Below are 88,164 nucleotides of genomic sequence, written 5' to 3' on the forward strand. Positions count from 1 at the left end.
TTGTTGGCACTTTCCAGTGTACAGGATTTAAAAGAGCATCGGTAGTGGCTTTATCTTTTCCGACTAGGTGTGGCTGCGAACTCCCGACACTTGAAGGTTAGTTTCGCCCGACCCGAATACCCAGGCGCCCCCGCCCTCCCTACGCTGCAAGAAACTATCCTAAACTTTAAAATGACTCTCTTGACTGGTATTCATTTGGTGTCACATCAAATGTCTTTTTGAACACGGTTGAAAAATAACTAACGCTGGGGTATCCTACTTCCTCTGCAATTTCATAGATTCTTTTATTGGACTGCTCTAATAATTCCACGGCATGTTTCATCCGCACATTATTGAGGTAGGTGACAAAATTCATTCCGGTCTCCTTGACAAAAATCCTGCTGGTATGTTCTGGGCTAAAGGAAACATATGCCGCAGCGGAAGCCAATGTAATCTTATCCCCATAATTTGTGTGAATATAGGATACAATTTTCTGCACTGTTTCAGAATAAGTTTTATTTTTGTTGATTCTTTGCTGGAAAGGTACATACACCTGTTGAATGACTCCGATCATTTCATCCACAGTTGCTGCGGATTCCACCTTCTCGCCAACCTCTTCCACTTTTTTCTCCAGATCATCCGTTGTATCCAGGGTGAAGTAGAGAAGTGTGGTTATGAGAAATCTGGCCAGCTTTTTTACTTCCGCCAAATTGGTGGGTTTTTTCTCTTTTATTTCCTGCAAAATCTGATCCTTCATAGAAATTACGATTTCGAAATGCTGAGCAAACAATTCTTTGCTGAAGGAAGCCCTCCAATGATCCATTAGAGGGAGCTTCTGGATTCCAGGCTGGTGGTTCCAGAAAATTTTGCGGTCAACTTCGTAGAAAGCCAGGCTGCATCTGGCGTGAGCTTCCCGAATTGCATCGGACAACTCCGAAACAGAGGATTTAATATCACTGAATCCGAGTGCCCCCCTGATATCCTTGAAAATTTTATCATATCGTTCCACCAGTTTATGAAATGAGTGGCCCTCGTGGAGATTGGCCAGCAGCATTGTGTACCCTTCTGCATAACCAATGTATTTCACATGGTACAAGCTCGTATCCTGCGCCAGAAGTGCTCTGATCTCTCTGGGCCCTAAATCATCTGAGGAGTATATATCAATTGCAATCAGCAGGTCATTCTCTAAATAGATCTCTCTGTCTCTTAGTGTCTTATATGTAAATCCTTCCAGCGCCTGTTCCTTCAGTACAGAACGGATTAGCTTTCTCGCGGATTCGTCGGATCTGTTTTCGTCGTCTGTGATACGCTGCATAATAACAGATTTGGCCTTTGCCAGCGCCTCCCGCAAACTGTCCTGATTCATCTCTGTTTTCAAAATATATTCTGCAGAACCATATTGAAAGGAATCTCGTACATATTGGAAATTTTCATGGCTGGTCAGGACGATAACATAGGGAGTCATTCCCTTTTGCTTTAATTCCTTCAGCATCTGCGTTCCAGACATACCGGGCATTTCGATGTCGGTGATAATAATATCCGGATGGTAATTCTGAGTCATTTCAATTCCCTGTAATCCGTTTTTTCCGGTACCAACTACGGTGAAGGAACCAATTTGCTCCACACAAAAGGCAAGCCATTTGCGAATAGGCGCTTCATCATCCACAATCAAAACTTTCAGCATAGGTACCTCCTATTTACGGTTTTTCCACAACCGGCACCTTTATCGTAACAGTTGTCCCTTTCCCCACAGCGCTTTGAATTTCCATTCCCCAGGGTTCTCCATAAAAAAGACGGATCCGCTCTTCAATGTTCTTCAGGCCAATATGGGGCCGGTCCAGAGAGTCCTGACTGCAGAAAATATCCTGGATTTGCTCCTGGGTCATACCTACTCCATTATCCTCCACGGTGATGATCAATATGTCCTTTGACCGGCGTACGATCACAGAGATCATGCCGCAGGTCCCTTCCATATCAATGCCATGGAGAATGGCATTTTCCACCACTGGCTGCACCAGTAATTTGGGAATATAGCAGTCGCCTGCGCTAGGTTCATATTCGATGATGTAATCAAAGCTGGATTCATACCGGTATTGCTGCAAAGCCATGTACTCTTTCAGCCACTCCATCTGGTGATCGATCTTCACCATTTCGTCCGCATTGGAAAGAATTCCCCGCAGCAGCTGAATGAAGATGGTCAGCATTTTACTGGCATCCTCTTTATTCCCCATTTCCACCATACATTTGATGGAAAACAGGGTGTTATACATAAAATGAGGGTTGATTTGCGCTTGCAGCCATTTAATTTCTAATTTTCGTTTTTCCTCCTCCTCTTTCCGGGCATTTTCGATCAGCAGTCGGATTTGCTGCAGCATGGTATCCATGCCGCAGCTCAAATCATTGAGCTCCCGGTAGGTGTGGGTGGAAAAAGTTTGCTCCAGATTTCCGTTTTCCACATTTTTTACATCTGAACAGAGTTTTTTAATGGGAAGGGCAATCTTTTTTGATATCAGATAGGCCAAAACGGCTGCAATTCCAAGGGCAATCGCGGATAGGATGATGGTACTGTTCCTGACCTCCTCCAGGGGCATGAGAAGGTACTCCAGCGGGATCTCTTCATACACCGTAAATTTGCTCTCCGCATCATAATACCGGGTAAACAGTGCCCTTTTGTTGGCAATATCTGCGATCATGTGGTTATTTCCCTGAAACAGCTGGGTAAGATTACTCATATTGAAGTAAGAAAAGCCAACGATCTTCTCATTGCTGCTGGAGACGATATCCCCTTTCTGGTTTGCCACGTAAATGGTACTTTTGATATCAGTAACCACATCGCTATACATTTTATAGATTTGCCGTTCATCCGCATTGACCATCAGATATCCCTGTATGGTTCCCGCATCATCTACCACCGCTCTGGCCGCTGAAAAAACTCGCATGCCCAGCGTGTTGTCTTTGTATCCAACTACATCGATAATGTTCCCTGCATTTGAAATTAGATCCTTATACCACAGTTTTATTTTGGGGTTCATATAATCATACGTGGGGGGAACATCTCTGGAGCAGTACCCCAATCCTTCCTCAGACAGATAAACGATATAAAATTCCAAGCCAGCTCGATCAAAGGAATTAGCCAGAATAACCGCATACTCGTCCATACTTTCCTGAAAGGATGCAAACGTTTCAGGTGATGGAGACAGGGCAAACTCGCGAAAATCGGAGTTGGTATAGATCAGATTGGACAAGGTGTACATGTTGGTTTTAAATTGTCTGGTCCGTTCTGAAATCTGCCGAGACACGTCCACGCGAGCGGTGGCAATCTCCTCAACGAAGATACTTTCATAGAGTGTAAACGCACCGATCGACAGCAGGAGGATGATGGTGATATTGGTCACCAACAAAATCAGCATCATGTGGGTACGAATGCTGACGGTCGCAGTCCAATCTTTGAATCGCGCAATAGCACTCATAGGATTCCCCTCCGGATCAATGTGTTTTTAGTTTGGTAGATTTTTTTCGAAAAGTCAATCCTTCTTCCCCATAGCAAACAGAGGGAATCCGCCCAATGGTGGCGAATTCCCCCTATTTATCCGGTCAATACTTGCCGATTCGCAGTGGCAATGTATCCTCGGTTTGGATAATGCGATCCAACAAGCAGCGCAAAAGCTCCTCTTTGACCGTTTGATAGTCCGGATGGTCCCACAGGTTCACAAACTCATGGGGATCCTTTACCCTGTCATACAGTTCGCCAAACTGTTCTCCGGCATAGTAAGTTAGCTTATATTGCCGCCCGGTAATGGTCTTTACATTCAGTCCCCAGTCATAGCAGGTAAACTCAGTCAGAGCAAATGCGCGACCAGCACCCTGATCCCCCCGAAGGATGGGGGCCATAGACATGCCCTGCACTCCATGAGGAGGAGTGGCTCCAGCATAGTCCAGAATCGTAGGCATGATATCCACATGCTCCGTGATTTGGGTATACCGGGAGCCTTTGGGAATGACGCCCGGCCAAGACAAAATCATTGGAGCCTTGATGAGGCAGTCATAGTGGAATGGACCTTTGAACAACAGACCATGGTCACCCAACATTTCTCCGTGGTCGTTGGTAAAGAGAATCAGCGTATCATCCAGCAGTCCCTTTTGTTCCAGAGCGTCGTAGATTCTTCCCACATGCTTGTCAATCAGGGAGATCATACCGTAGTAGGCCGCCTTTACCTCGCCCCACTGGTGATCGGTCAATTTGGTATAGTCATATTTTTCATTGCTGCAGCCATGTCCCAGGCGATGACGCAGGAAATGAGGGGGCTTATCAGATAGCTCACCGTCCTGACGAACGGGCAAAGACAGCTTGTCCGGGTCGTACATGGTGGAATACGGCGCCGGGGGATCGAAGGGATGATGGGGATCCACAAAGCTGCACCACACAAAGAACGGCTTATCTGGTGTAGCCTGTTCAATTACATCAATTGTGCGGTCAGCAATCCAAGCAGATTGGTGATATTCCGGATTGATGTCGCTGGGGTAGACCTGGGGCGCACCAGAGGTATCCTTTTCCGCAGCGCTGGCCCGATCCTCTCTCGCCTTCCGCTCCCCCTGCATCTTGACAATCTCATAATCCTTCTGACTTTTTTCTTTCAGCCAGTCCAGATATTCCCCAGTCTTGCAGTCACAGGTGGTATGTACTATGTCAAAGCCGTAACGATCCTCGGGCCAATCGTCCTCTTCATTTTCCTTGGGGACGAATTGGGTGGTAAAATGCATTTTCCCGATGGAGGCCGTCTGGTACCCATATTCCCGCAGCACCTCTGGGAAGCAAATCTCTTCGTCCCGCAGAGGAATGCCGTTGTCTCTAGTCCCGTGGTTTTTCGGGTAACGGCCCGTCAAAATGGAGCACCGGGAGGGGGAGCATACCGGATTTTGTACAAAGTGATTGTCCATCACAGTGCCGTTGAGCGCAATCTTATCAATGTTGGGCGTATGAATCTCGTTGTTTCCATAGCAGCCCAGAGCATCAAACCGCAGCTGGTCGGCCATGATTAAAATAATATTTGGACGTCTCTTCATCGTTACCACCACTTGATCAGGTCCGTCACTTCATCACGGAGCTTGTTGAAGGCTATATCGGTAACATCTCTCGGGCGGGGAAGATCATTGATGATCTCCTTTTTAATCCCGGTCGGCTTATTGGTCAGCACCAGGATCCGCTGGCTAAGGTACACAGCCTCTTCAATGTTGTGGGTGATGAAAATGACCGTTGTTCCAGTTTTTTGCCACAATTTAATCAGTTCGTCCTCTAATTTGTACCGCAGGGAGTTGTCCAACTGACCATAGGGCTCATCCATCAACAGCAGATCTGGCTGCACTGCAAAAGCTCTGGCAATGCTGACACGCTGCAGCATACTAGCCGACAGCTGATTGGGATAGTAATTGCGGTATTCCGTCAGGCCAACCATCTCCAGCATTTCATCCACTCTCTGCTTAATTTCCTTGGCCGGACGTTTTTTTGTTTTTAGGCCATAGGCCACATTTTCTTCCACCGTCTGCCAGGGAAAAGCGGAATACTCCTGGAAAATGTAGGCCACATTGTGCTTTTGCAGATCCACCGGTTCATTTTCAATGAGGATTTCCCCGGAGGTCAGCTGATAGACACCCAGCTTGGTCAGACAGTTTAAAAAGGTGGTTTTGCCGCAGCCGGTAGGGCCTACCACGCACAGAAACTCTCCCCGCTTCACATCGAAGGAGATATCATTTAGAACCAGCAAGTCCCCAAATTTTTTGGTCATATGGGAAACTTTAACCAAAACGTCATCCTTTTGATTCATAGCGTCCTCCTTACAGGGTATCGTCGCAGATCTCTTCGATCTGGCGCCGGATCTCCAAAAATGCGGGATCACTGTATTCTCTGGGACGGGGCAGGTCCACCTTGAGCTCGTGCTTGATCTGGGTGGGCGTATTGGTCAGAATAATAATGCGGTCTGCCAAATAGACGGCTTCCTCACTGTTGTTGGTTACAAAAACAACCGTCCGTTTTTCCTGCTGCCAGATTTTCTCCAGTTCCGCTTCCATCATATATCTCGTCTGGGCATCCAGGTGACCAAAGGGCTCATCCATCAACATAACCTTTGGGTCATTGGCATAGGCACGGGCAATACCCACACGCTGCCGCATGCCGCCGCTCAATCGGTTGGGAAAGCTCTTTTCATACCCCTTCAGACCAACCAGATCAATGAAATACTGGGCTCGTTCCCGACGGGTCGCCTTATCCATTTTCCGGCTTTTGGGACCGAACTCCACATTGCCCATTACTGTACAGAAGGGGAAGAGCGCCGTGGTCTGGTAAACTACGCCGCGGTCAGGGCCGGGCGCCTTTACCTCCTTACCGTCCACAATGACCTTGCCCTCTGTGGGAAGCTGCAGGCCGGCAATCAGATTGATCATCGTGGTCTTTCCGCATTGTCCAGGCCCGAAGAGAACCACAAACTCATTCTCCTGAACATCAAGGCTGACGTTTCGTACCACCTCGTTGCTCTTATGTACGCTGATATACGTCTTGCTCACATTCTGCAGAGAAATGATGGACTCTCCCGTTACTCTCCCATGATGTTCCATGAGCAAAGTCTCCTTTCAATGACACGCATAATTGTTGCTAAGAACATACCAACCAGGCCAATGACGATCATGCCCACCATGACCAATGTAATGTTCAGGGTATCGCTGCCACGCTGGATCATCCAGCCACAGCCCTCCTGGGCGCCTACCATCTCCGCCGCAAGCACGGCCATCCAGCTGGTGGAAAGGGCAACCTGCATACCGGCAAAAATCTGGGGCGTGCAGGAGGGAAGGATGACGCGGAAGAAAATATCCCGTTCACTGGTGCCCAGCATTCTGGCGCAGCCGATCAACTCAGGGTCTACATTTTGCGCTCCGGTGTAGGCATTCAGGGTAACATTGGTGAATGCTCCGATGCCACACAGGATGTACTTGGACGTCTCACCGATGCCGAAGAACAAAATGACAAGAGAGATCCACGCGATGGGGGGAATGGGGCGCAGCAGCTCAAAGATGGGCTTGAAGATGGCCTCCGCCCACTTGGAGGTGCCCATGGAGATACCAAGGATGATGCCCACAACAGTCGCTACAGAAAAGCCCACCAGCACACGTTTCAGACTGATGAGAAGGTGGCCTACGATGACCCTATTGCCGATGGGCTCCACAAAGGAGGCAAGCAGCAAACGGATTACCTCAATAGGACCGGGGGTTGTTTCCTTGACCGCTGTAAATGTTGTCAGGAACCACCACAGCACAAAGAAGCTGGCAATTGCGATAACAGCGTACACCGTCTTCTCGGTGTTGACTTTTGCTTTCATCAGCGGCGACCTCCCTTGACGTACTTCTTCTCCAGCGCATTCAGCCCCACAGTAAAGACGGTTCCGATAACGCCAATGGTCAGCATAGCCACCACAATCAGATCTGCCCGGGCCAGTGTACGATTGAGCTGGATCATGTAACCCAGGCCGCGGTTGGAGGCCAGCATCTCAGCGGCACACAGGGTCATCCATGCGGTGCCCAGAGAGATTCTCAGGCCGGTGAAAATCAGTGGGAGCGCAGTGGGAATTGCCACGTTAAAGAGCATCTCTCTTCTGGAGGAGCCAAAGGTTTGTGCCACCCAGAGATGGACCGGCTTTGTCTGCTTGATACCGGCATAGGCATTAATGACACAGGGGACAAAAGCGGAAACAAAAATAATGGCAGCCTTTGCACCAAGGCCAATGCCGAACCACAGGATCATCAAAGGGATCCAGGCGATGGTAGGAACCGGGCGAATTAGGTCAAAGAGCGGCGTGACAAACATATCCACCTTCTTAAACCACGCCATAGCAATGCCCAGAGGGATGCCGATAACCGCGCCTAAGATATATCCCGTTAATGCTACCTGTAAGCTGGCAATAATGTGGCCGAACAGGGTAGCACCGTCCGGAGCGGTCTGGGTCAGCTTATCCACAAATGCCTGTGCCACCTGAACAGGGCTGGGTAAGACATAGTCCGGTTTCAGATGCAACACCGCCGTGCAGATATACCAAACAGTAAAAAACACACACAACGAAATCACAGATACGATGGTAAACTTGATCCGCTCTTTCCTTCGCTGCTTTAAATATTCATTCATAGCGGGTACTCCTTCCAAAAATAGGGGGGCAGCAAACGACGAGTCGTTGCTACCCCCATGGGTGTCAGAGTGTGGGGGATCTTAGAATCCCAGCGCTTCCTTTACGATCGTATCATCCACGTGCTTGGCAATCTCGGGGAACTTATCCTCTACCAGCAGCTGCTGAGAAACCCAGAACTCGCCGGTGATCTGGACAGACTCGCCAATGCTGATGCCCTTGGCCTCTTCACTGGTGACGAAGGGACGAGTTTCGATCTCTGTGGCACAAGCCTCCAATGTGGTCTCGCTACCGTTCTCAGTGTACCAGTCATACAGCAGCTGAGCAGCCATATCGGGGTCCGCCTGGAGGGCGTCACAGGCCTGGAAGAAGGCCTTGGTGTACTTCACAAGTTCGTCTCTCTTCTCGTTGTAGGTCTTATTGGAGACAATGATGGAGTCAAACTGAGGAACATCCAGAGTGCTCAGGCTGGAGGTGACAACATATCCCTCACTCTCAGCGGTATAAGAGGTGGGAGGATTCAAAGCGGCAATGTCGCAGTTGCCAGTCTTCAGAGCCTGATACGCGGCAGGGAAATCCATGCTGACAATCTCTACATCCTCGGGAGTCAGGCCAAGGACTTCCAGCCACTTATTTACATTCAGATGAGAAATAGTTCCGGTGTTGGTAGCAATCACGGCGCCCTTAACGGTTTCGGCATCACCGTATATATCCGGATAAGAGGGGTTGCTGCCCTTTACCTGGGCGATGGGAGAATCCGCATTGGCCAGGGTGTAAAGTCCGCCCTCAGAGTGTCCGATATCGGCAATGCAGTACGCACCATAAATTGCCAGAGAGTTTACCGCTGCGGCGCTGAGGGTACCAACCTCCCACTGCTCTGCGGCCAGGGCCTCGTTCATAGCACCGCCGTTGGCAAAGTAAACCGTCTCAATTTTGAACCCGTTGGCTTCGTCCAACTTGTTGTCAACCATGTACTTGATGGGCAGGCTGTTCAAAAAGGGCATGACAGCAACCTTGAGAACAGGCAGTTCCGCAGAAGTACCACTGCTGGAATTCGCAGACCCACTGTTGTTGCCTGCTTTGTTTTCACCACCACAGGCGGCAAGAGACAGTACCATAATGGCGGCCATCAGAAAGGCGCTTAGCTTTTTCATTTTCATCGCTCTTTTCTCCTTTTTCTCCTTTTTGCAATTTTTATGACAATTTTAAGGGGCTTTTCCCTTCCTGTGCTAAAATACTATCATTTTAATACCCATCAGTAAATAAAAAAAAGCTGACACTTCTTTTAATATTTTGACTTTAAAAAATCAACTTATGGGAAAATGCAAGAGGCCTCCGCAGATTATTTGTTGTATTTTCACAAACGCCCCCAAAAAAGAAGCCTTTGTATACCAAGTAAAAACTTTGTTTACAACAGATATCTTTTTCTCAAACAGAGGCTGTCATCTATTGATTTCTAACAAGCGCCAGGTGAATTTAAGGCAATCATCGAGCGCTTATTCAAGGAATTATTTTTCTCATTAAACGCAAAAAGAGAGACACGACTCGGCGTGTCTCTCTTTTTGAAATTTTGTTCGGACGTACCTTATTGTGTTGTCAGCGCCACAAATTGTGCGATCTTCGTCGAAACCTGTGCCCGGGTGCTGGCCTCCTGGGGCATCAGCCTGCCCTGGGGATCACCCGCTAAAATTTTGTTGGCACAAGCCCATGCCATGGCTTCCCGGCTCCAAGAGGATACCAGATCTCCATCCTGGAAGTGGTTCAACTGCTCCAGTTCACCTGCCGAAAGTTTCGGACTGCCTGCGCAGCGATACAGCATCAGGGCCAGACTCTCCCGGCTGATAGAGGTGTTGGGGGAGAATTTTCCTTCCTCCGTGCCACCTGTAATGCCTTGCTCCGCTGCCCACTGGGCCGCCATCTGATACCGCGCCCCAGCAGGCACATCCTGGAACACCGTTCCCTGGCTGGTCTCCGGTCGTCCTTCCAGTTGGTAAAGAACTGTGACCAGCATGGCCCGGCTCATGGCCTCATTAGGGCCAAACGCACCTCCGCCGATTCCGGAAAACAGCTCCCGGCTGGCAGCAAACTGCACCGGCTGAGCAAACCAGTCCTTCTCCGATACATCGGTAAAGCTGGGCTTTCGCTGTACAATCGCAATGCGCCCCGAACGCTCCATCCGGACCGTTAGCACTCCGTTTCGGTACACAGACCGGGGCAAGACACGGGTACTGCCGTCCTTTTCCTCCAGTACCGCCACCGTATTGATGTCACCTGCACAGGGGATCGGCAATACCGCCTGGTCAACCCCTTGAGGAAGGGTCACCTGGGCGCTTACCGCCCCATCCGCTGTGGTGGTCACCACTGCACTGGCACCGGTCTTCTCATCCGTCACCGTCTGCTCTGTGTCCCCTTCCGGCTTTTCTTCCGGCTGCTCCGGCGCGCCTCCGCCGCCGCCAGATCCCCCGCCGCCAGCGGGAGGCTCCGAGGGCTCCTCCGGTTCTTCTCCCGCCACCGGTACTTGGCTAATCGCAGCCCAAGCATCCGTTCTGGCCTGCTGGGCCTGAGCCACCGAAGAGGCCTGCTCAATTGCCTCAATTCCCTCCTTCAGCGCCTGAGCCAGAGCTGCCTGTCCCTTCTCGGAATACTGAGTCAGGTCCAGTCCACCATATGCGCTTTCCAAAGTCTGCACCTCGTTGCGCTTCTGTCCGGCCAATTCATGGCGGTCCTCCAGGCCCTTATAAACACTTGTGCTGAGGTATTGCTTCTTTGCTGCATCCAGCTCCTGGTAGTGGAGCATTGCCTGCTGATAGGCAGCCGATAGAGTCTCCCAGTCTTGGGAGGTATAGTTCTTCCCACCGGAGGAGGCAGCATAGGATTGGAATAGCTGGTCCAACTCCATCAAATACGGCTTTTGCAGTTCACTAATGGGAGTACGCCATACCGCATACAGCGTGACCTCTCCCTCCGGCTCACCGGTGAGGTTCTGCACCTGTCCCTGATCTGGGTAACGGACCGTGCCGTTTGCCTGCAGCGCCCATCCGGCTAATTCCTTCCCATCTTTGTGGAAGGGGACTTCCGGTAGTGTAACCGGTTTTCCGTAGGTAGCAGACAAGCTCTGACGCTCGCCCTCGCCGCCATTGGGATCTAAGAAAATGGTATATTCATTGGGCTGCCAACAGGCATACAGGGTAACCCGGTCCCCATCTGTGTTGTGCCCCGCCAGATTTTGAACGGATTCCCCTGCTGCGTACACAGGGTCCCTTTCATCGGGCTTGGCCTGCTCACTCCAATGGGAAAAGGTATAGCCATACCGGCGGAAGCTGCTCTCAGGCAACTCCACCTCCTCGTCCCAAACGGCGGACAGTCCCGCCATAGAGCCGGAACCGCCGTTGGCGGAAAAATAAATGGTATATCGGTTGGGAATCCGCAGGCTGTAAAGGGTCTGGCCTTTCGCTTCCAGATACGCGGGCGCCTCGGTGGTAAACTCCGGGTCCAGGTACCAAACAACTCGATCATGGCCCAAAATGGGGTCCTGCTCCTCGTAGTCCTCCCGGTCAATCATCAGTCCCGGCTGATTCGGGAGGAAAATTTTTTCCGCCCGGTTATTGTGGACTACAAATCCGCCTCCCTCCAGCTTTTGGTTGTGGCTCATGTCCAGCTCAATCAACCGATTGTGGTCAATGTGCAGAAAGCGCAGGGCTTCCAGATGCCGGACATCAATCGTAGTCAGCCGGTTATCAAAGGTTTCGATAAACTCCAGCTTTCCATTGTCCGTCAGATCCAATTCCTCCAACTGATTGTTCCGACAGTACAGAGAAATCAGCTCGCTGCAGCCGGACAGATCCAGCTTTTCCATCTGATTCATCTCACAATTGAGCGCGATGAGTTTCTCATGCCCAGCAAGATTCAGTTCGGACAGCCGATTGAAGCTACAGGCCAAGTAGGCAATGTCTGGATTGTTGGACAAATCCAACTCTTTGAGCAAATTGTTCCCGCAGTACAGGCGCACCAGCTTGGGATTGCCCGAAACATCCAGCTCCGTCAGCCGGTTGTTGGCGCAATCCAGTATCTGGAGGTTGAAAAATACCTCCACACCGCTTAGATCGGTCAATCCCATCCCAGACAGGTTCAGGGTAACGATGCCCTCGATCTCCTGCTGAGTGAGAATACCGTCTGCGCCCACCCCTCCTAAATTTGTTCGATCCAACAGCCAGGTACGGAAAGTACGATCAGGAAAGGTTTCCTCAATTACCACATCTCCTCCCTGAACCGCCGGCTGCTCCACCCCCTGGACCGCTGCTGCGGGCAGAGTCAATTGCCCTGCCAGGGCCATGGCCAAAAGCAGGGACGAAGCTCTCCTTTTTAACCCAATAAGTTTCATAAATCGTTCCTATCTATATGTAATTCTGTTTTTTGTAACATTCCAGCAGGCCATCATTATATCCACTCCTCCCTGCACTGTCAATGGTAAAGTGCGGATGCTTCTCACTTTTTCCCAAGCTATTCCGGCAGATAGTCATCCGTTGTCCTCTGCTGCCAAACAATATAATAGAAACGCCCTTGGCGTACAGGCCAAGGGCGTTTTTCATATTTTTCTGTCTGCTGCTATGTGCTCCAAGCAGGGCTTTGGTTCATATCTCCGGGGCGAAGCAGCATTACTTAACCAAGTAGCCACCGTCCACGGGGATGATGGCTCCACCCAAATAATCGCTGGCGTGGGAGGCTAAGAACAGGCAGGCACCCTTCATGTCGTCTCCCGTTCCCCACCGGCCAGCAGGAATGCGGTCTGTAATCTGCTGATACCGCTCGGGGTTGGCCTCCTGCGTGAGAGCGGCATTCATATCCGTGGCCATATAGCCAGGAGCGATGGCGTTCACATTGATTCCCCGCTTGATCCAGTCATTGCTCATCTCCTTGGTCATCTGGGTGACGCCGCCCTTGGCCGCGCTGTAAGCAGGTACGGTCTGTCCCCCGAACCAGGACACCATGGAGGCGATGTTGATAATCTTGCCATATCCCTTGGGCAGCATTACCTTGGCCGCCTCCTGGTCCAGGATGAACACGGAGTTCAGGTTCACGTTAATGACGTCGTCCCAATCGGACAGGGGGAACTCTTCGGCGCTGTGGCGTCTTTGGATCCCGTGGGCCACCACTAAAATGTCCAGATCTCCGCCCAGCTTAGCCAGGGCCTCCCGAAACACCCGGTAGACCTCCTCCCGCACAGACAGATCTCCATACACACCGTGGCAGGCAAAGCCCCGGTCCTGGAACTTTGCCTGGGCCTTGGCGATGCTTTTCTCGCTGGAGCCCACAATACACACCTCGCATCCGGCCTCCAGCAGACCCTCTGCCATACCAAAGCCCAGTCCCCGGGTTCCTCCTGTTACAATTGCTTTCTTTCCTGTGATGTCAAACATGCTGTGGACCATTCTACTCTTCCTTTCTGCAATCTGTATTGTTATCCTCTCCCTTTATCAGGGAGTTTGCAGGCTGCCGTCCCGCAGCCGAGTTTGCGTCCATTGGGTCACGGTGGCTTCGCAGGGGTACTTGGCTGCCTCCGCCTCATCCAGTTCAATTCCCAAACCGGGCTGATCGTTGGCATACACATATCCATCTTTATACTCCGGCAGCCCGTGGAACACATCCAGCAGCGCTCCCTTGGGTCCCTTGAGCTCCTGAATCACAAAGTTGGGCGGCTCAATGCCCGACCACTCCTGGACTCCGAAGTTCTGAGCCGCCAGGTCAATGTGGATATTGGCCGCGTGGGCGATGGGTGACATGTCCCCGGGGCCGTGCCAGGCGGTGCGCACACCAAACTGCTCGGCAAAGATTTGCAGCTTACGGGCCGGGGTGATTCCACCAATCTGGCTGATATGGACCCGGATAAAGTCAATGAGCCGATTGGCGATCAGGCCCCTCCACTCCGCCGGGTTATTGAACAGCTCTCCCTGGGCGATGGGGATACTGGTCTGCTGCCGCAGAATCCGCAGCCACTCGGACTGCTCCAGGGGGACGGGGTCCTCCAGGAAAAACAGGTCAAAGGACTCCAGCTCTTTTGCCAGGCGCACCGCCTCCACCGGGGCAATGCGCTCGTGGACGTCGTGGACCAGGGCAATATCGTAGCCGATCTTATCCCGAATCCCCTCAAACAGCTTAACCGTATCCCGGATATAGGCCCGGGAATCCAGATACACCCCGTCCGGAGCTCCCATGGGAGCGGTGGCAGGGGCCTTGCCGTAGCCGCCCCCTCCATAGCCGCCGCACTGGCAGCGCAGGTGGGTAATGCCCATCTCCTGGAAGCGCTGGATGTTGTCGCAGATCTCGCTGAGATCTCTCCCATCCACATGGCGGTACACGGGAATCCCCTCCCGGCACTTGCCGCCAAACAACTGGTAGCAGGGCATATTGGCCAGCTTTCCCTTAATGTCCCACAGCGCCATATCCACCCCGGAAATGGCGTTATTTTCAATGGGGCCGTTTCTCCAGTAGGCGTTTTGGTGCATCAGCTGCCAGAGCTGCTCAATGTTTTCCGCGTTTTGTCCCACCAGCAGGGGTTTCAGATAGTCCTCCACCAGCGCCTGCACCATCTTGTGCCGATAGGCGAAGGTCCCGCAGCCCAGTCCGTAGAGCCCCGGCTGATTGGTCTCCACCTTAATGACCACCAGATTGATGCCCTCCGGAGCGGTACAGATCACTCGAATATCTTGTATGATTACTCCCATGGTTCTCCTCCTTTTGTTGTCTGACAAGTTTGGGCAGTATACTCCTCTTAATCCTCAATCTCCATACGGTCCAGCGCCTGTCTCAAGTGCTCCTGCATGTAATCCCGCGCCAGCTCTCCGTTTCCATCCTCCAGCGCTTTATAGATTAACGTGTGGTAATATACCCCGTCCTTATAGCCAAATTGCTCGTTAATCAGGTCAAAATCCTTCCGGTTTTCCTGATAGACCATCTGCATGCTCTTTAAAATCAGCGGATTTCCGGTCTGACGGCAGATTTCCAGATGAAATGCAATATCCGCCTGAACGAAGGCCTCCTGGTCCCCCACATGCTCCACCAGGCTGTTCAAATGCTGCCGCAGCCGGGCCAGCATCTGGGCATCCGCCCGTTGAGCCGCCATATAGCAGGCCTCCGGCTCAATGAGCCAGCGAAATTCCAGCACCTTTTGAATATCCCGAAAGTCCTCCGGTGTGAAGCGACTACTTCCCCCCTGCATGGGTTGGATCTGGTCGCTGATCACAAAGGTCCCTTTGCCGTGGATGCTGTCCAGCGCCCCTAGACCGACAAAATGGCGGATCGCCGCCCGCAAGCTGGCACGACTGACCCCAAGCTGTTCGGTCAGCTGGTTTTCTGATGGGATCTTTTCCCCCACCGGCCACGCCCCGCTTTGGATATGCTCCCCAATGTAGGAAACCACTTGATTGGTGACATTCACTTTTCCGCTGTGATCTCCCATCCGTCTCACCCTCATCTTGTCTAACAAGTTACTATCATTATAAGCTCTCTCCATCTATGATGTCAATAGCCCTTTGACCAAAATTTTCCTGCTTTCCACGCAGAAAAAACAAGTGCCAGCCGATTACTCGGCTGGCACTGTCGGTCCGATGACAGGACTATCATTAACGCTGGATGCGGCCGGAACCATCGCCGCCAGCCAGCTTCTCGACTTCAGCTACAGTGACCATGTTGTAGTCGCCCTCCACGGTGTGCTTCAAAGCAGAAGCGGCCACCGCGAACTCCACCGCCTCCTGGGTGGACTTGCCGGACAGCAGGGAGTAGATCAGGCCGGCGCCAAAGCTGTCGCCGCCGCCCACACGGTCAATGATGCGCAGCTCATACTTCTTGGAGAAGCAGTACTCGTTGCCGGCCACATCATAGAGCATGGCGCTCCAACCGTTATCGGAAGCGGAGTGGGACTCACGCAGGGTGATAGCAACCTTCTCAAAGCCGAACTTGTCCGCCAGCTGCTTAGCCACGGACTTGTAACCCTCGTGGTTGATCTCACCGGCGTAGATATCGGTGGACTCGGCCTCAATACCGAACACGTCCTTGGCATCCTCCTCGTTGGAGATGCAAACGTCCACGTACTTGCACAGCTCGGTCATGGCCTCCCGAGCCTGCTCGCGGGTCCACAGCTTGCCACGGTAATTCAGATCGCAGGAGATCTTGATGCCGCGGGCCTTAGCAGCCTCGCAGGCCTGCTTGCAGGTCTCCACCAGATTGGGACCCAGGGCCGGGGTAATACCGGTAAAGTGGAACCAATCCACGCCCTCAAAGATCTTGTCCCAATCAAAGTCGGAGGGCTGGGACTCCTGGATAGCGGAGTGGGCACGGTCATAGATGCACACAGAGCCGCGCTGAGAGGCACCCTTCTCGTTGAAGTAGATGCCCACACGGTTTCCGCCCCGGACGATCTTGGAGGTATCCACGCCGTAGCGGCGCAGAGAATTGACCGCACACTGCCCAATGGTGTGAGCGGGCAGCTTGGTCACATAGGAGGCATCCATACCGAAGTTCGCCAGGGAGACAGCCACGTTGGCCTCGCCTCCGCCAAAGGTGAACTCCAGGTGATCGGCCTGGACAAAGCGCTCGTAGTTGTAAGGCTGCAGGCGGATCATCAGCTCGCCGAAGGTAACAACTTTCATCATTCAACACTCCTTATTCATCAGTGGGAGCTCCCAGCCCCCAGGAACATTCTGCATGGAATCGATACAGCCTAGGCTGCTGCTCCAGACGCAAACGTTTCATAATGCGGGACAACGTTTTAGATTTTACTGTCCCCATTATAGGAAACTTTTTTACAAAATGCAAGATGGCGATTGTGCAAAAAAATACTTGCTCTTTCTGTATAGAACAGGTAAACTTGAGACAGTATTTCATAATATAAAACGTTTGGGGGGATTTTTCGTGGAAAAGGGTGGCGTGCAATCCTTGGACCGGGCCTTTCAGCTGCTGGAGCTGCTGTGCAAAAGCCCGGATGGCATGGCCATCCACCAGTTAAGTGAGCTGACCGGCCTGCATAAGAGCACGGTGCATCGGCTGCTGAATACCATGATGGAACGGGGCTATGTCCGACGGGAAGCGGAAACCGCCATCTACCATGCAGGGATGCGCATTTGTGAGTTAAGCGACTATATCCAACAGAGTCTGGACGTTGTTGCCCTTGCCCGGGAGCCCATGGAACGACTGAGCCGTAAAACCGGCGAGACAGTCCATCTGGTGGAACGGGACGAAAATGAAATTGTCTATATTTATAAAGTAGAAAGTCTCCACGGCGCCATCCGCATGGTTTCCCGCATCGGGATGCGCCGTCCCCTGTACTGCACCGGCATGGGAAAGGCCATTCTGGCCACCTGCTCGGACGAGGAGGTGCTACAGCATTGGAACGAGGTGGAGCATGTCTCCTATACCGCCAACACCATTGTGCGCACCGAGGCATTTCTCCGGGAGATCCGCCACATCCGCCAGTGCGGCTACGCCCTGGACAACGAAGAAAATGAGTTGGGGGTCCGCTGTGTGGCGGCAGCCATTCCCGACTGGCAAGGACGGGTATCCCACGCCCTGTCCATCTCCGCCCCCCTCTCCCGCATGACGGACGAACGCCTGCGCTCCCTGGTGCCCGAGCTGCTGGCCACCCGAAATGAAATTGCCGCCTGTTTGGGCGGCCGGACCACATAATCACCGACTCATTCCCCGTCTCCTCCGGAGCTGAGCGGCTGTGTCCTTTGCCGCCGGGGCGGAGGCCGGGGTAAAATCAGGAGGGATACCATGTCCTTTATCAGTGTATTTGATGTGCTGGGACCCAATATGATCGGGCCTTCCAGCTCCCATACCGCCGGGGCTGCCGTCATTGCCCATCTGGCCCACCGGCTCATCGCTCCCCCTTTAAAAAAGGTTGCCTTTACCCTCTACGGCTCCTTTGCAAAAACCTACCAGGGCCACGGCACCGACCGAGCCCTGCTGGGTGGCATCATGGGCTTTCCCACCGATGATCTCCGCATCCGGGATTCCTTTTCCATCGCCCAGAAGCAGGGATTGGAGTTTTCCTTTACCCCCAACGAAACGGAAACGGAGGTCCACCCTAACACGGTGGATATTCGCATGGAAAATGCGGCTGGACAGGTCATGACCGTCCGGGGGGAATCCCTGGGCGGGGGCAAAGTGCGCATTGTCCGCATCAACGGAGTGACGGTGGATTTCACCGGCGAATATTCCACCGTCATCGCCGTCCACCAGGACAAGCCCGGCGTGGTGGCCCACATCACCAAGGTCCTCAGCGACCGGGGGGTCAATCTGGCCTTTATGCGCCTGTTCCGGGAGAGCAAAGGCCACACCGCCTACAGCATCATTGAATCCGACGGTCGTTTGCCCGACGGCATCCCCCAGGCGCTTCAAACCAACCCCTATATCCACGATGTGATGATCGTGCAGTCATAAGGAGGGCCAGAATGGATTTTCGGAATGCAAAGGAGCTGCTGGAGCTGTACCGGCAGGAGGGCTGTCCCATCTCCCAGATCATGCGGAAGCGGGAGTGCGTCCTGGGAGAGACCACCATGGACGCCATCAACCAGCGGATGGAAAAGGCCCTGTCCATTATGCACCAGTCTGCCGCCCTCCCCTTGCACACCCCGGTGCCATCCATGGGGGGGCTCATCGGCGGAGAGGCCAAGAAATTGTCCGCCCACGCCGCCAGCGGCAAGGACCTCTGCGGCCCCATGCTGGAAAAGGCCATTACCTACGCCATGGCTGTGCTGGAGGTCAACGCCTCCATGGGCCTGATCGTAGCCGCTCCCACCGCCGGTTCCGCCGGGGTGCTACCCGGCATGCTCCTGGCCCTTCAGGATTGCTACCAAATTCCGGACGAGCGGCTGCTGGACGGTCTGTTTAACGCCGGAGCCATCGGCTATCTGGCCATGCGAAACGCCACCGTGGCCGGTGCCGTGGGAGGCTGCCAGGCAGAGGTAGGAGTGGCGGCGGCAATGGCGGCCTCCGCCGCTGTGGAGCTGATGGGCGGCGAACCGGAACAGTGTCTCAGTGCCGCCTCCACCGTTTTGATGAATATGCTGGGCCTGGTCTGTGACCCGGTGGGCGGGCTGGTGGAGTACCCCTGCCAAAATCGAAATGCCGCAGGCGTTGCCAACGCCCTGGTGGCCGCCGAACTGGCCCTGAGCGGAATCCAGCAGCTGATCCCCTTTGATGAGATGCTGGACACTATGTACCGCGTGGGCCGGAAGATCCCGGTGGAGCTGCGGGAAACCGCTCTGGGCGGCTGTGCCGTCGCTCCCTCCGCCTGCCAGCGGTGCGGCCGCTGCGGCTGACGGGGCCCAGCTGCCTGTTGTGGGTCCCCATCTCCAAGATAAACAAGAAACAGCACATCCCCCCGGCCTGTGAGTTACAGAGCCGGGGGGATGTTATTTCTTCTGGTTTTACGCTCCGGGCTCCTCACTTTTTGGGGGGATTGGCCAGAGGATGATCCAAAAACGCCCGGGCCAACCGGACACTTTGAATCAGCTGGCGGTCCCGGCGCTCCAAAACCTCCTGGTAGGGCTGGCCGCCGTAATCATAAAACCCGCTGCCGCTCTTCACACCCAGCTCCCCCGCCTGGTAGTGGCGGGCAATGATATTGTCTTGATCCGGCGCGGGAGCGGGGGTATAGGTCTGGTTCTCCAGGCCGTGGGCCACCACATCCAGGCCGTTAAAGTCCATACGCTGCACCACGCCCAGCAGCAGCCCTCGGGGCATCAGGCTGGCCTTTACCGCCAGGTCCAGGGTCTCCGGGGTGCAATACCTCTGTTCCAGCAGGTAGAGCACCTCCCGGGTCATGGCGCTTTGCAGGCGGTTAATGATGAAGCCAGGCACATACCGCTCCATCCGCACGGGCAGTTTTCCGCACTGGGTATGCAGCTGCATGACCCTGTTCATGGTTTCCTCACTGGTCCTGGGGCCGCAGACCACTTCCACCAGAGGCACAATGTGGGCCGGAGCAATCCAGTGGGCAATGACGGTCCGCTCCTGTCTCCCCTCAGGCACCAGCTCAAAGATGTTGAGATAGGAGGTGTTGCTGGCGAGGATCGCCTCACTGGGGAGGAGCCGGTCCAGGGTCTGATACAGGGCCCGTTTCTCCTCCTCCCGCTCCGCTATGGTCTCCGCCACATACCAGGCCCCCTGGGCGGCCTCCTCCACGCAGGTGGTATAGTGCAGCCGTCCAGCTGTCTGGCGGGCATTCTCCTCCTCAATAAGCTCCTCCTCTGCAAAGAGGGCCACCCCCGCCTCAATGACCTGTCTGGCCCGGTCCAGCGTCTTTTTAGTCCTGGAATAGAGAAATACCTCATAGCCATACATGGCATAGGTCTGGGCGATTCCGGCCCCCATAGTACCTGCGCCGAAGACGGCAATTTTCTTCATGGCACACCCCTCCCAAAAATGGTTCAAAACCTTTTGTTCATCCTAACACACAGGAGAAAAAAAGGCAATTGATTCCCTTTTGCCCTTTTCTCCATCGCAACGTGTTAAGCACCGGGGCAAGTGTCCCATTGCAAGAAAACTCCGCCTTGCAAATCCTTCCAAACTGCGCTATACTTCCGGTGTCCGCCCAACCATGGGGGATAAATATTGCGCTGCATCCACGAAATGTGGAGCGGCAGCAGGAGGAATTGAATATGAAACGCAAGACCAATGTACGCTACCTGTCCGAACTGGCCCTACTGACGGCCCTGGTCCTGTTGATGGCCTACACCCCGCTGGGCTACCTGAAAACCCCCTGGGGCGTGGAGATCACCTTTATCGTCATCCCGGTGGCGGTTGGGTCCGTCATTCTCGGTCCTCTGGCCGGAGGCTTTTTGGGTCTTGTGTTTGGCCTGACCAGCTTTTTCCAGTGCTTTGGCGCCAGCCCCTTGGGAGCTATGCTGCTCCAGGTCAACATCTTAGGCACCTTTTTCTGCTGCGTGGTCAACCGGGTATTGGTAGGCGTGATTCCCGGCCTGCTCTACCTGGTGCTCAAGCGGTTTGACCGCACCCGCGTGGCTGGAATTGCCCTTTGCTGCTTTTTGACTCCGGTGCTGAACACGGTTTTGTACATTGTGGGCAACTGGTTCATTTTCGCCGACACCTGGCTGAACATCTCCGTCACCACCTACGGCTATTCCGGGGAGGGCGGGCCCAGCCTGCTGGCCTTTATGATGGGCCTGGTGGCGGTAAATGGTTTGGCGGAGGCTGTCTCCTGCCTGGTTTTGGGCACCGCCATCTGTAAGGCCCTGCAAAAAATGGGTAACCGAAATGAGGTTCAACTGGTATGAAAGAAATTGGTATCATGGAGGTGGGCGGCTTCCGCGTGGGCCACGCCCAGGATCTGGCGGGAGCCACCGGCTGCACGGTCATCCTCTGCGATCAGATGAGTCCAGCCGGTCTGGACGTGCGGGGGGGCGGTCCCGCCTCCCGGGAATCCCAGCTGCTCAGTCCAGTTGCCGCCGCCGAGGGGATCAACGCGGTGCTTCTCTCCGGGGGAAGCGCCTTTGGCCTGGACGCCGCTGGAGGGGTTCAGCGCTACCTGGAGGAGCGGGGCATTGGCTTTGATGTGGGAATCACCAAGGTCCCCCTGGTCTGCCAGTCCTGCCTGTTTGATTTGACGGTGGGCAGCCCCGACGTCCGCCCCACCGCCGACATGGCCTACGCCGCCTGCCAGAACGCCACCACCCAGGCCCCCGCTTTGGGCAACGTGGGGGCGGGCACCGGCTGCTCCATCGGTAAGTACCGTGGGATGGACCGGGCCATGAAATCCGGCTTTGGCACCTGTGCCTACCAGGTGGGCCCCCTGAAGGTGGGCGCCCTGGTGGCGGTCAATGCACTGGGGGATGTGTATGGTCCGGACGGCTTGCCCACCGCCGGGCTGCTCAATCCGGAGAAAACCGGGCTGTCCAATACCCTGGAAGAGATGTTTGCCGACGGGGCTCTGGCTGAGAACCTATTTACCGGAAACACGACCCTGGGCGTAATGGTGACCAACGCCTGCTTTTCCAAATCCCAGCTGACCAAAATTGCCGGCATGACCCACAACGGGTATGCCCGGGCCATCCGTCCCGTACACACCACGGCGGACGGCGACAGCATCTACGCCCTCTCCCTGGGGGACGTGGCCGGCGACGTCAACCTGGTGGGAGCTCTGGCGGCCCGTGCCATGGAACAGGCCATTGTACGCGCGGTGCGCCATGCCGCCTCCGCTTACGGCTTGCTGGGCTGGGAGGCCCTCCACCCCGGGCAGGGGGTTTGATTGTCCATTCGCTGTCCTATCCGTTCCATATGACCTTCCAAGCCCCCTGGGCCGGCGGATTTCTCCTCCGGACTGCCCCAGGGGGCTCTCAGTTTGCCTGTTGAGAGCAGGTTTTCTTGCGGTTGCTTTTCCCTATGGAATATGGTAGAGTTACAAACGTAACCGCAACAAAGGCAGGTGTACCACCATGACCCAAAACCAGGAAAAGCTGCGCCGGCTGGCCCATGTGGCCCGCCGTTATTATTTGGAGGACTGGAAACAAAGTGAGATCGCCCGGGAACTGGGCGTCTCCCGTCCCCTCATCAGCCGGATGCTCAGCGAGGCCCGGGAGCTGGGGGTGGTCAAAATCACCGTCTGCCAGCCGGGAGAGGAATCCTCTCTTCTTTTGGACCAGCTGCGGCAGACCTACTCCATTCGCAGCGGCGTGCTGGTGGAGGACGGGCAGGACGACGAAGCCACCAACCAGCGCCTGTCCCAGGGCGCGGTGGAGCTTCTGCACCAGCTGGGCTCCCGGTGCCTGGGGGTGGGGTGGGGGCACCTCATCGGCCAGCTGGTGACCTGGCTGGAGAAAAATCCCCAGCCTAACAGTTCGGTCACCGACATCTGCCCCCTGGTGGGCAACGCCAGTATTCCCGCCCGCAACTACCAGTCCAACGAAAACGTCCGCCTTATCGCCCAGCAGCTGGGGGCCTCCCCCCACTTTCTCTACCTCCCCGCCCTGCCGGAGAGTCTGGAGGAAAAACAGCTGCTGTGCTCCACCGAGATCTACCGCCAGATCCTGCACCAGTGGACCAAGATGGACACCGCCCTGGTCAACATCGGCAACTACCCCTCCAGCCCCGACTTTGCCTCCCTGGTCCGCTACGGCAGCCTGCTGCAGCAGGAACACACCTGTGGGCGGCTGCTCGTCTACTACTTCAACGAGGCCGGAAAGGTCATTCAATCGGACCAGGATTTTGCCATCCAGATTCCTTTGGACATCCTGAGCCGGTGTCCCAATTTGATCGGCGTCTGCTCCGCCAATACCAGCGTGCGAGCTTTGCGTGGAGCACTGCGCTCCGGATTATTCAGCCACATTGTGGCCCGGGCGGAGCTGGCCAAAGCCCTGCTGGCTTAATTGTAACATATGTAACCCCTTCTCCTGGATTGTCGTCCACAGGAAGGGGTTCTTTTTGTGCATTTACCATAATTATTTTATCAATTTCTGTGTATAACAAGGAATCTTATCTCATATTATTGACTTCTGTAACGTTCTGCTATAGAATCTCTTTACAAACGTAACACCCGTATTCAAATTTAAACGTTCCTCACGGAGCAGCCCAGGGCTGCTATCCCTGCATCTAGAAAGGAAGGTTCACGCTGCCATGAACAAGAAAGCATTTGCCGCGCGCCTGCGCCACGCCTGCGCCCAGGTCACCGCCGCGGAAGACATTCTCACGGAAATCGACTCCAAATTCGGAGACGCCGACCACGGTCTGACCATGGCCAAGATCGCCGGAGCCATTGCCCAGGCAGTGGAGGAATCCCAAGACGGGATTCAGGCCATGCTGGACGACGCCGCCATGGCCGTCATGGTGCTCAACGGAGGCAGCGCCGTCCCCCTGTGGAACACCTGGCTGGACGGTCTGCAGGAGGCCGCGCCCCAGGGGGATGAGGTGGACGTGGCCGGGCTGAAGGCCATGTTTGCCCGGGCCTTTGAGGCTCTGGACGAGATGTCTGGCGCCAAGGTGGGCGACAAGACCATGATGGACGCCCTGATCCCCGCCAGCCAGGCCATCGCCGCCTATTCCGGCAGCGACGAGCAGGAGCTGTTTGATGCCGCCGCCCAGGCCGCCCTCCAGGGGGCCGAGGCCAGCAAGCAGTTTGTCGCCAAATTCGGCCGTGCTAAGAGCTACGGCGAGAAAACCATCGGTACCCCTGACGCCGGAGCCACTTCCATGGCCTACTTCTTCCAAGGGCTGGCCCAGGGTTAACAGGACAAATTACATAGAAGGAGGCCCCTTTATGAAAATGAAAAAGTTTATTAACGCCCCCGAGACCATCACTGACGAGGAACTGACCGGCCTGGGTCTGGCCTATCCCGACATTGTGGAGGTGGACGGGCATCTGGTCATCAGCAAGGACCTGGCCACCGCCGACCGGGTCACCATCGTCACCTACGGCGGCTCTGGCCACGAGCCCGCCCAGGCCGGTTTTGTGGGCAAGGGTATGCTGGACGTCCAGGCTGTGGGTGACATTTTCGCCGCCCCCAACGCCAAGCTGGTGTTTGACGCCATGAAGCTGGCGGACAAGGGCCACGGCGTGCTGCTGCTCACCCTGAACTACGCCGGCGACCAGCTGGCCGGCAAGCAGGCCATCAAGCTGGCTCAGAAAGCCGGGTTAAACTTCCGTCAGGTGGTAACGGGCGAGGAAATCCAGTTTGACCCCAACGGGGAGGACAACAAGCGCGGCCTGGCCGGAGCGGTGGCTCTGTACCACATCGCCGCGGCGGCGGCCCGTGAGGGCAAGAGCCTGGACGAGGTGGCTGAGATCGCCCAGCGCTACGCCGACAATATGGCCTCCATCACCGTAAAATCCACCGACGCCACCCACCCCCAGAACGGCATGTCCTTCGGCGATCTGGGCGAGACCGACCTGATGGAGATCGGCGCCGGCCAGCACGGCGAGGGCGGCGGAGTCCGGGTGCCCATGATGTCCTCCAAGGACACGGTGGCCACAGTGGCCCAGGCCCTGTGCAACAACCTGCAGCTGAAGGCGGGCGACCGGGCCTTTGTGATGATCAACGGCTGCGGAGCCACCACCATGATGGAGATGCTGGTGCTCTTCAAGGATACGGTGGAGTTCCTGAAGGCCAAGGGCGTGGAAGTGGTGGCCAGCATGGTGGGCGAGATCCTCACCGTCCAGGAGGCGGCCGGCTTTCAGATGAACATCGCCAAGTGGGACGATGAGTTCATCCGCCTGTGGAACACCCCCTGCCACACCCCCGCCTACAGCAAGGAGTAAGCTATGGCTGATAATATTGGAAATAAGGCTGCCCACAACTATTATCTGGACGTTCCCGTCGCCCAGGAGGGCTTCTTTGTCAAGGGAGCCGCCCACAGCGATTGGGGCCTGAAAAATCGTCTGGCCCGCCTGTTCAATCCCGCTTCCGGCAACACGGTCATGCTGGCCTTTGACCACGGCTATATCATGGGCCCCACCGCCGGACTGGAGCGCATCGATCTGGTCATCCCCCCTCTCATTCCCTACGTGGATGTCCTCATGGGCACTAAGGGGGTCATCCGCTCCTGCATCTCCCCCGCCGCCCGGGTGGCCAAGTGTGTCCGGGTAACCTACGACACCACCGTTCTCTTTGACGAGATGTCCAACGGGGGCGGCATTGCCTGCGATGTGGAAAATGCCATCCGCATGAACGCCGACTGCATGGCGGTACAGACCTTTATCGGCGCCCCCGGCGAGTCCCGCTCCCTGGAGCTGCTCTCCCGCACCGCCGACGCAGGCACCAAATACGGCATTCCCACCCTGGGCGTGGTTGCCGTGGGCAAGCAGATGGAGCGAACCGAAAAATTCTTCCAACTGGCCACCCGGGTGCTGGCCGAAAACGGGGCCAACCTGGTCAAGAGCTACTACTGCGAGGGGTTTGAGCATGTAGCGGCCGCCTGCCCGGTGCCCATCGTCATCGCCGGCGGCAAGAAGCTGCCGGAGGCCGAAGCCCTGGAGATGGCCTACCGCGCCATCCAGGAGGGCGCCCACGGTGTGGATATGGGCCGGAACATCTTCCAGTCCGACTCCCCCGCCGGTATGGCTCAGGCCATCGGGAAAATCGTCCACGAGGGCTTCACCCCCAAGCAGGCCCTGGAGGTCTATGAGACGGTCAAGCACCAGTCCTAATCTGTGTCCGGTTCAAACCGGCAACCAAACATAAAGGAGGAGCTTCCATGTCCGCTGAATACATGCACATCGGCATCCCCGTCACCAACCGCAAGCCCAACATGACCTACAATGAAGGGGCCAAGTTCTGGGTGAGCAACGTAGACGACTACGACTACAAGATCGAATATCTGAAATTTGAGGAGGGCACCCCCTTCCCCGAGGAGATCCACCGCAATCCTCACGTGGCCTACAAGGTGGATAATCTGGAAAAGTACATTGCCGACGCCGACCGCGTGATCTGCGGCCCCATGCCCGCCAACGACAAAGACCGCCTGGCCTTTGTCTGGAAGGACGGCGCCATTCTTGAGCTGTATGAAGCCAACTGATCTCTTGCCAACATAAAATGCCCAGGTCTCCGGTGGCACTCCATCGGAGACCTGGGCATTTTTCGTCGCCAATCAGCAAGTGCAGGGGACCAGTCCCAGTTCCTGGAACAGCGGTCCATAGAAATGACGCACCATGGCCTCTTTCCGTCCGTTGGTTCCATACTCCTCCCACATGGGCTCCCGGTCCGGGTCGGCTTCCAGGGGATAATTGCGGGCAAAAAACTCCAGGGTCAGGGGCTCATGCTGCTCCTGGGCCGCTTTTCTCAGCCGCTGAGCCCCGTCCTGGGCCATGCGCTCCAGCCCCTGACATACCGCCTGCATCCCCGGCTCCCCCAGCTGGTCCAGGGCAGCGGCGGCAATATGGGCATAGAGCTTGAGAAACAGGGTGGCAAACCCGCTCTTCCCGTAGGCTCCCGGCAGCTCCCGGGCAGGGCCGGAGTAGTCGGGATCATATTCCGCAAAGCAAACTGGCTTAAGTTCCTCCGGCAGGTTCTCCGGGCGGAGGAACACATTAAATGCGCACCACTGATCCTCGGGCTGGGTCAGGGTCTTGGCCAGATTCACCTTGGTATAGCCGTAGGCATAGTGGCCGTAGCAGGCGCTATGGAACTCCTCGCAGTAGATGCGGCCGATATCCTGCGCGCCGTACTCCTTCCAAAGGTCTGCCATTGGGCAATAATCGGTGCGGGACACCCGCTCCTGGGGATTGAGGGAGATCCGCTCCTTCTTGTACCGGGGGTCGGGGGGCAGGTCGGGTCCCACCGTGAACAGGCTGAGCATATTGACCTTTACATTCGCCCCCAGGTGCTTCTTCCGCAGCGTCTCTCCCCGGTCCCGGCCAAACCGCCTGGTACCCTCCCGCAGGGCCCGTTCCCCCTCCAGGCAAAATTGTTCCAGCAGGGCTTGGCCCAAAAAAGAATATAATAGTGTAAAGCTATCCGCTAAATTTATGATTTCTAACTCTTCCTGGCTGTACATAAAACTGCCCTCATTCCTGCTGCCCAAAAGCAGCTCTCATCTCTTCCACCACACCGTCCAAATCCACATCCGGGTCCATCCGTCCCTTCTGCTGGGGAAATTCCCGATGCAGGCCTTCTAAAAACGCATCCAGTCCCTGACGCAGCGCCTCTGACGCCTCCGCCCCCTGCCTCTCCACGGCCCGCAAAAGCCCGCGGTACAGCCCCAGCATGTTTTCCCACACATGGGGCTCGCAAACGGCCGTCCCTTCCTGTGCAAACTCCTCCTGCTGCCGGGGCGTCATGTTGGCCAGCCGGTAATAAAAGGACAGCACACAGCAGTGGTCCCGGGGATAGGTCAGAGCATTGGACACATTGGCCTGGCCCACCCCGTCGGTGTATCCCTTCATCAGACCATGGGCATACTCCTCACAGTACAAGGAACCGGCAAAGCTGCCGTCCCGTGCCGCCCACAGCTCTGCCAAGGGGCAGCTGTGGACCTCCATCAGCTGCGCCTGCTTTTCGTCCCGGCGGCTGAGTCGGTCAAACCGCTTGTCACTGCCGCAGCAAGGCTGGGCGGCGAAGAGGTTTTGCAGATGGATGCCCATCCCGCCCTCCACTTGGCGCAGCCGGAGCTGCGTTCCCTTCTCCCGGGCGTACTCCTCTACTCCCTGGCGGATGACACGTTCTCCCTTCGCCCTGTCCCACCGCAGCAGCGCGGCAGACAGCTCTGCGTACAGCATTCCAAAGCAGTCAAACTGAACTTGCCCGTTGAATTGCTCCAGCATATCTCTTTTCGACTCCTTTTTCTCAAAACCCCATATAGACCTGGCACCGTACCCACACAGCCTAACCGGTGTCTGTGCTTCTTTTCTTATTATAGGAAAGGACGACAAAAAGTGCAAGGGAACACCATAAAATTCCCCGCTACTATAGCAATAAGTTCAGTTGTTTCTGCTTTGATAAAATTTTTTAGAAATACAGAAAATTCTTGCGTAGGGGCTTTTCTGCGCATATACTGTTCATGTGACATCTTTCAATGATCGGAAACACCCATCGTTTGAGAACAGGTTTGGGGAAGACCTGAAACCATGGGAGAGCATGCCTGATACCGGCATGGCTTCACAAAGGAGGCAGTTTATGAAAATCGTTGTGATTGGCGGCGTGGCCGCAGGCACCAAAGCGGCGGCCAAACTAAAGCGGGAGCAGCCGGAAGCCGAGGTAATCCTTTATTCCAAGGGCCCGGACATTTCCTACGCCGGCTGCGGACTGCCCTACTACCTCAGCGACGAGATTGCAACCCGTGACGAGTTGATTGTCAATACCCCTCAAAAATATGCCGGGCTGACCGGCGTACAGGTATTTACCGGACAGCAGGCCGTGGCTATGGATGCCAGCGCCAAGACAGTGACGCTGCAGGATGTGGCCACCGGGGCTGAGCTGACCCAGACCTATGACAAGCTGATTCTGGCTGTGGGCGCTGAGCCCTTTGTCCCCAATGTGCCCGGCACCCAGCTGCCCGGCGTATTTAAAATGCGCACACCCGACGATGCCATCGCTGCCCGCCGCTGGGCGGAGGCCAACAACTGCACCCGGGCTGTGGTGGTAGGCGGCGGCTTCATTGGCCTGGAGGTTGCAGAAAATCTGATGGCCAGAGGCATGTCCGTCACTGTGGTGGACATGGCTCCCCAGCTGATGCCCAACATTTTCGACCCCGAGATGGCCGGCTATGCAAAGCGGCAGCTTCAGGCCAAGGGCATGCGGGTTCTCACCGGCACCGCCCTCAAGGGAATCAACGGCACAGACAAGGCCTCCGGCATCTCCACCGACGCCGGGGACATCTCCGCTGACCTGGTGGTGCTGGCCATCGGCATCCGCCCCGCCACCGGATTTTTGCAGGACTCCGGACTAGATATGTTCAAGGGCACCATTCGGGTGGACGACAAGCAGCAGACCAACTTGCCCGACGTCTATGCGGTGGGCGACTGCGCCATGGTATTCAACGCCCTGACTAAGGCTCCCCAGTGGTCGGCTATGGGCTCCACCGCCAACATCACCGGCCGCTGCCTGGCCCGCAACCTCAGCGGCCATGAGGCCCTGTACGGCGGCTGTCTGGGCACCGGTGTGGTCCGCCTCATGGAGGGGCTCAACGCCGGACGCACCGGTTTGACCGAGGAACAGGCCAAGCAGGCCGGCTATGACCCGGCCACCGTCCTGTGCGTCACCGACGACAAGGCCCACTACTACCCCGGCGCCGGCAGCTTTATCACCAAGCTGATTGCCGACCGTGGCAGCCACAAGCTGCTGGGCATCCAGGTCTTGGGCCCCGGCGCGGTGGACAAGATGGTGGACATCGCCGTCACCGGCATTGCCATGGGCGCCAAGGTGGAGGACTTCGACACCCTGGACTTTGCCTATGCGCCCCCCTTCTCCACCGCCATCCACCCCTTTGTCCAGGCCTGCTATATCCTGGAAAACAAGCTCTCCGGCGCCTTCGAGACCTTTACCCCCGCCCAGTACGCCGCCGGCGCTGCCGAGGGCTATCAGGTGCTGGATGTTCAGCCCCAGCCCGCCATTCCCGGCGCCCGCTGGATCGATCTGGCCCAGGTCAAGGGCCCCATTGACGGCCTGGCTCCCGACGCCAAGCTCCTGCTGGTGTGCGCCAAGGGAAAGCGGGGCTATTTCCTGCAAAACCGTCTGAAGTCCTACGGCTACACCAACACCCGGGTACTGGAGGGCGGTGCCACCTTCAACAAAGTGAAGGTGGCGGTTAATGCCGTTCTGACCCCCGAAGAGATCAAGCGGGTCAAGGGACTGGGCTGCCTGCAGGATAAGCGCTATCCCGACGTATTTAACGTGCGGGTCATCACCCGCAACGGTAAGATCACCGCCCAGGAGCAGCGGGCTATTGCCCAGGCCGCCGAGAAGTACGGCTCCGGCGAGGTCACTATGACCACCCGCCTGACCCTGGAAATCCAGGGCGTGCCCTATGCCAATTTGGAGCACCTGATGGCCGAGCTGGACCAGGCCGGGCTCAAGACCGGCGGTACCGGCTCCCTGGTGCGCCCCGTGGTGGCCTGCAAGGGCACCACCTGCCAGTATGGCCTGCTGGACTCCTTCGGTCTGAGCGAGAAGCTCCACCAGCGCTTCTATGTGGGCTACCACAACGTCACGCTGCCCCATAAGTTCAAGATCGCGGTGGGCGGCTGTCCCAACAACTGCGTCAAACCCGACCTGAACGACCTGGGTATTGTGGGTCAGCGGGTGCCCATGGCAGACCTGACCAAGTGCCGGGGCTGCGCCAAGTGCCAGGTGGAAATGGCCTGTCCCATCCACGTGGCCAAGGTACAGGACGGTCTGCTGCACATTGACCCCGAAATCTGCAATCACTGCGGCCGCTGCAAGGGCAAGTGCCCCTTCGGCGTCACTGAGGAGTTTACCGACGGCTACAAGATCTACTTGGGCGGCCGTTGGGGCAAGCGCATCGCCCACGGCCATCCCTTGGACAAGATCTTCACTTCCGAGGAAGAAGTGCTGGATATGGTGGAGCGCGCCATCCTCCTCTTCCGCAACGAGGGCAAGACCGGCGAGCGTTTTGCCGACACCATCGACCGTCTGGGCTTTGACTACGTCCAGAACAAGCTGCTCCATGAGGGTGTAGACAAGTCCGCCATCCTCAACAAACAGGTAACGGGCGGCGCCACCTGCTAAAACCCGCTGTCGCAGCTAAATCAGAACAAACCCAACCAAAGCACGACGGATCTGCCGGACCGCAAGACGGAAAAGGGCCTTAAAATGATCCCTGCTTTTACCAGCAGGGGTGAGGTATGCCTTTTTTGCCGGGCGGTCCGGCCTCTTTTGGGCAAGGCGGCCCCAACCCATGGGTTTGAGAAAGGAAGCGAACATGAAACACCTATACGCCTTGGCCCTGGTAACGGCTCTGCTGCTGTGCGCCTGCACCACCGGCGGAGAAAGCTCCCAGGTCCCCTCCTCCCATTCCTCCCAGGGGGTAAGCTCCTCCTCCCCCACCCAGGCCATTACCATTGTGGATGACCTGGGCCGGACGGTGACGGTGGAAGAGCGCCCCCAGCGGGTGGCGGCTCTGATCGGCAGCTTTGCCGACGTCTGGTGTCTGGCAGGGGGGGCGGACACCCTGGCCGCCACCGCCAATGACGCCTGGACCTCCTTCGAGGGGCTGCCTCTGGATGGGGTGGTCAATCTGGGGGCATCCAAGGACCTGAGCCTGGAGACCTTGATTGCATCGGAGCCGGATCTGATCGTGGCCAGCTGCAACACCGCTCTGGATCTGGAGCTGCTTCCCACCTTTGAGAAAATGGGGATTCCCGCCGCTTATTTTGAGGTCAGCACCTTTGAACAGTACCTGTCTATGCTGGAGCGCTGCACCCTCCTTACCGGCGATGCCCAGGCCTACGAAGAAAACGGCATGGCCGTCCGTCAGCAGGTGGAGGACGCTATTGCCCGGGTCGACGGGTCTGCGCCCACCGTGCTGTATATCCGGGTCTCCAGCTCGGGCTGTAAGGTGAAAAACAGTCAGGACAACGTGCTGGGAGAGATGCTCGCCGCCCTGGGTTGCGTAAACATCGCCGACCAGGAGGACTCCCTGCTGGAGGATTTGAGCATGGAGGTCATTATGGAGGAGGACCCGGACTACATTTTTCTGGTCTATCAAAGCGCCGACCCCTCGGTGGCCCAGGCGGTGGCCGACGAGATGCTGCGGTCCAACCCGGCCTGGGGGACCTTACGGGCCGTTCAGGAGGGACGGTGCTATGTGATGGAGCAGAGCCTGTATAACCTAAAGCCGAATGCGCGCTGGGGGCAAGCCTATGAACAGCTGGCGGATATCTTATACCCGGCTGCGTGAGCACCCGGGACGGGCCGCGGCAGTGCTGGCAGTCGTTACGGTCCTTTTAGCGGTGTGCAGCCTCTGTCTGGGCGCCGTGGAGCTTCACCCCGTTCAGGTTTTCACCGCCTTGTGGCGGCCAGGCACCGGTGATGTGGCCACCCATGTGGTCCTCTATTCCCGTTTGCCCCGCACCTGCGGCAGTCTGCTGGCCGGGTCTGCCCTGGCGGTGGCCGGGGTGCTGATCCAAACGGTCCTGGCTAATCCCCTGGCCGCCCCCCATATCATCGGCGTCAATTCCGGCGCCGCCCTGGGGGTGACCCTATGCTGCGCCCTCCTTCCCGCCACCTCCCTCCAGCCCCTGGCTGCCTTTGCCGGTGCGATGGCTGGAGTGCTGCTGGTGCTCCTCTTCGCGGAAGCCACCGGTGCTTCCCGGATCACCCTGGTACTGGCCGGAGTGGCCATCTCCAGCATTTTCAGTGCCTTGATCGATGCGGTTATTACCTTTTATCCCGATGCTCTCATGGGATATTCCGATTTCCGCATGGGCGGGCTGGATGGGGTCACCATGGACAAGCTGGCTCCGGCCGCCCTGCTCATTGCCCTCAGTTTGGCCGCCGTTCTGGGCCTGACCGGCCTTTTGGACATTCTGGCCCTTGGGCCAGAGACCGCCCAGAGCCTGGGCGTGTCGGTTCGTCCCGTCCGTTTCGTGTTCCTGACCCTGGCTTCCGCTCTGGCCGGGGCGGCCGTCAGCTTCTGTGGGCTGGTGGGCTTTGTTGGGCTGCTGGTTCCCCATGCCGTGCGCTCTGTTGTGGGGGAGGACAGCCGCCCGCTGGTGGTCTGTTCCGCTCTGGGGGGAGCCTCCCTCATGACCCTGTGCGACCTGTTGGCCCGGTTGGTCGCTGCCCCCTTCGAGCTGCCGGTGGGAACCATTCTCAGCATTGTAGGCGGTCCCTTTTTCCTGTACCTTTTAATTCGACAGCGAGGAGGTCGCACCCATGATTGAGCTTTGCGGCGTGGAGGCCGGCTACCACCGCCATCCCGTGCTCCAAGGCATCGACCTGCAGTTTTGTCCCGGTGAGGTCCTGGTGCTGGCCGGCCCCAACGGCAGCGGGAAAAGCACTCTTCTGCGAGCAGCCCTGGGTCTTCTTCCCTGTCAGAAGGGGGACGTCCTCTATGATGGTGTCCCGCTCAGCAGTCTGACGCCCCGTCAGGTGGCCCTTCAGGCCGCTTTTCTCTCCCAGAGCCGGACAGTACCCAACATTACCGCCCGCCGTATGGTGCTCCATGGCCGGTTTCCCCACCTGTCCTATCCCCGCCACTACCGCCCCGAGGACCACCGCATAGTTCAGCAGGCTCTGGAAGAGGTGGACGCCGCCGATCTGGCCGACCGCTGCGTGGCAGAGCTCAGCGGCGGGCAACGGCAAAAGGTATACCTTGCCATGGCCATCGCCCAGCAGACACCCACCATACTGATGGATGAGCCCACCACATTTTTGGACATTGCCCACCAACTGGGGACAATGCGGCTGGCCCAACGTCTGGCCCGCAGCGGAAAGGCCGTGGGAATGGTGCTGCACGACCTTCCTCTGGCCCTGTCGGTGGCCCAGCGGCTGGCCATTCTGGAGAAAGGACAGCTGGTTTGCACCGGGACGCCGGAGGAGATCTATCAAAGCGGCATCTTAGAACGAGTATTTGGTGTCCGGCAGGGACGGGCCCAAACCGAAGATGGCTGGCAGTACTACTGCCAGCCGTTGGAGAAGGAGGAAGGTTAATGGCCTGGTTTCCATTTTTTGTCTCCCTGGAGGGTGCCTCCGGCCTACTGGTGGGAGGCGGCCGGGTGGCCCTGCGGAAGGTGGAAAAATTGCTCAGCTATGGTCCCCATCTCACCGTGATTGCCCCAGACATATGCCCGGAGCTGGAGCAGTTGGCCACTACCTCCCCAGTGACGCTGCAGCGCCGCCCCTTCGAGGAGTATGACCTGGATCAAGAGCTTATTTTTGTGATTGCCGCCACCGGGGACCGGGAGTTGAATCATCGCATTGCGCAGCTCTGCCGCCAGCGCCGGATTTTGGTCAACGTGGTAGACGACCTCCAGGCCTGCGACTTTCTGTTTCCCGCTCTGGTCCAGCGTGGACGGCTGTCTGTGGGCATCTCCACCGGAGGAGCCAGCCCCAGCGCTGCCATCTGGCTGAAAGAAGCCATTGAACGGCTTTTGCCCGAAAATTTTGCCGGGCTATTAGACCGGTTGGCCAACCGCCGGGCCGCGCAGAAGGCGGAATGGGAAGATGCCGCAGGCCGGGAAGCTGCATTCCGGCGGGAATTTCAGCAGGAACTAGCCGCCTCAGGGCAGGAGTCTTCCCCCCACACCGCGGGGCGGGTGGCCCTGGTGGGGGCGGGATGCGGAAAAGCGGATCTCATCACCCTGCGGGGGCTGCGCCTGCTAAACCAGTGCAAGGCTGTGGTCTACGATGATCTCATTGACGCAGAGCTGCTCCAACAGGTGCCATCCCACGCCCAGCGAGTCTATGTGGGCAAGCGCAGCGGACGACAGGGGGTGACCCAGGAGGAGATCAACCAACTGCTCATCGATCTGGCTCAAAAGGACGGCCTGGTGGTGCGTCTCAAAGGCGGAGACCCCTTTGTTTTCGGGCGGGGTGGCGAGGAAATTCTGGCTCTACAGCAGGCTGGCGTTGACTTTGAAGTGGTACCTGGTATTTCCTCGGCCATTGCCATTCCCGCTGAGGCGGGTATTCCGGTCACCCATCGCGCTATGAGCCGCTCCCTTCACATTATCACTGCCCACACCCTCCCGGGAGAACAGCCAGATTTTCGCCGCTATGGGGCCTTGGACGGCACCCTCGTTTTCCTCATGGGGCTACAGCGCCTATCTGAGATCGCTCAGGGCCTGATGGATGGCGGCATGGATGGCAGTACCCCGGTAGCTGTGATCAGCGGAGGCAACGCCCCCCACTGTGCCGCGGTACGCGCTCCCCTGTCCGGTATTGCGTCAGCAGCTCGCCAAGCCGAAATACAGCCTCCCGCCGTCATCGTTGTAGGTGAGACGGCAGCTCTGAATTTGACAGCCACCTTCAAGACATTACCTGTTCCCATTCCTCTCTTCACCGAGACCGATTTGTTCTAAGATGACCTTTCTCTCTCCTTGACGCCACTATTGAACTGATCAGGGAGAGCTGGCTGGATCTACCTTCCTCTTTACCAAGGCTCAGAAGGCTTTTGATTTTGTGGATTTCGTTTCCTCTATTCGGCAGAGTTCCCTTATCTTTAATAGGTAACGGATACAGACATGCCCTGTTATTCCAAACCGGAACATGATCTGATCCTCTAGCCGCAGCCTAAATAAACGCAACATATTATCCGATTGAGATAATACGTTGCGTTTATATTTTATACAATTGGACTGCCCTGCAAAGGCGGGAGTGGCATTTCGAAATCAGCCTTTTTCTCCCCTTCTCCCTCCTTTGATTACACCATAGACAGATCGTCGTCCTTCATACACAGATGGACAGCACCGATTTTGAAGGTCTGCGGCAGGGCCAGAATATTGGGGTTGGGACCGACAAACTTCTTTTTGGCGTCCTCCAGAGCCTCCTCGAAGGTAGCCCGGGTCTTCAGTCCCATGCTGCGGGCAATGCCTGGTTCCTGAGCTCCCACAATATAGATGGCACTGATGTTCATCTCGGCGACGTGGCTGCAGGCCATCATGGAGAAGCCGTGAAAGGGGTGGAAGGCATTGGCAAAACGGTACTTGCGGATGCACTCCTCGTTGGTGGCAAAGTATTCCCCATACCGGTTCATGTCAGGCAGGGTCTGCACCATCTGGATGGGGTTGGTACCCATGCCGTTGCCGTATCCTGAATGATCCCAGTGACAGCTTTGCCAAACCCGAAACCAGAAATAAGGTTTGGAAAATCGTGGAAACCTATAACTATGTTCCAAACGCCGCTGCACGCAATTTAAAATCCCGAGCCCCGCAAAAATCATCCTTTTCCATCGCCTGCTTCGTCTCCCACACCAGAAATTCAAACGAAAACCCCTTTTTCTCTCAGATGACCCGCTCCATCGAACAGGCCGCCGTGCAAAGGGGCTTTACACTGTCCTTTTATTTCACAAACTTTACCACTGAGGACCCCTATATCTTAGAACAGGTCCGCAGCCTCAATGTCAATGGGGCCGTATGTATCGGCCGTTTCCAAGACAAAAATGCCCTGGATTTTTTGAAAAAGCAGTTTAAAAACATCGTTTACGTTGCTCTATCTTCTGTGGATACCCAAATGGACCAGGTTATTTGTGACGGATATCAAGCCGCATTGTCCGCCATGAACTATCTGGTGGAAAAGGGACACCGTTCCATTGCATACATAGGAAGCGGACTGACGGAACGCCGCTTCCGGGCATACCAGGCCGCGATACAAACCCATAAGCTCCCCCACTCCTCCTCCATGATCTGCTTTTGTGAATACGATGGATTCAGCGGACACCAAGCCGCCGAACGCCTCCTAAGGCAAAACAAAACCCTCCCATCCGCCATTTTTTGCGCCAATGACAACACCGCAATTGCCGTTATGCGCTGCCTTCAGGAGCACAACATTCGCATTCCCCAAGATATCTCTCTTATGAGCATTGATGATGTTACTATGTCTGGTATGGTCACCCCCGCATTGACCACGATCCATGTGCCTAAGGAAGAGATGGGACAGGTGGCCATTGAAGTGTTGGAAAGCCGTCTCATTAAGCGCCACTCCATTCCTTTAAAGAGCGAGCTGCCTTATAAAATTGTCGTGCGTGAAACTGTGAAGAAGCTATAAAAGCGAGGCGTCTCCCAAGATGGAAGACGCCTCGCTTCTGCTCTATGTTATAAATTTCTCTGCCTGTTCAAAATCAGCTGTACCGCCTGGTATAGCTCTCTCTTGCGCTGGGTAAAAAAGGAAAAATATGCCTGACAGTAATAATTGAGATCAATTTCTCCCCCTTCCAACACTTCCCGGTCTCTCCGGCACCCATTTCTGCAAATGGGACAGACCGGACACTCCTTACAACGCTGAGGAACCCGGTGGGATTGTTCCACAAATCTGCGGGCTACTTCCGACCGTTCCATCTCTTCCAAGGGCTGCTTCCCCACCGTTCCCAGACGCCATTCATCCAACACGTAAAAATCACAGGGGTAAACGCCCCCATCCCCTTCTATGACAAATTGTATGGAGCAGCGCCCCGACATGTTACACGCTTCCGGAGGATTCCCCATCAGCATGGATACCCAGTTATCAATATGGCGGACGCTGACATAATGCCCCTTTTTCAGGTCTTGGAACCACAAATCAAAGATTTGTATCAGAAAATCTCCATATTCTTCCGCGGACAAATGGTAGGGTTCCAATCCCCGCTGCTGATCCAGGGGCTCAAGGCAGGGGATAAATTGCAGCCATTGGAATCTTTGCTTTTTAAAAAACTGATATATTTTTTGGATAGACCGGGCATTTTTCCCTGTAACCACACAGAGAATATTATAGTCCACATGGAATTTCTCTAGAATTTGAACGCTTCGCATCACTCGGCTCCAGCTCCCTTTCCCATCCGGAAAGGTCCGGTTTCGATCATGGAGCTCTGCCGGACCGTCCAGAGACAGCCCCACCAGAAAATGGTGCTTGGCAAAAAACTCTGCCCACGCTTTGTCCACACAAATTCCATTGGTCTGAATGGCATTGTGGATTTCCACCCCCGGGCGGCGATATCGTTCCTCCAATTTAACCACCCGTTGATAAAAATCCAGCCCCGCCAACGTCGGCTCTCCGCCTTGAAACGCAAAGGAACAGCTGCCCTCCGCATATTCCATCGCTGATGCAATCACGGTTTCCATCATTTCAAGGGAAAGCATTCCTTCGTAGCTTTTTTCCCGGTGATTGGCCACATCCCGGTAGAAACAGTACTTGCATTGCAAGTTGCAGGCCGAGGACGCAGGTTTGATTAAAATACTTACCGCAGGCACACAACCATCTCCCCATCCCTGTCCGTCCAAACAGGTCATACGCAAAAATTGATATTATTATAATAGAGTTCCATCTCCATAATCAAGCACCGTTTTAAAATAGAGAACATAATCTCTTTCCCGCCGCCATAACCCACCGTTCCAGAGCCATTGGGCAGCTGTACCGAACTGTCATTTTCTCTCCCGGCCCATCATCCTCGCACAAAACAACCCCCCAGCTCTCCGACAAGCCAGGGGGTTGCAAAAAACAGGAAGCCGCGGTGTCACACAAAAATGGATTTATCCTATTCCGACCATCCGCTCCTACCACCAAAGGAAAGCTGCCTTCCCGATTATCCAGGGAAGCTGGGAGCGCGTCTGGCTTTTGTGGCCTGTTCAAAGGCATAGGCAGCCCCAATCAGAAGCGGCTCACTAAAGGGACGTCCTACAAACGTCATGCCAAACGGCATACGGTCTGAACTATACCCGGCCGGCACCGTAATGGACGGATAGCCCGAAATGGGCGAGCAATCCGTGATGCCCGGGCAAATCAGGATATCCACATTGTAGTCTGTAAAAATCCGATCCAGACCTTTGTCTGAATCGGATTTTTGTTGTTTTTGTACTAAGTTTGTTATGGATGGACCAATTTGATCGCCTGGCTGGCAGCAATCAAAATCGGGTCGTATACCGGCGCCACAGGAGGCGCGTAGACCAGATCCAATTCATTTATTTGAGCCACCGTCATGCCGGCAGTAATGGCTGTCGCAAACACATTTACGCGCCCGGCCACGGTAGACCCGCCGATGACCTGGGCTCCTAACAGACGTCCGGAGCTCTGGTCCACCACAAGACAGATCTGCGTATCTGTCCCCCCCGGATAATAGGAGGCCCGGTCCCGCTTGCGGATGATGGTGGAAGCCACCTGATATCCCGCCGCACGGGCCTGTTCCTGGCTCAGTCCGGTAGCAGCAATGTAAAGCTGAAATACCTTTGTCACCATGGAACCCAACACGCCCGGGAAGGAGGCTTCCTCCCCAGCCAGGCTGCCGCCCGCCACACGCCCCTGCTTGTTAGCCGTGGTGCCCAGCGGCACATATACCGCTTCTCCCGTGATGAGATGCTTCATCTCCACACAGTCACCACAGGCCCAGATAGACGGATCGCTGGTACGTTGGTGCTCATCCACCACAATGCCGCCCTTGAATCCCAGCTTCAGCCCACAGGCTGCGGCCAGTTGGCTGGCAGGCCGGACTCCCACAGACGCCAGCACCCCATCCACAGGGATCTGTTCTCTCTGAGCGGTTTCAATCCCGGTGACCACCCCATCCGAGCCAAGGATACGGGACACCTCTGTGCCAATATGGAGATGGACCCCATTCTCCGCAAGAGTTTGTGCCACCACAGCAGAAAAGGATTCCTCCAAAAACGGAAGCAGACGAGGCAATTGCTCAAACACATGGACTTCCACTCCGGCCTGCGTCAATTCCTCCGCCATTTCCAGGCCAATGAATCCGCCGCCCAAAATAGCAATGTGTTTTTTCTGGGTAATGGCATCCTTGAGATAAATGCCGTCCTCCACCGTGCGCAGATAATATACCCCTTCCAAATCCATGCCAGGCAGGGGCAGACGGATGGGGGACGCGCCGGTGGCGATCACCAACTTGTCGTAGGGGCGCTGAAATTGGCGTCCGGACTCCAAATCGGTTACCGACACCACCTTATTCTCCCGGTCAATCGCCGTCACTTCATGGCGGGTATAGGTGGGGATCCCCCGCTTTTGGGACATTTCCTCAGGGAAAAGGGACACCAGCTCATTAGGGTCCTCGATCATGCCGCCCACAAAATAGGGCAAGCCACAGGCACCGTAGCTAATAAACCCGGTGCGCTCATAAACCTCGATTTCCAGGTCCGGGCGAACTCGCTTAGCCTTGGAGGCGGCGCTTAACCCAGCAGCCGTCCCTCCAATGACAACAACTTTTTCACCCATCGGTACTTACCGCACGCCGTACTTGTCGATGACGCCCATCTCGCCCATCAGGCGCTCCAGCTCATCCCGGCCCTTTCCGGTAAAGGGCTCATAGGGACGGCGCAGATGTCCGCCGGGCAGGCCCAGAATGTCCAGAGCCGCCTTGATGCAGACAGGATTAGAGAAGGTGTACAGCATCTTGAGCAGCGGGAACCAGTGGGTGTACTCCTTGCGGCACTCCTCCATGATCTGCATGCTGGTCCAGGGACGGGAGTAGTGAGCGGACTCCTCCGGAATGATGTTGCCGCCGATGTTGGCCGTACCGGTTCCGCCCAGAGCCAGAGTGGGGATCACGATGGAATACTTGGGGAAGTCACAGCACATGATCTTGACCTTGCCCTGGCACTGCGCCTGCACCTGCACCAGTTGGGAGCAGTCGCCCATGGCTTCCTTATCCAGCACAAAATGGGGGTGCTTGTCGGAAAGGGTCTTGATGGTCTCAGGAGTGAGATGGACGCCCAGGCGGGAGGGGTTGTTGTAAATGCCGCAGGGGATGCCAATGGAACTCATGCAGGCGTCCAGGTGGTTCAAAGCGGCGTGCTGACTCACCAGCACATAAGGAGGAACGGTAAAGATCACGCCGTCCGCCCCCTGCTCCTCACAGTACTTGGCCATCTCAATGGCGCCGTCTGTGGTGGTGGAAGCCGCACCGAAGAACACAGGAATCTTGCCCCGGGTCATGGCCACAACTTCCTTCACGATCGCCTTCTTCTCCTCCACGCTCAGCAGAGTGGTTTCACCGGCGGAGCCCAGAATGAAGATTTGGCTGGTGCCGTACTTGATCTGACGATTGATCAGGGTCTCAAAGCCGTTAAAGTCAATCTTGTCATCGGCAGTAAAGGGGGTGGGCATTGCCACAAAGGAACCTTCCAACTTGATCATGTCATTGTCCTCCTCATAAAATTAAATGATCGGGGTCAAACAGCACGTATGATGAACTGAGTTTATTATATAACAGCCTCCCCCACTGAGCGCAAGCAAAAAATATATATATTATCTTAATACATGTTGTAAAGCGCTTTACAAACCCAGCACAAACACCAAATTTCAAAGGGATAACTAGGCAATCTGCACAACTGCACATCACCACATTTCTGACCCCACCTTGGCGTTTACCTGTACTCTCCGATTCAGAATCCGGATGACTCCCTCTTCACACAGCTCGCCCAGAAGCTTGGAAACCGTGATTCGGGAACTGCCGATAATGATACTCAGGTCGTTTTGTGTATACTGCACCCGCTGATTGTACCACATCCCATCCACCAGCTCTGACCGGTCGGCCGCCACATAGAACAGCTTCATCAGCCGCTCTTTATAGGAGCAAAAGGTAATGTTTTCAATTTCATGGCGCATGATCAGCATTTTTTTCGAGTTGTCCTGCAAAACAGCATTCCGAAACAGTGGAGAGGTGTCCACCAAACGATGAAAGTCCTGGTACTCCAGGCGATAAAGGGTGGTGTACATATCTGCCCGGGAACGCAAGGTGCTAGGTTGATCCAAAAAGGTTGCCGGCTCTCCGAAAAACCAGCCTGTGGACAGGGTATACAACAGCTTTTCTCCGCCATCTCGTCCCACAATATAGTGGCTGGTTCTCCCTTTGGAAATATAGTACACCCCTCCCAGGTCTTCTCCGATATCGCAGAATGTGGTTTTGGGCGCAAGGTGATACACCGTGCTGTTGGCTTCAATCAAGCGATCCAACTCTTCATTTGATTCACTGGGAAGAGTGAAATTAGAAAACGTAAACTCCATATCCCGCGTCGTCCTTTCCAGAAAAAGTCCCAAGCAAACAGCCTTCCTGCCCCACGGGCAAGAAAAACCTGTAACAAGTAACATTGTACTACAGGCCGCCGAAAAAGGCCACAGGAATCACAACAGAATCATGGGGTTTCTGTTTGAAAAAATATCAGGGTTCTGTTTCTTTCAGGCCTCTTATATACCTGGTATTTTATTCCATTTTTGCATAGCAAAAAGCACCCGGCCAGGGGTTCTATCTCTGACCGGGTGCTCGTTCCATCCTAATTGGGGAGCTTTTTTACTACAAAGAATGACTTCTGTTCTACCACTCCAATTGGGCCAGCGACCGGAAGAGCAGCTGATTTTGTTCATCCCGATAAAAATCACCGCAGTGGCGCACATGCTCCTTCATGGTTCGCTCCGCCAAATCTCCATCTCCAGACAACACAGCCTCCACCACCAAATGATGCTCCTCCTTCGAGCCGGACGGACGCCCAGGCAGCCGAAGCACTGCCACATGATATCGGGATGTGATGGCATAGATATTCTGGATGATATCCCTCAAAAATTCATTTTGCGCCAGATCAAAGATATAGGAATGAACTTTCCCGCATACAGAATAGTACGCATGCAGGTCCTGGCTCTCCAATGCCTGGTCCATCTCCTGCATAATCCCATTCAGCGCAATTCGATCCTCCTCGGTCACATGTTGGCTGGCCAGCCGAGCTGCAAGCCCCTCTGTCACCTCGCGCACCGCAAACATATTCAGAATGTCTGTCCGGGTCATTCTGCGCACAACGGCCCCCTTGTGGGGCACATGCTTTGCCAATCCCTCCGCCACTAACCGTTCAATGGCCAGACGGACAGGCGTTCGGCTAACATGGTATTCCGCCGCCAGATCCATCTCAACCAGGTGATATCCGGCCGGATATTCGCCAGACAAGATTTTTTCATAAATTGATTTATATATATCATTGTTTCCAGAAGTCTTTTTCTTCATTTTGCAATCAACTCACAAACATTATTGTATGCAAAATTATTGTACAATTCTATGTCTCCCCTGTCAAGAATAACCTGCTGTTTTTATACACCAAAACCTTATTTTTCCCCCTTTTTCTTTGGAAACACCCTTATTTTAATCTAGTATCTGTTGTATTTACATAACATTTTTCTATTATTTTACTCTTTTCAGTTTATTTTTCACAAATACATGTCTCCGATTTTGACTCAAGTGACGAAGTTTAAAAACTAAAAAAGAATCCGTTGACACGCAAAAGCATAGTGCTATAATCATAATAAATTGTATGCAATTTTGAGGTCAATAGTGAAGACAATGTTAAAAAGGTAACGAAGAGAGGTTCCATATTATGAATGAGATTTCCATGCCCCGCGAGAAAAAGCTATTTACGCCCGGCCCGGTGAACATTCCGGAACGTGTGTGCGCCGCCGCCACATTGGGACGGTAGCCCAAGTCCCTCCCATGGTGGCACTGCCCCACAGTGCCGACCATGCCTGCCCTCTGTCGGAACAGGCCGGGATGCCAGTGGACATGGTGGTCATCGGCACCTGCACCAACGGAAGGATCAGTGACTTTGAAGCCGTGGACACAGTTCTTCAATCCTGCACCGGCCCATTCCGAACGGAAACGTTGGTGATCCCCGCTTCCCGCACCATTTACCGCGAAATGCTCGCCCGCGGCTATGCCGCCCGCTTGCTGGAACGGGGCGCTATGATCTTACCCCCCAGCTGCGGTCCCTGCTGCGGGAGCAGCCCGGGCGTCCCTCGGGACGGGCTTCGCGTTGTCTCCACCGCCAACCGTAATTTCTTGGGGCGAATGGGAAATGCCAGTGCGGACATTTATTTGACTTCCCCCGCTGTGGCTGCGGCGACGGCCCTGCGCGGATGCTTAACTGACCCAAAGGAGTTGATGGAACATGTTTCAGTACCACTGGCGCCTTCACCACTCCCCTAATGAAACGTGTGGGTTATGACCCTGATTTCGCAGGCGCCGTGGAGTGTTCTGCCTCCGCCGGCGGACAGATTCTCCCCCCTGTTATGGGCGCCACCGTCTTCATGCTGGCCGACACCCTTGGTATCCCCTACATCCAATTGGCCATCGCGGCCGTGCTTCCCGCACTGCTGTACTATGTCGGTGTCTTTTCCGTGGTACATTTCCGTGCGGTGCGGTTGAACATGGAAGGCAGCGGCACCGAGCGCGCCCCTTGGTTTGACCTGCTCAAACGTTCCTATCTGTTGCTGCCCCTGGTGCTCATCGTTGTATTGCTGGTCATGAACTACACCCCCACCTTTGCCGCGTTCTGGGGTGGCATCGTCTCCGCCGTGCTGCTGTCCTTTTTGCGCAAGGATACCCGGTTGAGTGTGGAGAAAGTAATCAAGATCCTCTACAACGCCGCCAGAACCACTATGTCTCTGGGCATTGCCACCGCTGTGGTGGGCATCATTGTGGGCACCTTCTCCACGACGGGCATCACCATGATCATCGCCCGCATGATCTTTACCTTGACGGGCGGAATCAAGTTCCTGACTCTGTTTATGACCATGCTGGTGGCCATGATCTTAGGCATGGGCCTACCTACTTCCGCCGCCTATGTCCTTGCCAGCATCAGTGCCGCTCCCGCCCTGACCATGGTTGGTATTGAGCAGATGCCCGCCCACCTGTTTGTCTTCTACTATGGCTGCATGTCCACCATCACTCCTCCGGTGGCCACCGGCGCCTACACTGCAGCCGGCCTTTCTGGCGGAAATCCAAACCGCATTGGATTCCATTCCATGAAGTTGGCCATTGCCGGATTCATCGTCCCCTTTATTTTCATCTATACCCCCCAGCTTCTTCTGACCTCCGGCATCGACCTGCGTTTGACGGTCTTCTCCTTTGTGGTGACCGCTCTGGGCCTGGTATTCTTAGCCGCCTTCTTTGAAGGGGCTTTGATGGAGCGGGCCAGTGTCCCCATGCGTCTGATTTTCCTGGCTCTTGCTGCCGCTCTGATTTGGCCCGACATCTGGGTCTCCCTGGTGGGCCTGATCGCCAGCATCCCCATGCTGGTTGTTTTGGCACTGAAGGACAAGAAAAAGCAGAACATTCCTGCATAAGCTCTCTCAGTTTGTCTGAGTAAAATTTTAGGAGGTATTATTATGAAAAAGACACTGGCACTCGCACTTGCTCTTACCGTGGCCCTTAGCTGCGCAGCATGTGGTTCCGGCTCATCCTCCGGCTCCTCCCCCTCCGGCAGCGCAAGCCAGTCCGGCGGTTCCACCGCTCCCAAAACGCTCAGCATCGGTACTGCCAGCTTAACTGGACCACCGTCTTCTGCCGGGACGATCTGGACGAGGATACCGCCTACGCCTTGTGTAAGGCCATGTTTGAGAACAAAGAGGAGCTAGTAAAGGCCCACAGCTTCTTCGGTGACCTGGCTCCCGAAAACATTGTGGACAGCTGCATTGCTCCCCTTCACCCTGGAGCCGAAAAATACTATAAGGAAGTTGGCGTTTTGGCATGAACGAATATTACGATCTCCCGAAACTGATTGACCCTGCCCTGATCCAGCGCGCATCCCAATTTGGCTCTGCTGAACTGGCAGATGGCATGAAAGGACTGGGCATCCCTCAGGACGGCTGTCTGGATGCTTCCATCCTTCCAATCGATGAACACACAAAAATGGTAGGGACCGCTTACACGGTGGACACCAAAGATGGCGATAATTTTCCCATTCATGTGGCTATCTACTCCGGAAAACCCGGCTATGTCCTTATGGTAGACGGAAAGGGCTATCAGGACACGGCATACATGGGTGATCTAATGGGCGGTGCCGCCAAAGCTGTCGGTCTGGAAGGGATTGTTATTGACGGCTATGTACGGGATCGTCTCGGTCTCAAGGGAATGAATCTTCCCGTCTATTCCAGAGGCTACATGCAGCGTGGGCCGAAAAAGGTGGGCCCTGGCCGCATCAATGCGACCATCCAGTGCGCCGGAGTTACGGTCAACCCAGGAGACCTGGTGCTTGGTGACGCGGATGGTGTAACCGTCGTTCCCCGGGACCGTCTGGAGGAAGTATTGGATCGGGCGGAGGAGAAAAACAACTATGAAATTAATCGCCGCAAAGTGATTGCCGAATATGAGGAGTGCAAAGCTGCCGGCCGCACTCCCCCTGAACTGGCACCCAAATGGGTGACCGACATGTTGGCAGCTAAGTAATTTTCTTATCTTACTAACCACCCACGGATAAAACAGTGAGGTATGCCCCAATTGGGCATACCTCACTGTTGCGTTTGAGGCCCTCATCTTCAGGTCCCTGTAATGTTTCTTCTCTCCCATCTCATATAGTTTAGTTATCCAATATTTTTAGGAGATGATACGATGAAACGTGCTTTACACCCCCCTCGGATCCTCCTGTTTCAACGGAAACGATGGTCCGCTGCCCTTTGCCTCTGCCTGGCTGCCCTGATGTTTTACCTTGCCAATTATCCATCTGCCGTCGGTGCCTCCGCCACCACCCGGCAACTCCCCATCTACTGTGTGCAACAGGACCAAAAATTAGTCTCCATTAGCTTCGACGCAGCCTGGGGGAATGAGGATACCCAACAGCTCATTGATATCCTGGACCGTTATCAGGTCAAGGCAACCTTTTTTGTGGTGGGCGAATGGGTGGACAAATATCCCGAATCGGTAGCCGCTCTTCACCAGGCAGGCCACGAGGTCATGAATCATTCCAACACCCACGCCCACTATCCTCAATTATCCGCCCAAGAAATCATCTCTGACCTAAATGCATGTAACGACAAAATTGAAGCCGTCACGGGAGTCCGTCCCACCTTGGTCCGTTTGCCCTATGGAGACTATAATGACTGCTCCATCAATGCCGTTCGCTCCATTGGTATGGAACCCATCCAGTGGGACGTGGACAGCCTGGACTGGAAGGACATTTCCGCAAATGAGATTACCAAGCGAGTAACCTGCAAGGTGCAACCCGGCTCCATTGTACTTTTCCACAATGCTGCCCTCCATACACCGGAAGCCTTGCCCTCTATTTTGGAAACCCTTCTTCAGGATGGTTATACCTTCGTTCCCATTTCTCAGCTCATTATGACAGGTGACTACACCATTGACCACACCGGACGCCAGTGTCCCGCTTCCTGATCGAAGAAATCCGCAACCGAACGCTCCCTTTATTCCATTCTCCCATCCAGTTCAAGTCAGAAGGACAGACGCACAGCGAATTGCCATGCGCCTGTCCTTTTTGATTGTTCTTCTTATTATTGCTGTTTCGACCGAAAGTTCATTTTTACAGATCTCAGGTACAGCATGTCCGATACCTTTTTTTCTGCGCCAGGATAAGAGCAATCAGCACTACAATGCCAATCACGCTCATGATAATGCTGGTTTGGAGCGATGTGGTAGTAAAGGAAGCAAAGAACAGGCACAGGCTGTTCAAGCCGCACAGAACTCGGACCGCCAGATTTGTTTTGCCGAACAGATAGTTTTCCAAAAATGCCACCATCATATAGAAAGCAAACGCAGCCAATATCGCTGTGGCAATCATCTCGATAGGGCTTCCGTTCACCAGAGGGGTGAACAGAAACAGGAAGGGAACAAAATAGAACGTGGATCCCATCTCCAGCGCGGTAAACCCGGTTTTCATAGGGCTGGAGTTGGCAATACCAGCAGCCACGAATGCGGTAATACAAACCGGAGGGGTAGGCACCCACACGACCGGTATGGCCCACTCCTTTCACTGCGGCGACACTCATGGGTTGCTCCTGAAGCACCTGAATCATGCGATCGGTGATCTTCTGCATGGCCACGATGCCAAATCCCCGATTGCCGTCTACCACATAGGCGTTTGGGGCCACTGTCTCAATGCTCGGCTCCGCGGTTCCGTCAATCTGTCCCTTTACCATAAAGCGGGCGTATTCAAACAACCGCATTGCCCCTTGAGACTCCACCCCCTTCAGATCGTTATCCACCAGATGACAAGTAATGATCTCCGCATTCCCTTTGGAGGCACCATAAGCACAAAGAAAGTTTACCCCAAAATCTGCAATTTTTTTGCTGCTGATCGTCTTCATGCCTATTGGTTCACCTAATTTCCTTTCTTCCGCACAACCGGCTTGCGGTTTCCGATGGCATTGAGTTCCTCTAGACTGGCCTTACGCTCCACAGCCTCAGCCAGTTGTTCCTCAATCTCCTCGATTTCTTCCGCCTGATAGATGATCTCCTCCAACCGATCCGCAGGCAGAACCACTATCCCGTCCAGATCACCTACCACAATATCGCCCGGACATACCCGGCAACCATCAATACCAATGGGCACATTAATGGCTGCCAATTGGAGTTCCTCTGCATAGGGTTTGGTCCCGCTCCCTTTGCAGAAAAACGGCATGGAATGAGAAGATATCTCCTCCCGATCCCGAATGCACCCGTCCACCACGATGCCCGCCGCTCCCGATAACTCGGCAACCCGGGCCACATTTCCACCCGTCAGCCAACACTTGGTATCCCGGGCAGCTACCACCATAACCTGGCCGTTGGTACACATCCGGGCAATGGCAAATTGTCCGGGCAAACCTCTGGACTGCCCCGGCTGTTTGGGGATGTACTGCACTGTCAATGCCGGTCCCACCATATTTTCATCGGTTTTGCCCTGTAGGCAGTAAATCCCCTTAGTATAGCCGGAGATTTCCAGCCGTCTCATGGCATCCGTCAGATTGCCTGTTGGGGTCCGCTTCAGAAATTTAATCATCTGCTCATAATCCATCATAAGCCCTCCTGCTCTGGTATCTCGTTTAGGCGCATTAAATCCCGAAATGAATTTTAATTTGCCTAAATCTTTCACAAATATTAACATCAAATTATGCGTTTTGTCTAATACCAGATATGGATTGGCATAATAGAGAAATTTCTATGGGTGACCCTTTTTCTCTACTGTATATTTTGTCATTTTCCCCTTTTCCTTTATGCGCATGTAGCCTTTGTCCGATCCAGTCAATTTCGAGCGCAAGTTTTTTTGCCATTTCTTTCTTCTCTTCCTGTTCCTTATCCCCTTGTTTTCCGTCTCTGTCTCTCTCTTTTGGGGGGATTGCCCCAGGCACCGCCTATGTGCTATACTGAAAAAAATCCATCTTCTCTCTATCGAACACCTCGTTTCTTCTGTCCGTGTAGTCTTTCTCCTCGCCATTTTCCGCTCCTCGTCCATGACTCGTTTGCACTTAGGTAGGTGGTTTTTATGACGTTGCTTCAACTACAATATTTCCGTGCCTTGGCTCGGACGTTGCACTACACCAGGACAGCAGAACAACTGCGCATTTCTCAGCCCAGCTTAAGCTACGCAATCAGCGAGCTTGAAAAGGAATTAGGCGTCAAACTATTTCGAAAGGAGAACCAAAAAGTCTTGCTGACCATTTATGGGCAGCAATTTCTCCCATATGTGGACCGCGCTCTCTCCCTGCTTCAGGAGGGGACAAACACGCTCAATCAAATGCGCACCAACTCGTCTCAAATTGTACGCTTGGGCTACTTTCAGAGCATTTCCGCCTCTGTTATTCCAACCTTAATTGATGGATTTTATAAACAGTATTCCGCCGAACATATCCTCTTTCACTTTACGGAATGTTCCTCTTTAAGTGTACTGGGGCAACTTCACTCCGGCGCGCTGGACCTGGGTTTCAGCTTTCACCGCGCGGATTGGGCAGAATCCATCGCTGTCACCCGTCAAAATCTCTACCTTGCGGTCCCTTCTTCCCATCCTTTGGCCAGCCACACCTCTGCCTCCTTTTTTGATTTTGCCAGTGAACCACAAATTATGCTGGGTCACAGCAGTAGTTTACGTGACAACATTGACCATGCATTTTATGAACATAATATCATTCCGAATATTGCGTTTGAGGTACGCGAGTGTTACGCTGCCCTCCAATATGTCAGTTTGGGCTTCGGCGTATCCATATTGCCTTGGATCCCTGCCATGGACTCACCTAAGATCAAATTTCTTCCCATTCTGGAGCAAAATGAAGAATTTACCCGGACCATCTACTTCACCTATGACCGCACCCGTGTCTTGTCTCCAGCTGCACAAAAGGTACGGGATTATGTTTTGGAGAACTTTTCTCTCAATCAGGAATCTCTGGAACATCACGCTTCCCTTTAACTACAAGAATCATTTTTGAATCAAGGAAAACAAAGGACGTCCGCTGTTTTTGCGGACGTCCTTTGTTAGTTTTTTAATTGTTCTTTGAGATCCACATCTTCCAGCTCTCTGCCCGCCCCTGCCGAAACAGCAACACAGGCACTTCCCAGATCACGCAGCAGAACTCTGCCTCCCTGGTCGCCCTCCAGCTGACGCAGCCGGGGCACCAAAGCCGCCGAGAAAAAGGTTGGGCTCCCCGCCCGTCCCTCCCACACCGTGGTACCGGCCGGTACACCGTGCCGGGCCGCATCCATGAGACGCAGCACCGTGGGGGTTTGCAGCCAGGGTTGGTCGGCCACAGCGAACAATACGAAGTCCTCCGCCTTCAAAGGAGGCAGGGCATCCAGTCCGGCACGAATGGTATGGGACAAGCCCAGTTGGCTGTAAGGGCTGTCCACAGCTGCCGCCCCCAGCTTCTCCGCCGCCGCCCGTATGACCGGATAACGGGAAACCACGGTGAGGGTAGTACCCTCCCGCTGGGCCGCCGCCTCCGCCAGGGTCTCCAACCCATAGAGAAACAGAGGCTTCCCTTCTAAGGGAAACAGGAGCTTGTTGCTGCCAAAGCGCCGTGCGCTGCCGGAGGCCAGGTAGATCAGGTACTTAGCCACGGCTCTTCATCCCCATCAGTACCTTCTCCGGCGTGATGGGCAGCTCCCGGTGCCACACGCCGGTAGCACGGAACACCGCCTGGGCAATGGCGGGCGAGGGAGTATTGATGACAATTTCCCCAATAGATTTGGCGCCGAAGGGGCCGGACTGCTCATAGCTGGGGGCAAACTCTACCCGCAGGCGGCCCATATCCAGCCGGGTGGGAATCTTATATTGCAGGAAGGAATTTTCCGCCATACGGCCCTTTTCGTCGTAGGTGACCCCCTCAAAGAGGGCCATACCGATGCCCTGGACAAGACCTCCCTCGGTCTGGACCCGGGCCAGGTTGGGATTGACAGGGGTGCCGCAGTCCACCACCGCGACATAGTCCAGCACCTCCACCGAGCCGGTCTCCTTGTCCACCTCCACTTCCACCATGCCCACCATGAAAGGCGGGGGCGAGGTGGGGGAGGTATGGGAGCAGGTGGCCTGAACGGCGGTGGGATTGCCGCACATGGACTGGGTGGCCACCTGACTGAGGGTGACCTCCCCAGTTCCGTCCAGCTTCCGCACCCGGTCGCCGGCAAATTCCACCTCATCGCTGGAGCAGTTCAGCATCCCTGCCGCCACGGTACAGATCTGTTCCTTCAGCTGCTGACAGGCCTTCTCCACTGCCTTGCCGGTGACGTAGGTGGTGGAGGAGGCGTAGGAGCCTGAGTCATAGGGGGAGGCATCGGAGTCGGCCCCAAAGACGGCGATGTTGTCCACGCTGCAATCCAGGCACTCCGCCGCCATCTGGGCCAGAATAGTGTCACACCCGGTACCCATATCCGCCGCCCCGATAGACAGGTTATAAAAGCCCTCGTCGCTGAGCTTGATGGTGGCCGAACCCACGTCCACGCCGGAGATGCCCGAGCCCTGCATGGCCATGGCCACCCCGGCGGCCCGAACCTTGCCATTGCCCATATCCCGGACCGGGAACTTCTCTTCCCAGCCAAAAAGCTCCTTACACCGCTCCATGCACCGATCTAGCGCACAGGCGCTGGCCGGCTCATTGTAGTAGGCGGGCATGATCTGCCCCTCCCGGACCATATTCTTCTCCCGGAGGGCCACCGGGTCCATGCCCAGCCGGTCAGCCAGCTCGTTGACGGCAGACTCCACGGCAAAGATCCCCTGGGTAGCTCCGTAGCCCCGGTAGGCCCCCGCCGACTGCCGGTTGGTATAGACCACGTCGTAGGCGAAACGGAAGGCCTCCAGATTTCCGGTGTACAGGGGGATGGACTTGTGGCCGGACAGGCCCACCGTAGTGGGGCCGTGCTCCCCGTAGGCCCCGGTGTTGGACAGGGTATACACGTCGATGGCCCGGATCACACCCTCCTGGGTAGCGCCCAGGCGGACATGGACCTCCATCTCATGGCGGGGGGAGGCGGCAATCTGGCTCTCCTCCCGGGTATAGATCATCTTGGCGGCCCGCCCGGTCTTCCAGGTCACAAAGGCGGGATAGACCTCCGCCACCGCCGTCTGCTTGGCCCCAAAGCCGCCCCCGATGCGGGGCTTTTCCACATGGATTTTGGACTTGGGGATGTCCAGGGCGTTGGCCAGGATACGCCGGACGTGGAAGACGATCTGGGTGGAGGAGATCACATGGAGCCGCCCATAGGGGTCCATCTCCGTGTAGGTGCGGAAGGTCTCCATCATGGCCTGGTTGCAGGCCTTGGTGTGGTAGACCCGGTCCACCACATAGGGGCACTGGGCCAGGACCTGGTCCACATCCCCATCCGAGCAGGTATCGCTGGCGCACAGATTGCGCCGGTTGTCCGCCCCCACCGGGCACAGGGACCGCCAGTTATCCTCGGGATGGACCAGGATGGGGCCGTCCAGGGCCTCATGGGGGTCCAGCACCGGCTGTAGCACCTGGTACTTCACCTTGATGAGCTTCATGGCCCGGTTGACCGCCTGCTCATCCTCTCCGGCCACGATGGCCACCGCATCCCCCACAAAACGGACCCGCTGGTCCAGGATGAGCCGGTCGTAGGGAGAGGGCTCGGGGTAGGTCTGCCCGGCCATGGTAAACCGCTTCTGGGGCACATCTTTGTAGGTATATATCCCCACAATGCCCGGCACCTTGCAGGCCACATCCGTGCGGATCTCCTCAATGAGGGCGTGGGCATGGGGGCTGCGCAGCACCTTGACCACCAGACAGTCCCGGGGGGTAACGTCATCCACATAGGCGGGCTTGCCCAGCAGCAGCGCCATGGCGTCCTTTTTCCGCACCGGCTGGCCCACGGTTTTCAATGTTTTGTGTTCCATAGTGCCCTCCTTCAGCCCTGGTTGCGCTGATTCAGGTAGGCCCGGATTCCCCGCAGCTGCCCCTCATAGCCGGAACAGCGGCACAGATTTCCGGCCAGATAGGCCCGAATCTCGTCATCGGTGGGATTGGGATTTTCCCGCAGCAGGGCGATGGTATTCATCACAAAGCCCGGGTTGCAAAAGCCGCACTGCTCCGCCCCCTGGTCGGCAATAAAGGTCACGAACTCTGCCGCCTCCTCCTGCAGCCCCTCCAGGGTCTGGATGGAGTGTCCGTCTGCCCGGGCGGCCAGCACGGAGCAGGAGAGCACCGGCGTCCCGTCCAGCAGCACGGTGCAAAGCCCGCAGTTGGAGGTCTCGCACCCCCGCTTCACGCTCAGGCAGCCCCGGGCGCGGAGAAAGTCAATGAGCAGGGTATCCGCCTGGATCGAGGCGGTCACTTCCCTGCCGTTTAACATCAGCTTGATTTCCATCCTTATCCCTCCTCCATCGCCAGCAGGCCCCGGCGAATGAGCACTTGGCAGATTTCCCGGCGGTAGTCGGCGCTGCCCCGGAGATTACTGGAAAACCGGGCCCGTCCTGCCACATCGGCGGCAAAGGCCCGGGCACTCTCCCCAGTGACGCCCCCAGTCAGGATTCCCTTCTCGTCTCCATAGACCTGGGCGGCCATGGGGCGGGCGCCAATGGCACAGGTGTACTTCTTCCCCTGGTGGGACAGGGCGCAGGTGAGGACGGGGAAATCGGTGGAGATGTTGCGCTGGGACAGGTAGACCACCCGGCGGGGTGCCTTGGGCAGGATCACATGGGTAAGAATATCCTTCTGCTGCCGGGGCAGTGCCGCAAATTCCGCCAGGGGCATCTCACCGGCGTGATAGAGGACCACCCGGGCATCCAAGGCCAACAGCAGGGTGAGCACATCGGAGAACCCAAAGCGGCCATAAACGCTGCCCCCCACAGTGGCCAGGTTCCGGAACTGCACACCCACAATGTGGCGCACGCTCTCCGCCGCCGCCCCCTGGGTCAGCTCATTCAGCCCCGGATGGGTCTCCAGAGCCCGCAGGGATACCATGGCCCCCAGACGATACTCCTCCTCCGTCTCCTCGATCCGGTCCAGGCCCAGCCCAGACAGGTCGATGGCGGTATTTACGCTGCCCCGGCCCATTTTCAGCCACAGCATACCGCCCAGGACCACGTTGTTCTTTTTTTGATACAGCTCATAGGCCTCCTCCAGGCTCTGGACTTTGACATATTGCTTTATGGTCAGCACGGTGTCATCCTCCCTGCATTGCGTCGTTTTTATGATTATACCATGACAGCGCAGCTGGAATGGTATCATGTGTCAACTTTTTCGGTTGCCTCATGAGGGGCGAGAAAAAGGACTGGAATAAAAGCATAATAGCCGCTCTGCGGCTATTATACCATAGCTTGTCCGGGGAACAAAGAAAATTGGAAAAGAAGTGCTGCCGCTCCCCTTTCCCCATAAAAAAACTCCGGTGGGTCACCGGAGTTTTTTATGAAATTACTCCTTGTCCTGGGGCAGCAGCACATTCATAATGATGGCCACAAAGGCGGCAGGAACAATGCCGGAGCCGCCGAAAATCAGCTGTACCGCCTGGGGCAGACCGGAGAGCACCGCGCTGTTGGCTCCCAGGCCATAGCCCAGGCCCAGCGCCACCGACACAATAGACATGCTCCGGGGAGTCAGGGGCTCCCGGGTGATGAGCTGAATACCGCTCATCACAATAGAGGAGAACATAATAACTGCCGCTCCTCCCAACACGCTCTGGGGCATAATGGACACCACTGCCGCCAGCTTGGGGAACAGGCCGCACAGCACCAGGAACACGGCGCCGCAGGCCAGGGCCATGCGGTTGACGATCTTGGTCATGGTGACTAGGCCCACATTCTGGCTGAAGGAGGTGTTGGGCAGCACCCCGAACAAAGCGGCGAAGGAGGAGCCCAGGCCGTCGCAGATGACGCCGCCGGACAGCTCCCGGTCGGTGGCCTCCCGGCCCATGCCGCCCTCGGTGACGCCGGAGATATCTCCCACCGTCTCCACGGCGGTGACAATGAACATGATCATCACCGGCAGGATGGCCCGCAGGTCAAACACCGGCTTGACCGGCATCAGCTGGGGCACAGAGATCCAGTTGGCCTGGGCCACCTGGTCCCAGTTCAGCACCCAGGCCTTGGTGTACTCCACCCCGTCGGCAGTGACGCCGGTGGTGGACAAGACCAGGGCCAGCAGGGCGCAGATCACATAGCCGCAGATGATACCGATGAGGATACAGGAGGAGCTAGCCAGTCCCTTGGCCCCGTGCTTCAGAGCCAAGACGATCACCATCACTGCCAGGGCAATGAGCAGATTTTCCAGCGAGCCGTAGTCCTTGGCGGAGGTGCCACCCCCGAAGGAGCCCACCCCCACGCTGATGAGGGACAGGCCGATGGACAGCACCACCGTGCCGGTGACCACCGCGGGGAAGAATCGGCGCAGGGACTTTAAAAAGGCGCCCAGCACCGTCTCAAAGAGACCGCCCAGGATGGAGGCCCCCATGATGGCTCCGTAGGCCACCACGCCGCCCCCCATCACCTTGACCACGCTCTGAAACACGCCGATGAAGCCGGAGCTGGTTCCCATAATGATGGGCACCTTGCCGCCCACCGGCCCCACAGCAAACAGCTGCACCAGGGTGACGATGCCGGCCACCAGCATGGCGTTTTGGAGCAGCGCCACCTGTACGGCGGCAAACTCCTCCGCCCCGCCCGAGGCCGCGCAGAGGTTGGTGATGATGAGAATGGGTGTGAGATTTCCTACGAACATGGCCAGCACATGTTGCAGACCCAGGGGAATGGCTTGGCGCAGGGGCAGCGGCCCTTCAAATTCGTAGGGAGTGGAATAAGATTTGGATTGGTCCATAATACGCCTCCCGAACTTGATGAAAACACACGAACGAGAGACATTATATCAAATTTTAGAAAGAATCGCAGAGTTTTCCACCATTTTCCCCCTAAAAATCCGATTTTCTCCCTTTTACTCAATGGTACAGAAGAAATGGCCGCTCTCCTTGTCCTCTTTGACCGCAATGCCCGGGTACAGCAGGCCCAGGGCGGATTGAATGTCACCTAAAGGGGTGGTTCCCGGGCGCAGTTCCCCCGTCAGCCGCCCATCCTCCAGCAGCAGCAGGCGCGTGCACCACCGCAGCGCCAGAGCCGGGTCGTGCAGGACCACCAGGGCACACCGCTCCCCCTCCTCCAGCAGACGGGTCAGGGTACGGAAGAGCTGGTGGGTATTAGGAAAGTCCAGGGCACTATTGGGCTCGTCCAGCAGCAATACCGGGGCATCCTGCACCACGGTGCGGGCCAAATGGACCAGCTGCCGTTGGCCCTGGCTGAGGGCAGCGCAGTCCCGCTCCAGCAGCCCCTCCACTCCGAATTTCTCTGCCGCCGCCCGCACCCGGGCCCGGGTCTCCCGGTCCGGCGGACGCAAGGGGCCGTCCCAGGGGTAGCGTCCCATCTCCAGCACCTCCCCCACCCGCAGGCCGGGAAACACCGGCGTGTGCTGGGGCAGAAGGGCCAGCCTCCGGGCCCGCTGCCGGTGAGACAGGGTCTGGCAGTCCTCCCCCCGCACCAGCACCTGCCCCTCCATCCAGGGCACCCCTCCCGTCAGCCCCCGGAGCAGGGTGGACTTTCCGCTGCCGTTGCGGCCCAACAGGGCGGTCAGCTCCCCCGCCGCCACGGAAAAGGAGACCTCCCGCACCACCGGAAGGCGGTAGCCCGCTGAGAGATTTTTTACCTCAAGCATCCCCTCCATAGGTCTCCTCCTTCCTCCGCCAAAGCAGCACGCCCAGCACCGGCACCGCCATCAGTACGGTGAAAATACTCAGCGGCATGGTGTAGATCCGGGCGGGCAGGTCGGCGCACAGCAACACTAAGCCCCCCACCAGGCCGCACAAAATAAGATAGGGTCCCCCCCGGCGCCCCAGCAGCAGGAAGGCGATATGGGGGGCGATCAGGCCCACAAAGGCCACCGCCCCGGTCACCGACACCACCGCCGCCACCATCCCTGTGGTCAGGGTGAGGAGCACTCCCCGCCAAAACACCGGGTCCAGCCCCATCCCCCGGGCGTGCTCGGAGCCCAAAGAGAGCATGAGGATGGGCCGGCGCAGCAGCAGGAGCAAGGCCGTGCATCCCACCACCGCCGCCGCCGGGACCGGCAGCTTATCCCCCGTCATGGCGGACAGGCTGCCCATGATCCAGACCTCCAGGGCCGCCAGCTCCCGCTCCGGGTCGGCCATGGTTTTCAGCACCATCAGTCCGGCCTCCGCCAGGGAGGAGACGATCACCCCGGCCAGGATGTAGCTCCCCGTCCGCTCCAGATGGGCGGCCTTTACCAGCAGCAGCACCAGCGCCAGGGAGGCCATGCCCATAAAAAAGGAGCCGGTCATGATTTCCAGCCGTCCCCCCGCCCCCAGCACGATGGCACAGGCCGCCCCCAGGGACGCCCCGGAGGCCACCCCCGTGAGATCGGGAGAGGCCAGCGGATTGCGGAACACCGTCTGGTACACCCCTCCCGCCAGCCCCAGGGCCCAGCCGGTGAGCAGGGCCATGCACACCCGGGATACCCGCAGCTGCCAGAAAACCTGCCGCTCCACCGTCCCTTCCATTCCGCCGGCGAGAATGGAAGCGATCTGAGACAAAGAAAGGGGAAAGCTGCCCACCAAGAGCGACACCGTCCCCACTCCCCCCACCAGGAGGAGACAGGCTGCCAGCGCAGCCCGGTCCCGGGTCGTCATCTTCATGGCCCTTTCCCCTTTCTCTATGGTTTCGCCGTTGTTACTTGGTGATGAGGGACTCCTCCAGGGTGAAGCCATAAAAGTCCTGGTAGAAGGCCTGGGCGTCCGCGGTGAACTCCTCAAAGGGATAGGCCTCGGGATGGAGCACGCTGGTCAGCCACATGGTGCCCAAAATGCCCGAGGGGATGGGGGAGTCCCACTCCTCAATGCCGTCAGGCATCTGATACACCGCCCCGTTGGCCACGGCGGGCAAAGAAGCCAGCTGAGAATCACTCTCCACATCGGAGGCGGTATACTCCGCCCTGGCGGGAATGACAAAAACCTCGGGGGCCATAGCCAGCACATCCTCATAGGACACTTCGGTCCAGTAGTCGCCCTCCAGCTCTCCGGCTGCGTTCACCCCCCCCGCCTGGTCAATGAGAGTGCTCTGGTACATATCGGCGGGAGCGGTGGCCAGGTAGGAGGAATTGCTGCCCATGTAGACCACAGGCTTCTCCAGGCCATCGGTCAGCTGAGCCATGCGCTCCAGCTGCTCCTCATAATAGTCGGTCAGGTCGGCAGCCCGGTCCTCCACGCCCAGGGCCGTCCCCATCAGCTGGAGCATCTCCACCAGCTCCTGGTGACTCTCCGGGTTTACCACCAGCACAGGGATCCCCAGCTGGGTGAGGGTATCGGCGTAGTCAGCCAGCTTCTTGGGCATGATGACCAGGTCGGGATTCAAAGCCGCAGTGGCCTCCACATCCAGCTCCTTCATGGTGCCCACCTGGGGCTTGTCCAACAGCTCAGGGGCTGCCATGCTATAGATGGGCCGGGTATCCGCCTTTTTCTCCAGGCCCACCACCCGGTCGGCCGCTCCCAGAGCGATGACAGCATAGGTGGAAATATAGTAGCAGCTGACCACCGTCTGGGCCGGCTCCTCCAGCTCCACCTGCCGGCCGGCCTGGTCGGTAAGCACAATGGATCCCTTCTGGCTCTGCTGGGTGGAGGCGCTACTGGCAGAGGCGGAACTTCCGGCACTGCTCCCTTGGGAGGAGCTGCCTGCGGACTGGCTGCCGCAGCTGACACAGCCAAACGCCATAACCACAGCCAGGGCCAGTCCCACCGCGCGTGAGAATACTTGCTTCTTCAACATCAGTCACTCCTTAATTTTATGCACACATTAGGCAACAGACATTTTATCTTGCTCCAGACCCTTTGTCAAAGAAATTCCGCCTCCGGGTCCAAATTTCAGCAAACGAGGGCGCAATGCAGCCATTGCGCCCTCGTTTTTGTTAGTTTATCCCATGGAACGGTCCCATTACCGCTGGATATCGTAGCTGATGTTCATCAGATTCCGGATGGTCTCCACATCGTCGGTGATGTTGCCGTCCCCGTGAATGGTGTGCTTGATGGCGCTGCTGGCCACGGCAAAATTCAGCATGTCCATAGGGGAGTACTCGTTGATCATGGCATAGATCAGCCCACTGGCAAAGGCGTCGCCGCCCCCCACCCGGTCCAGCACATTGAAGGTGAACATCCGGCTTTCAAAGGTATGGCCGTCGTACCACATAAAGGCCTTCAGACTGTTTTCGCTGCCGCTGTGGGTATAGCGGACGTGGCGGGCAATGCACTTCAGGTTGGGATAGCGCTCCACAAAGGCCCGGAATACCATGTCCTCCTGCTCGTAGGTTGGGTGCAGGGGAATGTCGTCCTTCCAGTCCCCCTTGCTGTGGTCATTCTCGTCCTTCCACAGATGGTAGGGCTCGATCCCCAGTAGCACATCCAGGTAGGGCAGGCACTGGGTACAGAAGTCCCGGGCCTCCTCCCAGGTCCACAGGGAGCTGCGGAAGTTTCCGTCAAAGCTAATGGTCATGCCCTTGGCCCGGGCCGCCTTCAGGCAGTCCATGACCAGCTTACCGCAGCTGGGACACAGGGCGGGGGTGATGCCGCTCAGGTGCAGCCAGTCATAGTTTTCCAGCAGCTTATCCAGGTCCATCTTGGAGAAATCGTACTCGGTGATGGCACTGTGCTTGCGGTCATAAATGACTTTGCTGGCCCGCACCCCATAGCCTGTCTCCAGGTAATAGGAGCCCAAACGGTGGCTGGGCGTCTCCTCGGGGGTGCTCAAAATCATGGGCGTGCAGTGTACGTCGTTGCTGCGCAGCATACGGATGGCACTCTTTCCCAGGCTGTTGTTGGGCACCACGCTGAAAAAAGTGGCGTCCACCCCCAGGTTGGCCAGGGACAGGGCAATGTTGGCCTCACTGCCTCCGTAGCTGGCTTCAAAGTCGGTGGCCACTCGGATCTTTCCGTAGTTAGGAGGGGTCAGGCGGAGCATGATCTCTCCAATGGTAATAAATCGGCAGGAGTTGTCCCGCTTTAACAGGGGATTATAGTCTTCCATGGTGATTCCTCCTCACAGATGGCGCGGCACCGGTCCGCAGGTCTTAGCCATCGCCGCGGCAATCGTTTCATAATACGATACGTCGTTTTAATTTTGTACCTCTATTATACACGACCTGCGCTGCCGGATACAAGGTGGCAAATGGGCAAAATTTTTTCCTTCCATTCTGTACAGAAGGAGGAACGTCCACGGGAGATTTCACATTATAAAACCGGCCCGGAGGCAGATCCATGATCTGCCTCCGGGCCAGCTTTCCTCTTTCTTATCGGCTCCCCACCTTCGGGCGGTTACATGCTCTCGTGGAAGGTGCGCTTGATGACCTCCAGCTGCTGCTCCCGGCTCAGGCGGTTAAAGTTCACCGCATAGCCGGAGACCCGGATGGTCAGGGTGGGATACTGCTCCGGGTGGTCCATGGCGTCCAGAAGCACCTCCCGGTTCATGACGTTGACATTTAGATGGTGAGCTCCCTGGACAAAGTAGCCGTCCAGAATGGATACCAGGTTGTCCGTCCGCTCCTGGGCCGTCTTTCCCAGGGCTCCGGGGACGATGGAGAAGGTATTGGACACGCCGTCCTGACACACCGCCCGGTAGGGGATCTTGGCCACGGAGTTGAGGGAGGCCAGGGCTCCGTTCACATCCCGGCCGTGCATGGGGTTAGCGCCGGGGGCGAAGGGCTCTCCCGCCTTCCGTCCGTCGGGGGTGGCGCCGGTCTTCTTGCCGTACATCACGTTGGAGGTAATGGTGAGGGCAGACAGGGTGTGAATGGCCCCCCGGTAGAGGGGGTGCTTTTTCAGCTCGGCGGAGAAGTAGGACACCAGCTCCACGGCGATGTCGTCCACCCGGTCGTCGTCGTTGCCGTACTTGGGGAAGTCCCCCTCCACCTGGAAGTCCACGGCGATACCCTGCTCGTTGCGGATGGGCCGCACCTTGGCAAACTTGATGGCGGACAGGGAGTCGGCGGCGATGGACAGTCCCGCCACTCCAAAGGCGGCCAGCCGGTCCACCAGGGTGTCGTGGAGAGCCATCTGGCTGCTCTCATAGGCGTATTTGTCGTGCATGTAGTGGATGATGTTGATGGTGTCCACATAGAGCTCAGCCACATAGGCCAGCACCTTTTTGTAGTTGCCCAAAACCTTGGGGTAGTCCAACACCTCGTCCAGGTCGTGCTGGATGCCCGGAATGATGACACCCCCCTTCTTCTCGTCCACGCCCCCGTTGATGGCGTAGAGCAGGCTCTTGGCCAGGTTGGCCCGGGCCCCGAAGAACTGCATCTGCTTGCCCACCGCCATGGCGGACACGCAGCAGGCGATGCAGTAGTCATCCCCGTACATGGGCCGCATCAGCTCGTCGCTCTCATACTGGATGGAGTCAGTGTCAATGCTCATTTTGGCGCAGTAGCGCTTAAAGCCCTCGGGCAGGTCCTTGCTCCAGAGCACCGTCAGGTTTGGCTCAGGGGCGGTGCCCAGATTGGTGAGGGTATGGAGGTAGCGGAAGGAGTTTTTGGTCACCAGGGTTCGGCCGTCCACCCCCATGCCGCCGATGGACTCGGTGACCCAGGTGGGGTCACCTCCGAAGAGCTCGTTATACTCCGGCGTGCGCAGGTGGCGCACCAGGCGCAGCTTGATGACAAACTGGTCGATCAGCTCCTGGGCCCTCTGCTCGTCCAGCAGTCCCCGGTCCAGGTCCCGCTGGATGTAGATATCCAGGAAGGTGGCGGTGCGGCCCAGGGAGGTGGCGGCACCGTTGTTCTCCTTGATGCCCGCCAGATAGGCCATGTACAGGTTCTGCACCGCCTCCCGGGCGTTCTCCGCCGGGCGGGTGATGTCACAGCCATACCGCTTGGCCATCCGGGCCATCTCCTCCAGGGCCCGGATCTGCATCTGGACCTCCTCCCGCAGGCGGATGCGCTCGTCGGTCATGGGGCCGTCCAGCATGTCCAGGTCCTTCCGCTTCTCCTCGATGAGGAAGTCGGTGCCGTACAGGGGCACCCGGCGGTAGTCGCCCACGATCCGGCCCCGGCCGTAGGCGTCGGGCAGGCCGGTGAGCAGGCCGGCGTGGCGGGCCAGGCGGGTGCGCTCGGGGTAGGCGTCAAAGACGCCGTCGTTGTGGGTCTTGCGGTACAGACGGAAGTGCTTCTCAATTTCCGGGTCCAGGTGGTAGCCAAACTGGTCCAGGGCGGAGATGGCCGTGCGCATGCCGCCGTACAGGTTGACGATGCGCTTGAGGGGGGCGTCGGTTTGCAGGCCCACGATCACCTCGTTCTCCCGGTCGATGTATCCCGGCTCAAAGTTGTCGATGCCCGAGACCACATGGGTCTCCACATCAATGATCCCCTTCTGGATCTCCTCCACGATCAGAGCCTCCGCCTTTTCCCAGACCTTGGCCGTCTTGGGGGAGATGGGGGCTAAAAAGTCCCCGTCCCCCTGGTAGGGGGTGTAGTTTTTCTGAATGAAGTTGCGCACGTTCACCAGGTGGCGCCACTCGCCTGTCCGAAATCCGCTCCAAGCGGTGCAATTGACGTCGATACTCATAGCTCCCGTTCCTTTCTTATTTGTGTCATCGTCCGGCAACAGACTTCATTCAGCCGCCGGTTCCAGTCCTCCAGCTTTCCTTCCTCCATGGCAGGCACCCCCTCCAGGGGATAGGGAATGCCCATGGTCTGATATTTGTGTACCCCCAGGGTATGGTAGGGCAGCAGCTCCACCCGCTGGATATGCTTCCATGTCTTTAAATAGTGTTCCAGCCCCTCCAGGTGCTCCCGGCTGTCCGTCAGGCCGGGGACCACCACATGGCGCACCCACAGCGGCGTTCCCTTCCTCTGGGTAGCCTGCCAAAAGCCTTCAAAGGCCTCCATGGATTGCCCCGTGATCCGCTCATAGCCCTCCGGCGTGTAATGCTTGACATCCAGAAGGACCAGATCGGTGTGGTCCAGGATCCCCTCGTAGCTCCCCAGGCCGCACCCGGCCGTATCCAGGCAGGTGTGGATGCCCGCCTTTTGGCACAGCCGCAGCGTCTGGGCCAGAAATTCCGGCTGAAGGAGGGGTTCTCCCCCGGAAAAGGTCACCCCGCCCTCAGCGCCGTAGTAAGGCTTGAACCGCACCAGCCGGTCCACCAGCTCCTGGGGCCGGAGCTCCAGGGCCTTATGGTTCTCCATGGACCAGGTGTCCGGATTGTGGCAGTACCGGCAGCGCAGCCGGCACCCCTGAAGAAACACCACCGTGCGGATGCCCGGACCATCCACCAGTCCCATGGACTCCACCGAATGGATGCGTCCCACTGTCATACTCTGTGTTGCCTCCCTTCCGGTATAAAAACAGAAAAGCCGACAATCCGGGCTTTTCTCGCCCAGACGGTCGGCTTCATTTCATCATACTCCATGTGGTAGGCTCCACATTATCCGTCAGTCATATGATAATCCACTTATATCATGCATCCACTCATTTGTCAAGGGGGCGTTTTGTCTCTTTGGGGTTGTAGATAATCCTTCCATGTTGCATAGTTTCACCCAGGTTTTACATATAGATGGTAGTGCTTTCCCCTATTATCCTATACACTATACACAAAAGGAGTGGATGTTTTATGATGCCCTGTCAAGCTACCTGTCCGTCCTACCAACCCGGCTGCCACAAGCTCTGTCTGCAATGGCAGGAGTTTCAGCGCCAACAGGCCATCCAGCGCCAGGCCAAAAAGCGCTACTTAAAATTCCACCTGGACAACTGTTCCCTGCTGTGCCACCAGCTGTACGCCTTACAGCCCAGATATCAGGCTCGCTAAAGCCCTGCCCGTTTCCCTCTTTCCGCTATCTTCCACAACCCACTATGCCACAAAACAGGGGCCCGGCTTGAGGAAAAGCCGGGCCCCTGTTTTATTTCTAATATGCAGTTATAAAAGGGCAGACAGCACACTGGCCTTGGTGACAATGCCCTTGAGCTGACCATCCTCATCCACCACCGCAATGGGATAGGGGGCCTCGGCGGCCACCGGCATAATGTCGGCCACCAGGGCGTCCATGGCGGTGGTCTGCACCTCCCGGCGCACCACCTGGGCAATGGCAAGCCCGTCCTTCTGGGCACGAATGGCGTCCTGAATGGTGAGGATCCCCACCAGGCACAGCCGGTCGTCCACCACGTACACCGTGGACAGGGCATTCTTCCGCATCTCCTGAATGGCCAGGGCCGGGCTTTCCGACAGCCGCACCAGGCTGGAGGGGGTGATCATGATGTTGCGCACGGTGGTGACCTTGGACTTGTCGGCGCTGCCGGTAAAGTCCCGGACATAGTCGTCGGCGGGGTTGGCGCTCATGCCCTCAGGAGTGTCCACCTGGACCACCTTGCCGTCCCGCATAATAGCTACCATGTCCCCCAGCTTAAAGGCCTCGTCCATGTCGTGGGTGATGAACACCACCGTCTTTTGCAGCTTGCGCTGGATCTGGAGCAGTTCAAACTGCATATCCCGCCGCACCAGGGGGTCCAGGGCGGAGAAGGGCTCATCCATGAGGAGGACCTCCGGGTCGTTGGCCAGGGCCCGGGCGATGCCCACCCGCTGGCGCATGCCGCCGGAGAGCTGGCCGCAGCTCTGGTGCTCCCAGCCCTCCAGACCCACCATGGAGATGACCTTTTTGGCCTTCTCCTCCCGCTCGGCCCGGGACATGCCCTTGACCTCCAGGCCGTAGGCCACATTGCCCAGCACGTCCCGGTGGCTCATCAGGCCGAAGGACTGGAAGACCATGGAGATCTTGTTGCGGCGGAACTCCAGCAGCTGCTTTTTGTCCATCTCCGCCAGATCCTGTCCCTCAAACAGCACCTTGCCGGAGGTGGGCTTGTTCAGCCGGTTGAAGCAACGGACAACGGTGGACTTTCCCGACCCGGACAGGCCGATGATCACGAAGATCTTCCCTCTGGGAATCTCCAGATTCACGTCCCACAGAGCCACGGTGACCCCGGTTTTCTTATAGACCTCGTCCTTGTTGGACCCCGCCTCCATCATTTTCGCCGCCTCGGCCTTGTTCATGCCGTAGAGCTTGGAGACGTGCTGTACGCTGAGAATCGTATCCTTTTGTTCGCTCATATCGTCTCCCCCTCTCTCACTGCTGCTTTCCGCCCGCCGTCACGTCGCGGGTCTCCCCCGCCTGAGCCTGGCCCTCCTTCTCCTTGGAGAACAAGCCCTGGGTGGTCCGGTCCAGAATGATGGCCAGGATGACCACCGAGGAGCCGGCAAAGAGGCCCCGGCCGATCTCCAGACGGTTGACGGCGTTGAGGATCTCCATGCCAAGGCCCCGGGCGCCGATCATGGAGCAGGTGACCACCATGGCCATGGCCATCATCAGGGTCTGGTTGACGCCGGTCATAATGGTGGGCAGGGCCTGGGGGATCTGGACCTTGAAGAGGGCCTGCCGCTTGGTGGAGCCGAAGGCCTTGGCGGCCTCCACCACCTCTTTGTCCACCTGGCGGATACCCAGGCTGGTCAGCCGGATCACCGGCACCACGGCGTAGATCACCGTGGCCAGCACCGCCGAGGGGTTGCCGATCCCAAAAAGGATCATGGCGGGGATCAGATAGACGAAGCTGGGCATAGTCTGCATGGTGTCCAGGATTGGCCGGACGATGCGGTTGGCCCGGTCGGAGCCGGAGAGCAGGATGCCCACCGGCAGGCCAATGACCAGGGAGATGATAAAGCTGGAAATGACAATGGACAGGGTCACCAGCATCATATCCCAGTAGCCCACGGCGCCGATCACGGCGAACAGGATGCCGTAGAGGACACCGGTACGCAGCCGCCGGCAGGACTTCCAGCCCATGAACACCACCAGCGCCACCAGCAGGGGCCAGGGAATGTGGCCCAGCAGAAAGCTGATGCCGCTGACCATGCCCTGAAGGCCGCCGCTGATGGCGGACAGGACCGGGTCGGCCCAGACGGCAAAGGCACGCACCGCGTTGTCGATCGCCGTGAAATTCGGTTTCAGTACCTCGGGAAATTCAAACAGCCATTCCATGAAAGACACCTCGGATCTTTGGGGTTATTCCACACAGGCGGCCCTTACAGGGCGGCCTTCATGGTCTCGGCCTGGTCGGCAGTGAGCCACTGGTCGATGAGCTCGGGGTGGGACTCGGTGAGCAGCCACAGGGCGGCCTGCTCATAGTCGGCGTTGTTGTCCTGCATGTAGGCCAGGGCCTCGCTGATGGTGGCCGAGGGCATGGAGAACTTGGACAAGAATTCACAGAACTCCGGGTTGGAGGCGGCAAAGTCGTTGCTCACCGCCACGGTGACCCGCACCGCCGGGCAGGCCCCGATGCCCTCCTGATACTGCTCGGGATCATAGGGATCGTCCTCCAGCAGCACGAAATCATATTTGCCCAGCAGCCAGGTGGGCTCCCAGTAGTAGGCCACGATGGGCTCCTGTCTGTCCCAGGCGGAGGTCATGGCGGCGCTGAGCACCGCGTCGGAGCCGGAGACGAAATAGTTATAGTACTCGTCCAGGCCGTAGGCGGCCACCTTCTTCTCCATGATCTCGGTGATCTCCCAGCCGGTGATCCCGCCGTAGATGATGCCCTTGGAGGAATCCTCGGGGTCGGGGAAGAGGTCGGGGTACTTGGCCAGGTCCTTTACCGTCTTCAGGTCGGGGTATTGATCGGCCAGATACCGGGGGATATAGAAGCCCTGGTAGTTGTCGTCAAAGTTGACCCCCAGTTCGGTAAACTTGCCGGCCTCCAGGTCGGTCTGGTAGGCGGGGATGTTGTCCGTCCACTCCTCCATATGTACATCAATGTCTCCCCCGATGAGGGCCTCGTGGAGGATGGGCGTGGAGCCGGGGGTCTCCTCCCAGGTGTAGCCAAAGACATGCTCGGCCACCAGCCCGGCCAGGGCGTTGTTCAGCTTGATGGAGTCCCACTGCACATCGGCAAAGGTGATGGAGGTCTTCTCCTTGGGGGCCGAACCCTCCGAACCCCCGCTCCCGCTGGAGGACGTATTGCTTCCTCCGCAGCCCGCCAGACCCAGCATCAGGGCAGCGGCCAGAAGGCCTGACAACAAAGCTCTCTTCTTCATAGTTCAATCCGTCCTTTCCCTTTTATGCGATTGACGCTCACGCGATCCGCGCAATTTTCTGACAACCTTATATTAACCTATAAGTTGTCACTTCGTCAAGTTACAGTTTTGTAAAAGTTTTGTCGAATAGGTAACAAAGCGCCCCAGATCTTCAACGATCCGGGGCGCTTTGTTGTGTATATCTTGCCCTGGGGAACTACTCCTCCTGAGGCATCTCACGGGGGCTGATCAATTGAGACACCTGATCTATTTGGGACAGTTCACAGGCCACCACCAGCACATCTCCCTGAGCCAGTTCTGTCTCCGGGCCGGGAGAAAGCTGTAGTTCGGATCCTTTTTGAATGGCTACTATGGTAGCACCGGTACGCTGCCGAAACCGGATAGCGCCAATGGTTTGCCCTGTCACCGCACAGTCCTTTTGAATGGGAAATTCATAGGTGCGAAACCGGTCGCTGGACCGAAAACGCTCCAGCAGATCCACAATCTGATCAGATATATGATTGATCTCGGCATTTAATGCATCTCTCTGAGCCACCATTTCCCGCAGTTTGATTTTCAGGGACAGCAGATCCAAATTGGCCTGATACTGTTCCACATACTCCTTCGCCCGCTTTTGGGACAGGACAGTGGACCCGCTGTTATTTTTGATGGATACAATTCCTAGATCGTTGAGGTGTCCCAGTGCCCGACGAATGGTCTCGGGGGACACCCCATATTGAGACCCCATCAGAGAACGGCCGGAAAACCGGTCCCCCTCCTTTAGATCGCCTGCCGCAATCTTGGATGCAACGTCAAACGCCACCTGATAGTAGATTGGCGGCCTGGCTGATTGTTTCATTGGTGCCCTCTCCCTCCCGGCTTCAAAAGCTGCAGCTCAACGTTGCCCCTGAAAAGCCGTTTTTCTATCTCACCCTCATAAATCTCTGGGGCAATCTCATTTCGTTACCACATTCTAACACAACTATCAAAAAATGCAACGCCGCATCTCTCCTGCCAACACCGCCTTACCGTTCCAGACCCCCATGGGACAAAAGCTGAAACTGACTCCGGTTGGTAGAAATCAGCCCTTCCCGGCACATTTTACTCAATTCATTGGACAGAGCACTACGCTCCACATTGAGGTAGTCCGCCAACTGCTGGCGGTCGAAGGGAATGGTAAAGCTGTGACTTTGGTTGGCTTTTGCCTGATCCGACAGATAGGCCATCAAACGCCCCCGGATCGACCTCGCCGAGGTATAGCTGATTTTCCGGGATAAAACTAGATTTTTTTGTGCCAGCACCTTCAGCAGATTTCCGATCAGTTTACTGTGACCGTCGCAGTTGTTTGGACAGGTGTGCAACACCTGGCTAATTTGAAGAAACAGTACCTTGGTGGGCTCCGCGGCCACGACATCCACCATCAGTGGTTCCCCGGAGCAGGCATAGGTCTCAGCAAAGAGTTCCCCCGGCCCCACCCGCGCCAATATGGTGGTGTGTCCCCATATGTCATCGTTTTGTATGAGTACACTTCCACACCGGACCAGCCCCAGCTCCGTTACCCGCTCTCCCCCTTGCAGGATTCGGGTCCCCTTTTCAAATTCTCGCTCTCTTGCCTTTAGGCACTTTAGCATCCCACCTAGTTCCTGAGGAGAGATTCCCTCAAACACAGTCGCTCCACTTTGCTGCGTCTTGTCCATCCCGCTTCTCCCTTTTCCCTATGTGTTCAGGTCTGACCGCCATCTATTATAAAGCGCCCCTTCTCCCCCTGCAAGCAAAACTCCTTCCACTACAAAGACGGCCGCGGCACATTCCTTTCTGCCGCGGCCATCCCTCTTTTAATTCAACATCCACACGCCCAGATTCAAATAGGCCGCAAAGGTCACCCAGAGCAAATAGGGGATTTGCAGCCACCGGGTCAACCTTGTGGAAGGACCGGATCATCCATACAATCAGCTCCCACAGTGCCAGCAGCCACCCAAACGCCAGCCCAAAGCGCCGAAGGGAAAAGAATAGGATACTCCAAAAAAAATTAAAGCCCAGTTGCACTAAAAACAGTACCAGGCTCTGCCTGCGGGCAGGAGAGTCGGGAGAGCGGTAAATGCGGGCCGCTCCAATGCCCATTAGCAGAAACAAGATTCCCCAAACGATGGGAAACACCAGCCCTGGCGGGGATAGTGGGGGCTTTCGAATGCTGCTGCCATATTCTTTGGTGTCCGCCCGGGTCAGCCAGCCCGCTAGCCCGCCCACCCCTTCAGCCAAAAGGATCCATGCCGCATATGGCTTCCATGCGCCTTGCTTCATTTCTCATCACCCGTTATTAGCATATGTACCACGCCGGGAACTATGCAAAAAAGAGGCCAAAACCGCCCTCTTTCTCTTTCAACGCATGCAGTTTAACAGGAAACAGCCGCTGCTAAAAACAGCGGCTGTTTCCCTAAATGAGATGCGTGCCTTCCACGCTCTTTCCCAAATATGGACTTGTTTTGCTCCCTTTGCGAGAAATACTGGAAAATTAGGCCTTGACCTTCCGCTTGGCCACCTGCTTCCGGATCGTCATAGCCACGGAGAGCACCGCAATGACCAGGAAAATCAGAGAGATGGGACGGGTGATGAAGATGGACCATTCGCCGCCTGTCTGCATCAGGGCCTGACGCATATTTTCTTCGGTCATAGAACCCAGAATGAAGCCGATGATCATGGGAGTTGCAGGCACCTTCAGTACCTTGAACAGAAGACCAATCAGGCCAAAGATAGCCACGCACCACACATCGAAAATGCTAAAGTTGGAGCAGTAGGCGCCAATCACACAGCAGACCATGACGATGGGTAGCAGAATATACTTGGGGATATCCAGCATTTTTACAAAGAACCGCAGGCCGGCCCGCTCACAGACGATCATAAACACATTGGCCACCAGCAGCGCGATAAAGATGCCATAGATGTATTGACCACTCTTCTGGAAGACCAGAGGACCGGGAGAGATGCCGTGGATGGTCAGGCCGCCCAGGAAGACAGCGGTGGCCACGTTACCGGGAATGCCCATGGTGATCAGCGGGATCAGAGAGCCGCCGATTACGGCGTTGTTGGAGGTCTCGGAGGCAATCACGCCGTCAATGATGCCGGTTCCGAACTTCTCCGGATACTTGGACGTACTCTTGGCTGTTGTATAGGACAGCAGGCTGGCGGTGGAACCGCCGATGCCGGGCAGGATGCCGATGCCTAGGCCCACCAGAGCAGACTGGATGATGTTGCGCCAATGGGAGAGGTATTCCTTGACGCCGATGCCGTAGCCTTTGAGGTTGTACTGATACTTTGTTCCGGTTCCTAAAATATTCTTGCGGCCAAAGCCGGTCATAATAATATCAGTGACTGCATATAGGCCGATGAGGATGACCACAGAGTCAAATCCGCCATACAGCTGGGATTGACCAAAGGCAAAGCGGATGGCACCGTCCACGGGGGCAATACCCACCAGAGAGAGGGCGATGCCGAACAAGCCAGCCAGAATGCCGTTAATTAGAGAATTGCCGGACAGGCTGGAGATAATAGTCAGGGCAAACACGGCAATGGAAAAATACTCGGCAGCCGTGAAAGCCAGTGTAACCTTGGCCAGATAGGGGGAAATAAACATCAGGGCAAAAATGCTGATCAGGCCGCCGACAAAGGAGGTCAGGATGCCCACACCCAGGGCTTCTCCCGCCTTGCCCTTGTCCGCCATGGGGCCGCCGTCAAAAACGGTGGCAATGGAGGAGGCCGTACCGGGAATTTTTAGCAGGATGGCGGAAATCAGGCCGCCAGAGATGCCGCCCAGATACAAGCCAATCAACAAGGAGATACCGTTCATGGGCTCCATGCCAAAGGACATGGGCAAAAACAGAATCATAGCCATGGTGGAGGACAGACCGGGCACGGCTCCAAAAATGATACCGATGACCACGCCGAAGAGGATCAAGCCCAGACACACCGGATTCAGGAGCACCATTTGGATTGCTTCATTTACCATATCGTCCGCACCTCCTTAAAATCCGAACAGGCCCTTGGGAAGGGGAGTATTAATCGCATACACAAACAAGGTATAAATGATAAACGGCGTTGCAACAGACAGGATTCCCAGTAAAGGAAGATTCCGCTTCTCTTTGGGCGTGAGAACCAACATTTCCAGGAACAAAAACACTATGGTATCCAGAATAAAGCCCACCGGCTGAAATGCCAGTACATAGATGCACAGCAGAAGAATAATATAAGCACACCATTTTTCGACTTTCCTTTGAATCTTAACATAAAAAAGCCGCTGTTTTTTCAAAACAGCGGCTTTTGTTCTCCAGATGGAAGACTGTGGGCAGCAAAATACATACTCGCGGACCTTCTATTTATTTCCCCGCAGGGCGGATGCTGCACTGGAACGGAGCAAGAGACATCCCTCTATACTCCACCTGGCAGGGGTTGTGATTGATGACCATACAGATCCGATCTTCTCCCTCGCCCCGGCAGACCACTTCCACCCCAGGTGCCGACTTCTCCGTATCAAGATGCTGCTCCGCCCCAATCTGTTCCAGGACGGTTGTCAGCACCCCTTCCTCCAGCCCACAGCCCAGGTAATACACAAAACCATTTTTCTGCTTCTTCCGGGTGACGGCGGCAAAGTCCCCGTAAAACGCATCGCCGTAGCGCATCAGCACCTCTGCGTCCGTTACCTGTAGCATATCCCGGAAAATGCCGCCCTGGCCCTGCACCCCGGCAAGGCCCCCCGCACCAACCAGGGGAAATTCCTGTCCCTGCTGAAGGCTCTCTGTCTCCGCCACACAGACTCCGGCGAAGTCATCCAAATCCACCGGGATCTTCTTCCCCAGCACCAGGTTGTTGTTGCTGTCCTTGACAAAATCCCGGTAGGTCAGCACCACAGTCCCGCCGTTTTCTGCAAATTTCCGGAGCTTAGCCTGAACTTCCGGCTTAGCAATGATCATCTGGGGCAGGATCAGCACCCGGTAACCTGAGAAATCGCTGTCCGCCGGGATCACGTCCACCGGAATGTTGCGCTCATAAAAGAACTTGTGATACTTCTTCATCTCCCCTTCGCAGTCCAGCAGCACGCTCTGCCGTTGAATCCGGAAGGCGGCCAGAGAGTCATAGTCATACACAATGGCCGCCTGGCTGACGATGGGGGTTTTCAGCTGAGAGGCATAATTCTTGATGTCCTGGAAAAAGCTCTGTACCTCATAGAATTTTCTGCGTTTGACGTTGTCCGCATCCAACACGCCGTAGCAAAATTGCTCCGCGCCCTTGGTGGCCCCCCGGTATCGGAAGAAGAACATGGACTCACAGCCCCGGGCCATGCCCTGGTAAGCCCACATTTTAGCTTGGTTGGGCCGGGGAGAAAAGCCGGTAATATCATGTCCCTGAGCCCCCATAATGGCCTCCGTGATCCAGAAGTTCTGCCGTTTTAAGCCCCGGATGTAGTCTAGGCCAAAGGCGATCTCATGGGGCGGAAGGGGCTCCCGCTGTCCGCCCCAGACGGGATAGTTGTTGTAGGCGGCAAAGGCCAGACATTTGGACACTTGGGAATAGTCCACGTGCTTGCCCAGTCCCCCGCCGGGAAAATCGTGCATCACCACCGCGCCGGGAATGATCTCCTTGATGAGATCACTCTGAAAGGCGGTAAAGCGCACGATACTCTCGCTGCGGAAGCGCTCCCAATCCAGCCGGAGGGCGGGGTTGTGGGTGGTGATCGTCCGGGCGGGCAGCGGGATCTCATCAAATTCGTTGTACTCCTGGGACCAGAAGGTGGTCCCGTAGGTCTCGTTGAGCGCCTGGATATCCCCGTGGAACTTTTCTCTCAAATAGTTCTGAAACCCTTCTCTGCACTGGGAGCAGTAGCAGATGTCACTGTCCTCATGGCCAAATTCATTGTCAATCTGCCATGCCACGATGGCTGGTTCATTCTTGTAATGCTCCGCCAGGGCTCGGATGATGCGCTGGGAATAGGTGTACATCTCCTTGCTGTTGAAGCAATACACATGCCGTCCACCGAAGACACGCTTGCTCCCGTCTTCAAACTCCGACAAAATGGAGAGATGCTTTTTGGCCAGCCAGGCGGGAATGGTAGCCGTGGGGGTGCCCATGACGATGGACAGCCCCCGGGCCTTGGCCCGCTTAATCACATGGTCATAGAAGGAAAAGTCAAATTTCCCCTCTTCCTTTTCCATCCGGTGCCAGCCAAATTCCGCAATCCGAATGGCATTGCACCCCAGCTCACAAATATTGTCCAGGTCCTCCTCCAGCAGGTCGGAGGGCCACTGCTCGGGATAGTAGTCTACGCCAAGAAACATCAATTGTTCACCTTATTCTTCTCTTTCAGTTTTCTGGTAATGTCCTCCATGGCTTTGCTATCCAACTTGTAGCCCTTTACATAGATGACGAAGGCCAGTACGGTAACGATGGAGGGGATAACGCCCATAAGGATCCGCATACCCATGATGGTCTCTGGGGTCTGGGGCACGTTCTCCACGTAGCCAAAGATGGTCAGGCCCACGCCGATGAGCCAGCCGGCCACGGCGGAAGCAGTCTTCACCAGCAAGGTCTGGAAAGAGGCCACAATGCTCTCATTCCGAGTGCCTAGCTTCACCTCGCCGTAGTCGATCACGTCGGCTAGCATCACGGTGGTAGCGCCCAGAGTCAAGCCGGACCCGAACTTATAGAACAGGCCGCACACGATAATCAGAGGAATATTAGAGGGGGCCACCACACCAAAGACCAACAGGGCAATCAGGCCCACCGCAGGGGTAAAGCTGGCGATGGCAAATACCTTCTTCTTGTTCATGAAGCGGGAGAAGATGGGGAAGATAAATAAAGCGCCCATCTCGGCCACGGAGGCGGCGGTAGTAAAGTAGGGGAAGAGGTTTTCGTCCCCGGTGACGTACTTGAAATAGTACATGGCCATACCACCGGCCAGCTGCACCAGCATATTATAAGCCAGCACCACGCCGATGTAAACCTTCAGCTGATCGTTAGCGGTGATAACATGGATCGCTTCCTTCAAAGAAATGCGGTCGGCCTTCTTGCCCTCGGCGGCCTCCAGGCTGCTGCGGTCCTTAACAAAGATAACGGTAATCAGAATGCTAGCAATAAATACCACACAGATGGACACAGCCAGAGAGGAATAACCCTTAGCTTCGTCCCCATCGCCCAGATAGTTTCTCAGTGCAATACCAAAGGCACCCATGAGCAGCCAGGCGGAGCTGGCAAAGATACGGGGAATGACGGACATGGACTCCCGCTCCTTCTGGGTGGAGGACAGGGAGGGTAGCATAGACCAATAGGGGATGTCCATGACGGTGTAGGTCATGCCCCAGAGAATATAGATAACAGAGTAATAGGCATACAGGCTGAAACCTTCCAGACCGGGGTTGCGGAACATGAAGATCATGATGACGGAATTGAGTAGGGTGCCGATCAGGATCCAGGGCCGGAATTTACCCCAACGGGTGCGGGTGTTATCCACCATGAAGCCCATCATGGGGTCATTGATGGCGTCCCACACCCGGGCCACCAGGAACAGGTTGCCCACGAAGAGCGGAGCCAGGCCCACCGTGTCGGTGAGGTAAATCATCAGGAACGTGGAAATCATGGCGTAGCACAGGTCCTTACCCAAGGCGCCTACGCCAAAGCATAATTTTCTCCCAGCGGATAATTTCATCTTGTTCTCCCTCCAGCAAAACGTATGAATTTAGTTTAATCTTCGCTTTCCTTGACAAACGGAATTATGACACTGGCATAATCGCCGCTCAGGCGTAGGTCCAACCCCCGGTTCATCAGGTAGCTTCCGCTCTTTGTCACTGGCCCCTCGGGGGTATTTAGTGTGTACCGTCCGTCTCCATCCAATCCCCGCAGACGAATGGTGGTACCCCGGTGCCCCACCTTGCTCTGGGGCAGGAACGCAAACAGTACGCCCCGGTCTTCCTTGCGGTACTCATACAGGAAATACTCATTGGCCGACGGATTTTCCAGGCGGTAGAAATCCCCCTCCTGGATAATAGGCCGGATCTCCTTATACTGGCGGATCATCTCTTTGGACAGCTCGATCTCCTCAGGGGTAAATTTCAGGATGTTGCAGCCCACGCCCAGAGTACCCATCATGGCGCTATGATACCGGAACTTCAGAGGGATCACCCGCCCAGACAGGAAGTTGGGACAATCGGTGACCCAGGCCCGCATGGCCTTGATGGGGTAGATGCGGGAATAGGCATCCTGGATATACAGCCGGTCATAGGCGTCCGTGTTATCGCTGGTCCAAAAATCATCAAAGATGCCCAGGATCCCGTAATCAATCCGTCCGCCCCCAGAGGCGCAGGCCTCAAAGAGAACATTGGGATGCTTTTCCTTCAGTTCCTTGACAATATCGTAGACGGTCTGGATATGCTTGTACCAGATGTCTCTCTGGGGACCGGTCTGGGAAATGGGCCGGTTTGCATCCCACTTGATATAGTCGATATCATACCGAGTCAGAAGGTTGTCCAGCATGTTATAGATGAACTCCCGCACCTCCGGCTTGGTGACATTGAGGACATACTGTACCCGGGAGGTATCGCTGACTCTGGTCTCGTAGTGATAGATCCAGTCCGGGTGTTGCTGGTAAAGCTGAGCCTTGGGATTGACCATTTCCGGCTCCACCCAGATGCCGAACATCATACCCAGATCGTTTACCGCGCTGATGAGCTCCTCCAGTCCATTGGGGAACTTACCCTCATTGACGTACCAGTCCCCCAGCCCATTTTGGGTGCTATGGCGCTCTCCGAACCAGCCGTCGTCCAGCACAAACAGCTCCGCTCCCAGTTCCCCAGCCTGCTTGGCCAGCTTGATCTGATCCTGGCTGTTGACATGGAACTCCGTGGCCTCCCAGGAGTTGTACAGCACCGGGCGGCAGCCCTCCCGCAATAAATAGTTCCGGGCAAAGCGGTGTAGGTTGTGGGACATGGTCTCAAAGCCGCTGTCGGAATAGCCACAGAGGATGGAAGGGGCAGTAAAGCTCTCACCCGGTGCCAGCTCCAATAGGCAATCGTGGGAGTTCAGGCCCATCTGCACCAAAGTTTCCCCGTACTGGGTCTGTTCCACCACACCACTGAAGTTCCCGCTCAGCCTCAGCGCACCGAAGTAAACCTCCCCGCTGGTCTCGGTGGCGTCCCGGTCCAGGATAAAGTAGGGATTGTGGTTGTGGGTGGAGATTCCCCGGCGATTTTCAATGATAATTTTCCCGTAGTTCACCTTTTGTACGAATCGCTGCTGCTCCGCCCCCCAGTGCCCGTGGACATTGGAAAAGTTCAGTCCCTCGTAGGGGATGTGGAACTGTGCGCTGTGCAGCTTTTCAATCTGGATGGGGCTGTCCATCTGGTTTTTCAGCTCCACGCTGCGCTCCATCAGATCGTACTGCGGATACACCCGGTAGCGAAGGTCCATGAAAAACTCATAGTGATCGTCCCTTAGGTGGACAATCAGTTCCTCCCAGTCCTCTGCCTTCTCCACATCGTATCCACAGTACTGATACACCAGCTCTCGGGTCCCGTCTGCAAAGGTCGCCTTTAGACAATGCTCCTTATACCGCAGACCACCGTGTACCGGGAACTCCTCTTTGGTAATCTCAAACACGGGATCGTTGGTGGAGACCTCTGTGAGCTGGGGGATCTCCAGCTCCTCCACGGAATCGATCCGCTTTCCCCAGTATAGGTGTCGGATCAATCCCCGGTCATCTACGCCAAAGGCGTAGCTGGTGGATTTGGTGTTGAGCAGAAATACATCGTTTTTTGTGTTAACTGCAATGCTCATCTTCTTCCCCCCGCTTTTCTTTTGTACCATCTATATTGAAGATAACATTCAAGCCCCGGCTCGTCAACATTTTTACTAAAAGTTTTATCCATGAAACCTAATTTTCGTAAAACCTTAGCTAAAATAATTACTTGTTTTAATGAAAAATGCAGAAGAGAATCTCTTCTGCATTGTGCCCATTTTCATTTATCTTTTACACTGCCTCGTTCTTCCAGTTTACAGGAAATAATAATTTGCTTGGGATGGATCTTCTTTTGCCAAAGCAGTTCCATGCAAAGGGCCGCTGCGTCTGCGTTTTCCCGTAGGAAAACCTCCACAGACGAGAGCGGAGGCTGGGAGAGCTGAGATAAGCTGGTATTGTTAAAGGTGATAACCCCGATATCCTCGGGAATCCCAATTTGATATTCCCGCAGTGCTCTAAGTAGACCAGGCGCCACCACATCGCTGGCGGCAAAAATTGCTTCGGGAAGTTTTTTCCCGCTCTCCAAATATTCCTTCATGGCGGCATAGCTGCTCCTGGAATCCATTTCACAGTCAATGACCAGATCAGCATCATAACAGTTCCGGTCTAACAAGGAATTTTTGTAATAATAAAACCGGGGATCTACGGAAAGCTCCTTAGTCGCCCCGAAGGTATAGACCCCTCCCAAATAGGCCACTCGCTCATACCCGTGCTTCCAAAAGCAATCCAACACCTGTCGGACCGCCAAATGATAATTGGGGACGATGCTGCAATATTTTTCCTCGTCTGGAGAGGAGTCTAAAAACACGATGTTCTCTGTGTATTCCTGAAAATCAGCGATCTCTCCCTGGGTAAAACGGCCGATGGCTACGATCCCGTCCAAGGGCAGGTCATCGTTTTTCACAAAATGTCCCTGGGCATTGCGAAAAAGCATCACCGTGGACCACCGCTTCTCAAAGCAAATCTCGTCCAAAACATTCTTGAGCAGCATGTAGTAGATGTCCTCCAGCAGCTGCGGGGTCTCAAACATCTGAGCAATACCGATCCGTCTTTCTGCCGTTACTGGTTGGCTTTGTTGGTCCGTTTCTGCCGGACTCTGGACCGAGTTGTATCGCTGCTGAACGGTCCGATATCCAAGTTCCTTTGCCGTATCCAAAACCCGTTGTCTCGTCTCCTGCGTAACGCTGAGGGAGGGATCCTGATTCAAAACCCTGGATACCGTTGCAGACGATACTCCGGCCATGCTTGCAATTTCTTTTAACGTTGCCATTGCCATACTCCTAAAGTAAAATATGAAACATCGGTACTAATAATTTTACTGCATTTACCTCAATCACACAAGTAAAAAATAAAAGGCTTGCGCACAGTCCTCCGTCCGCACAGAGGCTCAGGCGCAGTTTCATATGGTAGATCAGAGTTGAACACGACATCTATGCTCTCTCAAAACGGAAAGATACGATCCTTTCGTTTGCTCTCTACTTGACGAAACGGCAAGGAAAGAGTATGCTAAATTATAATAGTGTCATACATATGAGGTAGGAAAATATTTGTATGAACATTACCATTCAAGTGGATACAACACATTTTGCAAAGGATAATAGTCAGGGGGGATCCATTATGGCGGAGCAGCCTGGATATTTGAAAAATTTGAAAAGCGAATCGGTTGTTCAGCGAGTGATTAACTGCCTGACAGACGGGATGGTTTCCGGCGAATTAAAGCCGGGAGATAAACTTCCCACGGAACCGGAGTTGGCCGCCTCCCTGGGGGTGGCTCGTACCTCCGTGCGGGAGGCTACCAAGATTCTGACTTATCTGGGCGTACTCGAGAGCCGCCGTGCAGAGGGGACCTTTGTCTCCAGCGGCTTTCAGGAGAGCATGATCGATCCCATGGTATATGGTATCATTCTGAATAAAGGAGAAGATTTTGATAGCCTTATGGAGTTGCGGGAGCTCACTGAGGTTGGGATTCTGCGCCTGGCCATCAAAAAGCAGCAACCTGAGGGGCTGGAGCTCATCCGGGACAAGCTGGCCGCCTTTGAGGAGGCGGTAGCGCGAGAGGATGAGGTGGAGGCTGCTTTCCAGGCGGACAACGATTTTCACGACGCAGTCTCCGCCCTGTGCCAGAACGCTTTGGTAGATAAGATTAACCGGGTGGTGAGGGTACTGACTTACGCTGTACGACGGGAGACAGTGGCCACAATGATCCAGACTGGGCGGGGACAGGAGCTGTTAGCAGCGCATTGGAAAATTTATGAAATTCTAAGTACCAGAAACATGGAGGGACTGGATGAGATCATTCACAACACCTATTTCCTCGATGTGACAAATAAATAAATTGCAACCTTCTAGCCGAGCTGCTCGTTCTTTCTTTTAAGAACGAGCAGCTTTTTGGTTATCTTATCTAAAATCAAGGTCTGAAATTCAACATTAAATAGAATATTCTGCAAGTGCCTTGACTTTTCTTTGCCAAGGTGATAATACATACTATGTCAGACAAATAACATAGTACAAATCGAAACAGGGGCAGACGGAAGATGGGCCCTCTTCCCCACCGCCCAAAAAATTTTGCAGGAGGGTGATTATGAGAAGGAATGGAATACGGTTTGCAGCAATCTCCTTGGCTCTGACTCTGCTTCTAGCTAGCTGCGGGAACACACAAGGAACTGCGCAGCGGGAAGAGGGCGAGTATCAGGTGATTGAGCTGACCATGGCAGTCAACGGCACCGATACCCAGATCGATGCCCGAGTGGCTGATTACTTTGCAGAGCTGGTGGAAGAGCGCTCCAGCGGTAACGTGACAGTAGCAGTGTTCCCCAATGATCAGTTGGCCGGGGGCAACGCCTCCCGTGGCATTGAGATGATCGCATCAGGCAGTGTGGACCTAGCGGCCTATGCCACCTGTACTTTAGCTGTGGTGGACAGTCAGCTTCCAGTGGCCACCATTCCCTGGATCTTTGATGATTATTCCCAGGCTCGTGAGGTTATCGATAGTACCGGCTGTGAATACTACGCCCAGCGGCTGGCCGCCAAGAATATGACCTATCTGGGCTCCTTCCACAACGGATTTCGCCAGCTGACCAACTCCAAACATGAGGTGACCTCCCCGAAGGACATGGAGAATTTGAAAATTCGAGTGCCGGGCAGTGTGGTGTACATGGGCTTTTTCCGGGCCCTGGGGGCCGATCCCACTTCCATGAACTGGAGCGAGGTGTTTACCGCCATCCAACAGGGAACCATTGATGGACAGGAAAACGGCGTGAGTATTACCTCCACCTCAAAGATGCAAGAGGTGCAGGACTATCTGACCATGTGGAATTACTCCTATGAAAATGATTTGTTCCTAGCTAACACCCAGGTTTGGGAAAACCTAGAAGATCAGACCAAAGAACTGCTCCAAGAGTGCGCCACCGAGGCCTGTAACTGGGGTCGGGATACCCTGGAGGCTGAGGAGCAGGAGATTTTGCAGGAGTTTGAAGCCGCCGGCATGACCATTACCTACCTCACCGACGAGGAACAGGCGGCCTTTGAAGAGGCAATCTCGGAGTTCAAAAACGAGATGATCGCGGAGTTCGGCCCGGAGGCCTGCCAGGCCTTTGGAATTGTAGCGTAAGGAGGGGGATCATATGAAATTACTAGACTGGATTGAAGAAATCCTGTGCGTGCTGTGTACTGCGGTGATGACCATCCTAGTCTTTGCCAACGTGCTCTCCCGCTATTTGTTGCACTACTCCTTATCCTTCTCCGATGAAATCACCACCTACTTGTTCATCTTGCTCAGCATGATGGGCACAGCTATTGCAGCTAAGCGGCGGGCCCATCTTGGGCTTTCCATTATTACCGATGCGGTGTCTCCCTCGATGAGGAAAACCCTGCTGGTGTTGGGATTTGCAATTGGCACTCTGTTCTCCGCTGCCCTGTTTTACTACGGTATCCTAATGGTTATCAACCAGTACAACCTGGGCATGGAAACCTCTGCTATGCAGTGGCCCGAGTGGATCTACGGAACCTTTATTCCCTTTGGCGCCTTCTTTGTTACCATTCGCTTTGCACAGGCTACTATCCAGGAGTGGAAGGCTCCTTTGGAATCCCATAGGGACCAGCTTGATCACAGAGAGGAGGCCCCCAGAACATGATCGCTGCCGTACTGTTTATCAGCTTTGCCGTACTCCTGCTCATCGGCACTCCCATCGCCATCTGCCTGGGCGTATCCAGCGTGGTTGCTATGCTCATCCAAGGTGCTGGGCGTCCCGTGGAAACCATTATGAGTAGTCTGCCCCAGCTATTCTCGGCATCCACCAGTAAGTTCGTTCTGCTGGCCATCCCCTTTTTTATTCTGGCCGGCAACATCATGGACAAGGCTCAGATTTCCAAAAAACTTATTCGTTTGGCGGAGACCTGTGTGGGCCATCTGAGAGGCGGCCTAGCTATCGTATGTGTCATCGTGGCCTGCTTTTTTGCAGCCATCTCCGGCTCTGGACCGGCTACCGTAGCCGCTCTGGGTCTGGTCCTGATTCCTGGCATGATCCGCTCCGGTTATAGTCCCTCCTTTTCCGCCGCACTTATGGGCTGCGCGGGAGCTATCGGCGTGATCATTCCTCCGTCCATCACCTTTGTGGTATACGGCTCCATCGCAGATACCTCCATCGGCGATTTGTTCAAGGCGGGCGTTATCCCCGGTCTCATCATGGGTGCGGCCCTTATTATTGCTGCGCTCATTATTGGCCGGAAGGTGAAGCTCAAGTCTCTGCCCAGAGCCACCGGTAAAGAGCGCTGGTTGGCCTTCAAGGACGCCTTTTGGGGCCTGCTGATGCCGGTCATAATTCTGGGTGGTATCTATGGCGGCATCTTCACTCCCACCGAGGCAGCCGCCGTCTCCGTGGTGTACGGCCTGTTTGTAGGCGTGTTCATTTATAAGACTGTACGCCTCAAAGAGATGTGGGCCATCGTTATCAACTCCGCTAGCACCACCGCCACTGTCATGTTCATTACCGCCGCGGCCAGTCTTTTTGCCTATGTGCTTACCCGGGCGCGTCTGGATGTGGCCATCAGCAGTGCCCTGGAGAGCGTGACTGGAGGTTCCACAATTATCTTCTTCCTTATCGTCAACATAATCCTGCTCATCGCAGGCTGCTTCCTGGATTCTACCTCCGCGCTGTACATCTTTACCCCGCTGTTTGTTCCAGTGGCCCAGGCCTTGGGTGTGGACCTCATCCACCTAGGTGTGGTGATGATTGTAAACTTGGCCATTGGCCTGTTCACTCCTCCTGTGGGCGTAAACCTGTATGTAGCCTGCGGCGTAGCAAATGTGAACTTGAAGCAGATTTCCAAAGCAGTGGTTCCTCTTCTGATTGCGGCCCTCATTGTGCTTCTAATCGTGACCTATGTTCCTGGCATCTCTACCCTGTTTACCTAATCGGAACTTGGAAGAAAGGTGAATGTTATGAAGGAAAATTTAAATATGGCTCAGCTGAAAAATACCTGCGTGGATCTGAAGAAAAATGTAATCTCCATGATTTACAAGGCTCAATCTGGTCACCCCGGTGGCTCCCTCTCTGTAGCTGAGTTTATTACCGCCTGCTACTTCAGCCAGATGGATTTGGATCCCAAGGATCCCCGCTGGGAGGATCGGGACCGATTCGTTCTGTCCAAAGGCCATGTGTGTCCCGCCCAGTATGCGGCCCTGGCTATGCGTGGCTTCTTCCCCATGGAGACCCTGGACACCCTGCGCAAAGAGGGCTCCATTCTCCAGGGCCACCCCGACATGAAAAAGTGCCCCGGCATCGATATCTCCACCGGTTCTCTGGGCCAGGGCCTGGCCTGCGGTGTCGGCATGGCCATTGCCGGTAAGATGAATTTGAAGAATTACCGGGTATTCGTGGCCCTGGGCGACGGCGAGTGCAATGAAGGTGAAATCTGGGAGGCCTGCCAGACTGCCTACAAGTATCAGTTGGACAATCTGATTGTCTTTGTGGACTACAACAACCTGCAGTTGGATGGCACCTGCGAGGAAATTATGCCCCCCATCGACTTGGCCGCGAAGTTCCGCGCCTTTGGATTTGATGTGTACGAGATCGACGGCAATAACATGGAGCAGATGGTGGCCGCCTTGGATTTGGCGGCGGTAACCAAAAATGGCAAGCCCAAGTGTATCTTCGGCCATACGGTGAAGGGCAAGGGCGTATCCTTTATGGAAAACCAGTGCGGCTGGCACGGCGTGGCCCCCAACGACGCAGAATACAAGCAGGCCATGGAAGAGCTGGACCGGCAGTATGTACAGTGCTGAAGGAGGAGACGAACATGAGCGAAATGATGAAGAAAGCCACCCGTGACGGGTTTGGAGAAGAAATCGTAGTCCTGGGCAAAGAGAATCCCGACATCTTGGTCGTGGATGTAGACATTGGCAAGTCGTGTAAAACCGGTGCCTTCCGCAAAGAGTTGCCCGAGCAGTACCTGAACGTGGGCATCGCTGAGCAAAATGCCGCTGGCGTAGCAGCTGGTCTGGCCACCTGCGGAAAGATTCCCTTCGTAGTTACTTACGCTGCCTTCGGTTCCATGCGGATGTGCGAAATGATCCGCCAGGAAATCTGCTATCCCCATCTCAATGTGAAGATTGCCTGCTCCCACGGCGGCGTTACCCCCGCCAATGACGGTGCCAGCCACCAGAGCATTGAGGATATGGGTATCCTGCGCTCCATCCCTAATATGACCGTCATTATGCCCGCCGACTACTGGGCTGCTCGAAAACTGGTACGGGCGGCCGCTGAGCTGAACGGTCCCGTCTACCTGCGCTTTACCCGAGATGCCATCCCTGTCCTTTACGATGAGAACGCCAAGTTTGAGATTGGCAAGGCCAATCAGCTCAGGGAAGGCAAAGACGTGGCTATCATCGCCAACGGTGACACAGTCCGTCTAGCCCTCCAGGCCGCTGAGATTCTAGCCCAGAAGGGTATCTCCGCCCGAGTGCTGGATATGCACACCATCAAACCTCTGGATACCGCCGCTGTGACTGACTGCATCAGTGAGATTGGAAAGATTATTACCGTAGAGGACCACAACATCCTCAACGGCCTAGGCAGCGCCGTGGCCGACGTGGTGGCCGAAAGTGGCAAGGCAGTGTTGCGCCGGGTAGGCATCCAGGATCAGTTTGGTATGTCCGCCCCCTACGACCGCCTGCTGGCCATGAACGGCATTACCGTAGAGCACATTGTGGAGCTGGCGGAGGAGCTGCAATAATTTTTTCGTTCTCTATGTCTAACAACTTATCACAGACAACAGCAGATTTATAATGGTAGAAAGGAAGTATATACATTATGTTAGATTTTAATGGACAGGTCGTTCTCATCACCGGTGCTGGTTCCCCCAAGGGCATCGGCCGTACCATCGCCCATACCTTTGCCCGTCAGGGAGCTCAGGTGGTTATCACCGATATCAACCAGGCCGGCCTGGACGCCAATGTGAAGGAGATGGAGGAGCAGGGCTGGAAGGCCTGCGGCATTGCGGGCAACATCTGTGACAAGGATTCGGTGGACTCTCTGGTAAAGACTGTGGTAGAAAAATTTGGCCGCATCGATGTGCTGGTGAACAATGCTGGCATTTCTCAGAAGGTCACTGTGGCTGACATGACTCTAGAGGATATCAAGCGCATCTTCAATGTCAACATGTTTGGCCTCTTCCTCATTACCCAGGCGGTATGCGAAGTGATGAAAAAACAGAAGTACGGTCGGATTGTCCACCTGAGCTCGGTCTCCGGCAAACGGGGCGGTGGTGTGTTCGGCGGAGCACACTACTCTGCCTCCAAGGCGGCCGTGCTGGGCTTCTCCAAGAACCTGGCCCGTGAGGTGTCTGAGTACGGCATCACCACCAACTGCGTGTGCCCCGGCCTGATCAACACCGAGATCTGGAAGTCCATGCCCCAGGAGCAGGCTGACGCCGTCATCGCCGGCATTCCCATGGGCCGCCCCGGCGAGACCCAGGAGGTAGCTAATGCGATCGTCTTTCTGGCTTCCAAGGAGGCTTCTTACATCACCGGCGAGGAAATCGACATCAACGGTGGTTCCCACATGGACTAAAGAATAAACTGCAATACCATTTATTTTCTCCTTTCTATTTATTCCTGTGCAAAAACGGACAGCCAAATTGGTTGTCCGTTTTTGCTTCAATAAGCACCATTGACTATGTTGCGAAATTTTAAATTGGGGAAGGATATCCGTGATGAAGAGATTATAATCCCCTAAAAGTTGTGTGCCGAACCGCATAAACATTAGGCATCTCCACTTCTATAAAAAGAACTGAAAACCCCTGGTAGCTAAAATGACTGATTAGAAAGGGGCAGCCTTTTGTTCGTTCAAAGTATGTCAAAATATATACCATCTGTCCCAAGCCTGTCCATGTTGTTCTCAGCATAGAATATGGGCCTTATCTTGATTCTCAGCCTATTTCGTGGTACATTTGAAATGAATTTCATTTTGACGTTCTATATTACGCATGTATTTCCTTATCTAAAAGAGCTCTGGGCCGATTATGGGGTGTGGCTTAACGGTACTTCGGACGAATACAGCCATCCTCTAAGCCTCAAACCGTATAGAATAGGAGATTATTTATGATTGCGAAGCGATCTGATCTGCTTTTATCCTCCAAAATTCAGGCAGTGCGAAACAGTTTAAGCAATAAAGAACGTAAAATTGCCGATTACATCCTGGCGAATCCAGAGTCTCTTGCCAGTTGCACTGCGGTACAATTGGCTGAAAAAAGCGGAACCAGTAGCGCAACAGTGGTGCGGTTCTGTAGAAGTTGTGGTTTTACTGGCCTTAATGAACTAAGACTATATTTTTCCAGAGAGGTTCTGACAGAATGCAGCCAACATACCGAAATTCAAACAAATGACTCAGTCTCCGTGGTGAAACAAAAGGTGAAGGCATATCACGAGACGGTCCTACGCAATGTTTTGTCTGCTTCTGACGAAAAATCCTATGAAGCTGCGGCCAATTCACTACTCCATGCCAATAAGGTCCTACTTAGCGGTGTCGGTGGATCTCAAGTGACCGCTGGTATGATGATGGACTCTTTTTTAAATCTGCGAATCCCCTGTCAATACTATTCAGACCCTGTCACAGCTACCTACATGGCAAACCTGTTGACGGCAGAAGATGTGTTTTTTTCCATCATGTATACCGGAAGTAACCGCATCCTGGTGGAAGATATGAAAGCCGCCCGCGCCAACGGCGCAACAGTCATTCTTCTGTACGGCGTACCTGGAAGCCCGGCAGAGAAGTATGCAGACATCAAACTGATGTCCAGCATTGTACCTAATGAACAGAAATCCACAGCCATCAGCGTACGAGTCGCGGAACAAATCATTATCGAAGTGCTTTATGCACTGATGGAACAGAAGGCCACTGAACAAGGCAGAACCGTTATTCAGGTCGACTCCTTCCTGAAGGCCCACCGATTGTCCGGGAACTGGCCTCTTCAGCAAAATTAATAAATTCCCCCTAGGCCATCTACACAAATGTAGGTGGTCTTTTTTGTAAAATGTAATATATTTTATTTTTTACTTTTAAATTTAATTGATAATTACATTTTTGCCTACTATGATTAGTTCGATTAAAAGAGAGAATTTGTCGGAGAAGTCATTTGTTTTGTCCCAAGGCGCTCCTAATAAACACCGCTTCTTAATTTGCGCGCTATGTGCTATTGGATCCAGGCACAATGGAAGTACTTTGTAATGAATACTCGCACTAAGAGGAAAAAGGAAGGATGAGTTTTATGGCAACCATGGAAGTGCATTTTTTCTCCGAAACGCTCAAACGAAATGTGACATTCAACGCGATCATTCCAGTCGATAAGCGTTCCATCGATGGAAACAAGGTCCGGGAACCCGATTCTCCCATGAAGACCCTATATCTGCTGCATGGCGTATACGGGGATTATACGGAGTGGCTAAACTTTACCCGCGTCGCACTTTGGGCACAGGACATGAATGTGGCCGTTATCATGCCCTCCGGGGAAAATAAATTCTATTGCGATATCGAAGATGCCAACGACAATTTCGGTAAATTTGTGGGCGAAGAGCTGGTGAGCTTTACCCGTAGTCTGTTCCACCTGTCCACCGCTCGGGAAGATACTTATGTAGCAGGCTTATCCATGGGTGGCTTGGGCGCGCTGCTTACCGGTTTGCGGTATCCAAACACGTTCGGTTACATTGGCGCTTTCTCCAGTGCGTTGATGTTAGACAATACCCCCGTAGATGACAAGGGAACTCAGCTGATCCACCGTGGAAGCACTGGAGAACCCATCTCCCGTGCGGAGTTCTACGAGAGCAGTGTGGGCAGCCTGGAGAATCTGGACCCCCGGAACGATATTTACAAGCTGGTGGACACTTGTGTTGCCGCCGGAAATACTCCAAAAATCTATCAGGCTGTGGGTACCAGCGACTTCCTGTTGTTGTGCAACCGTAAATTCAAGGATTACCTCGAAAGCAAGGGCGTGGCAGTTCAGTACGAAGAATCCGAAGGCGCCCATGAATGGAACTTCTGGGACCAAGCGCTGTAGCCAGATGGTTCTTTCCCGTCCCAACGCTCCCCATAAAAATCAGGTTCTCTTTTGGGGCAAGGAACTGGAGGTCGGTCATGTATTCCTGTGGCAAGCCGCCAGGAAGTTCAATGGCGGAGTTCCACACAAAATCATCCAGTGTCTTCATCACCCGGAAACCAGTCGTCTTTACCATGCGGTTAATCCGGTTGGTTTCTCGTTCCTGCAATTCCAGTGTCAAGAGATCGGTCACATACTGCTCGGTATTTTCGTAGGGGACGCTCCGCCAGCCTTTCGCCATGCCGCCCAGCTTCACTTGCCGCATG

The 88,164-nt window shown here is 55.5% G+C and carries 79 protein-coding genes, 1 pseudogene and 1 riboswitch; of the genes and pseudogenes, 32 read left to right on the plus strand and 48 right to left on the minus strand.

Translation table 11 applies throughout. From position 1 onward, the window contains the following. Nucleotides 1-166: 166 nt before the first annotated feature. From B5E43_RS08120 to B5E43_RS08180, 13 genes are all read right to left on the minus strand, one after another. Nucleotides 167-1,663, minus strand: a complete 1,497-nt coding sequence (locus B5E43_RS08120) for a response regulator (protein ID WP_087395599.1) — start codon at nt 1,661-1,663, stop codon at nt 167-169. A 13-nt stretch (nt 1,664-1,676) separates the two neighbouring features. Beyond that, on the minus strand, nt 1,677-3,449 hold the full coding sequence (locus tag B5E43_RS08125; RefSeq protein ID WP_087395602.1) for a sensor histidine kinase: 1,773 nt from the start codon (nt 3,447-3,449) through the stop codon (nt 1,677-1,679). Nucleotides 3,450-3,573: 124 nt separating this feature from the next. Then, a complete protein-coding gene (locus B5E43_RS08130) occupies nt 3,574-5,043 on the minus strand; it encodes a sulfatase-like hydrolase/transferase (RefSeq protein ID WP_087395605.1) in 1,470 nt (489 codons plus the stop codon). A gap of 2 nt (nt 5,044-5,045) precedes the next feature. Then, the gene (locus B5E43_RS08135; RefSeq protein WP_087395607.1) at nt 5,046-5,801 is read right to left on the minus strand and encodes an ABC transporter ATP-binding protein; all 756 of its coding nucleotides are present in this window, start codon (nt 5,799-5,801) and stop codon (nt 5,046-5,048) included. A 10-nt stretch (nt 5,802-5,811) separates the two neighbouring features. Continuing rightward, a complete protein-coding gene (locus B5E43_RS08140) occupies nt 5,812-6,588 on the minus strand; it encodes an ABC transporter ATP-binding protein (protein WP_087395609.1) in 777 nt (258 codons plus the stop codon). Then, nucleotides 6,567-7,346: an ABC transporter permease gene (locus B5E43_RS08145; RefSeq protein ID WP_087395613.1), complete on the minus strand. Its 780-nt coding sequence runs from the start codon at nt 7,344-7,346 to the stop codon at nt 6,567-6,569. The genes B5E43_RS08140 and B5E43_RS08145 overlap by 22 nt, the downstream gene beginning before the upstream one ends. Continuing rightward, the gene (locus B5E43_RS08150) at nt 7,346-8,146 is read right to left on the minus strand and encodes an ABC transporter permease (protein WP_087395617.1); all 801 of its coding nucleotides are present in this window, start codon (nt 8,144-8,146) and stop codon (nt 7,346-7,348) included. The genes B5E43_RS08145 and B5E43_RS08150 overlap by 1 nt, the downstream gene beginning before the upstream one ends. A gap of 81 nt (nt 8,147-8,227) precedes the next feature. After that, nucleotides 8,228-9,304: an ABC transporter substrate-binding protein gene (locus B5E43_RS08155; protein WP_206406966.1), complete on the minus strand. Its 1,077-nt coding sequence runs from the start codon at nt 9,302-9,304 to the stop codon at nt 8,228-8,230. A gap of 425 nt (nt 9,305-9,729) precedes the next feature. Further along, nucleotides 9,730-12,525: an S-layer homology domain-containing protein gene (locus tag B5E43_RS08160; RefSeq protein WP_087395619.1), complete on the minus strand. Its 2,796-nt coding sequence runs from the start codon at nt 12,523-12,525 to the stop codon at nt 9,730-9,732. A 274-nt stretch (nt 12,526-12,799) separates the two neighbouring features. Next, the gene (locus B5E43_RS08165) at nt 12,800-13,561 is read right to left on the minus strand and encodes an SDR family oxidoreductase (protein WP_242964770.1); all 762 of its coding nucleotides are present in this window, start codon (nt 13,559-13,561) and stop codon (nt 12,800-12,802) included. A 57-nt stretch (nt 13,562-13,618) separates the two neighbouring features. Beyond that, nucleotides 13,619-14,866, minus strand: a complete 1,248-nt coding sequence (locus B5E43_RS08170; protein ID WP_087395625.1) for an enolase C-terminal domain-like protein — start codon at nt 14,864-14,866, stop codon at nt 13,619-13,621. Between the two features lie 47 nt (nt 14,867-14,913). Further along, nucleotides 14,914-15,600 carry a FadR/GntR family transcriptional regulator gene (locus B5E43_RS08175; protein WP_087395627.1) on the minus strand — a complete coding sequence of 229 codons (687 nt, stop codon included), beginning with the start codon at nt 15,598-15,600 and terminating at the stop codon, nt 14,914-14,916. A gap of 163 nt (nt 15,601-15,763) precedes the next feature. Then, complete coding sequence (locus B5E43_RS08180; protein WP_087395630.1) at nt 15,764-16,789, minus strand: sugar kinase; 1,026 nt, start codon at nt 16,787-16,789, stop codon at nt 15,764-15,766. Between the two features lie 262 nt (nt 16,790-17,051). On the opposite strand from B5E43_RS08180, the gene B5E43_RS08185 reads away from it, so the two are divergent. The 3 genes from B5E43_RS08185 (at nt 17,052) to sdaAA (ending at nt 19,462) form a co-directional block, all read left to right on the plus strand. Then, on the plus strand, nt 17,052-17,822 hold the full coding sequence (locus B5E43_RS08185; protein WP_242964771.1) for an IclR family transcriptional regulator: 771 nt from the start codon (nt 17,052-17,054) through the stop codon (nt 17,820-17,822). Nucleotides 17,823-17,912: 90 nt separating this feature from the next. After that, nucleotides 17,913-18,581, plus strand: coding sequence for an L-serine ammonia-lyase, iron-sulfur-dependent subunit beta (gene sdaAB / locus B5E43_RS08190; RefSeq protein ID WP_087395635.1), 669 nt, complete (start codon nt 17,913-17,915; stop codon nt 18,579-18,581). An 11-nt stretch (nt 18,582-18,592) separates the two neighbouring features. Then, nucleotides 18,593-19,462: an L-serine ammonia-lyase, iron-sulfur-dependent, subunit alpha gene (gene sdaAA / locus B5E43_RS08195; protein ID WP_087395638.1), complete on the plus strand. Its 870-nt coding sequence runs from the start codon at nt 18,593-18,595 to the stop codon at nt 19,460-19,462. Nucleotides 19,463-19,586: 124 nt separating this feature from the next. On the opposite strand, the gene B5E43_RS08200 is transcribed toward sdaAA, so the two are convergent. Beyond that, the gene (locus tag B5E43_RS08200) at nt 19,587-20,549 is read right to left on the minus strand and encodes a 3-hydroxyacyl-CoA dehydrogenase family protein (RefSeq protein WP_087395641.1); all 963 of its coding nucleotides are present in this window, start codon (nt 20,547-20,549) and stop codon (nt 19,587-19,589) included. Between the two features lie 254 nt (nt 20,550-20,803). On the opposite strand from B5E43_RS08200, the gene B5E43_RS08205 reads away from it, so the two are divergent. The 7 genes from B5E43_RS08205 to B5E43_RS08235 all read left to right on the plus strand — a co-directional run bounded on the left by B5E43_RS08205 (nt 20,804) and on the right by B5E43_RS08235 (nt 26,669). Next, nucleotides 20,804-21,439, plus strand: a complete 636-nt coding sequence (locus B5E43_RS08205) for an ECF transporter S component (protein WP_087395644.1) — start codon at nt 20,804-20,806, stop codon at nt 21,437-21,439. Continuing rightward, nucleotides 21,436-22,410: a P1 family peptidase gene (locus tag B5E43_RS08210; RefSeq protein WP_087395647.1), complete on the plus strand. Its 975-nt coding sequence runs from the start codon at nt 21,436-21,438 to the stop codon at nt 22,408-22,410. Before B5E43_RS08205 ends, B5E43_RS08210 begins: the two co-directional genes overlap by 4 nt. Before the next feature lie 187 nt (nt 22,411-22,597). Continuing rightward, on the plus strand, nt 22,598-23,527 hold the full coding sequence (locus B5E43_RS08215) for a sugar-binding domain-containing protein (protein WP_087395650.1): 930 nt from the start codon (nt 22,598-22,600) through the stop codon (nt 23,525-23,527). 247 nt (nt 23,528-23,774) lie between these two features. Next, on the plus strand, nt 23,775-24,383 hold the full coding sequence (locus B5E43_RS08220; protein WP_087395653.1) for a DAK2 domain-containing protein: 609 nt from the start codon (nt 23,775-23,777) through the stop codon (nt 24,381-24,383). A gap of 31 nt (nt 24,384-24,414) precedes the next feature. Beyond that, nucleotides 24,415-25,413 (plus strand): dihydroxyacetone kinase subunit DhaK, encoded by a 999-nt coding sequence (locus tag B5E43_RS08225; RefSeq protein WP_087395656.1) that lies wholly within the window; start codon nt 24,415-24,417, stop codon nt 25,411-25,413. A gap of 3 nt (nt 25,414-25,416) precedes the next feature. Then, nucleotides 25,417-26,301, plus strand: a complete 885-nt coding sequence (gene lsrF, locus B5E43_RS08230) for a 3-hydroxy-5-phosphonooxypentane-2,4-dione thiolase (protein WP_087395659.1) — start codon at nt 25,417-25,419, stop codon at nt 26,299-26,301. Nucleotides 26,302-26,348: 47 nt separating this feature from the next. Then, entirely contained in the window at nt 26,349-26,669 is a 321-nt protein-coding gene (locus B5E43_RS08235) for a hypothetical protein (RefSeq protein ID WP_087395662.1), read from the plus strand. Between the two features lie 72 nt (nt 26,670-26,741). On the opposite strand, the gene B5E43_RS08240 is transcribed toward B5E43_RS08235, so the two are convergent. Next, entirely contained in the window at nt 26,742-27,581 is an 840-nt protein-coding gene (locus B5E43_RS08240) for an L-2-amino-thiazoline-4-carboxylic acid hydrolase (RefSeq protein ID WP_158099002.1), read from the minus strand. A gap of 76 nt (nt 27,582-27,657) precedes the next feature. Next, the gene (locus tag B5E43_RS08245; RefSeq protein WP_087395668.1) at nt 27,658-28,413 is read right to left on the minus strand and encodes an L-2-amino-thiazoline-4-carboxylic acid hydrolase; all 756 of its coding nucleotides are present in this window, start codon (nt 28,411-28,413) and stop codon (nt 27,658-27,660) included. A gap of 352 nt (nt 28,414-28,765) precedes the next feature. Between B5E43_RS08245 and B5E43_RS08250 the strand changes: the two genes are divergently transcribed. From B5E43_RS08250 to cysG, 5 genes are all read left to right on the plus strand, one after another. Beyond that, on the plus strand, nt 28,766-31,336 hold the full coding sequence (locus B5E43_RS08250) for an FAD-dependent oxidoreductase (RefSeq protein ID WP_087395671.1): 2,571 nt from the start codon (nt 28,766-28,768) through the stop codon (nt 31,334-31,336). Between the two features lie 193 nt (nt 31,337-31,529). Further along, complete coding sequence (locus B5E43_RS08260) at nt 31,530-32,507, plus strand: ABC transporter substrate-binding protein (protein ID WP_087395677.1); 978 nt, start codon at nt 31,530-31,532, stop codon at nt 32,505-32,507. After that, nucleotides 32,470-33,492, plus strand: a complete 1,023-nt coding sequence (locus B5E43_RS08265) for an iron ABC transporter permease (RefSeq protein ID WP_087395679.1) — start codon at nt 32,470-32,472, stop codon at nt 33,490-33,492. Before B5E43_RS08260 ends, B5E43_RS08265 begins: the two co-directional genes overlap by 38 nt. Continuing rightward, nucleotides 33,485-34,261: an ABC transporter ATP-binding protein gene (locus B5E43_RS08270; RefSeq protein ID WP_087395681.1), complete on the plus strand. Its 777-nt coding sequence runs from the start codon at nt 33,485-33,487 to the stop codon at nt 34,259-34,261. The genes B5E43_RS08265 and B5E43_RS08270 overlap by 8 nt, the downstream gene beginning before the upstream one ends. Continuing rightward, complete coding sequence (gene cysG, locus B5E43_RS08275; protein ID WP_087395683.1) at nt 34,261-35,631, plus strand: siroheme synthase CysG; 1,371 nt, start codon at nt 34,261-34,263, stop codon at nt 35,629-35,631. Before B5E43_RS08270 ends, cysG begins: the two co-directional genes overlap by 1 nt. A gap of 341 nt (nt 35,632-35,972) precedes the next feature. Here the strand turns inward: cysG and B5E43_RS08280 are convergent. Then, nucleotides 35,973-36,359, minus strand: a pseudogene (locus B5E43_RS08280) (hypothetical protein); the annotation flags it as partial. A gap of 62 nt (nt 36,360-36,421) precedes the next feature. Here B5E43_RS08280 and B5E43_RS08285 point away from each other — a divergent pair. Then, nucleotides 36,422-37,315: a substrate-binding domain-containing protein gene (locus B5E43_RS08285; protein WP_275533002.1), complete on the plus strand. Its 894-nt coding sequence runs from the start codon at nt 36,422-36,424 to the stop codon at nt 37,313-37,315. Nucleotides 37,316-37,362: 47 nt separating this feature from the next. On the opposite strand, the gene B5E43_RS08290 is transcribed toward B5E43_RS08285, so the two are convergent. From B5E43_RS08290 to B5E43_RS08310, 5 genes are all read right to left on the minus strand, one after another. Continuing rightward, nucleotides 37,363-38,532, minus strand: a complete 1,170-nt coding sequence (locus B5E43_RS08290; protein ID WP_242964772.1) for an anaerobic sulfatase maturase — start codon at nt 38,530-38,532, stop codon at nt 37,363-37,365. 574 nt (nt 38,533-39,106) lie between these two features. Further along, entirely contained in the window at nt 39,107-40,462 is a 1,356-nt protein-coding gene (locus B5E43_RS08295; RefSeq protein ID WP_087395691.1) for an FAD-dependent oxidoreductase, read from the minus strand. A 6-nt stretch (nt 40,463-40,468) separates the two neighbouring features. Continuing rightward, complete coding sequence (locus B5E43_RS08300) at nt 40,469-41,383, minus strand: dihydrodipicolinate synthase family protein (RefSeq protein WP_087395693.1); 915 nt, start codon at nt 41,381-41,383, stop codon at nt 40,469-40,471. 201 nt (nt 41,384-41,584) lie between these two features. After that, nucleotides 41,585-42,253: a Crp/Fnr family transcriptional regulator gene (locus B5E43_RS08305; RefSeq protein WP_087395695.1), complete on the minus strand. Its 669-nt coding sequence runs from the start codon at nt 42,251-42,253 to the stop codon at nt 41,585-41,587. A gap of 307 nt (nt 42,254-42,560) precedes the next feature. Beyond that, the gene (locus tag B5E43_RS08310; RefSeq protein ID WP_087395698.1) at nt 42,561-43,238 is read right to left on the minus strand and encodes a GntR family transcriptional regulator; all 678 of its coding nucleotides are present in this window, start codon (nt 43,236-43,238) and stop codon (nt 42,561-42,563) included. A 480-nt stretch (nt 43,239-43,718) separates the two neighbouring features. Between B5E43_RS08310 and B5E43_RS08315 the strand changes: the two genes are divergently transcribed. From B5E43_RS08315 to B5E43_RS08335, 5 genes are all read left to right on the plus strand, one after another. Beyond that, nucleotides 43,719-44,210 carry an aconitase family protein gene (locus B5E43_RS08315; protein ID WP_087395701.1) on the plus strand — a complete coding sequence of 164 codons (492 nt, stop codon included), beginning with the start codon at nt 43,719-43,721 and terminating at the stop codon, nt 44,208-44,210. Beyond that, complete coding sequence (locus tag B5E43_RS08320; protein WP_087395703.1) at nt 44,210-45,349, plus strand: TRAP transporter fused permease subunit; 1,140 nt, start codon at nt 44,210-44,212, stop codon at nt 45,347-45,349. The genes B5E43_RS08315 and B5E43_RS08320 overlap by 1 nt, the downstream gene beginning before the upstream one ends. Nucleotides 45,350-45,447: 98 nt before the next feature. Continuing rightward, nucleotides 45,448-45,756 (plus strand): TAXI family TRAP transporter solute-binding subunit, encoded by a 309-nt coding sequence (locus B5E43_RS08325; RefSeq protein ID WP_087395706.1) that lies wholly within the window; start codon nt 45,448-45,450, stop codon nt 45,754-45,756. Then, entirely contained in the window at nt 45,753-46,451 is a 699-nt protein-coding gene (locus tag B5E43_RS08330; protein ID WP_087395709.1) for an RraA family protein, read from the plus strand. Before B5E43_RS08325 ends, B5E43_RS08330 begins: the two co-directional genes overlap by 4 nt. A 162-nt stretch (nt 46,452-46,613) precedes the next feature. Next, on the plus strand, nt 46,614-47,393 hold the full coding sequence (locus tag B5E43_RS08335) for a polysaccharide deacetylase family protein (protein ID WP_087395712.1): 780 nt from the start codon (nt 46,614-46,616) through the stop codon (nt 47,391-47,393). A 116-nt stretch (nt 47,394-47,509) separates the two neighbouring features. Here B5E43_RS08335 and B5E43_RS08340 read toward each other — a convergent pair whose 3' ends face one another. From B5E43_RS08340 to B5E43_RS08350, 3 genes are all read right to left on the minus strand, one after another. Further along, complete coding sequence (locus B5E43_RS08340; RefSeq protein ID WP_087395715.1) at nt 47,510-48,322, minus strand: Ldh family oxidoreductase; 813 nt, start codon at nt 48,320-48,322, stop codon at nt 47,510-47,512. A 14-nt stretch (nt 48,323-48,336) separates the two neighbouring features. Then, the gene (locus B5E43_RS08345) at nt 48,337-49,011 is read right to left on the minus strand and encodes an RraA family protein (protein ID WP_158099004.1); all 675 of its coding nucleotides are present in this window, start codon (nt 49,009-49,011) and stop codon (nt 48,337-48,339) included. 94 nt (nt 49,012-49,105) lie between these two features. Beyond that, nucleotides 49,106-49,345: a hypothetical protein gene (locus tag B5E43_RS08350; RefSeq protein WP_143382977.1), complete on the minus strand. Its 240-nt coding sequence runs from the start codon at nt 49,343-49,345 to the stop codon at nt 49,106-49,108. Nucleotides 49,346-49,479: 134 nt separating this feature from the next. Between B5E43_RS08350 and B5E43_RS08355 the strand changes: the two genes are divergently transcribed. Next, a complete protein-coding gene (locus B5E43_RS08355; RefSeq protein WP_087395722.1) occupies nt 49,480-50,397 on the plus strand; it encodes a LysR family transcriptional regulator in 918 nt (305 codons plus the stop codon). 65 nt (nt 50,398-50,462) lie between these two features. On the opposite strand, the gene B5E43_RS08360 is transcribed toward B5E43_RS08355, so the two are convergent. The 11 genes from B5E43_RS08360 to pflA all read right to left on the minus strand — a co-directional run bounded on the left by B5E43_RS08360 (nt 50,463) and on the right by pflA (nt 63,790). Then, entirely contained in the window at nt 50,463-51,044 is a 582-nt protein-coding gene (locus tag B5E43_RS08360) for a nucleotidyltransferase family protein (RefSeq protein ID WP_087395723.1), read from the minus strand. Then, nucleotides 51,037-53,334: a molybdopterin cofactor-binding domain-containing protein gene (locus B5E43_RS08365; RefSeq protein ID WP_087395724.1), complete on the minus strand. Its 2,298-nt coding sequence runs from the start codon at nt 53,332-53,334 to the stop codon at nt 51,037-51,039. The genes B5E43_RS08360 and B5E43_RS08365 overlap by 8 nt, the downstream gene beginning before the upstream one ends. A gap of 11 nt (nt 53,335-53,345) precedes the next feature. Beyond that, complete coding sequence (locus B5E43_RS08370; protein ID WP_087395726.1) at nt 53,346-53,804, minus strand: (2Fe-2S)-binding protein; 459 nt, start codon at nt 53,802-53,804, stop codon at nt 53,346-53,348. A 2-nt stretch (nt 53,805-53,806) separates the two neighbouring features. Continuing rightward, complete coding sequence (locus B5E43_RS08375; protein ID WP_087395728.1) at nt 53,807-54,598, minus strand: FAD binding domain-containing protein; 792 nt, start codon at nt 54,596-54,598, stop codon at nt 53,807-53,809. A gap of 252 nt (nt 54,599-54,850) precedes the next feature. Then, entirely contained in the window at nt 54,851-56,248 is a 1,398-nt protein-coding gene (locus tag B5E43_RS08385) for a solute carrier family 23 protein (protein WP_087395731.1), read from the minus strand. A 114-nt stretch (nt 56,249-56,362) separates the two neighbouring features. Then, the gene (locus B5E43_RS08390) at nt 56,363-57,142 is read right to left on the minus strand and encodes an ABC transporter ATP-binding protein (protein WP_087395733.1); all 780 of its coding nucleotides are present in this window, start codon (nt 57,140-57,142) and stop codon (nt 56,363-56,365) included. Then, nucleotides 57,126-58,130 carry an iron ABC transporter permease gene (locus B5E43_RS08395; protein WP_087395735.1) on the minus strand — a complete coding sequence of 335 codons (1,005 nt, stop codon included), beginning with the start codon at nt 58,128-58,130 and terminating at the stop codon, nt 57,126-57,128. Before B5E43_RS08395 ends, B5E43_RS08390 begins: the two co-directional genes overlap by 17 nt. A 34-nt stretch (nt 58,131-58,164) precedes the next feature. Next, nucleotides 58,165-59,256 carry an ABC transporter substrate-binding protein gene (locus tag B5E43_RS08400; RefSeq protein ID WP_242964773.1) on the minus strand — a complete coding sequence of 364 codons (1,092 nt, stop codon included), beginning with the start codon at nt 59,254-59,256 and terminating at the stop codon, nt 58,165-58,167. Nucleotides 59,257-59,421: 165 nt separating this feature from the next. Continuing rightward, entirely contained in the window at nt 59,422-60,507 is a 1,086-nt protein-coding gene (locus B5E43_RS08405) for a sugar kinase (protein WP_087395737.1), read from the minus strand. Between the two features lie 287 nt (nt 60,508-60,794). Further along, nucleotides 60,795-63,038 carry a formate C-acetyltransferase gene (gene pflB / locus B5E43_RS08410; RefSeq protein WP_087395740.1) on the minus strand — a complete coding sequence of 748 codons (2,244 nt, stop codon included), beginning with the start codon at nt 63,036-63,038 and terminating at the stop codon, nt 60,795-60,797. Then, complete coding sequence (pflA, locus tag B5E43_RS08415; protein WP_087395742.1) at nt 63,035-63,790, minus strand: pyruvate formate-lyase-activating protein; 756 nt, start codon at nt 63,788-63,790, stop codon at nt 63,035-63,037. The genes pflB and pflA overlap by 4 nt, the downstream gene beginning before the upstream one ends. A gap of 53 nt (nt 63,791-63,843) precedes the next feature. Then, a riboswitch (ZMP/ZTP riboswitch) is annotated at nt 63,844-63,925 on the minus strand. A gap of 161 nt (nt 63,926-64,086) precedes the next feature. Here pflA and B5E43_RS08420 point away from each other — a divergent pair. Continuing rightward, nucleotides 64,087-64,281 (plus strand): hypothetical protein, encoded by a 195-nt coding sequence (locus tag B5E43_RS08420; RefSeq protein WP_087395744.1) that lies wholly within the window; start codon nt 64,087-64,089, stop codon nt 64,279-64,281. 108 nt (nt 64,282-64,389) lie between these two features. Here the strand turns inward: B5E43_RS08420 and B5E43_RS08425 are convergent, their stop codons facing one another. The 11 genes from B5E43_RS08425 to B5E43_RS08480 all read right to left on the minus strand — a co-directional run bounded on the left by B5E43_RS08425 (nt 64,390) and on the right by B5E43_RS08480 (nt 78,338). Continuing rightward, nucleotides 64,390-65,574, minus strand: coding sequence for a glycine betaine/L-proline ABC transporter ATP-binding protein (locus B5E43_RS08425; RefSeq protein ID WP_087395746.1), 1,185 nt, complete (start codon nt 65,572-65,574; stop codon nt 64,390-64,392). A gap of 16 nt (nt 65,575-65,590) precedes the next feature. Further along, nucleotides 65,591-66,499 (minus strand): ABC transporter permease subunit, encoded by a 909-nt coding sequence (locus tag B5E43_RS15495; protein ID WP_087395748.1) that lies wholly within the window; start codon nt 66,497-66,499, stop codon nt 65,591-65,593. Nucleotides 66,500-66,543: 44 nt separating this feature from the next. Further along, a complete protein-coding gene (locus B5E43_RS15500) occupies nt 66,544-67,551 on the minus strand; it encodes an ABC transporter substrate-binding protein (RefSeq protein WP_087395750.1) in 1,008 nt (335 codons plus the stop codon). Nucleotides 67,552-67,747: 196 nt separating this feature from the next. Then, complete coding sequence (locus B5E43_RS08440) at nt 67,748-68,389, minus strand: TrkA C-terminal domain-containing protein (RefSeq protein ID WP_087395752.1); 642 nt, start codon at nt 68,387-68,389, stop codon at nt 67,748-67,750. Nucleotides 68,390-68,555: 166 nt separating this feature from the next. Continuing rightward, entirely contained in the window at nt 68,556-69,227 is a 672-nt protein-coding gene (locus B5E43_RS08445) for a Crp/Fnr family transcriptional regulator (RefSeq protein WP_087395754.1), read from the minus strand. A 46-nt stretch (nt 69,228-69,273) separates the two neighbouring features. Next, on the minus strand, nt 69,274-69,831 hold the full coding sequence (locus B5E43_RS08450; RefSeq protein WP_343214289.1) for a TspO/MBR family protein: 558 nt from the start codon (nt 69,829-69,831) through the stop codon (nt 69,274-69,276). Between the two features lie 211 nt (nt 69,832-70,042). Further along, complete coding sequence (locus B5E43_RS08455) at nt 70,043-71,533, minus strand: tripartite tricarboxylate transporter permease (RefSeq protein WP_087395756.1); 1,491 nt, start codon at nt 71,531-71,533, stop codon at nt 70,043-70,045. A gap of 367 nt (nt 71,534-71,900) precedes the next feature. Beyond that, on the minus strand, nt 71,901-73,856 hold the full coding sequence (locus tag B5E43_RS08465) for a beta-galactosidase (RefSeq protein ID WP_087395760.1): 1,956 nt from the start codon (nt 73,854-73,856) through the stop codon (nt 71,901-71,903). Next, nucleotides 73,856-75,223 (minus strand): melibiose:sodium transporter MelB, encoded by a 1,368-nt coding sequence (gene melB / locus B5E43_RS08470; protein ID WP_087395762.1) that lies wholly within the window; start codon nt 75,221-75,223, stop codon nt 73,856-73,858. The genes B5E43_RS08465 and melB overlap by 1 nt, the downstream gene beginning before the upstream one ends. Nucleotides 75,224-75,258: 35 nt before the next feature. Next, a complete protein-coding gene (locus B5E43_RS08475) occupies nt 75,259-77,346 on the minus strand; it encodes an alpha-galactosidase (protein WP_087395764.1) in 2,088 nt (695 codons plus the stop codon). Between the two features lie 182 nt (nt 77,347-77,528). Beyond that, complete coding sequence (locus B5E43_RS08480) at nt 77,529-78,338, minus strand: substrate-binding domain-containing protein (protein ID WP_242964777.1); 810 nt, start codon at nt 78,336-78,338, stop codon at nt 77,529-77,531. 587 nt (nt 78,339-78,925) lie between these two features. Between B5E43_RS08480 and B5E43_RS08485 the strand changes: the two genes are divergently transcribed. From B5E43_RS08485 to B5E43_RS08525, 9 genes are all read left to right on the plus strand, one after another. Then, the gene (locus B5E43_RS08485; RefSeq protein WP_087395790.1) at nt 78,926-79,642 is read left to right on the plus strand and encodes a GntR family transcriptional regulator; all 717 of its coding nucleotides are present in this window, start codon (nt 78,926-78,928) and stop codon (nt 79,640-79,642) included. Nucleotides 79,643-79,889: 247 nt separating this feature from the next. Continuing rightward, the gene (locus B5E43_RS08490; RefSeq protein WP_087395769.1) at nt 79,890-80,918 is read left to right on the plus strand and encodes a DctP family TRAP transporter solute-binding subunit; all 1,029 of its coding nucleotides are present in this window, start codon (nt 79,890-79,892) and stop codon (nt 80,916-80,918) included. Between the two features lie 13 nt (nt 80,919-80,931). After that, nucleotides 80,932-81,441 carry a TRAP transporter small permease gene (locus tag B5E43_RS08495; protein ID WP_087395771.1) on the plus strand — a complete coding sequence of 170 codons (510 nt, stop codon included), beginning with the start codon at nt 80,932-80,934 and terminating at the stop codon, nt 81,439-81,441. Next, nucleotides 81,438-82,721: a TRAP transporter large permease gene (locus tag B5E43_RS08500; RefSeq protein ID WP_087395773.1), complete on the plus strand. Its 1,284-nt coding sequence runs from the start codon at nt 81,438-81,440 to the stop codon at nt 82,719-82,721. The genes B5E43_RS08495 and B5E43_RS08500 overlap by 4 nt, the downstream gene beginning before the upstream one ends. A 45-nt stretch (nt 82,722-82,766) precedes the next feature. Next, nucleotides 82,767-83,591, plus strand: a complete 825-nt coding sequence (locus B5E43_RS08505) for a transketolase (RefSeq protein WP_242964775.1) — start codon at nt 82,767-82,769, stop codon at nt 83,589-83,591. 14 nt (nt 83,592-83,605) lie between these two features. Then, nucleotides 83,606-84,541, plus strand: coding sequence for a transketolase C-terminal domain-containing protein (locus B5E43_RS08510; RefSeq protein ID WP_087395777.1), 936 nt, complete (start codon nt 83,606-83,608; stop codon nt 84,539-84,541). A gap of 77 nt (nt 84,542-84,618) precedes the next feature. Continuing rightward, nucleotides 84,619-85,377, plus strand: a complete 759-nt coding sequence (locus tag B5E43_RS08515) for an SDR family NAD(P)-dependent oxidoreductase (RefSeq protein WP_087395780.1) — start codon at nt 84,619-84,621, stop codon at nt 85,375-85,377. A 530-nt stretch (nt 85,378-85,907) separates the two neighbouring features. Next, nucleotides 85,908-86,789, plus strand: a complete 882-nt coding sequence (locus B5E43_RS08520) for a MurR/RpiR family transcriptional regulator (protein ID WP_087395782.1) — start codon at nt 85,908-85,910, stop codon at nt 86,787-86,789. Nucleotides 86,790-87,073: 284 nt separating this feature from the next. Continuing rightward, the gene (locus tag B5E43_RS08525) at nt 87,074-87,859 is read left to right on the plus strand and encodes an alpha/beta hydrolase-fold protein (protein WP_158099006.1); all 786 of its coding nucleotides are present in this window, start codon (nt 87,074-87,076) and stop codon (nt 87,857-87,859) included. Here B5E43_RS08525 and B5E43_RS08530 read toward each other — a convergent pair. Further along, entirely contained in the window at nt 87,768-88,163 is a 396-nt protein-coding gene (locus tag B5E43_RS08530) for an ATP-binding protein (protein ID WP_343214290.1), read from the minus strand. The genes B5E43_RS08525 and B5E43_RS08530 overlap by 92 nt on opposite strands. Nucleotide 88,164 lies beyond the last annotated feature (1 nt).

This window comes from Flavonifractor sp. An100 (assembly GCF_002161175.1).
Lineage (GTDB): Bacteria > Bacillota > Clostridia > Oscillospirales > Oscillospiraceae > Lawsonibacter.

What these genes read in the sequence shown, in the direction of transcription:
- B5E43_RS08125 (WP_087395602.1), bottom strand. Translation starts at nt 3,449, where the DNA reads ATGAGTGCTATTGCGCGATTCAAAGATTGGACTGCGACCGTCAGCATT.
- B5E43_RS08270 (WP_087395681.1), top strand. Translation starts at nt 33,485, where the DNA reads ATGATTGAGCTTTGCGGCGTGGAGGCCGGCTACCACCGCCATCCCGTG.
- B5E43_RS08465 (WP_087395760.1), bottom strand. Translation starts at nt 73,856, where the DNA reads ATGTTTCTTGGCGTAGACTACTATCCCGAGCAGTGGCCCTCCGACCTG.
- B5E43_RS08160 (WP_087395619.1), bottom strand. Translation starts at nt 12,525, where the DNA reads ATGAAACTTATTGGGTTAAAAAGGAGAGCTTCGTCCCTGCTTTTGGCC.
- B5E43_RS08180 (WP_087395630.1), bottom strand. Translation starts at nt 16,789, where the DNA reads ATGAAAGTTGTTACCTTCGGCGAGCTGATGATCCGCCTGCAGCCTTAC.
- B5E43_RS08440 (WP_087395752.1), bottom strand. Translation starts at nt 68,389, where the DNA reads ATGAAACAATCAGCCAGGCCGCCAATCTACTATCAGGTGGCGTTTGAC.
- B5E43_RS08490 (WP_087395769.1), top strand. Translation starts at nt 79,890, where the DNA reads ATGAGAAGGAATGGAATACGGTTTGCAGCAATCTCCTTGGCTCTGACT.
- B5E43_RS08335 (WP_087395712.1), top strand. Translation starts at nt 46,614, where the DNA reads ATGAAACGTGCTTTACACCCCCCTCGGATCCTCCTGTTTCAACGGAAA.
- B5E43_RS08425 (WP_087395746.1), bottom strand. Translation starts at nt 65,574, where the DNA reads ATGAGCGAACAAAAGGATACGATTCTCAGCGTACAGCACGTCTCCAAG.
- B5E43_RS08170 (WP_087395625.1), bottom strand. Translation starts at nt 14,866, where the DNA reads ATGGGAGTAATCATACAAGATATTCGAGTGATCTGTACCGCTCCGGAG.
- B5E43_RS08405 (WP_087395737.1), bottom strand. Translation starts at nt 60,507, where the DNA reads ATGGAAGACTATAATCCCCTGTTAAAGCGGGACAACTCCTGCCGATTT.
- B5E43_RS08385 (WP_087395731.1), bottom strand. Translation starts at nt 56,248, where the DNA reads ATGGACCAATCCAAATCTTATTCCACTCCCTACGAATTTGAAGGGCCG.
- B5E43_RS08165 (WP_242964770.1), bottom strand. Translation starts at nt 13,561, where the DNA reads ATGTTTGACATCACAGGAAAGAAAGCAATTGTAACAGGAGGAACCCGG.
- B5E43_RS08205 (WP_087395644.1), top strand. Translation starts at nt 20,804, where the DNA reads ATGAAACGCAAGACCAATGTACGCTACCTGTCCGAACTGGCCCTACTG.
- sdaAA (WP_087395638.1), top strand. Translation starts at nt 18,593, where the DNA reads ATGGATTTTCGGAATGCAAAGGAGCTGCTGGAGCTGTACCGGCAGGAG.
- melB (WP_087395762.1), bottom strand. Translation starts at nt 75,223, where the DNA reads ATGAAATTATCCGCTGGGAGAAAATTATGCTTTGGCGTAGGCGCCTTG.
- B5E43_RS08225 (WP_087395656.1), top strand. Translation starts at nt 24,415, where the DNA reads ATGAAAATGAAAAAGTTTATTAACGCCCCCGAGACCATCACTGACGAG.
- B5E43_RS08480 (WP_242964777.1), bottom strand. Translation starts at nt 78,338, where the DNA reads ATGTTTGAGACCCCGCAGCTGCTGGAGGACATCTACTACATGCTGCTC.
- B5E43_RS08520 (WP_087395782.1), top strand. Translation starts at nt 85,908, where the DNA reads ATGATTGCGAAGCGATCTGATCTGCTTTTATCCTCCAAAATTCAGGCA.
- sdaAB (WP_087395635.1), top strand. Translation starts at nt 17,913, where the DNA reads ATGTCCTTTATCAGTGTATTTGATGTGCTGGGACCCAATATGATCGGG.
- B5E43_RS08140 (WP_087395609.1), bottom strand. Translation starts at nt 6,588, where the DNA reads ATGGAACATCATGGGAGAGTAACGGGAGAGTCCATCATTTCTCTGCAG.
- B5E43_RS08175 (WP_087395627.1), bottom strand. Translation starts at nt 15,600, where the DNA reads ATGGGAGATCACAGCGGAAAAGTGAATGTCACCAATCAAGTGGTTTCC.
- B5E43_RS08155 (WP_206406966.1), bottom strand. Translation starts at nt 9,304, where the DNA reads ATGAAAATGAAAAAGCTAAGCGCCTTTCTGATGGCCGCCATTATGGTA.
- lsrF (WP_087395659.1), top strand. Translation starts at nt 25,417, where the DNA reads ATGGCTGATAATATTGGAAATAAGGCTGCCCACAACTATTATCTGGAC.
- B5E43_RS08320 (WP_087395703.1), top strand. Translation starts at nt 44,210, where the DNA reads ATGAAACGTGTGGGTTATGACCCTGATTTCGCAGGCGCCGTGGAGTGT.
- B5E43_RS08485 (WP_087395790.1), top strand. Translation starts at nt 78,926, where the DNA reads ATGGCGGAGCAGCCTGGATATTTGAAAAATTTGAAAAGCGAATCGGTT.
- B5E43_RS08455 (WP_087395756.1), bottom strand. Translation starts at nt 71,533, where the DNA reads ATGGTAAATGAAGCAATCCAAATGGTGCTCCTGAATCCGGTGTGTCTG.
- B5E43_RS08265 (WP_087395679.1), top strand. Translation starts at nt 32,470, where the DNA reads ATGAACAGCTGGCGGATATCTTATACCCGGCTGCGTGAGCACCCGGGA.
- B5E43_RS08515 (WP_087395780.1), top strand. Translation starts at nt 84,619, where the DNA reads ATGTTAGATTTTAATGGACAGGTCGTTCTCATCACCGGTGCTGGTTCC.
- B5E43_RS08330 (WP_087395709.1), top strand. Translation starts at nt 45,753, where the DNA reads ATGAACGAATATTACGATCTCCCGAAACTGATTGACCCTGCCCTGATC.
- B5E43_RS08495 (WP_087395771.1), top strand. Translation starts at nt 80,932, where the DNA reads ATGAAATTACTAGACTGGATTGAAGAAATCCTGTGCGTGCTGTGTACT.
- B5E43_RS08150 (WP_087395617.1), bottom strand. Translation starts at nt 8,146, where the DNA reads ATGAATGAATATTTAAAGCAGCGAAGGAAAGAGCGGATCAAGTTTACC.
- B5E43_RS15495 (WP_087395748.1), bottom strand. Translation starts at nt 66,499, where the DNA reads ATGGAATGGCTGTTTGAATTTCCCGAGGTACTGAAACCGAATTTCACG.
- B5E43_RS08315 (WP_087395701.1), top strand. Translation starts at nt 43,719, where the DNA reads ATGGTGGCACTGCCCCACAGTGCCGACCATGCCTGCCCTCTGTCGGAA.
- B5E43_RS08245 (WP_087395668.1), bottom strand. Translation starts at nt 28,413, where the DNA reads ATGCTGGAGCAATTCAACGGGCAAGTTCAGTTTGACTGCTTTGGAATG.
- B5E43_RS08475 (WP_087395764.1), bottom strand. Translation starts at nt 77,346, where the DNA reads ATGAGCATTGCAGTTAACACAAAAAACGATGTATTTCTGCTCAACACC.
- B5E43_RS08310 (WP_087395698.1), bottom strand. Translation starts at nt 43,238, where the DNA reads ATGAAGAAAAAGACTTCTGGAAACAATGATATATATAAATCAATTTAT.
- B5E43_RS08130 (WP_087395605.1), bottom strand. Translation starts at nt 5,043, where the DNA reads ATGAAGAGACGTCCAAATATTATTTTAATCATGGCCGACCAGCTGCGG.
- B5E43_RS08210 (WP_087395647.1), top strand. Translation starts at nt 21,436, where the DNA reads ATGAAAGAAATTGGTATCATGGAGGTGGGCGGCTTCCGCGTGGGCCAC.
- B5E43_RS08420 (WP_087395744.1), top strand. Translation starts at nt 64,087, where the DNA reads ATGATGCCCTGTCAAGCTACCTGTCCGTCCTACCAACCCGGCTGCCAC.
- B5E43_RS08120 (WP_087395599.1), bottom strand. Translation starts at nt 1,663, where the DNA reads ATGCTGAAAGTTTTGATTGTGGATGATGAAGCGCCTATTCGCAAATGG.
- B5E43_RS08445 (WP_087395754.1), bottom strand. Translation starts at nt 69,227, where the DNA reads ATGGACAAGACGCAGCAAAGTGGAGCGACTGTGTTTGAGGGAATCTCT.
- B5E43_RS08260 (WP_087395677.1), top strand. Translation starts at nt 31,530, where the DNA reads ATGAAACACCTATACGCCTTGGCCCTGGTAACGGCTCTGCTGCTGTGC.
- B5E43_RS08145 (WP_087395613.1), bottom strand. Translation starts at nt 7,346, where the DNA reads ATGAAAGCAAAAGTCAACACCGAGAAGACGGTGTACGCTGTTATCGCA.
- B5E43_RS08305 (WP_087395695.1), bottom strand. Translation starts at nt 42,253, where the DNA reads ATGGAGTTTACGTTTTCTAATTTCACTCTTCCCAGTGAATCAAATGAA.
- B5E43_RS08370 (WP_087395726.1), bottom strand. Translation starts at nt 53,804, where the DNA reads ATGGAAATCAAGCTGATGTTAAACGGCAGGGAAGTGACCGCCTCGATC.
- B5E43_RS08215 (WP_087395650.1), top strand. Translation starts at nt 22,598, where the DNA reads ATGACCCAAAACCAGGAAAAGCTGCGCCGGCTGGCCCATGTGGCCCGC.
- B5E43_RS08390 (WP_087395733.1), bottom strand. Translation starts at nt 57,142, where the DNA reads ATGGAGGGGATGCTTGAGGTAAAAAATCTCTCAGCGGGCTACCGCCTT.
- B5E43_RS08250 (WP_087395671.1), top strand. Translation starts at nt 28,766, where the DNA reads ATGAAAATCGTTGTGATTGGCGGCGTGGCCGCAGGCACCAAAGCGGCG.
- B5E43_RS08340 (WP_087395715.1), bottom strand. Translation starts at nt 48,322, where the DNA reads ATGAAGACGATCAGCAGCAAAAAAATTGCAGATTTTGGGGTAAACTTT.
- B5E43_RS08525 (WP_158099006.1), top strand. Translation starts at nt 87,074, where the DNA reads ATGGCAACCATGGAAGTGCATTTTTTCTCCGAAACGCTCAAACGAAAT.
- B5E43_RS08200 (WP_087395641.1), bottom strand. Translation starts at nt 20,549, where the DNA reads ATGAAGAAAATTGCCGTCTTCGGCGCAGGTACTATGGGGGCCGGAATC.
- B5E43_RS08135 (WP_087395607.1), bottom strand. Translation starts at nt 5,801, where the DNA reads ATGAATCAAAAGGATGACGTTTTGGTTAAAGTTTCCCATATGACCAAA.
- B5E43_RS08220 (WP_087395653.1), top strand. Translation starts at nt 23,775, where the DNA reads ATGAACAAGAAAGCATTTGCCGCGCGCCTGCGCCACGCCTGCGCCCAG.
- B5E43_RS08400 (WP_242964773.1), bottom strand. Translation starts at nt 59,256, where the DNA reads ATGTTGAAGAAGCAAGTATTCTCACGCGCGGTGGGACTGGCCCTGGCT.
- B5E43_RS08290 (WP_242964772.1), bottom strand. Translation starts at nt 38,532, where the DNA reads ATGACCTGTTTGGACGGACAGGGATGGGGAGATGGTTGTGTGCCTGCG.
- pflA (WP_087395742.1), bottom strand. Translation starts at nt 63,790, where the DNA reads ATGACAGTGGGACGCATCCATTCGGTGGAGTCCATGGGACTGGTGGAT.
- B5E43_RS08510 (WP_087395777.1), top strand. Translation starts at nt 83,606, where the DNA reads ATGAGCGAAATGATGAAGAAAGCCACCCGTGACGGGTTTGGAGAAGAA.
- B5E43_RS08530 (WP_343214290.1), bottom strand. Translation starts at nt 88,163, where the DNA reads ATGCGGCAAGTGAAGCTGGGCGGCATGGCGAAAGGCTGGCGGAGCGTC.
- B5E43_RS08345 (WP_158099004.1), bottom strand. Translation starts at nt 49,011, where the DNA reads ATGGATTATGAGCAGATGATTAAATTTCTGAAGCGGACCCCAACAGGC.
- B5E43_RS08365 (WP_087395724.1), bottom strand. Translation starts at nt 53,334, where the DNA reads ATGGAACACAAAACATTGAAAACCGTGGGCCAGCCGGTGCGGAAAAAG.
- B5E43_RS08500 (WP_087395773.1), top strand. Translation starts at nt 81,438, where the DNA reads ATGATCGCTGCCGTACTGTTTATCAGCTTTGCCGTACTCCTGCTCATC.
- B5E43_RS08395 (WP_087395735.1), bottom strand. Translation starts at nt 58,130, where the DNA reads ATGAAGATGACGACCCGGGACCGGGCTGCGCTGGCAGCCTGTCTCCTC.
- B5E43_RS08235 (WP_087395662.1), top strand. Translation starts at nt 26,349, where the DNA reads ATGTCCGCTGAATACATGCACATCGGCATCCCCGTCACCAACCGCAAG.
- cysG (WP_087395683.1), top strand. Translation starts at nt 34,261, where the DNA reads ATGGCCTGGTTTCCATTTTTTGTCTCCCTGGAGGGTGCCTCCGGCCTA.
- B5E43_RS08300 (WP_087395693.1), bottom strand. Translation starts at nt 41,383, where the DNA reads ATGATCAAGTTGGAAGGTTCCTTTGTGGCAATGCCCACCCCCTTTACT.
- B5E43_RS08325 (WP_087395706.1), top strand. Translation starts at nt 45,448, where the DNA reads ATGTGGTTCCGGCTCATCCTCCGGCTCCTCCCCCTCCGGCAGCGCAAG.
- B5E43_RS08450 (WP_343214289.1), bottom strand. Translation starts at nt 69,831, where the DNA reads ATGAAGCAAGGCGCATGGAAGCCATATGCGGCATGGATCCTTTTGGCT.
- B5E43_RS08505 (WP_242964775.1), top strand. Translation starts at nt 82,767, where the DNA reads ATGGCTCAGCTGAAAAATACCTGCGTGGATCTGAAGAAAAATGTAATC.
- B5E43_RS08295 (WP_087395691.1), bottom strand. Translation starts at nt 40,462, where the DNA reads ATGGGTGAAAAAGTTGTTGTCATTGGAGGGACGGCTGCTGGGTTAAGC.
- B5E43_RS15500 (WP_087395750.1), bottom strand. Translation starts at nt 67,551, where the DNA reads ATGAAGAAGAGAGCTTTGTTGTCAGGCCTTCTGGCCGCTGCCCTGATG.
- pflB (WP_087395740.1), bottom strand. Translation starts at nt 63,038, where the DNA reads ATGAGTATCGACGTCAATTGCACCGCTTGGAGCGGATTTCGGACAGGC.
- B5E43_RS08355 (WP_087395722.1), top strand. Translation starts at nt 49,480, where the DNA reads ATGACGTTGCTTCAACTACAATATTTCCGTGCCTTGGCTCGGACGTTG.